This is a genomic window from Corynebacterium sp. HMSC064E08, from assembly GCF_001811805.1.
Taxonomy (GTDB): Bacteria; Actinomycetota; Actinomycetes; order Mycobacteriales; family Mycobacteriaceae; genus Corynebacterium; species Corynebacterium jeikeium_D.
Genome location: NZ_KV806698.1, coordinates 1 through 113,494, shown reverse-complemented (window position 1 = coordinate 113,494; position 113,494 = coordinate 1). Strand labels below are relative to the sequence as shown.

The following is a 113,494-nucleotide window of genomic DNA, read 5'->3' as shown; positions in this document are numbered from 1 at the left end:
CCCCAGATGAGGCCGCCACAGAGCAGGGCGACGCCTGGGAGACGGCAGCCGAGGAGTCCGAACTGCTCTCCGCCGATAGCGCTGACCACGACCAGGAGATGTACCTCGCTGGCGATACCTCTCCGGTGATTTTCGCCTCCGCCATGCTGAACTGGGGTGTCCACCAGATCCTGGACACTCTCTGCGAGCTGGCTCCGGCACCTGGCGCCCGCGAGTCCGACCCAGCTGCAGTTGCCGCTGCGGCGGCTGGCGGCCAAGGGGCTATCGTCGAAAAGCGCGAGCCGACGGATGATTTTTCGGGCGTCGTGTTCAAGGTGCAGGCGGGTATGGATACGCACCACCGCGACAAGCTGGCCTTCATGCGCGTTGTCTCTGGCGAGTTTGACCGCGGTATGCAGGTCACGCATGCGCAGTCGGGACGGAGTTTCTCCACAAAGTATGCTTTAACCGTTTTCGGCCGGACACGTTCGACTGTGGAGACGGCTTACCCGGGCGACATTGTCGGCCTGGTCAATGCGGGTTCACTGGCACCGGGTGACACGATCTACGAGGGCCGCAAGGTTCAATTCAAGCCGATGCCGCAGTTCGCGCCCGAGCACTTCCGCACTCTGCGCGCCAAGAGCCTGGGCAAGTACAAGCAGTTCCGTAAGGCTGTCGATCAGCTCGATGCCGAGGGCGTGGTGCAGATTCTGCGCAACGATGCCCGCGGCGATGCCGCCCCGGTGATGGCCGCGGTCGGCCCGATGCAGTTCGAGGTCATGATGGCACGCATGGAAAACGAGTACAACGTCGAGACCATCGCCGAGCCGATCCCCTACTCCGTCGCCCGCCGCACGGACGAAGAGACCGCGCCTGAGCTGGCAAAGCAGCGCGGCGTGGAGATCTTCACGCGTTCCGACGGCGCCCTCATCGCGCTCTTCGGGGACAAGTGGAAGCTGTCCTTCATTGAGAAGGAGCACCCGGAGTTCACGCTCGAGACGCTGGTCGCAGACTAGAGTTTTAAGGAGATTTCACCAACATTGAGCCAACCGGTTGAGCTTCCTCCACAACCAAGTGCATGGCAGCTTTTTACTGCCTTCCACTCCCGTGCACAGCGATGGCCAGGTGCCCTCCGCGCAGCACTCGCGCTATTCCTGCCGGGTGCCGTAGCACTTCTCACCGGACATGGCTCGGAGATGCTCCTTATCGCCGCTGGTGGTTGCGTGGTCATCTATGGCGAAGGCCACCCCTACCGCAGTCGTCTGCGCGTGATGGCCATCGCCGGGCTATGCCTGATCGCCGGAGTTATGTCCGGCAGTTTTGTCGGATCAGTGGTCCACGGTGAGATCGCTTCCGGCGGCAGCAATCTATGGCTGCTGCTCATTGCGCTTTTTACGACGATACTGGCCACCATCGGCGCTTTTATTCAAAACGCACTGCGCCTGCCACCGCCGGGTTCATTTTTTATTGTGATGGTCTCCGGCGGCACAACAATGGTCGCCCGCCTTGGCTTCAACCCGGTGGAAACCGCCATGTGGGCTACCGTTGGCGTGCTTTCCGCGATAGTCATCGGCATGGCACCGCGGTTGTGGAATCCGCATGGCCCCGAGATGGCGGCTGTCGAATCCCTTGAATCAGCCATCGACGCGATGGAAAAGTCAGACTCGACATCGTTCGCCGTTCATCACCAGGCGCAAACTGCACTCACCGACGCATGGGAATCGCTTGCCGACGCAGGCATCATCCGTGGCAGCAAAATCGTCAAGCCCTCCCACACGGAACTGGTCAACCGTGTCATTGCTGCTCATCAGCGTCTGATTGCTATCCGCACACGCTTGGGCGTGCACGGCAGCGCTGTGGACATCGTGGACACGCCTAACCTCTTCGACGAGACGCAGACAACCATTCCACTCGCGCGACCAAGCGTGAGTTACCGAATCTTCCGCTCTTTCGATCGCTATTCCCATGCGTCGATGACTGCGGCAAAGGTTGCTATTACTGGTGGCTTAGCTGGTCTCATCAGCGTGCTTGTCGGTCTCGACCGGCCTGACTGGGCGGTGGTCAGCGCATTGATGACTCTGCAGTGGGGTCCCGACCGCACCGCTGGTTCGATCCGAGGGATTCACCGCATGGTCGGCTCGATTATCGGCATTTTCCTCTATGCGCTGCTCTTTTCCTTTGGCCTGGACAGCTGGACGCTACTTATCGCGCTTGCAGCCTGCCAATTCGGCGCGGAGGTTCTCGTGGTGAAGAACTATGCGCTGACGACAATCGTCACCACTCCACTGGCGCTGCTGCTGGGCGGAAACGTCGCTGGCGAACTCGCACCGATTGTGACCGATCGTGTCTTGGAAGTCGGTATCGCCTGCGCGCTGGCTCTCGCTGTCCTGCACTTCTGGCCAACCGAGAGCATTGAAAAGCACTACCTGCGTCATATTCCGCGCTGCTATCGACAGATGGGCGCTCTTCTCGGCGCGCTGCTAACCGGTACTCCGAATCAGGCGCTCGATATTCGTCGAGATCTCCAGTACGAGCTGCTCAGTGAGCGCCAGGCCATCTCGTCTTTGGCCACCAACGACCCCGAAATCGCCGCTCCACACTGGGATGGGCATCGTCGCATTCGCACAGCTGGCTATTTGTTGCTGGACTACTGTCGCACGCATCCGGATATCCGCCCCTCTCACGAGGAGATTTCCAAGCTCGCCGAGGTAGTCCAGGCAGCTAAAGCTGAGGAGCGCTAGTCTTCCGGCAGCGGGGGCTCCTTGCGCAGGTCGCGGGCTGTTGCCCGCCGTACCTCGCGCGGTTCCTCCTCCGAGCCCCGCGAACGGAACTTAGCCGCGATGTCCTTCAGCGAAGACGACAGCGGCGGCAGCTTCTCCAGCGCGTCACGGCCCGCGTCCCACGCGTCGGTAGCAATATTTTCCGCTTTCCGACGGAACTTGCGGACCTTCTCCTCACGCTGCCGCTTAGTCTCTGCCGCGTCATTTTGCCGCTCGCGCTCGCGTTCAAAGGCGGCGACATCGCGGGCTTCGGCGTCGGAAAGCCTCTTCGAAGCGTGTGCCGCGGCGTCCCACGACTCTTCCAGCGATTCCGCGAGGTGCAACATGGCATCGATGCGCTTTTCAACTTCGCGCAACTTCTCGCGGTAGCCCCGCTGAATGTCATAGCGGCGCATGATGCGGCGGGCACGAGTGGCCTCATTGCGCCAGGTGATGATTGCGCCCTCAGAAATCGACTCATCGACGACGAAGCGCATCGTCCACGGGTCGACATCAGCGCTGGCCAGATTGTTGCGTACCCGCTCCTCGCGGTCGAGGACGTCCTGCACGAGACTGCGGGCACGCTCTTCGGCTTGATGGGCGCGGTTGGTACGGGAGTTATCTGGTCGGAAGCTCACCTGGACTATCCTACCGCTCGGCTGCTGCCAAAGCCGGTACTTGGTCGGTCTCGGAGCTCTTCTGCTGGTCATTGTCGCTCTGGTGCTCGAGGCGAACCCAGGAGACAAAGCCCCAAATAACGAAGCATCCGTAGAAGAGGTACAGCGCCGCCGACGGGTAGTAGCCACCCTTGAGCAGCAACGGCACTCCCACGGCGTCAACGGCAATCCAAATTAGCCAGAATTCGTTCCACCCGCGGGCCATACCCCAGGTCGCCAACATCGAACCGACGAAAATCCAGGCATCGGCCCATGGCCCCCACGAGCCCAGCATCTCAAAGACATTGGCACAGATCACAGTGGCGAAGATAGCCACGGTAATCATCCCAATGCGTTCCGTTGCCGTCGCCCACCGCGGCTCAATTGCGACCTCGTCACCGCTCTGATTGCGGCTCTTGACCCAGCTGAACCATCCGTAGAGACTGACGACGATAAACATGACCTGACGCCCCGCCTGGCCATAGAGATCAAGATTTTGTGGCGTGTGGAAAACTCCGCCGAGGAAGACGGTAAACAGCAAGGCATTTCCGATAATGCCGACCGGCCAAGCCCATACCTTCCGTTTCATACCTAGGAAGGCACACGCCAGGCCAAAGAGGTTACCGACAATTTCACGAATCAAGATTGGTGCTCCCGCCACACTGAGCTGTGCAGTGAGGAAACCCACCAAAAAATCCGACACGTATTCCACGAATTATTCAACTCCTTCTCTTTCATCCGGACTATGACCGTCGGTTTCGGATTCCAACCGAAATCTGCTTGTCCCCTACCTGACGACCCTTCTGGCCACAGGTAGGGCGCTCGTGGACTTGTCTGCGTCAGCCGCAGCATCACCACCGGTGAGGAATTTCACCTCGCCCTGAGAATGCGAGTTCAACGTTAGCACTGTCGCCTTGCGCGCATGTGCATTTTATTCAATGAGATTTCAATATGAGGTTCTAATACAGCCCCCGACATAATTACGCATCTACAATGCGTAGTATGAGCCAAAAGCCCCGCCAGCCACGTCCTCCCCGCCCCGCTCGCCGCTCGCACCACAAGCGCTCCGCTGGCTGGGTTCCGGACCAGCACGGCGCCTGGTTCATGGTCACCATTCCCCCGCTGACCGCTCTCGCCCTCAACCCCACATGGACAGGCCTTGCCGTCACCGCGACCTGGCTGCTCGGCTACTTCGCATTCTTCGCCGTGAGCGTCTGGCTCCGCTCTCGTCGCCAACGCCGCCACCTCGCACCCGCCGCCACATACACCGCGCTCACTGCCGTCGCCGGCTGCATCACACTGCTTGCCGACGTTTCCCTCCTCACCTGGGTCGCCCTCATTGCCCCTCTTGCCGCTATCGCTATTTGGGAGACCTACCGCCGCCGACCGCGCTCACTTCTCTCTGGTGTCTCCACCGTTCTGGCCGCTAGCCTCATGGTGCCTATCATCGCCGGACCAACCCCGAAAGCTTGGGCAATTGCGGCTATCTACGCTGGATATTTCGTCGGCACCGTGCCCTATGTAAAAACTATGATTCGCAAGCGCGGCAACCGCCAGTGGCTCATTGGCTCGGTCACGTATCACGTTCTCATTACCGCCGCGGCCATCATCGGGTGGCTCCTCCTCCACGACCGGAACCTCATCAGCTTCGGTGTGCCCATCGTCGCAATTGGGCTTCTCATCAGGTCTTTTGCCATGCCCATCTCCGGCGCTCGCCGCGCTCGGCCGTGGACTCCGAAACAGGTCGGCATTCTCGATGCCTTCTTTGGAGTCGCCGTCATTCTGGCTGCGTGGTAAAAACAACGGCGGGGACATACTTTGGGGATTTTTGGGGAGGGGATGAAGTCTATGACTTCCACCAAACACGTAGTCAATCACGCAGTTTCCGTCTCAGACTTGGCCGCTAGCCTGAACTCGCGGCAGGCACCACAGTCGGGCTGGCGCAGCTGGGTTCATAAGGCCACCTGGGGCGCAATTTCACCGCGGGAATCATCGTCGGCACGCAAGCAACGCGAGCTGATAGAGCGGGTGCGACAGCCTATCTACGGTGACTACAACATCGCTGTTATCAGCGTGAAGGGCGGCGTTGGCAAGACGTCGACAACCATGTGCCTGGGCGCCACGCTTGCAAGCCTGCGCAGTGACCGAATCGTCGCGATCGACGCGAATCCGGACTTTGGCACCCTCGGCGCACGCGTCGCCGCAGCCAATCCCGCATCTATTCGCGATCTGCTCCGAGCTCCGGATACGGACAAATACGCGCAGGTCCGCGCATATACATCACACACGCCGTCACGGCTGGAGGTTGTCGGCAGCGACCAAAATCCGACATCGACGATCGCGCTTTCCGACGGCGAATACTGCGCGGCCCTCGACATCCTTCGGCGGCATTACAACGTGAGTCTGACTGACTGCGGTACCGGCCTGACGCAGCCCATCTCCGCTTCGATTCTGTCTGCGGCCAATTGTCTGGTGCTGGTCACCACGCCTGCACTGGACGGCGTGAAAAGTGCCTGGACGACATTGGATTGGCTTTCAGCGCACGGCTTCGAACGGTTGGTTTCTACCACTGTCGTGGTGGTCAACGAGCTAAATAAACAGGGACTGTCCACAGAGACCGTGCACGAGTTATTTGCCCAGCGCTGCCGTGCAGTGCAGGTCATCCCCTATGATCCGCATATCGCGAATGGTGCCAATATCGAGCTGGACAATCTCCAGCCCGCCACCACCCAGAGCTATCTCGAATTGGCGGCCATGATTGCCGATGATTTCGCGCCGACGACTGGCCGCCACAGCTTTGTCTAACGCATAGCCAGCTAACGAAGGTGCTGTCGAATCTCTTCGACATCAACTTCCTGCACGGTAGCGGGCTTAAAGGCGGCGTCGCGGTCCTTATCCACCAACACTGCCCGCACGCCTTCGGCAAAATTGGGGTGCTGACGCATGTAAGCGCCAAGCCTCATTTCCCGGTCTAGCGCCTCCTGCAAGGTGACCTCGTGGGCCGAGTTAGCCGCATAGAGTTCCACGGCCGCTACGAGACTTTCCGGGTTGGCGGGTGCCAGCAGGTCGCGAAAAGTCTCCACTGTTGACGATGCACAGGAGCCCGCCTCAGCGGCTTCGTTGAGAGCTCGCTCAATCTCCGCCCAGGTATCAGCCCCAAAGCAAGCCTCAATGCAGTCGCTCCACTCGGCCAACTGCGGATCCCCGAGCAGATCACGAGCCTCAGCTGAGTCCACATCGAGCGCATACTCCGCGAGCGCCGAATCAATTCCATCGCGGTCCAGAGCCGCACCAAACTCGTCCAGCTGCGCGGATGGCACCGCATGTGTCGCCCATCCAGACCACAGCATGTCCGCCGCAGTTAGGCGGTAACCGGTCAGCCCGGTAAACCTCGCGATTGCCGACGAGGGCCCTCCTAACCGCGTGTTCACATGCTGCGAAAAGTGGGTAATTCCAACGTCGGGAATAAAGCCGATTGCCATTTCTGGCATGGAAGCGCTGGCACGCTCGGTCACGATTCGGTGGGAGCCGTGCATGGAAACACCAAGGCCACCGCCCATAGCGATGCCATCAATAATCGCGATATATGGCTTGGACTGCGCGAATTCCGCAATCATCGCGTTCATCTCGTACTCATCCCGGAAAAACTCCTCCCCCTGCTCCGGAACGCCATCGAGCACAGCCTGCCGAACTGCGCGCACATCACCACCGGCACAAAACGCCTTGGGGTGACCGGATGAAACAACAATGTGGTCCACCGAGTCGTCGTCACGCCATGCGCGGAGCCCCTCGACGACCTCGGTGACCATATCCAAATCGAGCGAATTAAGTGCCTTCGGCCTATTCAGCCGAAGGTGACCAGATCGCCCGTGGACTTCTCGCAGCACCTTCGGCTCATCGACCTCGGTGCGTGCAGTGCCAGAACCGTTATCAGTAGCAGTCATGTCACCCAGTGTGACACAGATAACTAACCAGGGAAAGGTCCTAACAGGAAGGTTCTGACGACCAGAACCTCACTGAGACTAAGGAGCTACTTCTTCTTGCTCTTCTTGTCCTTCTTGTCCTTCTTGTGCTTCTTGCCCTTCTTATCGGACTTGCCTGCGCCCTTCACGCGGTCAGCCTCGAGATTGGCAGCAACGTCCGGCACATAGCGGAACTCAGTGCGCGGCGGACGCTCGTAGCTTCCCTCCGACTCCGGACGCTCCGGGATTTCCGGAACATCGCGCTGAATGCGCTCGTACGGAATGGTCGTCAACAGGTGGTTGATGACATTGATACGCGAACGCTTCTTGTCCTCAGACTCAACCGTGAACCACGGTGCGGACGGGATATCGGTGTGGATGAACATCTCATCCTTTGCACGGGAGTAATCCTCCCAGCGGGTGATGGACTCCAGATCCATCGGCGAGAGCTTCCAGCGGCGCAGTGGATCCTCACGACGGGACTTGAAGCGGGCAACCTGCTCCTCGTCCGACACAGAGAACCAGTACTTACGCAGGATAATGCCGTCTTCGACCAGCAGACGCTCAAAAATCGGCGCTTGATGCAGGAAGCGACGGTACTCCTGCGAAGTGCAGAAGCCCATGACCCGCTCAACGCCGGCACGGTTGTACCAGGAGCGGTCGAAAATCACGATTTCACCAGCAGTCGGCAGCTTTTCGACGTACCGCTGGAAGTACCACTGACCCTGCTCACGGCTAGTTGGGGCCGGCAGAGCCTCAACACGGCAGGTACGGGGGTTCAGGTACTGCGTGATGCGCTTAATGGCAGACCCCTTGCCGGCAGCGTCACGCCCCTCCATCACGATGACAATTCGGGCACCGGTTTCTACCACCCACTGCTGCATTTCGACGAGCTCTGCCTGGAGCTTTTTGAGCTCGGCCTCATAAGCCTTCTTGTCGAGCTTCGGTGGGCGCTGGACGTCGTCATTATTCATAGTCCACAGTTTACCCGGCAGGGCGCGACGACCCTATTCGCCGGGTTTAACCGCGGGGCCTAATCGCTAACCTTTTTGCAACCCTAGTCACGTGAGTAAAGACGCAGCGTGACCTGTGCAACAAGCCCAGCAAAGACCATGCCAATAACGACCACGATCGGCGCCACCACACCGATATCGCCGTTGGTCAGCGGCGCCAGGAGCTGTGCCTTGTACAGGTTACTCAGCGCCGGATCGATGACCGTCGCCTTGCCCAGGAACAGCGCACCAATGGCCAGCACACCACCAATCAGCGACGCAATCACAGCCTCGAGGACGAACGGCGCCTGCGTGAACCAACGGCTGGCACCGACCATGCGCATAATCTCAACTTCCTTACGACGCGAGAACGCCGCAATCTGCACCATGTTCGCAATCAGGAACACAGCGGCAACGGCCTGCACCGCAGCCAGCAGGAAGGTCGCATTTCGCACCGAATCCAAGTTCTGAGCTGCAGTACCGATCTCTTCATGCTGGTCAGTAACGTGGTCGACCTGTGGCAGCTCCCGAATCGGATCGAGCGGGCTGACATCGGTCGGATCGCTCAAACGCACCATCACGACAGCCGGCAGCGACTCCGGCGTCGCATTTTCCACGAGCACGGGGTCACTGTCCTTGAACATCTCCACGAAGTGGTCAAAGTTTTGCTGACGATTTCGGAAGGTCACCGAATCAATGCCGCCAGCCTCTTCAAGCTTGCCGACGACGTCAGCGCACTCCGGCGAGGAGCAAGTTTGGTCTTCGGCTGAGATTTGTTCATTCAGCTCAATCTGCACTTCTACTCGATCGAGATAGAGATCCTTCGTGCGGCTGGTCTGCTCAGTAACCAGGATGCCCGTCGCAAGCAGCGCCAACGACACCGCAGTCGTAATAATCATCGCGATGGTCATCGTGATGTTTCGGCCCAAGGAGGAGAAAGCCTCACCGAGGACAAAGCGAGTCTTCATAGGTCAGTAATACCTTTCGAATGAGTTCTTCTACCGATGGACTGTCTGCTAATTGTTCAGGCCGTAAACACCCGTGGCGTCGTCACGCACGAGACGCCCCAGCTCCAGCTCCAGCACGCGGCGACGCATGGAGTCCACGGCATCGTTGTCGTGAGTCGACACAATAACGGTCGTGCCCATGCGATTGATGCGGTCAAGCAGGAGCATGATGTCACCGGAGGTGCTTGGGTCGAGGTTGCCGGTGGGCTCGTCGGCAAGCAAGATGAGCGGGCGGTTGACGAAGGCGCGAGCGATGGCGACGCGCTGCTGCTCACCACCAGACAGCTCGTGCGGGTAGCGGTTTTCCTTACCCGAGAGCCCGACCATTTCGAGCGTTTCCGGAACTGCCTTGTCGATTTTCGCCTTCGGCTTGCCAATTACCTGCAACGCGAACGCGACATTTTCGTACACCGTCTTCTTTGGCAGCAGGCGGAAGTCCTGGAAGACATACCCCACCTTTTGACGCAATTTAGGGATGTTGCGACGAGAAATCTTGGTCAGATCCTGGTCTGCAACCGTCAGTTTTCCTGAATCCACTTTCTCTTCACGCACCATAAGGCGCAGGAAGGTCGACTTACCAGAGCCCGACGGTCCAATGAGAAAGACAAACTCACCTTTATCTATGTGGACTGAAACGTCGTCGAGAGCTGGTCGGCTAGAAGTCGAGTAGGACTTGGTAACCCCGTCGAAAGTGATCATAAGTAGACACTCTAATCACTTAAGCCACTCAAGTCACTCTGGAATGCGCGAAACTAGGCGCCGGGATGGCGGGATTGCGGGGACGAGCAGCGGTTAACACTAACCCCCAGAGCGTGCGACCGCACGAAAGCTCATGCCGTAGCAATGTTCGAAACTATTTTCCCCAAAAATCTTTAAATGCCCCTTTACTTCGCTTACCTGTTCGATTAAAATGAGCCATGAAAGATTAAAAGCGAGGATTGAAAACACCAAATAACGTAGCCGAGCTGCTTCAAGCTTGGAAAATTGACACTCAGAGTTAGTCGAAAATACTTTCCCTACCTCTTCCTTATTTCAACATTTCAACGTCCAGGCCTTATCTTTCAGGGGGATTCACCAATGGCCAGCGGGGAACATATACCACGCAAACGCACTTACACTGCGGCGATGGAAGCAACAGCGCCACGCTTTCACCATGAGATTTCTCAAACAGCACCAGCACGTCTTGGAATTGACCGCAATCGAGCTGACTTGAAGCTTGCCCTTGCTTGTGTTCCCTGTTCTTCAACAAAAGATGTCGAAGATTACATCGCCAAAATCGCTCCAGCTCTTGGCATGTCACGTGGGAGAACACTCCAGTACATCGATGTCGGAATGCAACTAGAGCGACTCCCGCGGTTAAAAGAGCTTCTGCTCAAACGCGCACAGCTACCGCTTCCCCACATGCGGGTCATTGCCACGGCCATCCTCCCATTGGATGACCCCTCGGCTGTGAGATATTTCGAAGACCATCTCCTTGAGCTGATCACGCCGAGAGTCAATGGTGAAGTTCTTCGCGGAGTTCGGAGCCTTCAACAGAATATTCAGCGACTTATTGATGAAGTCAGCCCGCTATTGCGCCCGAAGAATGAGTACGACCCGCCGATCACTTCGTTTCAAAAAGGCATCGAACAAAAAGCTGGCGAATCTATAAAGTTCGAGTTAAAGGACACCCTCACTGAAGTCACCATGGAACTGATGCCTGAGCGGGCAATTGAGTTTCAGAAGGTCTTGGAAGAAATCACCGCTGATCAGGACTGCGACTTTGTCGAGGCTTTTTCACACCTTCTGCACGGGACTGCTCAGGTCACCGCCACACTGAATCTGTACTGCCCGCTTACCCAAGACAAGCCCCAAGAAGCCTGGATCGGTGGCCTGGGGTGGATCAACAAAATCGCCACTGAATCCTGGCTCGATCGGGTCACTAGCATCCGGCTACTAGCAGACGAGAAAACGGAAAAGTACTCGCCAACAGAGCGACAGCGTACTTACATCCAAGGTAGAGACGGCACCTGTCGCTTTCCCGGATGCGATGTCGATGCGACGAAGTGCGACATCGACCACATTCAGCCGTATAACCACGAGAATCCCGACGAAGGTGGCCAAACCGAGACGCCCAACCTCCATTGCCTATGCCGTCGCCACCACAATCTAAAAACGGCCGGTCTTTGGAATGTCGTGCGCGATATCGACGGCGTGGAGTACTGGACCTCCGCCACTGATCAGAGCGCTGAAAAAGCTGCCCTAATCAGCACAGAATCAGGGCCGCTCTCCGGCCACGGTCGCTACTCCTTCGATCTGCGCAAGACAAAGAAAGCACAGACGCTCAAGGAGTACAACGAGCAGAGGTTGGAAAACCTCCGCGAATCACAGGAGCTGACAAATCAGGCTCGCGAAGAACTGGGAATGAACAAAAACGAGAGAAAATCAGAAGCCGACGAGCCCACCACCCCGGAAGCACCGGAAACTCCCGAGACACCGGAAGCACCCGAAGACGAACCGCCGTTCTAGCGCTGCTCCCCTTCGGACTGCTGAGCCATGCGCCAGCGAATACCGGCCTCAATGAAACCGTCGAGGTCACCGTCGAGGACCGACTGCGGGTTGTTGACTTCGTATTCGGTACGCAGATCCTTCACCATCTGGTACGGGTGCAGCACATAGGAGCGCATCTGGTTACCCCACGAGGCATTGCCGCCTGCGCCGAGAGCGTCCAGCTCCGCGCGCTCTTCCTGGCGCTTCTTCTCCAGCAACTTCGCCTGCAGAACACGCATCGCAGATGCCTTGTTCTGGTGCTGCGACTTCTCGTTCTGACAGGTCACCACGATGCCGGTTGGGACGTGCGTAAGTCGGACCGCGGAGTCCGTGGTGTTCACCGACTGCCCACCTGGGCCGGAGGAGCGGTAGACGTCGATACGCAAATCTGACTCGGGGATGTCGATGTGATCGGTTTCCTCCACAACTGGCAGCACCTCGACCTCAGCGAAGGAAGTCTGGCGGCGCCCTTGGTTATCAAAAGGACTAATACGAACCAGACGGTGCGCACCCTGCTCGACCGAGAGGGTGCCGTACATGTACTCGCCATGGACGACGAAAGTAGCGGACTTGATGCCGGCCTCTTCAGCGTAGGACGTGTCGTAAACCTCGACCTTATGCCCATGCTTGTCGGCCCAGCGCAGGTACATGCGCATGAGCATCTCGGCCCAGTCAGCGGCATCCACGCCACCGGCACCGGAGCGGATGTTGATGACCGCCTCGCGCTCGTCGTAAGGCCCCGAAAGCATCGTAGTGACCTCGAGGGATTCGATGTCGGCACGCAGCTCAGCGCGTTCGGCATCGGCCATCTCGACGGCGTCGGGGTCGCCCTCCTCTTCCGCGAGTTCGTACATCACAGAGAGATCGTCGAGGCGCCCGCGCAGCGAGTCGATCTTTTTCTTCTTCGCCTGCGCCTGCGATAGTGCGCTGGTGACCTGCTGCGCGTGGTCGGGGTCATCCCACAGCGACGGGTCGGCGGCCTGGGCTTCCAACTCCCTGATCCGGTCGGAAAGCTCGTCGACATCGACCACCTTCTCAATGGTGGTCAGCGTCGCGTCGAGTTCTTTGAGGTCAGCATTCAGATCCGGGTTCACGGATACTACCTTAGCTATACCGCCTGTTTCGGTGCACAATAGGACGTATGTCTGAATCCACCGCCAGCCAAGATTCCAGCCAAGACCTAGAACTCTTTCTCTCCCAAGTATCCGAGTCGATTGTGGCATCGGATACCAGCGTTGCGGTTGCCATCGTGAAGCGTGCCGCTACCATTGCCGCTCGTATGCGCGACGAAGGCCTGGTCACGGAGTACAAGACATCGATTTCCGACGTCGTCACCGCGGCCGACCGCGCAGCGGAGAAATTCGTCGTCGAGGCTTTGGCCGCGCTCCGCCCGGAGGACGGCATTCTTGGCGAGGAAGGGTCCGCGAAGGAGTCCCAGTCTGGTCGCACGTGGGTGATCGATCCTGTCGATGGCACCTACAACTTCACCACTGGTTCGGACTACTGGTGCAGCGCATTGGCGCTGGTTATGGGCGATGCGAACAATCCGGATGAGGTCGTCCTCGGCGCGGTGCACCGCCCGGCAACGGGCGAGAGCTGGATTGGTGGCCCCAATCTCCCGACCACTCGTATCAACCTCGATGGCACTGTTGATGACCTCCGGGTCACTGACCGCCCCCTCTCGGAAGTCTGCGCAGCGACCTACCTCCACACCACGGTGGTGAGCTCGAGCGAGGAATCCGAGGCCACGGCTACAAAGTCCTGGCTGGATGCGGTGTCCCGCAGCGCTACCTGGCGCATGCTGGGCTCAGCGTCGGTGGATATGGCAGGCGTTGCCGACGGCCGCATCGGCGTGTGGTTCCAGCGCGACGTCGCAGCCTGGGACTGGCTGCCTGGGTATGCGCTTATCTCGGGCGCAGGCGGCGAATGCACGTCGGTGGGGCGCTGGAAGCTCGCGGGCTCGAGTGGCCAGGTCGCAGAGTTACGTGAGGTTCTGCGCTAGAATTTCGGCCATGACCACCTCTTACTCCGAAGATCTCGCCCTCGCACTCTCGCTTGCCGACGCAGCCGACGAGCTCACGATGTCCCGCTTCGAGGCGGCCAATCTAATCGTCGAGTCCAAGCCCGACCTGACACCGGTCTCCGATGCCGATATCGCGTGCGAAAAACTGCTCCGCGAGATTCTGTCGGACAAGCGCCCGAGCGATGAAGTTCTCGGCGAAGAATTCGGTGGCGAAGCTGTGTTTGAGGGGCGCCAGTGGGTCATCGACCCCATCGACGGCACTAAGAACTTCGTGCGCAATGTCCCGGTCTGGGCCACCTTGATTGCCCTGCTGGAGGACGGCAAGCCGGTTGTCGGCGTAGTCTCTGCCCCAGCACTGGGCCGTCGCTGGTGGGCATCCGAGGGCGACGGCGCATTCAAGCGCACCCACGTCGATGGCCGGGAAGCCACCGAGCGCCGCATTGAGGTCTCGAAGGTGGCAGACATCGCGGACTGCTCAATTTCCAACTCTTCGCTCACCGGCTGGGCTGAGCGCGACCTACGCGATAACTTCATCGGGCTTACCGATGACGCCTGGCGACTGCGTGGCTATGGCGACTTCTTCTCCTACTGCCTGGTAGCCGAGGGTGCGGTCGATGTCGCCGCGGAGCCGGAGGTTTCCCTGTGGGACCTGGCAGCGCTTGCGATCCTGGTGGAGGAAGCTGGCGGCCGCTTCACTTCCCTCGCGGGTGTCAACGGGCCGCACGGCGGGGACGCAGTTGCGACGAATGGGTTGCTTCACGACGCCGTCGCCAAGCGCCTGGGCGGGTAAACAGGGTTTTCCAACCTATCGCAATTTGCGACGAGCGGCTCACTATCTCCCGTCCGCGTGACCGATATCCAGGATACGTCGCAGCTCAGCAAATACCTCAGGGCGTACCTCATGGGTTACCACCCGTCCACTCTTAGACCTAGTTAGCAGCCCGGCATCCGCCATGGTCTTTAAATGATGCGACACCGTCGGCTGACTAAGCCCAGAAACAGCGGCCAGCTCACCCACGGTCATCGGACTACAGCCAGCGGCAGCGAGCTGAGACAAAATTTGCAGGCGCGCCGGTTGCGCCAGCGCTTTGAAGAGCGTTGCCGCAGCTTGCGCTTCCGCCGTGTCGAGAGGCCGACCGCCAAGTGCACAGCATTCTGAGATTTCGTCCATACCTGTTGAGGCTACACGCCCCCCCCCTAAATATATTGACAATCATCGATATATTGATTACACCGGAAACTATGACACAGACTACAAAGTCACTCAGCTTCCTAGATCGCTTCTTGCCGCTATGGATTGCAGCTGCAATGGCAATTGGCCTCATTCTGGGCAAAATTGCACCATCATTTGTGAACTGGCTGGCAGAGGCAAAAATTGCGACAATTTCCGTACCAATCGCCATCGGCTTGCTGGTCATGATGTACCCACCGCTCGCAAAGGTTCGATACGACAAAACGGGCGAAATTTTGACATCAAGGAAGCTGATGGGCATCACAGTCTTCCTCAATTGGATTCTCGGCCCCGCACTGATGTTCATCCTTGCCTGGATATTCCTCAGCGATAGTCCAGAACTGCGCACTGGCGTGATTATCGTCGGTCTCGCCCGCTGCATTGCAATGGTTTTGGTCTGGAACGACCTATCTTGCGGCGATACTGAAGTCGCTGCCGTACTGGTGGCCGTAAACTCGCTATTTCAAATTCTCATGTTCGGCGCTCTGGGGTGGTTCTACCTGCAGATTCTGCCCTCCTGGTTGGGACTGGAAACCACTTCCGCCACCTTTTCTTTTTGGGCAATCGCACTATCCGTAGTGGTATTCCTCGGTATTCCGCTTCTAGCTGGCGCAGCATCACGCATAATTGGTGAACGCACCCGTGGTCGCGACTGGTATGAAAATGAGTACTTGCCCAAAATCTCACCATTGGCACTTGCCGGCCTTCTATACACAATCGTGTTGCTCTTTGCGCTTCAGTCACAGCAGATTCTTGAGAATCCCTGGACCGTTGCGAAAGTGGCACTACCACTAGTGATCTACTTCCTCGCCATGTTCGCGATCGCTCTCACTTCGGCCAAGGCCGCGGGCATGAACTACGCAACCTCCGCATCGATTGCCTTTACGGCCGCCGGAAATAACTTCGAGTTGGCAATTGCGGTTGCGATTGGCACCTTCGGCCCATTGTCCCAGCAAGCACTTGCGGGAACGATTGGACCACTTATTGAAGTACCCGTACTCGTTGCACTTGTCTACGTCACCCGCTGGCTCGGGCCGCGCCTTTTCCCTAATGACCTTTCCGTACCGGACAAACTATAGAAAAAGGATTCTGAAATGAAGGAAATCCCGAAGGTACTTTTCATCTGCGTGGCAAATGCCGGTAAATCCCAGATGGCCGAGGCCATTGCGCGTGCAAAATATGCCACGCAGTTCATCGCCCTTTCAGCAGGAACGAACCCCAAAACTACTACCAATGCGCTTGCAGCCAAATCAGTTGCAGAAATCGGCGCCTCTATGGACAGTGCATCACCAAAGCCCATTGCCCCCACGATTCTCCGGACTGCAGATCGTGTTGTCATCATCGGCGATGCCGCTCATGTAGAGCTCCCCTCGGACGCTCAAGGCTCACTCGAGCGTTGGCTTACTGACGAGCCCTCAAAACGAGGCATCGACGGAAAAGAACGCATGGACCTGATTCGCGATGACCTCGAGCGCCGTATCGACGAGTTAGCTGTCGAACTCCGTTCCACTAAGAATCCCTAAGCGGCAGAATCCAACAAAAGCCGCCTTATCGCCAGCGTAAGCCACACGACTGCGCCGACGCCTGCGATGAGACCGAGGAGCAGGAACATCAGGCCGACTGCCCAGAGCCCGGTGGTGTCGTCGGTGCCGGCAATGATGCTCCAGCACAGGGCGTAGCCGGCGACGGCAGCCCACCAGGTGGGCAGCAGGTTCAGAGTTGGGGCGGGCACGCGCATCATGGCAGAGGCAGTGAGGATGACCATCGCAAAGCCGCTGCAGAAAACCTGCCACGGCGAGTAGTCGTATTCGCCCTCAAGTGTCCACGCGAGCGTACAAAAGCAGATTAGGAATGCTGCGACAAAGACGAAAATCGTGTGCCCAAATGCGATACGCTCGCCGTATTTTTTGGCCAACCATGCGGCACCCACCCATGCGAGAGCGGTGGGGATGGCAATGATTAATAGGTACGCGAGGAAGACGCCTGGCACCTCTGCCCAGGTGAAACTCGTCAGCATCGATGTCATGCCACCAGGTTACGCCTGCCTCTTAGCTTTTTGAGCGCGCTAGTTTCCCAGTAAAAACACAGACGAAACACCATGATTTACACATAGTCACTTAATGTATTGTCAGGTTCGGTTGCTACAACTAGAAAGTCGTTTTCAATACGCCGTTTGTAGAGAGTGCTTTTTACCAAAGAGCACCTCCCTATAAGTTGTAGTAAAGGAGAAATCCGGGGTGAATAAACCTACCCGAATTGTGGGGCTCGATATAGCGCGCTCACTCGCCATCATCGGCATGATCATTGTCCATATGGCCTCACTACTTTGGAGCACAAAGGTTGTGCTCTCTGGCCTACCCTCATCACTGTTCGCCATTATCGCCGGCGCCACAATGATGATTATCGGCCGCAATTACAGCAGCACTACCTTCTTGCGCCTGATCACTCGCGGTGCCCTGATCATTCTCATCGGCCTGGCGCTATTGCCGGTGGGTGGAGAAATTCAGGTGGTCCTCGTCATCATGGGCCTGGTCATGATGCTGGTTTCCTGGATGCCAGCGCTCGGAACCTGGTGGCGAGTCGGCTTCTTCATCGCCGCAACCATCGCCGCCACAATCAAGTACGCGCCTATGACGCTGCCGCAGATCTATCCACTACTCGCGTGGATCGCATATTTCATCGGCGGCATGCTGCTTTACGACGTCTACCTACGCAGTCGCCTGCAAGACACTTCCACCTCCGAGACCAGCGCTAATGCTCGGTTGAGCTGGATTGTCACCGCTGTCAGTGCTGTCATCACGGCCGTCGGCATGTACTTCCGATTTGATCCCGAGATTGCTGGCTGGCTCCGTTTTACCGGACACACTGGCGTCTTCGGAGAAATCATTCTCTCCGTCGCAGTTGCCGCCATTGTGCTGCACTTGTGCCTTTTCGTAGGCGATCGCTTCCCAGCTGTGGTTTACCCATTCGCGGCTATGGGAACAATGTCGCTGACGATCTACATCCTGCACGTTCTCACCGCGTTTTATTGGCAGCAGAATGTTGCATTGCATTCCACGTTGTCTGCAGCAGGTTTCATCGTATTCTTCCTCGTCATCGCTAGCCTCTGGAAGAAATTTGTCGGACAGGGCCCTGCCGAAAAACTCGTTGCCACCGCAATCAAGGGCATTGTTCCTTCTGGGAAAGGGAAATAACCGTGAAGAAAACATCTTTTTCCATCGCAGCAATTGTTAGCAGCACCCTGCTTCTATCTGCGACTCCAGCTCTTGCATTGGAAAACGGCGAACCCGCACCCGCCAATGCTGAAAGCAGTTCTGTGGCCGCGCTAAAGATTGGCAAAATCGGTAATTTCGGTGACTGCACCGGCACGCTGGTTGCCGACCAGTGGGTGCTCACCGCACGCCACTGCCTGGAGTCTGTGAACAACGAAGGGACCCAGGCCCGCATCGGTGGAAAGGTCTACGATGCCGATTCTTGGGCGCTTTCTCCAATGTCTGATGCGGGATTGCTTCACCTGACCGAAAAGGTCACCGACGCAACCCCGGCGAAGGTCTCCCGCGATATCCCCACACCTGGACAGACGGGAACTCTCTACGGCTGGAGCAGCAGCTCGTCCATGGCACGATCCGGGCAGCTTCCGATGACCAAGATGGTCGTCAATGAGCTGCTGGGCGGCGGGCCGACTGAAGGAACTCCAGGTGAGGCTGCGCCTGGTGGTGCTGTTCCGGGTGACGCTACTCCAGGCGAAGCTGTTCCGGGTGAGGCTATTCCGGGCGGCGCTGTTCCGGGTGACGCTATGGAATCAATGGAGATGCAGCCAGGAGCTGCCATGCCAGATGACTCCAAAACCGAGTCGATCCCGGCAGGGACAGAAAGTATCCCAGCCGACGCTGCCATGATGCCAATGATTCAAAGCGCCATCCTGGACGCACATTCCGTTTCTGGCGCGGGTATGCAGGGAGGCGACTCCGGCGGCCCATTCTTCGTCGACGGAAAGCTCGCTGGTCTCGCTACCGCCGGAACCTCCAATGGCGACCCTGACCTGCCCTCCCCCAGCGCGGCTATAACTACCCTCGCTGGCACTGCTGACTGGATCGATGACATCACCTCCGGCCGTGACACAGAAAGTGTGCTGACTGCGGAGAACACTCCTGCTCCGCCAAAGACCATTCAGACCAGCGGTGATCACGTGTGGGCCTACCTCGCCATCGCATGCGCTGGCGTGGTTATCGCGGCGGCTTGGTCGCGCATTAGGAATGGGCGACAGTAAAACCGTCTGACCTCAACCAAAACCACCTCCCAGAATGAACTGGGTAGGTGGTTTTTTGATGCGGCGGTTCATCCCCTGGTTCCAAAAGCTTCTCATCCCCGCACCGATTACTGCGGGCTTGCTCGGCTTGCTGCTAGGCCCCAACGCTTTGGGAATAATCCAGTTCAGCGAGCATTTCGGCGACTACGCGACCATTCTCATCGCGGCAGTCTTCGGTGCCCTGCCATTCACAATGGATTTCGATGCCAAGGTGCGCCAGCGCGCGCGAACGATGTGGTCCTATTCCGTAGGCATGTACCTGGCGCAGTGGGGATTCTTCGCGCTACTCGGCGTGATAATTTTTGCCCCACTGTTCAACACGCCGGACTGGTGTGGCTATTCGGTGGAGTAGCGCTTATCGGTGGGCTAGTCCTGTTGATTCTGCCGATGATCATGCTGAAGAAATCGAAAGCCAGGGCTTCGTAGAGTTCTTTATAGAGGGCGGGGACAGGAAAAGTTTTCTCCCGCCCTCTACTGTTGCGACCCCACAGTGGACTGACCAGGCCCGTCTGCCAGCTATTTTCTAGCGCTGCGCTCACTTATCGATGCATGATTCACCTATCGATGCGCTCCAGCATGGCCATAAGTGAATAACTCATCGATATGTGAAACTGAAAGCCAGCAGCGCGTACATGAGCTGAGGCGAATCGACCGGAACAAACCAGCACCCCCTCAAGCTAAGTACCTTCAGGCCGACTAATCGAGCAGCGCCTCACACCGCATTTCTGATGGCCGCCCCTTTAATGCCCGGTTGTGCAGTGCGCGAGTTCGTCAGACCCAACGGCTACCCAACGACTTACCCCCCCCAAAAAAACGGTGAAAAACGGTGATTTGGCCCCAGAATAAAGAAGACCCCTACCGGCGTTGCACCGGTAGGGGTCTCTTCTTAGTGGCGGGGGCAGGATTCGAACCTACGACCTCTGGGTTATGAGCCCAGCGAGCTACCGAGCTGCTCCACCCCGCGTCAACTGTCCCGGCTTTTACAAGCACTCACAGCGGGCGCTGGTCTCTCTGACCAACGAGAAGTAACTGTAGCACGACGCTCCCAACAAAGACCAATCCCCAGGTCATAGCCAATTTCGCTACAACCTAGGGAGTCTTCGGACCATAGAAACCTATGATTCTCGGTTAACTACTCGTTGCACGTCTTACTGGCCGTTGGCCTTCTGGTAGTCAGCGGCAGCGCGGTCGAGCTCGGCAAGTGCCTGGCCCTGTGCCGCGTAGTCACCGTTCTTCTGAGCGTCGTTAAGCTTTTGCAGTGCGTCGGAGATACGGCGAGCGGCGTCGTCACGCGCGGCGACATCAACCTTGCGCTCTTCCTTCGGTGCCTCGTCGTCGGACTCAGCGTCGGCGGCATCCTTGTCCTTATCCGCCGACTGCTCCTCAGTCTCTTCCTCACCGCGGACCTTGGTCGCGGCGGAAGCATCGATACCGACCTGACTCAGAGCCTCAGTGACCGTGGCGCCGTAGCCCACCTGACCGCGGTAAGCGACGAGAATACGCAGCAGCTTCGGGAATGCGGTCTCCTGGCCCTTGCGCTGGGTGTAGACCGGTTCGACGTAGAGAATCTCGCCATCGCCGACCGGCAGCGTCAGCAGGTTACCGTTGGTGACCACGTTCGTGCCCTCGAGCAGAGTACGGTCCTGGGCGACCTCATCTGCGGACATCATCGTGTCCTGCGCCTGCCGTGGACCCATAGTCTGGGTGTTGGTCGGCAGGGCACGGATGGTGATCTGACCGTACGTCTCCGGATCGGAGGAAGCGCTCATCTGGGCGGCGAGGAACTCGCGCTCCAGACCGCGGAAGGCGGAAATCAGCTGGAAGCTCGGCTTTCCGGTCTTCGGATCGGAAGCGACAACGTAGTACGGCGGCTGGGAGAGGTTCTGCTCTTCCGGCGCGGTCGGATCGGACGGGACGGACCAGAAGGAGTCATTGGCGAAGAACACGCCCGGATCGCTGACGTGGTACTTAGCCATCAGCTCACGCTGAACCTTAAACAAGTCCTCCGGGTAGCGCAGGTGCTGCTGCAGCTCCTCGGAAATCTCCGATTTTGGCTTCACCACATCCGGGAAGACACCCTCCCAGGCCTTGAGCACCGGATCCTTCTCATCGAACTCGTAGAGCTCAACAGTGCCATCGTAGGCATCGACGGTCGCTTTGACCGAGTTGCGGATGTAGCTGACCTCACTGTTCGGCAGCGGGCGTGGAGTGCCATCCGGGTTAATGGAGTCCTGCGTGGTTTCCTGGAGGCTCATGCGCTGGGAGTACGGCATCTTGGCCAGCGTGGTGTAGCCGTCGACAATCCACTTCATACGGCCATCGACTACAGCCGGGTAGGTCTTGGTGTCAGTAGTCAGCCACGGGGCGACCTTCTGAACACGGTCACGCGGATCGCGGTTGTAGATGATCTTGGAGTCCGGCCCAATGCGGTCGGACAGCAGGATGTTCAGCTCCTGGTAACGGGTGGCAAAAATCATGCGGCTGGCAAGTCCGCCAACGCCAACACCGCCCTCACCGTCGTAGGTGAAGTTACGGCCGTCGGCATCGTACTCATAGTCCTTGCCGTCACCGTTACCGCCAACAATCGCATAGTCGGCATCGCTGTTGGCGATAACCGGGCCGTAGTAGATACGCGGCTGCTTCAGGTTCAGGTTCATGCCGTTCGGGTCCTCGGACTCGAACAGGTCAGCCACGGTATACAGCGGGTAACCGCCGCGGGCGGAACCGGACTCGGAAGCAACCTCGTCGACCTTATTAGCCGGCGCAGCAACGAAACCATTGCCGTGGGTATAGACCGTGTGACGGTTAATCCAGTCAGTCTGGTTACCCTGCAGCGTCTGCGGGTTCAGTTCACGAGCAGCGACGATGAAGTCACGGGACGCGCCATCGATCTGGTAGCGGTCAATGGCAAGCGGATCGGAGAAACCATAGAAGTTCTTCAGCTGACGCTGCTGCGTGAAGGTACGTGGCAGCACTTCCGGATCCAGGATTCGGATATTGGCCAGAGTAGCGGCATCGCGGGAAATCGAGTCCGCACCTTCCTTCGCGGCTTCCTTATCGCCTTCCTTTTCAGCCGGAACGCCCCAGTCGCGCTCGACCTTCACCTTGTCGTCGGTAAGCCCGTAGTGGTAGCGCGTCGATTCAATATTGCGCGCAATGTATTCGCGTTCCTTGGAAGCGCGGTTCGGGTTCACCGAGAACTGCTCAACTGCCATCGGCCAGGCCACGCCAATCAGACCGGCGGAAACCAACATCAGCACGGTGGCAAACGCCGGAATAGAAAGATTGCGCAGGAAAATGGCCGCGAAGAATGCAGCGGCCACGACGATTGCGATGACCAGCAGCGTAATCTTCGCCGGCAGCAGCGCATTGATATCGGTGTAGGAACCACCGGTGAAGGTCTTCTGCTTGTTATTCAGCAGCTCATAGCGGTCCAGCCAGTAAGACACAGCCTTGAGCAGCATGAAAACACCGGCCCAGCACGCCAACTGCGCACGAGCCGCATTGGAAACGCGGGTCTTCTCCCCTGTAGTCGGGTTACCTGGGCGGATGCCACCAAGGAAGTAATGTGTCACCAGCGACAGCAGGAACGCAATAACTACCAGGACAACCAGCGTCGAAACGATGTACGACCACAGCGGCAACTGGAATGCATAGAAGCCCAAGTCCTTGCCGTACTGCGGGTCAGTCTCACCGAAGGACTGCCGGTTTAAGAACAGCTGCACCGTCTGCCAATTGCCCTGCCCCACAAGGCCACCGAGTACGCCGAATACAACGGGCAGCGTGGTGAACATCGACTTCGAACCAGATTCAGCCATCCGTCGGTACACTGCCTGCGGGCTGCGTGGATCCGTCAGCCCGAGGTCGACGGGACGCGAGCGCCACGCCAGCCACATAGATAGAAATGTCAGTGCACCCGTTATTAGGCCTACGGTGATAAACAGGACAATACGAGTGAGCCACGTGGTGGCGAATACCCCTCGATAGCCCACTTCACCGAACCACTGAAAGTCCGTATAAAAATTGACGGCGATTGGAATAACAAAGGTCAGCGCGGCAATCACCAACACGGTAATTGCCAGCCCCCCCGGTCGGCCACCCGCCGATCGTCTCGGTCGAGTCTGGTTTAGAGACAACGTCTCTCCTGTTCGAGTTGAGCTTGACTTGCCAGCGAGCTGGTAAGTCGGTCGTACGCTTATCTGTCATCTACTCTAAATAAAGTTCCTAACATTTGACTAAGGATGCTGTTTAAACAGCGTTGCCAGGAAAGGGGCGTCGTCAAGCGTCATGAGCGAAAACAACGGCACTCAGACTCATCTCAGCCAGCAGGCACTCAATCGCGCCGTGCGCGAAGCTGTCGAATACGTCCACGCCGAAGGTTGGGACCGCGCTCCGAGCCTCTTCGCCCTCGTCCCCACCGCCGCGCTTGCCGACGTGCTTGCCGACGAGCTGATTGACAGCGCCCCATTGACTGTCGTTGCGCAGGAACCCCTCCCCGAGGGAATTGAAGGCGGTAGCCCTGAGTTGGCGGACTTTATCGCTCGGACATCGTGGCCGGCAGGTGTCGTCGGTGCCGTGTTAGCGCAGGAAATAATGGTCATCGCTCCGGAGCAGGCGGACAGCTTTGAGGGTGCATCCCTGGACGAGGTGCGGGCACAGGCGGATGGTGAGGCGGCTCGCCAGGCACGTCTTTTCAGTGGTGTTATCAGCGAAGGTCCACACCTAACACTGATCCAACCTCGCCCCACAGAGGCGGAACTGGATGAGCGTGGGCCCTTTGCTGAAGATGAGATTGAGCTAAAAGATGGTTCTGGGGTAGCCGATGGTGTCATCGCTGCGTTGTATTCCACGTTCGGAAGCGCCTCATAAATCCACCTACCAGCGATAAGAGACAAAAAGAGGTATTGAAAGCGCCGAATATACATATAACTAGCTGATTCCGGTTGACATCGGACTTAGAACCTAGTTGTATAACAAAGTGATAAAGGCGCGTCTCTAAGTATCCGCTCAGGGTTCTGTCGGACTTGGTTCTGTCGGACTTGGTTCTTCCAGGGACGGTCTGTGGCGAAGAAATCGCGAGTGTAGCGCGAGTTTTTCCTTCTATAGGTTTTCAACTAAGAGGTTTTTAATTATGAAGAACAACGTTGTTCGCCGTGCAGCAGCCTCGGCAGCTGCAGCTTCTGCGCTGGCAGCCTCCCTCCTGACCGGTGGTGTTGCCAACGCTCTTCCTACTGGTAACTACGTTGCCTTCGGCGATTCCTTCGCTGCTAACCCGGGTCAGTCCGACCCGGCCGTACCGGGCCGTGGTGGCTGCCCGATTTCGGTCTCGAACATCGGCTCTCACGTTGCTCGTGAGACTGGCCTTGAACTGCACGACTACTCCTGCAACGGCACTACCGCTTTCATGCCGACTCAGCCGCAGAAGTCCCTGATGGGCCAGGTTGACAACGCCATCGCTCAGGGCTCCCTCGGCCCGGCTACCCAGCTGGTAACCATCTACGTTGGCGCCAATGACGCGATGCAGGGCGCTGTGCTGCCAATGCCGGTTCAGGATGACCTGTACACCACCAACGTTGTGGCCGCTGTGGAGAAGATCAAGGCCGCTAACCCAACTGCTCGCGTCATGCTGATTGGCTACCCAGCTTTCACCTCGAATGATCCGACTCACTACGCTTGCCCGGTCAACGCCGCAGGTTTTGCACCGCACATTCCGGCTGCCGGCATGCACCAGTTTGAGATGGCTCTGCAGAACCGTCAGGAGCGCGCTGCAAATGAGTCCGGCATCGGTTTCGTCAACATGAAGAACATTGCCAACATCGATGTCGCAATGTGCGGCCCGGACGGTGAGCGTCAAGTCTCGGCAATTCTGGATACTGACGTTGCTTCCTACAACATGACCAACCACCCGACCTTCCACGGTTCGGCAGTTACTGGCACCACCATCGCCAACGTCTACAAGAGCACCTTCTAAGGTTGCCCGACGCCGCTCAGGCGTCTTCAAGTACAACGAAAAATCCCCGGTCGTAATGACCGGGGATTTCCATTTGTGGAGCTGCCGAGAATTGAACTCGGGTCCACCGCCAACTCGCCAGGGCTTCTCCGTGCGCAGTTCGCACGATCGCCTCTACTCGACCCTTCGGCTCAGGCAAACATGTCCGAATGACGGGCCCAGCCGCAAGTAAGAAGATCCCCGATGAGCCTTACGGCACACCCATCGGGCGAGCCCTTTTAAGTCGATGCCAGGGTCCGGACCAAAGGGCAAGCCCGGCCTGACAGACACGCTAGTCGCTTAATTAGGCAGCGAGAGCGTAGTCGCGCTGAGTGTTCTCGGCGCTTAATCAGTTGCTACGACGCTTAAACGGTGGTCTCTAGCCTGCACCGGCACGCTTCCCCTGGCTCACTGTACGGTGTCGAAACCATGTCAGCCCCATACAACGCCTTCGAGCGCGGGAATGTGCGTAGCACTCAAAGGATGTTCAAGAATAACGCTTTACGACGAGAAAAGTCAACAAACCTCGTCATAAAAGCCAGCAACCCAATACGGTCGTCAACTCCGGGTTGACACTGACGTCAACCAATGGTTGACTGCAGTCATGGATCCATTGACGACAATCCGTCACCGACTGCAAGCAACGAACATTGCCGAACAAGAACTTGAAGATGCCGTGGCGCAGGCTCGCGCAGCGGGCCATTCATGGGCAGAGATTGGAAATGTACTCAATATCTCCCGGCAAGCGGCATTCAAACGGTTCGGAAGTGTCCAAAACCCCGTTTCAGGAGAATTGATGACTGCCACAAAAACTACACATATCGCCGAACTCGGCGAAAAATTCCTTCGCCACATCATCAACGGCGAAGAAGCAGAAACCGTAAGCATGATCTCCCCAAAGCTCCGGAAGGATCTCCCCTGGTCCACTATCTACTCTGTCTGGGAAGATGTTCTCACCGAGACTGGGGCGTTCGAATCTTTCGACGACACCCAAGTCACCAGCCTCGGGGGAACCAGGACTAAGGAACCGACCTCGCAGAAACTCCTGTCGAAGATTCTCGGCACAAGTCTCGTCATCACCACCCTCAAACATGAGGCTGGCGAATGGATGGCTCGAGTTGCCTTTGACCGTCACGAAAACGTCATTGGCCTGCTCATCCTCCCAGTCGATGCGACTGAGTTCCCCTTCTAATAGAGCCCTTTCCTAATGAAGACCTCTGCTACCCCTTGATGCCCTTCACACGGCGACCCAGCGCACGAGTAGCTTCGCGCTCCTCCGTGCGGCGCTTGATGTCCTGGCGCTTGTCATAGTCCTGCTTACCGCGGGCGAGTGCGAGCTCGACCTTCAAGCGACCGTTGGTGAAATACAGCTTCAGGGGTACAAGCGTGTTGTTACCATCGCGGACCTTGCCCCACAGGGTGTCAATCTCCTTGCGGTGCAACAACAGCTTGCGCGAACGACGCGGCGAGTGATTAGTCCACGAACCGTAGGAGTACTCCGGGATATGCAGCCCGCGCAGCCACACTTCTCCGTCATCGATGGTCGCGAAGGCGTCGTTAAGCGATGCTTTGCCCTCGCGCAGCGCCTTGACCTCAGTGCCCACGAGAACGACACCGCATTCGTAGGTGTCAAGAATGTTGTAGTCATGGCGGGCACGACGATTGGTGGCCACCACCGCGTTGTTGGCGCTGACCTTTTCTTTCTTCGACTTCTTCTTGCCCATAACCTACTTAACTCTAGTCGAAGAAGGTGCACTACAGCTATTTCCTAGCTATTCCCTTAACTTTCCCTTGTGCGCCTCCTTGCAGCCAACATATATATGCCTCTGGCCTTTTACGTTGTGACGCAACTTACTTTCCCCTAACCTTTTACCAACGTCTAACACAGAGGGATTTAAATATGGGACAGTCAAAAACGTTGGAACCGGTCAAAGCGCCCCCGAAGCCAAAGGGGTTCCTAGCAACACTGGAACGCATCGGCAACGCACTGCCAAATCCGTTTTGGCTGTTCGTGATTCTTGCCGGTGTAGTCATCGTTTCTTCGTGGCTCGGTGAGGCTGCGGGTATGCAGGCTAAGGATCCCGCGTCGGGTGACATCATCGAGGTGGAAAGTCTCGCTACCGCTGAGTATCTGCAAAAGATGGTTTCTGAGGCGGTAACGAACTTCACGGACTTCGCACCAGTTGGCCTGATTCTGGTGTGCATGCTCGGTGTCGCCATTGCGGAGTACTCCGGTTACATCGGCTCGGCAATTCGCGCGGCAATTTCCAAGGTGCACTCCCCTGTCCTGCTGACATTCATTGTCGCCCTGGCCGGCGTGACTGGTTCGATCGCTTCTGACGCCGTCTACGTGATTCTCATTCCGCTGGGAGCCGCCTCATTTGCCGCGGTTGGCCGTAACCCTATTGTCGGTGCGATGGTCGCCTTTGCCGCCTCGTCGGCCGGGTTCAATTCATCACTGGTGCTCAACATTACCGATGTGCTGCTGGCAGGCATCTCCACGCATGCTGCGCACTTCGTAGATCCGGAATACGTAGTTTCGCCGCTGGCCAACTACTTCTTCACCATGGCCTCGTCGATTGTGCTGGCTCTGATTATTACGGCTGTTACTGAGCTGTTCATCACCAAGCACGTGGAGAAGACCATCCACGAAGATCATGTTGACCACGAAGCTGCCGAGTTCACCAAGCCGGGCGCTTCGGAGGAGGCTGCTGAGGAAAACGCTAAGAAAAAGGAGCAGGACACCGCGTCGAGCAGCTCCAACAGCGGCCGCGATAAGCTCGTTCTAAATCCCTCCGAACGCCATGGCCTGCGCTACGGCAACATCGCCGCCGTCATCTTCCTGGCGCTGTGGTTCGCTGCCCTATTCATCCCGGGTTCGCCTCTGCGCGGCGAAGGCGACGGCATCTTGAATTCCGTGCTGCTTACCGACGTCGTGGTGTCCATTGCCCTCTTCTTCGCCGTGGTCGGTATTGCGTACGGCATTGGCGCCAAGACCATCACCTCCTCTGCAGATGTGCCCGCCTTCATGGAACGTGGCCTGGGCACACTGACCACAATGATGGTGCTCTTCTTCGCTGTTTCGCAGTTCACGGCCTACTTCAAGTGGTCCAATATCGGCCAGTGGACCGCCATCAAGGGCTCCGAATTCCTGACCAAGGCGGATCTGCCGCCGCTGTTGCTCTTTGCTGCCTTCGTCCTGATGGTGGCTGTTCTCAACATGCTGATTACCTCGGGCTCTGCACAGTGGGCACTGATGGCGCCGGTCGTGGTGCCGATGCTGATGTACGTCAACGTCTCCCCGGAGGTCTCTCAGCAGCTATTCCGTATTGGTGACTCCCCGACCAACATCATTACACCGATGTCGCCGTACTTTGCGCTGGCACTGACCTTCCTGCAGAAGTACTACAAGCCGGCGGGTGTCGGCACGCTGATGTCACTGGCCATCCCTTACTCGCTGTGCATGCTGGTGGGCTGGTTCCTATTCTTTGTTGTGTGGTATCTCGCGGGTATTCCGCTGGGGCCAGGGGTTCCGGTGCGTTAACTCACAACTTCTGGGCAACTGAGGGATTGGTCGAATTTTTCGGCCAATCCCTCACTTATTTGCGGTACTCGGGTTTAGTATTGCGTACGGTCGCCACCACAACGGGCGTCGTTAAGCGAAAACGTACACACTTTGAGCACACACTGAGACGCGGATATAACCTATGCCAACAAAGCACCTAAAATTTACGGGATCGACAGGCGAGACTCTGGCTGCATCGATTGATTTGCCGGATGGTAAGCCACGCGCGTGGGCACTATTTGGTCATTGCTTCACGTGTAATCGGATGGTGCCCGGCGCGTCACGCACCTGCAAGGCGCTGGCGAAGAAGGGCATTGCGGCGTTCCGGTTCGACTTCACTGGCCTCGGGCAGTCCACTGGTGATTTCGGTGAGACGACGTTCCAGACCAACATCGATGACCTTAAGGCCGCCTACGAGTTCATGGAGGCAGAATTTGAGGCCCCCTCGCTACTGATTGGGCACTCGCTCGGTGGCGCAGCGGCGCTGAACGCCGGCCACGATATGCCGAAAATCAAGGCGGTAGCGACAATCGGTGCACCCTTCGATCCGGCACACTCGATTGTGCGCATCGCCGGTGACATTTCGACGGTCGATGAGCACGGCACGCAGGTTCTGCAGATTGAAGGTCGTGGCATTCCCATCTCCCGTGAGTTCTTGGAAGTGTTGGCGGACTACAACCCGGAGGTTTATCTCAGCCAGCTGCGCAAGCCACTGCTTATTCTGCACTCCCCGACCGACCAGACTGTTGGTATCGATAGCGCCCAGAAGATTTTCCAGGTCTCTCGCTATCCAAAATCCCTGATGAGCTTGGATCGCGCAGACCACTTGCTCACTCGCGCTAAGTCCGCCGCGCGCGCTGCTGACCTGATTTATGCGTGGGCGGATAGCTATCTTCCGGAGGCTGAATAGCCCTGTTATCATTAGGGGTTATGGACACAACTGAACACTCTGGCCACTCACACGGCCACGGTCATTCACACGGTCATTCACACGGCCATGACCACGCTCATATTGACCCCGCGAATACTCCTGCCCGTCGCCTGCTCGCAGCTGCGGGTCTAACTCTTGTCGTATTTCTCGCCGAGCTCATCGGCGGCTTGGTCTCGGGTTCACTGGCGCTGCTGGCAGATGCCGGCCATATGGTGACGGACTCCGCAGGCCTGCTTATGGCAGTTGCCGGTTTGGCTATCGCCCAGCGCGGAGCCAATCACCGCGCGACGTACGGGTACCGTCGTGTTGAGGTTCTGACTGCTCTCGTCAACGGTCTGACAGTTTTCATCATTGCCGCTGTGATTCTCTGGGGCGCAATCCGGCGATTCGGGTCAGTGGAGCAATCTGAGATTCAAACCACGTCGATGCTCATCATCGCAGTCATCGGCCTGCTCACCAATGTGATTGCGGCGTTTCTGCTCGCCGGCGCTGCCAAGGAAAGCGTCAACGTCCGCGGCGCGTATCTGCACGTGCTTGTCGACGCCGCTGGTTCGGTCGCCGTCATTATCTCCGCTATCGCTATCGCATACACCGGCTGGACTGCCATCGACTCGGTGGTCTCTATCGTGATTGCGCTCTTCATCGTCCCCCGAGCCGCCGTTCTGGTGCGCGACTGTCTCCACGTGTTGCTGGAGTACACCCCGAAGGGCGTCGACACTGAGAGAATCACTGCTGACCTGTCTGACTTGGACGGAGTGGTCGATGTCCACGATCTCCACGTCTGGTCCCTCAACGGCAGCGACCTACTGGCATCTGTCCATCTCGTGCGCTGCGACACGCTCCCCAACGGCGACGAGCACGCATTGCTCGACCGCGCGCAGGCACTGCTTCACGACGTCCACGGGATTGAACACGCCACGGTGCAAATTGAAAGAACCGGGCACGCTGACCACGAGTACCCGGCTCATACCTAAAATGTTCGGCTAGTAGCTGAAATAAGGTGCTAGCCCTCGAGCTGCTCCCCTAGCTCCAGCCACTCCATCTCCAGCTCTGCCTTCTGCTCAACCACCTCCGCAGCACGGCGATCGAGGTCCGCCAGCTTTTGTGTGTCCAAGTTGGCTACATCAGCACTCGCTTCCGCCATCTGCGCATGCAGTTCACTTTCTTGCTGGCTGAGCTTCGCCATCTTCCGCTCCAGAGCACTCATCTTCTTCTGGACAGCATGAGCTTCCGCAGCCGAGAGCTTCGAGGTATCCTCCTCTGAAGCTGCGCCACGGGTCTGCGGACTACCGGCATTTGCTTGAGAGGCACCACCACTAGCGGCCGAGTCAGCCAGCTGTGCGCGACGCTGGAGGTACTGACTAATCCCGCCTGGCAAGTTCGTCAGCTCGCCATCGCCGAAGAGGGCCCAGGTCGAGTCCGCAATACGCTCAATCAGGTAGCGGTCGTGCGAGATGACCACCAACGTGCCCGGCCAATTGTCCAGCAGGTCTTCCAATTCCTGCAGCGTGTCAATATCCAGGTCATTCGTCGGCTCGTCGAGCAGCAGGAAGTTCGGCTCACTCATCAACACGCGTGTGAGTTGCAAGCGGCGACGCTCACCGCCGGAGAGGTCTGCGATTGGGGTGCGCTGCCGCTTCGGGGAAAAACCCAGTCGCTCCGCCAGTTGCGAGGCGCTAATCTGCTTCTTGCCCAGGTCAATGTAGGTCGCCACGTCCTCCACAGCGTCGAGCACACGCATATCCAGCGGCAGATCATCGAGCTCCTGTCGCAGCCAACCCAGACGCACCGTCTTGCCCTCAATCCGCTTGCCATCGCTTAAGGGGTAGTCTCCCGCCAATGCGCGCAACAAAGTCGTCTTACCCGAGCCGTTGACACCGACCAGGCCAATGCGCTCGCCGGGGGCCAGACGCCACGTGACGTCGTTAAGCAATTCCCTACCATCGGGCGTTTCCAGGGACGCATGCTCTAGCTCTACGACCACCTTGCCCTGTCGACGCTGCGAAAACGCCATCAACTCCACGGAATCACGCGGCGCCGGGACATCGGCGATGAGAGCCTCAGCTGCTTCGATGCGGTAGCGAGGCTTCGAGGTGCGGGCCGGCGCACCCCGGCGCAACCACGCGAGTTCCTTACGCGCAAGGTTCTGGCGACGCTGCTCGGCGGCATCGGCTTGGCGCGCACGCTCGGCACGCGCGAACGTCCAGTCGTTGTAACCGCCATCGTAAAAATCGACGGTGCCATCGTGGACTTCCCACGTCTTCGTGGCAACGGTATCCAGGAACCAACGATCGTGCGTGACGACGACCAGGGCTGCCCGGCGCGAAAGAACATGATCGGCCAACCACTGCACACCCTCAATATCGAGGTGGTTCGTTGGCTCATCGAGAATGAGCAAATCCAGATCTCGGACCAGCGCGGCCGCCAGGTTAACGCGACGGCGCTCACCACCGGAGAGATTGGCGACCTTGGTATCCATACCGAGGTCATTGATACCGATGCCATCGAGGACCTCGCGGATGGAAGCGTTACCCGCCCACTCGTGTTCAGCGAGTCCCAGCGGTGCAATGACGCACTCAAACACGGTGGAATTCGGGTCGAGCTCGGCGCCCTGGGTGACATGCGCCATGGCCATGTCGTTGGCTCGCGAAATACGTCCGGAGTCCGCTGGCTCCACGCCTGCCAGAATCTTCAGCAGTGTGGACTTGCCGCCACCGTTCAAACCGACAACACCGATGCGGTCGCCCTCTTGAACACCGAGGCTGACGCCGTCGAGCAGAGTCTTGAGCCCGAAGGACTTAGAAATATTCTCGCAATTAATCAGATTCGCCATGATGAGTATTTATTGTGCCCCATTCGACGTTGCCAAGCACACGCCGGACATACCAGGCCACCGGCAGCTCATCGAACTGCTCTTGGGTTACCCATTTAAATTCCGGATGCTCGCCACTGAGCTGGACAGCCTGCGCGTCGTTAGCCTCGCGTACTAGAAAAGTCACCGTGTGGAAGCGGAAGTTCTCCCCGCCCATATCCGGATTGGAATAGTGGGCAAATTCGCTGACCTCCGCTGCGCGCAGGCCGGCCTCTTCACGCAGTTCGCGCACAGCGGCCTCCGCGGGCTCCTCCCCTGCGTCGAGCTTGCCACCGGGCAGATCCCACTGGCCCCCGAGGAAGCCCTCGTATTCACGCAGCAGAAGCAGCAAGCGGTCACCGCGGAAAACTATGCAGTTGCACACCCAGCCGTCGTCGTCAGGCCAGAACTTAGTCCAAGCCACGCCGCGCGGTTCGCGCCGGCCGATCTCGGCCCTGCTGGGGTTGTCATCACGGTGCATGGGGAAAGATTGCCTGTCCTTTATTAAAAGCGCTGGTCTCGTGAGACCTCAGCGAGGCGAACGAAATCGGCAATTTCGAGCTTCTCTCCTCGCTGCTTGGGGTCAATCCCCGCTGCCATAAGCGCCTCTTCGGCTGCGGCGCCAGATCCGTAAATCCCCGATAGGGCCGCACGGAGGGTCTTGCGGCGTTGCGCAAAAGCAGCGTCGATAAGCGGGAAAAGGCGCGCGCGGAATTGCGGCGAGATTTCCCACGGAGCCTCGGGGGCATCGGCGGCATTGGAGTTCTCAGGAGCGTCGGAGCGGGCGTAGCAGTCAATGCGCACAAGCCCGGAATCAACCTTCGGGACCGGCCAAAAGACGTGCGGACCAATGGCACCGGCGCGACGCACTGTGCCGTAGTAGGCGGCCTTGACGCTGGGGACGCCGTAGATCTTGGAGCCCGGCTGAGCCGCCAGCCGGTCAGCGACCTCGGACTGCACCATCACGAGCACACGGCGGATGGTGGGGAGCTCGGCAAGCATGTGCAGCAGCACCGGTACCGAAACGTTGTATGGCAGATTGGCCACCAGCGCATCTGGGGCGGTCTGAAAGTCCTCGCGGCTGACCTTCAGCGCATCTTTCTCAATGAGCTCTAGCGCGCAGCCGTCAGCGCGCTCAGCGACTGTCTGGGGCAAACGCTCCGCCAACCGCGGATCGATTTCAACAGCCGCCGCGCGGCCGCAGTGTTCGAGCAGCCCGAGGGTCAGCGAGCCCAAGCCGGGGCCAACCTCAACAGGGTAGGAATCCTCCGGCAAGTCCGCCGCAGCGACAATTCGACGCACGGTGTTGGCGTCGTGGACGAAGTTCTGCCCCAATTTCTTCGTCGGGACAATATCCAACTGCGCCGCCAGGTCGCGTACTTCGACCGGCCCCAAGAAAGAAACTTCTGCTTTAGTCACAGTTAGATACTACGGGGTCAACACAAAAAATAGGCTTAGCTCGTTATGGCTAGACGGAACTAGCTTTAACGAAGCCCCATGGAAGCGGTACAAGCGGGCCATGCACCCCAACCCTGACCAGCCTGGACGCGCTCGGCGACAGCGATCTGCTGCTCGCGGGAAGCCTGCGATGCACGCGGTGCATACTCAGTACCGCCGTAAGCTGCCCAGGTGGAATCGGTGAACTGTAGACCACCGGAGAAACCGTTACCGGTATCGATAGCCCAGTCGCCGCCGGACTCACACTGAGCCAGCTGATCCCACACACCGTAGCCAGCGGCCGGAGCTGCAATGCGAGACTTAGTGCCCTGGCGAATAGTGGAGATACCCGGAGCCTTTAGCTCCTTTTCTTCCAGGACCTCGCGTCCGAGCTCTTCACCATCGCGAGAGGTGACCTTGACCTGACGCTCTACCTGGCCCGGCTCACCCTCCTGCTCAACGATGCGCTCATCTTCGAACATCGAATCATCTTCAATGATGTGCTCGTGAGCTGGAATCTCCTCAGTCTCGGTGATGGTCTTATCAATCAGACGAGACAGCGCGATGCGCATCCCCTCGGTGACCGGAGCATCCAGACCCGGCTCGACGGTGTCATCTTCACGCAGCTCAATGCCACGCTGAGCCAGCACATCTCCGACGGTCAAAGCCGGGACGGTCAGGTCGATGTCCTTGGCATCGTCGTGAAGCACAATATTCTTGGCACGAACGACGTCGAGTTCGACCCCCTTAGCGGAAATCTCGCCCTTTTCGACCTCGACCTTGTCCTTATCGGAGATGAGCCCCTGCTTCTTCAGACCTTCAATCAGCTCATCGGTAGTGATGGCATTGGTCTTGTGCTCCTGCGGCTTGCCATCGACAATCATCGTGACCGGCTTGGCAGAGCGGTAGACCAGCTTGCCGCCGTCCGTGAGATCGCCCTGACGCTGAACCAGGTCTCCGCCGGTGGTTTCGACACCAGCCTTCTCTAGAATGGCCTTGTCATCCTTGGACCAGGTTGCAATTTGCTCGACCTTGCCGTCAATTTCGACGGTGATGGTGTCGTAGTTGGATGCCGCGACAGTGCCACCCAGAGCAACAGCAGCGACCAGACCGCCAGCAGCGATCTTGGACGAAGTGGAGACTCCGTCGTTAGCACGATTGAGATGACGCTTCTTCGCAGCACTCACGGGGTTCGTCACAGCCTTTCGGAGGATGGGCAGCTATCAGATGAAAGAAATACAGTTTGTAACAGTACGGTAAAGATTCAGTGTTGTCTAAAATATATCGATAAAAGTGACGGGAAATACAACAAACCGCCCCGGCTGCATTTCCACAGCTCAGGGCGGCAATACGCCGGCACGTGCTTAAATGCCGTACACCCGACGTGCGTTATCCGTCAAAATCTGCGCCATCTCCTCCGCCCCGATTTCTCGGGCCGCAGCCATCGCACGCGCCTGATGCCCGATAAAAGTTGACTCATTGCGCGCACCTCGGAACGGCTCCGCGGTCATGTACGGAGCATCGGTTTCCACCAGCAGCTGCTCCGCCGGCGCCTCAGCCACAGCCTGCCGCAGGTAATCATTGCGTTTGAAGGTCACGTTTCCGGTAAAGCTCAGCAGGTAACCGCGCGCAATGGCCTCGCGGGCAACCTCAATGGGCGAGGAGAAGCAGTGCAAAATGACCGTATTGTCATAGCCGTCCAACGCCGCCATCAGATCTTCATCGGCGTCGCGGTTATGAATCATCAACGGCTTGCCGACGGTTGCTGCGAGCTCCATATGCCACTGCAACGCAGCCAGCTGTTCGCTCTTCGACGCGCAGCCGTCGAGAGAATCCAACCAGTACCAATCCAATCCCGTCTCCCCCACGGCCACAACCCTGGGGTCGGCAGCCATGTCGGTTAAGCGGGCCTTGGCGTCGTCGTCAAGCTCGTGTGCGCGCGTCGGATGGATGGCGGCGGCGGCCCAGACGTTGGGGTGCGCGTGTGCGGCGGTAAAGGCCAGTTCGGTTTCCGGCATGCCATCGCCGACCGTGCAAACTCCGACGACGCCCGCTGCGGCGGCACGGTCCATGAGAGCCGCAATCTCCTCCGGAGTTTGCGCCCCGCAGGACGCGAGATGCGTGTGGGCGTCAAACAGCGGAGTGAGATACTCCGCGGGTTCTGCAATTTTGCGTTTGCGCTTTCCCATTCTTCTACTGCGCCCCTACTTCACCTGTGCCCACTCAGGGCCGTGCTCAGCCAACTCAGAGTCGAGCTTGGAGAAAATCGGCTTCGGCTTGGCAAGCTGCGTACCCGGCTCAATGTCGAAGCGATGCCAGGCGGCCTTCTGATTGACGTAGTCACCAGTGATGATTGGGTAGCTCCTGCCCTCTGCCGGCAGGTCTGCGCCGACCGGTTCGACCGGCATGTCGTCCTCGACTTCCTGGACTTCCGGCATTGCGGCCCAGATGCCCTCGCCGCCCAGGGTCTCGAAGACCTTCTGCGCGCTTTCCGGCAGGTACGGGGTCAGCAGGACATTGGCGTCGCTGACTACCTGCAGCGCTGTCCACAACACAGTGGCGAGACGCTCACGCTGGGACTCGTCCTTCGCCAGCTTCCACGGCTCCTGCGCAGCAATGTAGGCGTTCGCCTCCCCGACCAGGTGCATTGCGGCAGTAATACCGGCGCGGAAACGGGACAGTGCGAGTGCGTCGCCGACCTCGGCGAAAGAGCGCTCAGCCAGGTCGAGCAGTTCACGGTCAGCGTCGGTGAGCTCGCCCGGAGTTGGCACCTCACCGAAGTTCTTGAAAGCCATGGACACGGTGCGGTTGACCAGGTTGCCCCAGGAGTTGGCCAGCTCGTTATTCACGCGGCGGACAAACTCATCCCAGGTGAAGTCGGTGTCCTGGTTTTCCGGACCAGCCATGGCGATGAAGTAGCGCAGCGGATCCGGACCGAACTCCGCCAGGAAGTCCTTCACATAGATGACAACGCCCTTGGAAGAGGAGAACTTCGAGCCCGACATGGTCAGGTACTCCGAGGAGACGACCTCCGTCGGCAGGTTCAACTCACCGAGCTCCCCGACTTTACCTCCGCGGGAGCCTTCGCCACGGTAGCCCAGCAGCTCAGCCGGCCAAATCTGGGAGTGGAAGGTGATGTTGTCCTTGCCCATGAAGTAGTAGGACAGCGCCTCCGGGTCATTCCACCACTTGCGCCACGCTTCCGGGTCACCGATGCGCCAGGCCCACTCAATGGAAGCAGATAGGTAACCGACGACAGCGTCGAACCAAACGTATAGTTTCTTGGTTCCGTTTTCCGACCAGCCCTCCAGCGGAATCGGAACACCCCAGTCAATGTCACGGCTCATTGCGCGCGGACGGATGTCCTTCAGGATGTTCAGGGAGAATTTCAGCACATTTGGGCGCCAGTCCTTGCGCCCTTGAAGCCACTCGGTCAAGGCCTCTGCCAGCGCTGGCAGGTCTAGCAGGAAGTGCTCAGTTTCAACGAACTTCGGGGTCTCGCCGTTGATTTTCGACACCGGATCAATCAAATCGGCCGGGTCAAGCTGGTTACCGCAGTTGTCACACTGATCACCGCGGGCACCGGACGCACCACAGATTGGGCAGGTACCTTCGATGTAACGATCCGGCAGCGTCCGACCTGTCGACGGGGAAATCGCACCCATCGTGGTCTGCTTGACCATGTAGCCGTTTTCGTAGAGCCCGCGGAAGAGCTCCTGGACAATCGCGTAGTGGTTGCGCGTGGTAGTGCGCGTAAACAGGTCGTAGGAAAGCCCCAGACCCGCGAGGTCCTGCACAATCTGGCGGTTGTAACGGTCGGCCAATTCCTGGACAGAAACGCCTTCCTTCTCCGCTTGCACAAGCAGCGGCGTGCCATGCTCATCAGTACCGGAGACCATCAGCACGTCATTGCCAATCATTCGCTGGTAGCGAGCGAAAACGTCCGAGGGGACTCCGAAACCTGCAACATGGCCGATATGTCGCGGACCGTTAGCGTACGGCCACGCAACTGCTGTGAAAATGCGAGACATATCTAACAGGGTAATAGATGACCTACCATCACGATGAACTGTGCCCTCATGAAGTCTTCCAAGAACTGTCCCCTAGCGTCATCGCGCGCTCGCGCAGTCACTACGCTTATGTCCTATGTCCACTCGGTCCACCTCCTCCGACTCGGCCGCTGACTTCACTTCGCGCGCGACCACTGCGCTAGCTCGTCTTATCGCCGCCGGTCATCGCCCCGCCGCACTCGTCGGCTCCTGGTTCGGTTATCGCGCAGTTCTCGCCGCCAACGTCGAGCTCACCGCCTGCGATTCGACAGCGCTTTTCACCAGCCCCGGCTCCGATGCGTGGATATTTGGGTTCCGCCCCTACTCCGGCACCAGCGCGCATGGGACCGCTGGCTGCGTCGCATTGCTTGCCGACGACGGCACGTGGCATTTCGACGGCCCCGGCACCGGTGACCCCTCAAATCCGGATTTCCAAGCCCTTCAGGAGGCCATCACTTACTCGCACGAACACACGCGTGACGACGCGCTCCCCGCGGCCACACCACTGGAGTGGGATCAGGGCGACCGAGAACACCACCAGCGTGCGGTGGCGAACTGCAAGGAGGCAATTGCCGCAGGCGAGGTGTATCAAACCTGCATTTCCACACGCTTTCACGCGGAGCTGAATGCGGAATCGGGCACGAACGTCGAGGTGGACAACGCTGCACTAGCCCACGCCGGCGCGTGGTTTTCCTCCCGCGTGGCGCGGTATCAGCCGGCTCGAGCGGCATTCTTGCCCGGCAACCTCGATGCTGGAATTCCAATTCTGACCTCGCTGAGTCCTGAGGAGTTCCTCATCCGCGCGGGCACAAGCGTGACTGAAACTCCTATCAAAGGCACGATTCCCGCTGACCGGCCCCCGCATGAGCTGTTGCGCAGCGATAAGGATGTCGCCGAGAACATCATGATTGTCGACCTGGTGCGCCACGACCTCGGCCAGGTGGCCAAAACTGGCACTGTGAAGGTCACGGATCTACTTAGTGTGCGTCCGGCACCGGGCGTGTGGCACCTGTTTTCCACAGTTTCCGCGGAACTTCCCGATCAGCTCAGCCACGCTGAGTTGATCGATGCCTGCTTCCCACCGGCCTCAGTCACCGGTACACCGAAGCTGCGAGCAATTGAGCTTCTGCGCGAGTGGGAACCCGAGCCCCGTGGTGCTCACTGCGGCGCGATTGGTGCGGCCCACGGGGATGCGCTTGAGCTCAATGTCGCCATTCGTACCGCTGAGTACGCAAAAGACCCGAACTCGGGGAGAGTTCGGGTCGAAGCTGGCATCGGCGGTGGCATCACCATCGGGTCTACACCCGAGGGCGAATGGGCCGAGATTGAGGCCAAGGCCGCACCGCTGCTGTTGGAAAGCTAGTTGCGCAATTTACGAGCACGGCGGCGTTCGCGCTGTTCGGCTGCTTCCGCCAAGCGGCGCTCGCGAGCCATGCGCAGGGCAAACTGACGCTGTTCCTTGTCATCGAGGTACATCGGATCGTCGGAAAGCCCCTTAACCAGCGCCACCATCAGCGCCAAGATAACAATGACGAACGGGCTTGCCGCCAAAATGGTGATGTTCTGCAGGTTGGACAGGGCATCGCTGCCGCCGGTGACCAATAGGACAATCGCAATCAGAGCGGTGAAAATACCCCACATAGCAGTGACCGTGCGCGATGCTGTGAGTCGACCGAACTGGCTCATGGTGCCCATCACCGTGGAGGCAGAATCCGCCGAGGTAATGAAGAAGGTAGCCAGCAGAATCATTGCAATAGCGGAAGTAATCGCGCCACCCGGCAGGGATTCCAGCAGGTTGAACAGCTGGCTCTCAGCCGAGCCGTCGCCATAGATGGAAGCACCCTGCTGCTCACGAGTAATGGCGGTGCCACCAAAGATGGAGAACCATACCGCAGAGACAATCGACGGAACTGCGACGACGGTGAAGACGAACTCACGGATAGTACGGCCGCGAGAAATGCGCGCGATGAACATACCGACAAACGGCGACCAGGAAATCCACCAGGCCCAGTAGAAAATTGTCCAGGACGAGAGCCATTCGCCGGCGGTACCGTCAGCGGAAGCGCTGGAGCGGGCGGCCATCTCAAAGAAGGAATTCAGGTAGCTACCAATAGAAGTCGGAATCAGGTTCAGAATCACCACGGTAGGGCCGAGGACCAACACCAGCAGAGCCAGCAGGCCAGCGGCAACCATGTTGAAGTTCGAAATGTACTGAATGCCCTTGCCTACACCCGACAGCGCAGAAGCCAAAAAGGCACACCCCAGAATGAGGATAAGACCAATCCACAAACTTGTGCCCTTGATGGCAGTGAAACCGTTGATCTCCAAACCAGCGGAAATCTGCAGCACACCAACACCGAGAGAGGCTGCCGTACCGAAGACGGTGGCAAAAATCGCAAGTGCGTCGATAAGCTTGCCCAACCATCCCTCAGCGCGACGTGCGCCAATGAGCGGGATGAACGCCGCGGAAATCAGCTGCTTACGACCAAGACGGTAGGTCGAGTAAGCAATGGCAAGGCCGACGATGGCGTAGAGCGACCACGGGTGCAGAGTCCAGTGGAACATCGTCGATGCCATGGCGGTACCGACTTCCTTTGGCTGGTGACCCGGCACACCTTCGCGGTAGAAGGTCAGTGGCTCAGCAACGCCGTAGAACATCAGACCGATGCCCATACCGGCGGCGAACATCATGGCAACCCAGCTAGGTGTGGAAAACTCTGGTTTCTCGGCGTCCTTGCCCAGGCGGATGTGACCGAACTTGGAAATCGCGATGGACACAATAAAGAAGACAAAGACGGTGCTAGCCAAGATAAACAGCCAGCCGGTGTTCTCCACGACCCAGTTCAGAGAACTAGATGCAAACGTGGAGAAACTGTCCGGCCACACCAGTCCCCAGACGATAATTGCCAGAATTGCGGCAATGGCGGGGACGGTAACCCCGAGGTTCACGGGAGCGTGAGAATCGTCGGCCCTGACTTCGCCAACGACCGACTCCCCTACTTCTTGTTGTATTTCATGTTCTGGTGGATTCGTCATTCCTCCACCATGTCCACCATTGACCTGGGATTTCAACTTAGAATGCGGGTTTTCTCAGGTTTTCTTCATTTTTTCCCAGCTTGCAAAAACTGCCAATAATGGCGTTTACCCTGTTCACTGTCGTGCGCTGGGCATTTCCTGGCACAAAGTAACAATCGCCTAACGATTTTCCTCGCGAGCAGCCAAAACCGCCTGATAGAGATCACGGTGCTTTGTCATTCCAGCCTCCGCCGCAGCCTGCTTCGCGGCGTCCTTCAACCGCATGCCATCAGCCACGAGCTCCTCCACGCGGTCAACTAGGTCCTCCGTGGATACCTCCGTCGCCTGCTGCCCCGCGCCCTCAATCACCACCGTAATTTCTCCGCGGACACCTTCTTCCGCCCACGCAGCCAGTTCTCCCAGCGTCTCGCGGCGAGTCTCTTCAAAGCGCTTGGTCAACTCACGGCTTACCGACGCGCGCCGCTCCTCACCTAAAATCTCCGCGGCATCCGCCAACGTGGCAGCCAATCGATGCGGCGACTCAAAGAAACAACAGGCTCGCTTCTCTGTCTTCAGTGATTCCAACCAGGCCCGGCGCGCCCCCTGTTTACGAGGTGCAAAGCCATCGAAGCAGAAGTGGCCGACACCCAAGCCGCTGAGAGCCAATGCGGTAGTCACCGCGCTCGGTCCCGGTACGCAGGACACCGGCACACCCGCGTCGTGAGCAGCCGCCACCACAGCCAGGCCAGGGTCTGACACCACCGGCATCCCCGCATCGGTCACCACAATGACTTTCTGTCCCGCCTTCGCCGCCTGAATCAGCGACTCAGTGCGGCTCTCTTCGTTGTGATCGAAGTTCGAAACAAACTTCCCCTTGGGGGAAATGCCCAGCGCTGTGGCTAGGTTGCGCGCCCGCCGGGTGTCTTCCGCGGCGATGATATCGGCGTCGATAAGCGCACCGCGCAAGCGGTCGGAGGCATCGGCGATATTGCCCAGCGGCGTTGCCACCAGAGTGATGCCGGGAGCCAGCGTCGTAGCCTCGCTGAGGGGCTCGTTCTCGTGCGGTTGGAAGTTCGATGCCGAATGCGTCATGATTCCATAGCTTAAACTGACATTCGTGACCGATGCCGCTTTAACCCCACCACCGGAAACCGAGCGCCGCGCGAAAAAGCGTTTCCTGCGCCCGATTCCCCCGCTGCCGCCACTGCGGCGGTGGGACAAATGGGATACCGCCACTTTTGTGGTTCTCGGAATCGTCGCAGCGCTAACGCGTTTCATCGGGCTTGCTGCCAAGACCGACAATGGCACCCCGCTCTTCGATGAGAAGCACTATGTGCCGCAGGCATGGCAGATTCTGGCGTCCACGCGCGACCCCATCTCGTCTGGCATTGAGGACAATCCCGGCTACGGTCTGATTGTGCATCCGCCAGTGGCCAAGCAGGTCATCGCCTTGGGCGAGTGGATCTTCGGTTATTCACCAATGGGCTGGCGATTTATGTCGGCGGTGTGTGGCACGCTGGTTATCCTGCTGCTCATGGACATCGTCCGACGCATCTCTCGCGGCTCGCGGTTGGCGGTGGGTATTGCTGGTCTCTACGCGCTTGCCGACGGAGTGCTGTTTGTCTCCTCTCGGGTCGGCATGCTGGACATGATTCAGACCTTCTTCATCATCGCGGCCGCGTGGGCACTTCTCATTGACCAGGCCGATGCCCGCAAGCGCCTGGAATCCGCCACGGAGCTAGGTAGTTTCGGCCCCTATCTCAGTTATCGCTGGTGGCGACTGCTCGCCGGCATCATGCTGGGGCTTGCCACCGGGGTGAAGTGGTCCGGTCTGTACTACATGGCCGCATTCGGCCTGTGGTCTGTCTTCACGGATCTGGTGTCACGCAAGAATGCCGGTGCGGACAAGCCCATGCTCGGCGCGCTCGCCCGCGATACCGCCCCGGCGTTGCGTGATCTGGTGGTGGTTCCGCTGGGCGTTTACTTCTTAAGTTGGCGTTCCTGGTTCGCCGAAGAAACGTCGGTCTATCGCCATGTCTCGCCCGAAGACCGCGATACGGGACTTCCCGGCACCGGCTGGCTTCCCGAGGCCGTGCAGAACTACCTGCACTACCAAAACAGCGTGCTGAAGTTCCACGCCGAGCTGACCACCTCTAATGGCCACAAACACCCTTGGGAGTCCAAGCCCTGGGAGTGGCTGGTCAGCTGGCGCCCAATGCTCTACTACTCCACCGAAACCACCTGTAGTGGCGGCCAGGAGTGCAAGGGCTGGATGATGCTCTTTGGCACCCCGCCCATCTGGTGGTTGCTGGTCCCCGTGGTCCTGTGGGCCACATGGCGCTGGCTCGGCCGCCGCGACGGCCGCTACGCGCTGCCAGTCATCGGGTTCCTCGCCTCGTGGCTGCCGTGGGTCATCGGCTACGACCGTCAGATGTACTTCTTCTACGCCACCGCGCTGATTCCATTCGTACTCATCGCCTTTGCTCTGCTTGCCGACGATCTCTCACACTGGTGGCCTCGCGATAAGCCGGTGGGGTTAGTAATCGTTGGCGCACACGCCGCACTAGTGGTGGCCGCGTTTGTGTTCTGGCTGCCGATTTTGACCGGCTACCCGCTGCCTCTCAACCACTTCGATTGGCGGTTCTGGTTGCCGTCCTGGAGCTAGTGCCGCTGTGGCGGCACGCCTGTGACCGGCAACCCGGAGGCGGCTCGCCATGCCTGTGCGATTGCCGTCGGCGTATAACCGCCCAGCCACACAACGGCCAGTGTCAAAGCGGAGACAAACATCAAGGCCAGGCCAGCGATCTCTGATGCTCCCTGAGCGCCGATGAGAATGTCACGAATACCAAAACCGATGCTGAACGTGGCGACGGCACCGTAGACCGGCGCCATGCCCATGGCAGCGCGTGGCCGCCAGGCAGCCCAGAACAATCCCACTGCCAATGCAAGCCGAATTGCCGCGAGTTGGATGGCAAGGCGTGCTCCGAGCTCCATTGGGTCAACGGTGGCAGTGGAACCGTCGATAGGCGCTTCCGTGCTTGTTGCGATTCCTGCACCGTCCTGCGGCTGCGTCGAGGAAAGTCCGAGCGTCATCATGCCGGAGGCGTCGACCAGTGTCGCAATCCCCCAGACCGCCCAGCAAAGGCCCAGTGCAATGAGCACCCCGCGGGCGGTGCCGGCCATGAGCAGCCATGCGCGCTCACGCCGCCGGCGCTCCGGTTCGATGGAGACCAAAATGCGCTCCGAGAGATCATCCGTGGAAATCTCCGGCATACCATCGGCAGGCCCAACCGTAAGGGCGCGGTTCAGCCGCACCGCTCGCTCGTACCAAGCTCGGCACTCCTCGCAGGCCCCAAGATGGGCATCGATGACTTCATCGGCAATGCTTGCCTGCTCGCCATCGAGGCGAGCTGACAATGCTGCGCGAATTTCCTCGCACTCCACGGGGGATCTCCACCGCCTTTAACTCTTAAGGGGGTTGTACCTAATGAGGTCTTACCTGATGAACTGCCTGTCCAAACTGAAACGGCCAGCCCCGAAAACGAAAATCATCACCAGCCCACCGATGAGTGACATCACAAGCTCTGCACCGTTGTCGCGGATAAACAGGCCATTGCCCAAGTGCATCGACCACCAGGCACCAATCATCTCAATGATGAAGACCATCGCCACCGTCGGTGCCAAGAGTCCCAGAATCAGCAACGCGCCTCCGACCAGTTCGACTAGAGCGACAACCCAGACCGTCAAGTGCGCCTGCGGGATATTCGCGGCGACAAAGTAACCGGTCGTCTTGTCGATACCGGTGATAAAAATCTTGTCCCAGCCATGGCAGATGAAGATAATTCCGAGTATCAGGCGGAGAATCACGAGCGCGATATCGCGCATTACCGGTCGATCCATGAGGGACATGCTACCCGACGGCACGGTCAAAACACGGTAGCACTGCGGCTGCGAGAGGCCAGCGACTTAAACATGCAAAAAGGCTTCTCCCAACCCCTCGGGAGAAGCCTTCCGCCAAACACACCCGGTGTGTCATGTCTTAGGTAGTGACATCGTAACAGGCCGAGTTTCTAACAAAAAATCGCGCTGACGTGCTCAGACAACTTTAAGGTTGTTCTACGGCTCAGTTCACAGGACTAGCTCACACGAGCCTGTGGCATTTCGTCATAATCGTCGTCATCAAAGCGGTAGTCAGTGTAGGCCAGATCTGCGAAATCCGGGTCCTCATCATCAAGCTCGACCACTACCGCGCCCGGACGGCGCAGACGCTGTGGAATTCCCAGCTCATCATCCTCGCGGTTACGCACGCCGAGGCGGGCCATCTTCATACGGCGAATTCGGCGAGCCCGCAGTTCCTGCTCTGCACGCACGGTGCGGCGCAGGTTGACCAGGTACAGGGTCATCAAGCCGACACCGACCAGTGGAATCCACCAGGTCCAACCACCGGCGAAAGCAGCGATGATGACCGTGACCGCGATGAACGCTGCCAGCCCAGCAACCGAACGGCGGCGGCGGGCAAAGCGAGTCTCAGCGTACTGGGCATCCGAAATCGGATCGAACCCACCACGACCACGGCGCTTCTCAGCGAACGCGTAATCATCTTCGGTCAAGGTGTCATCGACAGCGACTGCGTCATCGTTGGACTCGACACTGTGGTCGCTGTCGTCCTCGCCGGTCTCGTCGGGTTCCGCCTGCTCGTCTACGGTGTCTGCTGCCTCTTCAGTCTCAGAGAGAGCCTCAGCGTCCGCGTGCTCAGCGTCAGCCGCGGCACCGGAATCAGCGTCAGATTCAACGGCATCTTCGAACATCAAGTCATCGGCGTCGACAAACTGACGGCGAACGTCAACGCTCACATCGGAAGAGGACTCATCTGCACGAACCACGTCACCTTCGGCGGAGGCAACGGCGGAGTCAGATTCAGCATCCTCGTCATTAACGACAGCCTGCAGCGACTGGTCTGCAGACTCATCATCGGACACGTCCATGTCAGAGCGGTCAGAAGACTCAGCAGTGGCTTCCTCGGTAGCGGAATCATCCGCCTGCGGGGTCTCCTCTTCTGCATCTGCCGCTTCCAGCTCGTAGACGATATCGCCGTCAACGACGGCCGGGTCGGCCGCCTCGTCCACGGTGTCGTCGATAAGCACGTCGCTGACATCGAAGTCATCGTCGACCTGCGCGTCAACGGTTTCGAGAGAATCGTCGACTTCTTCGGCCACGCGCACGTCCGACTCCTTAAAAGACGGACGGCGGCGCGTCGTGGCCAACTCCTCGCCACCACGATGCAGCACGCGGGTCTTACCAAGCGCATCGGAGGTACGACGGATCGGCTTGCGCGTATTGACCACCAGCGGGGCCAGCACAAACAGCCACAGTACAACGATGAGTATCAGCAACAGTGAAGTTGACATATTTTGTGTCTCCTTGCGATTTCGCCCGGGGTTTCGCCGTCTCTCCCCGGCCCAAATACGCCACCCACATGCCCTTCCACAGAGGCATTTGCGAAGGCAGTCAGCGTATCTAGAGCGAATTCGCCCAATAGTAGAGTTGTCATCACCCTATCGGCGTGTGTTACTCAGACTACTCAGGCGCGCCGTTGCGGTGGGTATTTCTCCGCCTCTTCATATTGCGCGCGACCACTCGCCACGATGAGGTCCACTGCACTGTCCTCCCCCACCCGCGCATAGGTCAGATGATCGCGCCACGCGCCATCCATATGGAAGGCTTCCCGCGCCACGCCTTCGTACTCGAACCCACAGTTTTCCAGCACGCGTATCGACGGGACATTGCTGTCCAACACAGTCGCTTCAATTCGGTGGACGCCAACTCTCTTGGCATAATCCGACGCCAACGCCACTGCCGCAGTGGCGACCCCTCCACATGTAAAGCCGCTGCCGACCCAGTAGCCAATCCATGCGTGAGCGACGGGGAAAGGCGTAATACCGCCGAGTGTGAGCATGCCGGCGAACTGGCCGTCTACCTCAATGGTGGAGACAATCATGTCTCCCGCAGCCTCTGAACGACGCCAACTGCGCAGGTTACGGCGGAAAACAGAAGCCCTGTGGGCGTTATCCCAGTCGTCCTCGAGGGTTGGCTCCACGGGGCGCAAAATGGGCTCGTCACGCAGCCGCAGTGCCCGCCATGCAGAGGCATCAGAGCGCTCTGGCACACGCAGGCGGACTCGGCCGCCACTGGTTACTAGACGAGAAGTACGCACAGCAACAATACTCGCGGTAGTGGAGTGAGGTTAGGCCTGGCGCGCCATGAACAGCACGTCAACTACATCTCCCGGACGCACGTGCAGCACGTCTTCCGGAATCACGATGAGGCTGTTGGCTTCCGACATACCGGCCAAAAGGTGGGCTTGCGCACCGCCGGAACCTCCCAGCGGCTGCACCATGTATTCGCCGGTCTCGCGGTCACGCATGAGCTGGCCACGAATGTAGCCACGGCGCTTCTCCGCCGACTCGATCGGGCCGACAGCACGAGCGGTGACAGCGCGGCGGCGGGGATTGCGCTTCCCCAACGCCAGCCGAATGAGGGGACGAACCATGACCTCAAAAACGACCAATGCGCCGACCGGATTCGACGGCAGGAGGAACGTTGGAATCTTGTCATCTCCCAGCAGACCAAAGCCCTGGACTGAACCAGGATGCATAGCGATGCGGGAAACATCAACCTCGCCCAATTCAGCCAGCACACGGCGAATCTGCTCACCTGCGGCACCGCCGACAGCCCCCGTGATGACCAAAAGCTCACTGCGAATGAGCTGGCCTTCGATGATTTCTCGGATGCGACGGGGCTCACCGGTGGCAATACCCACTCGGTGTACCTCGGCCCCGGCATCGCGGCCGGCTGCTGCCAACGCGTAGGAGTTGACGTCGTAGACCTGACCGAGCCCCGGCGTGCGGTCAACATCGACCAACTCATTACCAATGGAAATCACGGACATACGCGGCTTGGGGTGCACCAAAACCTTCGAACGCCCCACCGCTGCCAGCAATCCAACCTGTGACGGCGAAATCACCGAGTCCAAGGACACAGCCACGTCACCCGGCTGCACGTCGTCGCCAACCTTGCGCACAAAGTCACCGGAGTAGACCGGATGGAGAACATTAACTCGACGGCCACCGCGGTCGGTCCAGTTTAGGGGCACGACGGCGTCGGCAAGCGATGGCAGCGGCGCACCAGTTTGTACGCGCACGGCCTGCTTCGGCTGTAGCCGCATCGGATGGTGAGATCCGGCTGTCACCTCACCGACAACAGGTAGCTCAACCTCGCGAAAATCAACATCACTCTGACGCGCATCCGGAGGTAAAGGCCCAGATTCACCGACGATATCGACAGCCCGCACCGCATAACCATCGATTGCTGACTGCACGAACCCCGGCAACGGCTGCTCAGCGATGACATCCTCAGCGCACAGCATGCCGAGGGATTCCGAAATAGCAACGCGCACAGGATCAGGCATCACAGCGTGTGCGGTGATTGCCGCCAACTGTTCTTCCACAGAACGCATGTTTTACCTTCCTCGGCACCAACCCGCGGTGCGCTTTATGGCTATTCAGCTTCTCAGTACAAGCCTCTATAAAAAGGCTTTAAGCCTGTTCATCCTGCGCCAGACGCTGCTGCATGTAGTCGCGCAGCCCCTCGCCGTAGTCCGGATGCCTGAGTCCAAAGTCTACGCAAGCACGAATGAAGCCACCAGGATTTCCCAGGTCATGGCGGAACCCCTTGTGAACGACCACATGAACCGGATGCCCCTCTTGAATCAGCAGCTCAATTGCATCGGTGAGCTGGTATTCGCCGCCCTTACCGCGCGGGATGCGGCGCAGCGCATCGAAGATGGCGCGATCGAGCAAGTAACGTCCGACTGCAACGAAGTTGGATGGAGCATCCGCAGGGTCCGGCTTTTCCACCATGCCCTTGACTCGCTTCACATCGTCCCAGGCATCAGCGTCGGCCGCGTCAGCACCGAGCTCACCAGACTCCGCCGGGGTGGCGTCCTCAATATCGAAGACACCGTAGTTGTAGACCTCTTCATGAGGAATTTCCAGCGCACACAGCACCGAACCACCAAAGCGCTCGCGCACTTCCGTCATCCGATCCATCACGCCCACTGGGAGCACGAGATCGTCGGGAAGCATGACAGCAACGCTGTCCTCATCGTCTTCGAGCAGCGGCTCTGCGACCAACACCGCATGCCCCAGGCCCAGCGGTCGATCTTGAACAACGGATTCCACGCGAATGACCTCGGTGGCGCGGCGTACCTTCGCTGCAATCTTGTCCTTGCCACGCTCGGCGAGAGTCTGCTCAAGGTCCGGGCGCGGGTCGAAGTGCCCAAGCACGCCATCCTTACTCGGCGCTGTGACAATAGCCAGGCGTTGCGCACCAGTGGCGGCGGCCTCTTCAGCAATCATCTCGATGCCCGGCGTATCAACTACGGGCAGCAATTCTTTCGGCACTGTCTTGGTGGCAGGCAAGAATCGCGTACCCATGCCCGCGGCAGGAACGATGACAGTTCGAACCGGAGTAGTCATGTCCGAACCAGACTCTTTAGACGATGAGACCATAATGGCAACGATACCTATATAACTTCCATTTGCTCGGAGGCTGACCCCGCTTTTTCAACGCATTAATCAGAAATTTTCTCCTGCGCGGACGACAGAGGTCTCTCCCCTACCTGACAGAGTAGGTTTGCAGGTATGGCTCCGCTTCCCGAAACCACGTCTGATTTCAAAACCCGCACACGGTACGAGGTACTCGCCGCACGCGCCGCCAAGGGGCAGCGTGAGCGCATGCTTGACGACGAAGCACTGGCACAGCGGTTGCAAGAATGGTTATCCAATACCGTCGGCGACCTCGCAAAACCCGTCATTGCCGCTTATGTCCCCGCTGGCGACGAACCCGGCGCAAGCGTTTCTAGTTCGACTGGTGGTGAGCCCGGCCAGGGCTTTGTGGAGGCTCTGGCCAACGCGGTTCCCGGAGCACGAATTCTGCTTCCCGTCTGCCCGCCCGGTCCACCACAACCGCTGCACTGGGGTTACTACAACGGCAGCTTCCACAAGGGCCGATTTGGACTCTTAGAACCTGTTTCGGTGGAAGACTCTGCTGGCCCAGCTGAGCTGGGTGTTGCCGACGCCATTATTCTGCCGGCAGTTGCGGCCGACCTCGCAACCGGGATGCGGTTAGGGCGTGGCGCTGGTTACTACGATCGCAGCTTGGTTTTCGCTCGACGCGACGACGATACGGATGGAGCGAGAACTGCGGTCATCGCTGTTGCGGTTTTCGACACCGAATTGCGCACGGAGCTTGCCTACGATGAGCACGACATTCCTGCCGATTATGTGATCACGCCAGCGGGGATTTCACAGATTTAATGGAACCGATTCCGGGATTTTCGCGCCTAACTTAATATGAGCCCAAAATATTCGTCCCGGTTTCCGCGTCCATTCCGAAAGCTCCGCCCCACAACTATTCGGCGGATGGTTGCCCTCACTGTTTTCCTATGCGCAGTCGGCCTGGCGGCGGTGGAGTCATTGACACCCCGCAGCGGCCATATTCGGGTAGTGGTTAGCGCCAAATCCATTGCCGCTGGCGCATCGGTGGCAGAACAAGATGTGGCTTTCAAGGACATTCCCCGGGAGCTCGTTCCCGGTGGAGCCGTAACGGACATCGCCTCTGTGCGGGGACGCACCCTGGCCACCGGCATGTCACCGAGAGAGATAATTACAGAGCAGCGAATGGTCGGCCCGTCACTTGCCAAGTCGCTGACGGGGACGTCGGAAAGCAAAATTATTGCCATCACGTTGACTGATGCGGGCATTGTGTCCGCTCTTCGCACTGGTGACAGCGTGGATATTGTGTCGACAGCGGATGAGCGCGGGGTGGCGGCGCCGCTTGCACACGGGGCAAGGGTGGTCAACATCGTCGACGATGAGGTGGTCTTGGTCGCTCTGCCCACCGGCGCCGCGGAGGTGGTGGCTGCGACATCGCTAGCATCTCCGCTCACACTGTTACTCGCGGGTTAGTGACCAAAATCTCACTGGTTCAAAGAATTTACGGCTCTGAACAGTGTTTTTCGCAGAAAGTTGACTTGTCCCACAACTTAGTGCAGGGATACAATGGCCAGGCAATTCAAAACTACGATTAGAGCGAAGAAGAGTGGCACTGCCTGATATCGCACTGCCCCGTTTCTCAAAATCGTATGGGCCTGCCATGAGCAACACGATGACTCACAGGTCTCGTTTGGTTTGTTCCGTTTCTACAGAAGGAAATTTCCTATGCTTAAGGGCTTTAAAGAGTTCATCATGCGCGGCAACGTCATCGACCTGGCGGTCGGTGTTGTCATCGGTGCTGCGTTCACCGCAATCGTCACTGCTTTCACCGACAGCCTGCTCGAGCCGCTGCTGAACACCATCGGTGGCGCAGAGGTCACTGGCCTTGGCTTCGAAATCATCAGCGGCAACCCGTCGACCTACCTTGACTTCGCAGCTGTCATCACCGCAGTCATCAACTTCCTGCTGGTCGCAGCGGTTGTCTACTTCGTCATCGTTGCTCCGATGAACAAGTTCAACGCGATGCGTGAGGCTCGTCTGGAGACCTCCGCTGAACCGGAGGTCACCGAGGCTGACCTGCTGACTGAGATTCGTGACCTGCTGGCAGAGCAGAACGGCAAGCCGAAGACGGAGCTGAACTAGCCTCTAGCTGCTAGTTGCGAGCTTCCGATAAGAAGCTAACTAACGCTTTTTACACAGCGCTCATCCCCAATGGGGTGGGCGCTGTTTTGTCCAGTAGTCCGCATCAAAATCACGAGCATCCTCCGGGGATTCATCGTGATAGTGCACTGTGCGCGCAGTTTTCGCACTGCGCGACTGGGCAAAGTTTTTCGCCGGTGCACCTGCGCGACGACGCTGCCTACGGCTGCCACTGCGCGGCGCGGCTTGCTCAGGCTGATTGGGCTGCTTAGCGTCGCCCATTCCTAGACGCTCCAGCGGCAGAGGTCATCAAGCACGTGAGAGACCAGCGGGAGAATTGTCGCCATGCCATCGCGCACTGCAGCGCGAGACTCCGCGAGATTGATAATCACTGTCTGACCGGACACACCGGCCAAACCGCGGGACAGCCCCGCATCCAAGGCGCCAGCTCCCATACCGGAGTTACGAATAGCCTGCTCGATGCCCTGCAGCCGCACATCGAGAACCTTGCGAGTGGCATCCGGAGTCTTCGCACGAGGACCAACTCCAACACCACCCACCGTGACGACCAAATCTGCGCCACCGACAACAGCGGTATCTAGAGCCTTCCGGATCTCACGCTTCACTGCACCCGTGCTGACCACGGCATCGACCGAGTAGCCGTCTTCTTCCAACAGCTCAACCATGAGCGAAGCCGCACCATCCGGGTTCTCGAAATGGTCGCCCACGAGGACAACGAACGCATTTCGGACCTGGCCGTCGTCGTTGATAAGACGCTCCATCTCAGCGAGGTTGACGTCACTTGGCTCAGTACTCACGGTTTCACTCATCTGCTCTATCTCGCTTTCTCCCACAGCTTTTCACTCGAAGTTTCACTCGAAAACTCTTCTACAGATGGTGAGGTACTCACTCCACCACGCTGCCTATCAATCCTGGGCTTCTGCCAAGGTGACATCGACCGTTCGCTCGTTGCCGCCTCGCTCATCTGTAACTGTAAGTGTGACAGAATCCCCGATCCGATGCGACCGAATAGCCGCAATTAGTGCAACGCCGTTGTCAAGTGTGCGGTCATCAACCTTGGTAATCAGGTCACCATCTTTCAGCCCCGCTTTATCAGCTGGGCCACCTGGCGTTACCTCTCGCACCAGTGCACCACGTGCAATCGGACGCGAATCGATCTGGGCGCCAATGACAGGCATCCGCGCCTTGCCGGAATCGATCAGGTCTTCCGCTATGCGACGAGCCTGATTAACCGGAATTGCGAAACCAAGGCCAATGCTGCCCGCCTGCTCCGACGCCTCACTGTTAGAGGCAATCACGCTGGGCACACCGATGAGGTTGCCTTCCATGTCCACTAGCGCTCCGCCGGAGTTACCCGGATTAATCGCCGCATCGGTCTGGATTGCATCAATGACCGAGGACTGACCGTCTTCACCAGCGGCGGTCACCGGACGGTTCTTAGCGGAGACAATGCCCTGCGTAACAGTGGAGGTCAGTCCCAGTGGCGAACCAACGGCTACCACTTCCTGGCCAACCTGAACCTGCGAGGAGTTGCCCAGCGAGATTGGGCGCAGCCCGTTAACACCTTCAATTCGAATAACGGCAATATCCGTAGCCGCATCCCCTGCAACCAGAGTTGCCGGGTGCGTGGTGCCGTCGGAAAGCAGGACTTCCATATGTGCGTCCGGACCCGCGCCTGCGACGACGTGATTATTCGTCAGCACCAGACCGTCGGACGACAGAATGGAGCCTGACCCCGACGCCATGCCCCGCTCCGAGGCAGTGGTGATGGAGACGACACTGGGAAGGACCTTCTGCGCGACCTTCTCCACGGACCCCTCAGCTGCTGCTACCTGACGGGTTTCCGCAGGCTTATCCAGCGCGTTGTCCGCGGGGGCCGACGACTGCGAGTTGTGAACTACCCATGCGCCGACACCACCACCGATACCGGCCGAGCACAGCATCAGGGCAGCGACTGCCAGCGCCCCCATGCCCTTAGCCCCCTGGGCACCCTTGGTCTTCTGCTGATTGGCCGCAACGTCCCACTCTGAACCGCCTCCGTAAGCGCCGTTCGGCTGAGACGGGATGGTGTTGTAGTGGGAATTCTCCCAGCCGCGCTCATTGACAGAAAACTGGTTTGTCTCACCAGCATCCCCAATGGCACGGTTCTCGCTGAAGTTGTGAGATTGCGAGGAGTAGTGTCCCCGCTCATCTCCTCGCGAGGAATCGTTGAAAGAGTTGCTCATACGTAATACCTTGCACTGTCTGTCTAACAATTGGCTGAGAGCAGTCTGCGGTCTCGCCGATAATTCCCCGAATGAAACACCGAATCCCCGCCACGCACTTCCTTAAAAGGCCGCGTGCAGCGGGGATTACATCAGCTTTGACGTGGGGTTATGCGTTTCTAGCTAGGCTCTTGAGCTGAATCGGAGTCTTCGCCTTTTCCGCTGTGCGGACTGCCCGGCAGAGTCACTCGCATCAAGGCACCGCCATCATCGGACTCATCGGCAGTAATCGTGCCCCCGTGGCGGACGATGACCGACTTCACAATGGCCAAGCCCAGGCCGGATCCAGGCATCGACCGCGACTGAATGGAACGGTAGAAACGCTCGAAGACCTTGTCTCGATCTTCCTTCGGGATACCTGGCCCCGAGTCCGCCACCGTGAATTCAGCGACAACCTCACTGAGCGGCGTTAGACGAACCCGCACGGTGCCATTTTCTGGCGACCACTTTGCAGCATTGTCCATTAAGTTCAAAACTGCGCGACCAAGACCCGCCGAATCCCCGTAGACATACCACGGAGCTGTCTGCACATCGAAGGTAATATCCGGACGACGACGCTCAACACGCGCCAGCGACGTGGAAATGATTTCGTCGACATCGACATGCTCAATAACCTGTTGCGGGCCATCTTCGCGTGCCAAATCAACCAAGTCACCGACCAACGTCGACAACTCTTCCAACTGTGCGATGACGTCAGCTTCCAGATCCGCGCGATCTTCATCCGAGATTGCCGCTCCCGAACGGGAGGCCATCATCAGCAGTTCAATATTTGTGCGTAACGACGTCAGCGGAGTCTTCAACTCATGACCAGCATCTGCAACCAGCTCCGCTTGCTTAATGCGCGACGCTTGAAGTGCAGCCAACATCTCATTGAAGCTGCGCGTAAAGCGCGCAAGCTCATCATCGCCCTCCACAGGGATTGGGCGCAGCTCGTCGGTTTCCGTCACTCGCTCCGCAGCAATGCGCAGCCGAGTGACCGGGCGCAGACCCGTTGTTGCCACCGTAATACCTGATCCGATTGCGAAGAGGATTCCGATAGCAGAGATACTCAGCAGCACTGCACTGAGCGCTTTCAAGACCGACTGCGTCGAGCTCAGATCCTGTGACAGGATTAGCGTCGCACCGTCTTCGGAGCGGACTGCGTATACGCGACGGCCGTTGTACTCATCGGTGCGAATCGATTCCTGTCGATTCCCCCGCAACACCGCAAGTTCGGGGCCACCAATAGAGATAGAGCCACCGCCTTTGCCCGCCACACTGCCGTGGGCAAAGTACACCGCGTCCAAATCGGGGTTCAGAATCCTGTTCGAGTCCGCTTCAAAGGAGGGGCCAATGGCAAACTCCGAAGCGTACGGTGACATCAGCAGCTTTTCCGCCTGGCTACGGAGGTTACTGTCCACCTCGCGGTATAGCGCTGCCTGCACAGTAAAAAATGCAGCCAGCGTCATCAGCCCCACCGACATCGCCACAATGAGCGCTGTCAGAATAGTCAGCCGCCAACGCAGCGAAGGGATACGCGAGCTCCGCGGCAGGCCGGGAAGCGATTCCCCTGCCATCGTCTCAGTATTCGCGGACTTCTCTTGCTTACCGACGGTACCTTGCCCCGGATTGGCCTCCGTGGCAGAACGCTGATTTGATTGCACGCCACCGCCGGTCGAACGACGACGGCGCAACATCACGGTGCGGTCTCCCGCATCACATAACCGACACCACGAACGGTGTGAATCAGACGCGGCTCTCCCTCTGCCTCCGTCTTGCGACGCAGGTAGCCAATGTAGACCTCCAGCGCATTGCCGGACGTCGGGAAGTCATAGCCCCAGACATCCTCCAAAATGGCGGTACGGGAGAGCACACGCCGCGGGTTGCTCATCAGCAATTCCAGCAGCGCAAATTCTGTACGAGTGAGACTAATGCGACGTTCACCGCGGAAGACTTCACGAGTTTCCGGGTCCAGGGAGAGATCCTCAAACTGCAGAGTTGCGGCATCCTCCATCGCAGGCACTTCCAAAGCAGAACGACGAAGTAGCGAACGGACACGAGCGAGCAGCTCTTCCAATGCGAACGGCTTGGGCAGGTAGTCATCTGCGCCGGCATCAAGACCAGCTACGCGCTCGGAGACCGAATCACGTGCAGTCAACATCATGACCGGCAGATCATCGCCTTCGCTGCGCAGCCGACGGCAAACATCCAGGCCGTCGAGCTTCGGCATCATGACATCCAAAATGGCCAAATCCGGACGATCCTTGGCAATCTTTTCCAAGGCCTCTGCGCCATCCTCGGCGAGCTCGACCGTGTAGCCATTAAAAGTCAACGATCGCCGCAACGCTTCGCGTACCGCTTGATCGTCATCAACTACCAAAATCTTCATACTGCCCATTGTGCCTTGAAAATATAAGGCGAGTGTAAATGTGACACAGATTCTTCGTGAGAGTGCTCCCATAAAACTCGGCCATACAACTGAAAAACCTCACCCCATCGCCAAGTACAAGCGATGGGGTGAGGCTTAAAAAGCTCTTTACCAACTGTTCCTTACATACTGAACACACTCTGGGCGCGCGAAGCGCTCGGCGGTCCAGCGAGGAACGTTGTCAGCATCCTAAAAGATGCGCGTTAGAACTTCTCGACGTCAACCAGGCCGAGCTGAACAGCCTTGGCGATGCGACGAGGAACGTTGTAGACGCGGCCGTTTACCTTGACTTCCTGGAGAGCGACGTTGTTGCTCTTCCACTGGGAACGACGAGCGCGGGTGTTAGCACGCGACATGCGACGCTTTGGTACTGCCATTTTCTTATTCCCCTCCTATTCTTAGTTCTTCTTCGCGCGGCGAATGCGGTTACCGTAACGGCGCTGGAACTTCTCGACGCGACCAGCGGTGTCCATGACACGCTGAGCACCGGTCCAGAACGGGTGCGACTCGCTGGTGACGTCAACGACGATCAGCGGGTACTCGTTACCGTCTTCCCACTCGACAGTGCGGTCGGAGGTGGCGGTGGAACGGGTAAGGAAAGAGTGACCCGTGCCTGCGTCCTTGAAAACCACCGGGTGGTAATCAGGATGGATGTCCTTCTTCATTAATTCTCGTTTCCCTCAGGATTGAACTTCAGGTCGCTTTCCCCCAGCTAAGAGTGAGAGAATCGTGCCTGAGTTGGGTACGAACACGACTTACAATGACACGCACCGGGTCAATATTTCTATAAACCGGCATGTGACACTCGATGGAATATTACAGGCTCGAGCCCGAAAATTAAAAAAGGGCCCTGCACTAACGCCCGTCGACAAGCACGAACTCTATGACGACACTCGAGAGTCGCACCGAGAAAACCACAGTGGAACAGCGATTAGGTTATCCCGCAACTCGTGTGTAAACTGTTCTCTCGCTGTTGTCTAGTTATTCGTTTACGCGCTCAGCGTCGAGTGTCAGTGGGCAGCGCCCCGGAAAAGGCCAGGTGGATTCCTCGGTTATTCAATAGTCCGGCGTGGCGCACCAGTGATGTCGGCATTGGGCGGCAAGGAAGCAAAGGAATCCCTATGTCGGCGATTTGCCAGGTTACGGGACGCAAGCCGTCTTTCGGCAAGACCGTGTCCCACTCCCACCGGCGCACGTCGCGCCGTTGGAACCCCAACGTGCAGCGTAAGAAGTTCTACCTCGCCTCTGAGGGGCGTCACATCACTCTGAATGTGTCCCCGAAGGGTCTGAAGACCATCGACAAGTACGGTATCGAGGCTGTTGTTGCTCAGATTCGTGCACGTGGGGAGAAGATCTAAAAAATGGCACGTAATGACATTCGTCCAATCATCAAGCTGAAGTCCACTGCGGGCACCGGTTACACCTACGTGACCCGTAAGAACAAGCGCAATACCCCGGACCGTATCACCATTAAGAAGTACGATCCGGTTGTCCGCAAGCACGTCGAATTCCGCGAGGAGCGCTAATTCATGGCTAAGAAGTCCAAGATTGCCAAGAACGAGCAGCGCAAGGAAATCGTCGCTCGTTATGCAGAACGTCGCGCTGAACTGAAGCGCATCATCAAGTCCCCGCACTCCACTGACGAAGAGCGCATGGACGCACAGTACGAGCTGAACCGTCAGCCGCGTGACGCGTCCCCGATTCGCGTCCGCAACCGTGACGCTGCAGATGGTCGCCCGCGCGGCTACCTCCGCAAGTTCGGTCTGTCCCGTGTCCGCGTTCGTGAGATGGCCCACCGTGGCGAACTCCCGGGCGTCCGTAAGTCCAGCTGGTAAGTCGAGGAGCACCAATGAAGCGCAATCACTCTAACAAGAAGGCGCGGATGGAGCAGTCCCGCCGCCCGAAGAAGAACCCGCTCAAGGCCGCAGGCGTTGAGAAGGTTGATTACAAGGACATTAACCTGCTCCGCCAGTTCATCTCTGACCGTGGCAAGATTCGTTCCCGCCGCGTCACCGGTCTGACTCCGCAGCAGCAGCGCCAGGTCGCTACCGCTGTGAAGAACGCCCGCGAGATGGCACTCCTGCCGTTCACCAGCCGCTAAAGATGGCTGGTCGGCGGGAGCCGATCATTCGAACACCCGCCGAAAGGCCTTATTTACGCGCTGGCCGCATGACGATACATGCGATAACAGCGTAAAACGGACTCAGTCCTTCCCCACCGAGGGGATTGGATTGGGTCCGTTTTTTATTGTCTAAAATATGCACTTATGCCCGCTCTCACCGAAATATTCACCGGCTTTGGTTCCGTCGCAGTACTGATCATTGTTGGCTGGTTGTTTGGGCGCAGTGAGATCGTCGATAAGCGGGCATCTTTTACCCTGAACATGGTCGTGTTCTGGATCGCGATGCCGTGCATGCTCGCGCACACTCTCGCAACGGCGGATTCGGCGAGCATCTTCGGTTCGGCGTTTGGTGTCGCGGCACTGTCGGCGCTTGGCACGGCGGCGTTCTACCGGATTTTTGTGGCGCCCATGTTCAAACAGCGCGGCGCCGATGCAGTGGTCGGCGCGATGTCGTCGAGTTACAACAACGTCGCTAATCTCGGCGTGCCGATCGCTGTCGCAGTGCTTCACGACGCTACCGCCGTCGTCCCTGCCCTTATCTTTCAGATTGCCTTCTATGCGCCCGCTTCCATGACCGTGCTGAAAATCCTCACTAACCGCGGTCATTTCCGACCGCGCAATGTCATCATGGCACCGCTGAAGAACCCTATTTTTCTGGCGGCGGTGGCGGGGCTTGCGATTAATGCGTTTGCTATCGACGTACCTCAGTTCGTAGCGCATCCAGTGGGGCTATTGGGGCAGGCCGCGGTGCCAATGGCACTTCTGGCCTTCGGTATCAGCCTGCATGGCATGCCTTTTATGGAAGCCGGCCGCTCCCCTCGTCGCGCTGTCGTGGTGGCGTCTACGCTGAAGCTTTTCCTCCACCCCGCGCTCGCTCTACTGTTCGGCCATTTCGTCTTCGGTCTCAGCGGGCATGCGCTGCTGGCAGCTGTGATTATCGCCGGCCTGCCGACAGCCCAAAACGTCTACACCTTCGCCTCCCGCTTCGGCCGGAACCTTGAGCAGGCGCGCGACTGCGGCGTGATTACAACAATCGCCTGCTTGCCGACGGTCCTGTTGTTCACCCTGCTGTTGAGTTAGGGGACTCTTCCCGACGGCCTGGAGAGAATCTCGTTACCCTTGGAGGCGTGGAGATTCTGAAGACACTTCTCGAGGCCGACCCGTCCGTGCCTCGTTTGACCTGTTATGACGAAACTACCGGCGGTCGTACCGATTTATCGGCTCAAACCCTGGACAACTGGGCCAGCAAGATCGCCAACATGCTGCACGATGAGTTCGATCTCGTCGCCGGAGACCAAGCATGGATTGACCTGCCATTGATTTGGCAGTCCGCCTGCATCATCCTGGGCTGCGAGCGTGCTGGTGTCACAGTTAGCGACGAGGAGCCTCTGGTCGTTTTCACCACGGTCGCCAATGTCAGCACGTGGGAGGAGAAGTTTCCGGACGCCTATATCGCAGTGCTTACCGACGATCCCTTTGGCCGCGGTGTCGTGGAATGCGGTGATGATATTCCACCGGGAGTCATTGACTTTGGTCCGGAAGTTCGTTTCCACCCAGACGCATATCTAGGCGCAGGCCCGGACTCCGACCAAACCCCCGTTATTGGGGAGAAGTCGGCTGCAGAACTGCTTTCATCTGCTGGCGATTATGCGGACGAGATGCAGCTCACGACCGGTTCCCGCGTCGTCTCCGACGGCTGGCTGGTGCCTGATTCTTCACAGGTCACCGCAGATAAATGGGCACGTAATGTGCTGTCGGCTTGGGTTCGTGGAGGTGCTGCCGTCGTCGTGCGCGGTGGCGATAGCGAGCGTGTCACTGCTATTTCTACGGCCGAAAAAGCCCGTGTGATTTAGTCGCAGCTGTCCCGTCGAGAAGCGCTCTAAGTAGTCGCGATAACCTGGAAACCGTGATTACCCGACCATATATTCTTGCGATTCTCGCCCTCATCAACGTCTTGGGCGCACTGGCTGTATGGGATTTGAGCCCGTGGTGGTGGATTCTGATGGCCTTCATCCTCTTCCTGGATGTTGTGGCTATCTATGACATGCTTCAAAAGAAGCACTCCATCTTGCGGAACTTCCCGGTCATCGGCCATCTGCGCTACATGGGTGAGACCATTCGCCCTGAGATGCAGCAGTACTTCATCGAGCGCAACTTCGACGGCGCTCCGTTCGACCGCGATACTCGTACCGTGGTCTACGAGCGTGCGAAGGGGCTGTCCTCGAAGAAGTCATTCGGTACTGAGCGAAAGATTAATGCGCCCGGCTACGAGTACGTCCGCCACTCGATGGCGCCGAGCCAGCACGTCATCGAGGATCCGCGCGTAGATATTGGCGGCCCGGACTGCGCCCAGCCGTACTCAGCGTCTATCTTCAACATCTCAGCCATGAGTTTTGGCTCTCTGTCCCCTAACGCTGTCATGGCAATGAATAAGGGCGCGAAGCTGGGCAACTTCGTACAGGACACCGGCGAGGGTGCTATCAGCCCTTACCATTTGAGGTATGGTGCCGACCTCTATTGGCAGCTGGGTTCCGGTTACTTCGGTGCGCGTACCGAGGATGGCGACTTCGATCCGGAGCTCTTCCGTGAAAAGGCTAAGATTCCGCAGGTCAAGGCAACCTATCTGAAGGTTAGCCAGGGCGCAAAGCCGGGACTCGGCGGCATGCTGCCAGGTCACAAGGTCAATGAGGAAATCGCGGCTACTCGCCACGTACCAGTTGGCAAGGGTGTGATGAGCCCGCCGTACCACCGCGTCTACTCCACCCCACGTGAACTTGTTCGGTTTATGGGCACCATGCGCGAGCTCAACGGTGGCAAGCCGGTCGGTTTCAAGCTGTGTGTTGGCTCCCAGCTTGAGTTCCTCGCCGTATGCAAGGCCATGCTGGAAGAGAACATCACCCCGGACTTCATCATCGTCGACGGCGCTGAAGGCGGCACCGGCGCTGCACCGCTGGAATACTCCGACCGCGTTGGCCTGCCGCTTACCGACGGCCTGATTCTCGTCCATAACGCGCTCGTAGGTGCCGGCCTGCGAGATCGCATTAAGCTCGGTGCGTCCGGCAAGGTCATTACTGGCTTCGATATTGTGAAGCGCATGTGCATCGGTGCTGACTTTGTGAACTCGGCTCGCGGCATGATGATGGCCACCGGCTGTATCCAATCTCAGCTATGTCATACAAACACCTGCCCGGTGGGTGTGGCTACCCAGGATCCGAGCCTGTGGAAGGCCCTGGATGTCGACGACAAGGGTCAGCGTGTGGCCAACTATCACAATGCCACGGTCGCGGAAGCAGCTAGCCTATTGGCATCGATGGGCCTGAATAGCTTCTCTGAGCTGGGGCCGTCCCACCTGCTGCGGCGCACCAATGAGCAGGTCGGTGAGACCTACGCGGAGCTCTACAACTGGCTGCAGCCAGGCGAGCTGCTTAGCGGAACTCGCTTCCACAACTGGGCCGAAGCCTGGGAGACCGCCGACCCGGACACGTTCCACTACCCCGCGGTTCATATGCGCCGGTAGTTCGGGGCTGGTTGCGCGCCCTACTCGCCCATCAGCTTCTTGCGCAGGCGCTCGTCCTTCGCCAGAACTTCATCGCGCATGTTGGCCTGGTAGTTCTCCATCGCCACAATGAGCTCCGGGTAACCGGCCGAGAGAATACGCACAGCCAGCAGGCCAGCGTTCTTAGCGCCGCCCACACCGACGGTTGCCACCGGAACGCCGCCCGGCATCTGAACGATTGACAGCAGGGAATCGACACCCTCCAGGTTCTCCAACGCGCGTGGCACGCCGATAACCGGCAGCGGAGTGGCAGACGCCACCATGCCCGGTAGGTGCGCAGCACCACCGGCACCAGCGATAATGCAGCGCAGGCCCTTGTCAGCGGCCGACTTTGCGTAGTCAATCATGCGTTCCGGAGTGCGGTGCGCAGAGACCACGCCTACCTCAAACGGAATTCCGAACTCAGCCAGCACTTCAGCTGCCGGCTCCATGGTCGGCCAATCCGAGTCCGACCCCATAATCAGGCCAACCAACGGACCGGTTGCGTTGGCCAGCTTCGGGCTTGCCACCTGGTTTGCTTCAGCCAATGTTGCCTCCTTGAGATAGCAATCTAGTTTTTAACAGCGCTGGTTTTATGCCGTGTAGCCGTCTGCCCACACACCATCAACGATGTAGTCGGCAGCCAAGTTGGCAATTCGACGGGTCTCCGCGATGCCTTCCGGGCTCGCGTCATAACCACACAGGTTGACGTGACCCAGCTTACGTCCTGGGCGCCAATCCTTGCCGTACCAGTGAATCTTCACCGATGGGAAGCGGCGCCATACCTCAGCAAAGCGCTGCGAGATCGGCACGTCCGAGGCCTCATCGCCACCGAGCGTATTGACCATTACCGTCACCGGCGCAGTCGGGCGAGTGGAACCCAGTGGCATGTCAGCAACTGCACGCAGGTGCTGCTCAAACTGGCTGGTCTCACAGCCGTCCTGCGACCAGTGACCAGTATTGTGTGGCCGCATGGCCAACTCGTTGACAAAAATCTCCGGATTGCCGTCAGCATCGACGGTTTCGAACAGCTCGACTGCCAGCGCGCCGGTTACTCCCAGCTCGGAAGCGATAGCCACACTGAGCTTTTCGGCCGCGCTCGCAAGCTCGTCGGAAAGCCCTGGTGCCGGGCAGATTGCCTCAACACAGATGCCGTCACGCTGCACAGACTCGAGGACCGGCCAGGCATTGACCTCACCCGACGGTGTGCGCGCACACATGGCTGACAACTCACGAACCAGCGCGACCTTCCGCTCGGCCATCAGCGGCACGTCCTTGCCCAACAGTTCGTCGACAAGCGCGCGCAGATCCTCGCGGTCCTTCGGGAACCACACGCCGTGACCGTCGTAACCGCCACGTCGGGCCTTCAGGCAGACGGCGCCGTCAACGCGGTCGAAGAAAGCTTCGGCATCCTGGACGGACTCAATAGCAGCGTAGGCAGGTACCGGAGCGCCCAGTTCCTCCAGGCGCTGGCGCATCAGCAGCTTATCCTGCGCGTACAGCAACGCCGACGGCTGGGGCTGAACCGAGTAGCCCATCTCGGTCAGCTTGTTGAGGAATTCGGTGGGAACGTGCTCATGGTCGAAAGTCACGGCCTGCGCACCGGCGACAGCGCGTTCAACATCTTCCCAGACGTGGTAGTCGCCGATGATAACGTCCGCACACACCTGCGCCGCGGAAGCATCCGGCGAACCGGCGAGCAAACGGATGGACTGTCCCAGCTCAATGGCCTCAGTCTGCATCATGCGAGCCAGCTGACCGTCACCAATCACCGCCACCACCGGCACGCCATCAGCATGCGCGGGATGCTGCGCCGCGGTTAGCGCTGCAGCGGAATCAGAAGTGGAATTAGTGGGGTTTTCAGGGGTATCCGAAGCAATCACACCCCTGATTGTAGGTTATGACCCAAAAATCTAAGTCAACCGGGAGACCAACTTAGCCACCTTGCGGGAGCTGGGAATATCTTCCACAGCCAGCGGCGGGCCGAAACTGCGGGTGTGCAGATACAGCACGCCGCCCTTGCGATTGACCGCACGTACCGAACGCAAATCAATCGAGACCACCTGCGGGCGCAGAATGCCACGGCGCAGAATAATTCGCCTATCAGTCAGTACAAACCGCTCCCCCAGCCAACTTAGTACCGGACGAACGACGCGCCAGAGAATAAGCCCCAGCCACGCGAAGAGCAGCAGCTGACGCACACCTTGCAAATCTCCCGGAGCAATCGCAGGGCCGTCGATAAACCCAATCAGTAACCAGCAGACGCCGGTGATAACCATGAGTTCCAAGAGCGGCCACACCAGCCGACCAAAAGTTGGATTGGTGTCCAGCAGAATTGCCTCGCGCGTGTCCAACTCATCATCGGGAAAGGCCATACAGCACTACCCCCGCTCCGAATCAGCCTGCGGGGACGCATAGCCGCCGTCAGTGGCGCGAACATGGAACACGTCACCGGCCGCAACAAAGTGACTTGTGCCAGCTTCGTCGGTGACGATCAATTCGCCGTCGGCACGCACGCCAACCGCCTTGCCCACCAGCACGCGGTCTCCCGGCAACTCCACGCGCACGTTCGATCCGATGGTCGCGCACACCGCCTCGTAGTCCCGCAGCAGCTCAGCATCGCCCTTTCGCCACTGTGCTTGACGACGTCCCAGCGCCCGCAGCACACCAGCGGAGATGTCATCGCGGTCGAGGTTTTCCGCTCCCGCCAGGTATAGCGAAATGGCGTGTGGCACCGGCAACTCATCTTCCTGCAGGGAAACGTTGATGCCGATTCCCGGAATGAGAATTGGCGGTGTCAGCGACGCGGCCTCCACCAGAATTCCGCAGAGCTTACGACCGTCAACCAGGACATCATTCGGCCACTTCAGGGAAACGCGCTCAGGCGCCAGTCCTGCAACTTCCACCACAGTATCGACGACTGCGAGGCCCGCGACTAACGGCAACAGACCCAGTTGCTCGGGTGCGAGCCCTTCCGGGCGCAGCACTGCGCTGAGTGCAATGGACGCACCCTTCGGGGCCGTCCAACTACGGCTCAGTCGACCGCGACCTGCGGTCTGTTCCGAGGCGATAAGCGCACTGAGATCTGCCGCCTGCCCCAGTGCCGCCTGTTGCCGAAGATCGGCATTGGTCGAACCAGTGGTTTCGACAACCTCAATGGAACTCCAGCCCGGCGCGGCTGCGCGCACACGCGTGGCGTCAAGAGGCTTGCGGGAAGCAACAATTCTGGGGTCGGTCATGCACAGCAGTCTAGCGTCATGGCCGGATTCACTGAGTCGTGGCCTTTCTCAAGAGCTCGACAGCGTGAGAATCATCACAGCTCGCCTGCTTTACTATTTTCCTTCCCAAACACTACATTCCATAACATGACTATTTCCTCACGTTTGGCGGCGGAGCAACACACCACCGCTTTTCTCAATGAAGACCTTTTACGCCGACGCACTGCTGCACTGACTCCGATGGGGTCGCGAGGCTACGACAAGCTCAAACTGACTGAGCGAATGAATGCCCGCGAGCGCATTGACTACCTGCTGGACGAAGGGTCTTTTGTCGAATTCGATGCACTAGCCCGCCACCGCACTACCGCATTTGGAATGGAAGCCAAACGCCCCGTGACCGACGGAATCATCACCGGCTGGGGAACCATAGACGGCCGTGAGGTCTGCATCTTCTCTCAGGACGGCACAATCTTCGGTGGTGCACTCGGAGAGGTCTACGGCGAAAAGATGGTCAAGATTCAGGAACTTGCCATCACTACCGGCCGCCCCCTTATTGGCATGTACGAAGGCGCCGGCGCCCGTATCCAAGATGGCGCAGTCTCACTGGACTTTATTGCCCAGACGTTCCACCACAACGTTCGCGCCAGCGGCGTCATTCCGCAGATTTCAGTCATTTTTGGTGCCTGTGCGGGCGGAAATGCCTACTCCCCAGCACTGACGGACTTCGTTGTCATGGTGGAGGAAAACTCCCGTATGTTCGTCACCGGCCCTGACGTAATCGAAACAGTCACAGGCGAAAAAATCAGCCAGCACGAGCTCGGCGGCGCCGACACCCATATGGAGATCGCCGGAAACTCCCACTACACCGCCACTAGCGAGCAGGATGGACTCGACTGGGTCTGCGATTTGCTGGACTACCTCCCCAACAACACAACCTCCCCCGCGCCCAGCTGGGATTCCGATGCCAGTGACGAAATCACCGACACCGATCGCACCCTCGACAGTCTCATTCCCGACAGCCCATCCACGCCGTACGACGTGCATGAAGTCATCTACGCGCTTTGTGACGATGCGGAGTTCCTGGAAATCCAGGAAAACCGGGCAGCCAATGTCGTGATTGGCCTTGGCCGTCTCAACGGTCAATCTGTTGGGTTTGTCGCTAATCAGCCCATGGAATTCGCGGGCTGCCTAGATATCGATGCAGCGGAGAAGGCCGCGCGATTCGTCCGAACCTGCGATTGTTTCAACATTCCACTCGTCTTTCTCGTAGACGTACCCGGCTTTCTCCCCGGTTCAAATCAAGAACACCAGGGAATTCTGCGCCGTGGCGCCAAATTGCTCTATGCCTATGCAGAAGCAACCGTTCCTAAAATCACCGTCACCATGCGCAAAGCCTATGGCGGCGCGTATTGCGTGATGGGATCAAAGGGGCTCGGCGCGGATGTAAATCTGGCTTGGCCGACGGCACAGATCGCCGTGATGGGCGCCTCTGGCGCAGTACGCTTCCTCCATCGTGCCGAGATTCGAACCGCTACCGAAGCAGCTCTCGCAGCAGATCCAGCGGCCGATAGATTTGGCACTCCCGAGAGTGTGAAAGAACTCATTGCTGAACTGGAAATGGGATACGAGCAACACATGCTCACGCCTTATCGTGCCGCCGAACGGGGGTTAATTGATGAAGTCATCCTCCCCTCCGAGACACGAACTCGGGTGATAAAAAATCTGCGCCTGCTAACTTCAAAGAAAGTACCGTGGCCTGCGCGCAAGCACGGCAATATTCCACTGTAAGAGCAGGCTTTTTGCTGTACAACGAGCTAGCCATTACCCCTACTTTTGTTAACAGCGATTGCCCCCAACTACCTCCCCCCGTTTTCGAAACGTAAACTAGTTGGTATGACGACTGCCGCAAATACATCAACCGGTGAAACCTCGGATTTGACCACTACTGCTGGAAAGCTGGCCGATCTGCGAGCCCGTCTCGCAGAGACCCAGGCTCCAATGGGCCAGGCCAGCATTGACCGCGTCCACGACAAGGGCAAGATGACCGCTCGTGAGCGCATCGAGTTCCTCTTGGACGAGGGCTCGTTCGTGGAGGTTGACGCTCTCGCACGTCACCGCTCCAAGAACTTCGGCCTCGACGCCAAGCGCCCTGTCACTGACGGTGTTGTGACAGGCTACGGCACCATCGATGGCCGCCAGGTCTGTGTCTTCTCGCAGGACGGCGCCATCTTCGGTGGCGCGCTCGGTGAAGTCTACGGTGAAAAGATTGTCAAGATCATGGATCTGGCCATCAAGACCGGTGTCCCAATTATCGGCATCAACGAGGGTGCTGGTGCCCGCATCCAAGAGGGCGTTGTTTCCCTCGGCCTCTACTCCCAGATCTTCTTCCGAAACACCCAGGCTTCTGGTGTTATCCCACAGATCTCCCTGATCATGGGCGCCTGCGCTGGTGGCCACGTCTACTCCCCGGCTCTGACCGACTTCATTGTCATGGTCGATGGCACTTCCAAGATGTTCATCACCGGCCCGGACGTTATTAAGACCGTCACTGGCGAAGAGGTCACACAGGAAGAGCTGGGTGGCGCTGGTACTCACATGAGCACCTCCGGTACTTCGCACTACACCGCCGCTGATGACGAAGACGCTCTGACTTTCGTTCAGGAATTGGTCAGCTACCTGCCGTCCAACAACCGCGCTGAGGCTCCTCGCATGGAGGCTGAGCAGTTCGAGGGCTCCATCGCTGACAACATCACTGAGACTGACCTCGAGCTCGACACGCTGATTCCGGACTCCCCAAACCAGCCGTACGACATCAAGGACGTCATCACCCGTCTGGTCGACGACGAGGACTTCCTGGAAATTCAGGAGGACTACGCACAGAACGTGGTCATCGGCTTCGGTCGCGTGGAAGGTCGCTCGGTCGGTTTCGTCGCCAACCAGCCGATTCAGTTCGCTGGCTGCCTCGACATCAAGGCATCCGAGAAGGCGGCTCGCTTCGTCCGCACCTGTGACGCCTTCAACATTCCGATCATCATGCTGGTTGACGTTCCAGGCTTCCTGCCGGGCACCAACCAAGAGTTCGACGGCATCATCCGCCGTGGCGCCAAGCTGCTGTACGCATATGCTGAGGCCACCGTCCCGAAGATTACCGTCATCACCCGTAAGGCCTACGGCGGAGCTTACTGTGTGATGGGCTCCAAGGACATGGGCGCTGACATCAACCTGGCATGGCCGACCGCTCAGATTGCGGTCATGGGTGCTTCCGGCGCTGTCGGCTTCATCTACCGCAAGGAGCTCAAGGCTGCTGCAGCCGAGGGCAAGGACGTCGTCGCACTGCAGAAGGAGTACGAGGCAGAGTACGAGGCCACCCTGGTCAACCCGTACATGGCTGCTGAGCGCGGCTTCATCGACGCCGTTATCCCGCCGAGCGAGACCCGCGGTCAGATCATCGAGGGTCTGCGTCTGCTGGATCGCAAGGTTGTTAACGTACCCGCCAAGAAGCATGGGAACATTCCGCTGTGACCGATTCCAAAAACACCCCAGCAACCGAAGACAAGGACGCCGCTACAGCCCCGGCTGCACCGTTCATGTCCGTCCTCAAGGGCAACCCGTCAGACGCTGGAACCGCCACGCTCGCGCTTTTGTTCGCAGGTATGGCAGCAGCCGGCGGTGCCCCAGAGGACCGCGGCCCGCGCAACAACTGGGGTCGGCTGGAAGAGGGTTTCCACCAGCCGCACCAGCACGTACCGGGCACGTTCCGCAACGTCCATTTCTACTAGTACAGCTACCGCTTACCGCGTAGTCGTTACCGCACGCTAGCTGCGCCAATCTGCTAGTGCGAAGCGCCATCATCGGTTTTTCGGTGATGGCGCTTTTATCTTTGAAAATTAGGCTTTACGATTCCGCCCTCACTAAAATCACTAACTATGAGCAGCCCCCGAATCGTCTTGGCTTCCACTTCCCCTTCGCGACTGCACATTCTCCGCTCTGCAGGCATCGAGCCCATCACAGTAGCGCCCAACGTCGACGAGGATGCCGTAATCACAGCCCTTCCGGACGCATCGCCGGTACGCATCGTCGAGGAACTCGCGCAGGCCAAGGCACACGCTGCCTCTCCGGCCTACCCCAATGACATTGTCATTGGCGGGGATTCAATGCTGCTTCTCGACGGGCAGTTGCAGGGCAAGCCCCACACGGAAGAAAAGACCATTGAGCGTTGGCACCAACAGAGCGGCCGGACGGCTGAGCTGATTACTGGTCACTGTGTCGTGACACCAAAGGGCGAGCACCTTGAGGTGGCGATTACTTCCCTCGATTTCGCTGAAGTCCCAGAAGAGGACATCCGTGCCTACGCTGCGACGGGCGAGCCACTGAAGTGCGCTGGCGCGTTTACCTTGGAGGCTCTAGGCGGCTGGTTTGTCGATGGCATCAATGGCGACTCATCCAGTGTGATCGGACTGTCGCTACCTGTCGTGCGCCGAGCTCTGTATCGCTACGGCTATTCGGTCTCCCAGTTCTGGAATCGGTAGGCATCGCAAGGACGTCGTAAAGCAAAAACCGCACCAAATTGGTGCGGTTTTCCTAGCTGTTGAGACTACTTGTTAGCAGCCTCAACGCGCTTGATGGCCTCCTGAGCAACAAGCTCCTGGATACCCATATCCAGCTCGGAGGTGAAGCCAACACAGGAGCAGTTGATCTCGCCGAGAACGTAGGTGTCCTCGCCGTTCTCGCCGTCTGCCAGCATGAAATCAGCGGTCCAGATCAGCGGGATATTGTCGCCACCGAGGTTCTCGGCAATGACCGGGCGAGCCTCAGCAAACATGTCGATGAGGTCCTGCCATTCTTCCGGCTTGTTGTAGGTGTACTTCGCGCCAGAGAACAAGGTTGCGGAGAAAGCGTCGCCGCCCTCGGCCGGCTTCTTGTGAACCACGAAGACCGGGTGCGGACCGACCAGCAGAATGCGAATTTCGCCTTCGGTGATGCGCGGCATGAAGCGCATGTCCACGAGCATGCCGTTATCGCCGATGATGTACTGGTCGCAGAAATCCATGAACTCGCCGAGCTCGCGAGTCTCGGTGTGATTGTCCACGGCCTCGGTGCACTTCAGCTTGGTGTTTAGCGGCAGCGGGGTGCCCGGCTCAACGTTCTTAGCAACCTCTTCGTCAGCGATGCGCACGCGCCAGATGCCGGATCCGGTGGAGCCACGGTTCTGCTTAAGGACGCGCTCGCCGTAGGACAGGGAGGTCGGGAAAGTGCTGTGGAATGCCTCGACGTCGTAGTAAGCAGCGGTGTCAGACGGAACCAGGTCAGTGTCCTTGAGCTTGACCAGTGCGTCCTTTGCGCCGTAGGCCATCATCTCGCCCGGGGTGGACATACCAACCAAACCAGCGACCGAGAGACTGGTCAGAAGCTCGAAGTAGCCCCTCTCGCCACCCGGGATGTTGCCCGGGTTTACGCGGGAGATGTAGCCGTCGAAGTTCTGAGAGACATAGTCGTACAGGTCGTCCTTCCACTCCGGTCGGTAGTAGACGACCTCAGCGGACCAACCGGCTTCGCGGATAGCGTTGACGATTGGCATGGTGTCCTTGCGGTGTCCGTCGAAGTACTTGTCCGAGCCGCCCTCGATCTCGAATACAACAATGTTCTTGTGCACAGGCACTCCTTTTAAGAAAATACATGGACTTCCGGCACTCAATTGTCTCCGTAACGCAGCGAATACCCAGGCAGATAGCCTATTTCAGCCCATTTTCCGGTGATACGAATCAACACAGTTTTTGCGCTAACTCTCAGCTAAATTTTAGGGCACTACCTGGACTCCAAGCGCGCTGAAAACACTCCTTTTACCCCCAACTGTGAGGCGTATCCCAGGGGTGGCCGCGGACGCAATTGTGACCGTCGGAAAGCGCTCACACCGGGGACTATTCCGCCGTTCGCCACGCGACCCGTAAACTAGATATGCAATTGACGATAAACGTCAGAAAGTCCCACCCACCCAACTTGCGCCAAGGGAGTATCCGATGGCTGTTCCGCACGACCCGCACCCCCAGTTCCAGCAGTACGCCCACCCTGAGCGCCTCGTCTCTAGCTCCTGGCTTGCTGCCCGACTGGGCTCTCCCGGTCTGCGCGTTGTTGAATCCGATGAGGACTCACTGCTCTACGACATTGGACATATTCCGGGCGCGGTTCGCATCGACTGGCATCACGACCTTAACGATTCCGTGCGCCGCGACTATATCGACGCCGAAGGCTTTGCCGAGCTCATGCGCGAGAAGGGCATCTCGCGCGATGACACCGTCGTAATCTACGGCGACAAGTCCAACTGGTGGGCCGCCTACACACTCTGGGTCTTCGAGCTTTTTGGGCATCCCGACGTGCGCCTGCTTAACGGTGGCCGCGATGCCTGGATGACTGAAGAACGAGACACGAGCTTCGAGGTCCCCAATTACCCACGCACTGACTACCCTGTCGTCGAGCGCGACGACAAGACACTGCGCGCCTACTTCAGCGATACACGTGAGCTCATTGGAAAGGCTCCGATTATCGACGTGCGCACTCCGGAGGAGTATGCCGGTGCACGAACCCACATGGTCGATTACCCACAGGAAGGCGTCCTGCGTGGTGGCCACATTCCAACCGCGGTAAACATTCCATGGAATCAGTCCGTTCACCCGAACTCGCGTTTCCGCGATCGCGAAGAGCTCGAGCAGATTTACGCGCACGTCCAATTTGAAGATGAGGCGATTGTCTACTGCCGCATCGGCGAGCGCTCCGCGCACACCTGGTTTGTACTGCACCACCTGCTCGGCCACGAGAATGTTCGCAACTACGACGGCTCGTGGGTTGAGTGGGGCAATATGATTGGCATGCCCATTGCCCACGGTTCGGAGCCGGGAAGCCTGTAGGCGATCGACGCAACCGGTGGGCGCTTCCCCCACCGTTTTTCCAGCGTCAGCGGCTGACGCTACACCGGAGATTTAGTTTCCCCCTGCCGCCCCCAATCAAGGGGGCGGCTCTTGCACTCTTGGGTGATAATTTTAACCACAAACCTAGGTTTTTGGGCGGAAAATAGCCACTTCAGCTGCCCCCATGACCACTTGAACGCTGCTCAAGACCACAATCCCTACCCCCTTATGTAGCGAGCAAAAAGAGGTTGCTTACCGCACCTGTGACACAATGGAGACATTGGGTCACACGCTGTTAGCTACCGCGTGGTGAACCGCATTGCGGTTCACCACTCAGTTAACTGCAGTGCTGCTTGTGATTCCTACAAATGACTGTCGCAACCTTGCCCCGAGGGCCAATTCTCGGGGTGCCCACGAAAAATGGAGGATTTCGTGTCCGAGCAGACCACTGAAAAAATCACGAAGGTTCTCGTCGCCAACCGTGGCGAGATTGCCGTTCGCGTTATTCGCGCTGCGAAGGACGCCGGCATTCCTTCCGTCGCCGTTTACGCTGAGCCGGATGCGGACGCTCCTTTCGTGACCATGGCGGATGAGGCTTTTGCTCTCGGTGGCACCACTTCCGCTGAGTCCTACCTAGTTTTCGACAAGATTCTGGACGCCGCAAAGAAGTCCGGCGCTAATGCCATCCACCCGGGATACGGCTTCCTGTCGGAGAACGGCGACTTCGCTGAGGCTGTTGAGAACGCTGGCCTGATTTGGATTGGCCCGTCACCAGAGTCCATCCGCGCCCTGGGAGACAAGGTCACCGCTCGTCACATCGCGCTGAAGGCTGACGCTCCGATGGCTCCAGGCACCAAGGAGCCGGTTAAGGATGCAGACGAGGTTGTCGCATTCGCTAAGGAGCACGGTCTGCCAATCGCCATTAAGGCCGCTTTCGGTGGCGGAGGCCGCGGCATGAAGGTCGCACACAAGATGGAAGAGGTCGCTGACCTCTACGAGTCCGCTACCCGCGAGGCCGTTGCCGCCTTCGGTCGCGGTGAGTGCTTCGTAGAGCGCTACCTGGACAAGGCACGCCACGTCGAGTGCCAGGTTCTCGCTGATAAGCACGGCAACGTCGTCGTCGCCTCCACCCGTGACTGCTCGCTACAGCGTCGTTTCCAGAAGCTCGTCGAGGAAGCACCTGCTCCGTTCCTGACCCCGGAGCAGGATGAGCGCCTGCGCCAGTCCGCTAAGGACATCTGCCGCGAGGCTGGCTACTACGGTGCCGGCACCGTTGAGTACCTGGTTGGCGCTGACGGCCTGATCAACTTCCTCGAGGTCAACACCCGTCTGCAGGTGGAGCACCCGGTCACCGAGGAAATTACCGGCCTCGACCTGGTCCGCGAGCAGTTCCGCATTGCTGAAGGCAAGGAACTGTCCATCAAGGAAGACCCGGAGATGCACGGTCACGCTTTCGAGTTCCGCATCAACGGCGAGGACGCCGGCAGCAACTTCATGCCGGCTCCGGGCACCATCACCAAGTACGTCGAACCATCCGGCCCGGGTGTCCGCATGGACACCGGCATCAAGGAGGGCGACGTCATCGGCGGCCAGTTCGACTCCATGCTGGCCAAGCTGATTGTTTGGGGCGAGACCCGCGAAGAGGCTCTGCGTCGCTCCGCTCGTGCCCTGTCCGAGTACCAGGTTGAAGGTCTGGCAACGGTCATTCCGTTCCACCGCCACATTGTGGAGAACCCGGCGTTTGTCGGCGATGGCGAGAAGTTTGACGTCTACACCAAGTGGATTGAAGAGGAATGGGATAACCCAATTGCTCCGTACGACGGTGACTCCGACGCTGACACCGACACCGTCCCGGCTCAGAAGGTTGTCGTCGAGATCGACGGTCGCCGCGTCGAGGTAGCCCTGCCGGGCGACCTGGCTCTGGGTGGCGGCAACGCTGGTGCCAAGAAGAAGAGTAAGAAGAAGCGCGCTGGCGGTTCCAAGAAGGCTGCTTCCGGTGACGCTGTGGTTGCTCCGATGCAGGGCACCGTCATTAAGGTCAACGTCGAAGAAGGCCAGGAAGTCTCCGAGGGTGACACCGTGGTTGTCCTTGAGGCCATGAAGATGGAAAACCCAGTCAAGGCTCACAAGGACGGCGTTGTCACGGGTCTGGCTACCGAGGCTGGCTCGGGTGTCGGCAAGGGCGATGTCCTGATGGAACTGAAGTAGTTCTAAAGCTCTAAGCGGGGCTGGTTGCGATGGGATTCGCAGCCGCCCCGCTTGATTCTTTTCAGCCCCTCCCCCGGCGCCCTTAAACGCTGTTCAGGACGTCTAGAGTGGACGGTATGGAACCCATGGAAGTAAATGCCGGCCGCTTCTACTGCCGTCCCCTGCGCCACGATTCCCGCGTCGATGACGCCCCGGTCGCAACCCAATTACTCACAGAATTGGCCCCTGACTCCGTCGCCGAGTTCCTTCGGAACTCCACCACCGAGTGGGAAAACGACACCGCCTACCGCTTTGCGGTTGCTGAGCAGACGAACGTCGAGATGCTCGCACTAGCAACCGTCGAGGTCATCAATGCCGACCACGTCAGCATCACCGTCCGTCCCGCAGGCGATCCCGCACGCGTGTTGCCTAACGACGATCAGGTCCTCACCAAGGTAACCGTCGCCGACGGCGTCGAAGCCGCCGAAAAAGCCCTCCACCGATGGGCAGAGGGCTTCTTGGGCAAGAAAGTCAGCTAGCCGAACTGGCACCGCTGCGACTGCTCAGTCCTAGGCGCCGGAACGCAGCAGGTAGATATCCATAATCCAACCGTGCTCCGCACGGAGCTTCTTTTTCAGCTCCGCAATCTCTTCGCCGACGTCGCCAACGCGACCACGGCGGAGCGTCTCCAGCTCCGTTCCCAGGAATGCACCCCAGAGAATCTCTTCCTCCGGGTCCGCGTGCTCGAGCCAGGCTGCACCGCCATCGAGCATCACCACCGCATCCATGCCAGGCGCACGCTCCCCCAGGCGCCGACCAGTGGTAATCAATACCGGCTTACCAATCTGGTTCAGGCACTCTCCATGCGCTGCGGTCAGCGCGGAAATCGCCGTCACACTGGGGATAACTCGCGAGCGCACGTCCAGCCCAAGGTCGCGGACGCGCTGCAAAATCCGCAATGTTGAGTCATACAAGGAGGGGTCACCCCAGACCAAGAACGCACCGCGGCGCTTGCCCTCTCGTCCGAGGTGAGCGACGAAGGCGTCGGCAAGCAGCTCTGCACGGCGCTGATGCCAGTCACGGACGACTGCGCCGTAGTTATCGGGCGTGCGGTCACGTGGCGGGTCGGGAACGGTAACGAGTTCGACATGCGGCGCATGCTTATCGACGATCGCCTGTCGCGCAGCCAACAAGTCCGCTTTGGCATCACCCTTGTCGAGAGCAAAAACTACGTCGACATCAGCAAGAGCGCCGATAGCCTCGAGCGTAATGTGGCTCGGACTACCGGCGCCGATTCCGATGACGTCTACATCGACATATCCGCTGTATACAGGGCTCTCGGCCTGAGTGCGGGCGGCGTCGTTTCGACTAGTGATTGGTCGGATCTCCCTCGTAACCGAACTGTTCAGCCATCTCATCTGGAGACAGGCCAGCCATCGAACCCTGGAGGTTAGCCGAAGCGGCCTGCTTCAAGTAAATCTCGCAAGCGTTGGCCATGTACTTGGAGTCGTACACGTTCATCTCCAGAATCGGAGTCAAAGAGCCATCATCTTCCATGCGCGAAACCAAAAGGTGCGGCTTGTCCGAGTCCGTGGTCATGGAGCACTTAATCTTGACACCGTTGACATCCGTGAAAGTTGGCTTAATCATATTGTCATCCTCCTCCAAAACAGCGACCGGAAAATAAGTAGCGCTGTTGCGACCGCAAGCGCAAGAAAGTCGCTCGTTATAAACCATGTTAGCCAGATTCCGGGCGGCACCGCCGAGCACAAAAGCACATGGGGGTAATAGCGAGCTTCCTGCATGTTTGCGTGTCAGGTCGAGGACCCAATTGCCACTAGAGCTCGCAGATGCGTTAAAGTGATGAAGTAATTTTCCGGCCGCCGAGAATGTGTTTTCACGGCTGTTTTACCCGGAAGATGATTGCCCTAGTAGCTCAGTGGATAGAGCACGGCTCTCCTAAAGCCGGTGTCGGAGGTTCGATTCCTCTCTGGGGCACAAATACCCTCGTGACCTTTTACATATAGGGCGCGAGGGTTCTTTGTTTTTCTCACGACCGGCCACTACGCCCCCTCCTGAGAACGCATCACCCAGCAATTTCCAGAAACACTTGTGTTAGGCTTACCTAATCACGTGGCGTGTAGACTTCCGCCAGTACAAAACAGCCCAAGACTTGTTGAAGGACAGTGACAACTATGGCTGGCCTAGCTAAAGCAGCAGCACCGAAGCGTAAGCCCCGTAAGGCACACGAGGCAACAGTTACTGGACGTCGCCAGATTTCCCCAGACCTTGTTCGTTTGAGCATGAACTCGCCTGCATTTGTGGGCAAGGAGCTGGAGTTTACCGACCATTACATCAAATTATTGTTTGTGCCAGAGGACGCTGATTACTCCTGGCCGTTCGATATTGCGAAAATTCGCGCCGAACAGCCGCGAGACAAACTGCCAATCACCCGCACCTACACTCTGATTAATGTGGACTCCGAAACCGGCGACTTTGACGTCGACTTCGTCACCCACGGCGATTCCGGCCTGGCTGGACCGTGGGCACGCGTAGCCGAAATCGGAGACAAGCGTGGCTTCTTAGGGCCAGGAGGCGCATGGGGACCTGCAGCAGAATATGAACACTTTGTACTCGCCGGAGACGAGTCCGCAGCGCCAGCTATCAGCGCCGGACTGAAGCACCTCCCAGCAGGCACGACCGCAACCGCATACATCGAAATCGAGTCCGAAGATCGGAAGTTTGAGCTCCCAACCCGAGAGGGTGTGGAAGTCCATTGGGTCCTCCGCAACGGCGCAACCCACGGCACAGAGCTATCCCGCGCAGTGCACGAGGCGGGCATTCCAGAAGGTAAGAAAACTAGCTGGTTCATCCACGGTGTCGCCGAGATGATCAAGGAATTGCGCCGCTTCCTCTTCGTCGAATCTGAGATCCCGAAGAAAGACGTTTCCATTTCTGGCTACTGGCGTATCGGTATGACCGAAGACCAGTGGCAGTCTTCTAAACGAGAATTCAACGCTGAGGTTGAGGCCGAGGAGGAAAGAGCCAGGGCCTGACGTTTGCTCGAACGTTAGCGCTCGCTACGCCTTTCAACAACGACGCGTTTTCCTGCCAACCAGTCGAATGGGTGCCAGCGGCAAACAGCAACCCAAATCATCAGGACACCAAAAAACAGTTCAACGTTTGGCTCAAAACCCGTAGGCAAGAAAATCAGCGACAATAGGTAACAATTACGTACCGCTGCCCGCCAACCTCTGTGCCAAGAATCGTCTCCTGATTCGAGCTCCGATGTTCCCTCTGGCTGAGCGACTTCGAACGGAGTTGCCCCAGAGTCTGCTTTCCGCGCTGGAACAACGTGTAGCAAAAATGCGCTTTTACCAAACGTCTGTTCACCGCGAGCCTCTGCAACCACGCGCACAAAGAAAAAGACAGCTGGGAATATGACACCATACAAAATCCTGAACTCTGGCGGACTCGGCAGCGCCCAGTTCGCCATGGCTGCTTCCCACGCAAGTTTGCCAAGTGCCACAATGATGGCAACAAAGATTCCTACAAGGAACGAATCCAGTATCCACGCGCCACTGCGCCGAGCGAACAAATCCGCATTACTCTTTACGGGGAATCGATTCGGGGTGCGCCGATACATGGGACACACGCTATCAAAACCACTTATGACTTCACAGACGAATTGCCTTTCCCTACCGCACCCGTTCTGCCACGATTAGAAGCATCCAGTATGCAAATCGAAAAGTCGACTGTATAGTTGCCGGTTGAATCAACCTATCTATTGGGTGTCAGCAGCTTCCTTGCCAATAGCTCGGCAAGTTCCCCTATAGCTGGCACCCCCAGTGGTTTTTCAGGAGTCCCTACCCAGAAAGCCGAGAATTAAACCACGCGACGCAGGCCCGAGAAGCCCAGAAAGTGAGATGGATGTGAATACGCGAACTCAGCTGTCAGCCGTACAGCACCCTAAACTCACTGCCGTCCGGCGCAAGAACCGCCGGCAGCTGGCGCTGGCCTGCTGCTTCCTCACCTTCGCAGCCACGGCCACCAGCTGTGCCAACAGCGAAAGCGAGGAGGTTGCCGCGACGCAAACCTCGTCGTCAAGCCAACTTACTACGGTGTCGACGACGAGTTCGCCGACAACGACGGGACCAAAGGTTCGAGAAGGCGGTACGCCGCGCATCGGGCACCTGTGCCCGAACCAGACCGGCGAAATACGAATGAGCGCCAACGGCCAGAATCTTGAATGCGCACAAGTCGGCGAGCAGGAAGTGTGGACGGTGCTGCAGCAAACCTCCGCGAACCCGACATCGCAGCAAATGTGGATCTCCACTACTCCGACGACCACTGAGCCACTGCCTCAGGAACCTGAGCCGACGACTCCGAGCGAGAGCACAACGGAGACAAGTGAAACGGAGAGCTCGACGACCTCTGATACTTCCACGCCGCCCGATACTTCAACGACTCCGACAACCTCCGGCGAGCCGACAGAATCGGAATCGGAGCAGGAAGAGCAGCCAAGCGAAGATAATCATGGGCTCACCGGCCTGTTCCGCTAGGTTCGTCTCGGGCTGCGAGGTTCGTCGGCTCGGGACTTAGTTAGGTAAGGTGCGCTAGCTCGCCCTAAAAACCAAAATCCGCTGCAACAATACTGCAGCGGATTTTTTATTTACCCAACAGATACGAAGAGACGAACCTGAACAGATCTGAGCCCGCCACAATGCGGCGGAGCACCCGCGCTCCCCTACTTGCGGTGACGGCGATTGTAGAACGGCGTCGGAACGACGGTGGCGGTAATGTCGGCGCCTTCAACGGTCAGCTCCGTGCCAGTGGAGGACTGCCAACGCTGAACGTATGCAAAACCGATGGGGTGACCCAAAGTCGGCGACACCTTGGCGGAAGTCAGCACGCCAACCTCGTTACCTTCCGCATCAATGAGCTTGGTGCCACGCTTGGGAGCTTCATCACCGGAGAAACGCAGACCAACCAGTAGCTCCTTCGACTGCGGACGATTAATCAGTGCGTTGCGACCAATAAACTGCCCCTTGGTCGGCCCCATGATGGACTTCAGGCCGGCCTCCAGCGGAGTGCGGTCGCGAGTCAGCTCGTAGCCATAGAGCGGCATACCGGCCTCAAGACGCAGGGTGTCGCGGCAGGCCAGACCACACGGCAGCAGGCCGAGGTCAGCACCGTTGTCAGCCGGATCCTCCGGGTTTTCCACCTTGCCACCTGCTGCAATGATTGCACGCCAGACCTCGACGGCGCGGTCAGCCGGCGGGAAGATCTCGAAGCCGTCCTCACCGGTGTAGCCGGTTCGGGCAACAATCATTTCCACACCTGCGACCTCGAGCAGGGTGCAAGAGTAGTAGTTCATGCCATCGAGAGTCGCGTGCAGATCCTGCGGCAGCAGACGGCGCAGAAGCTTCGCAGCCTTCGGCCCCTGAATGGCCAGGAGCACATTCTTGTCATTCATGCTCTCAACCTGGACGTTGTAGCCACCAACGCGCTCGCGCAGCGTCGAGTACACATCTTCAGCGGCTGCGGCATTCTGCACCAGCATGAATTCGTGACTACCGAGGCGGTAAATGATGAGGTCATCAATAATGCCGCCGTCTTCCTGCACAATCATGGTGTACTTGGCACGGCCCAACGCCAGCGGCTTGATTGCCGAAATCAGGGAGTGTGCAAGGAACGCCGCCGCATCCTCACCAGTGACGCGGATGATACCCATCAGCGACAGGTCGAAAATACCAACGGCCTCACGCACTGCGTTGTGCTCTGCAATTTCCGAAGAGTAGCGGAACGGCACTTCGTAGCCACCAACATTGCGCATTTCTGCGCCAAGGCTTACGTGCTCATCATGCAGGGCGCTACGGAAAGAATTGTTGTTCTCAGAAGCGCCAGAATTGTCAGTCATACACACTCCAATTATTGCGGTGGGGCAAACCAGATTGTTACCTTCCCACCTTATATCTAAGACTCCGTGCTCGCTTCCGCGAGCCCCTGCGGATCCAGGGCAACAGGCCCGTCCATTAACTATCATGCACTGATTCGCACATGCTTGACGACGACCCCGCGCCCACCACAAAGGCCCCGCTACCAGTGACGATAACGGGGCTTTTGCATTTGTCTATTCAGTTAATTGAGTTTGGCCGAGCTGTTCGGGCAGCGTTGCCAGCCAAAGGCTCAGTGGTTATTAGTGATCAACCGCAGCCTCGGTACCAACACCGGTCAGGGAGCGAACTTCCATCTCAGCTGCCAGGTCATCGAAGTTATCCGGCTTACCCATGTAGGTGGCGATGATGCCAGCCAGGAACGCCAGCGGGATTGCGAGCAGACCCGGCGAGGTCAGCGGGAACCAGGAGAAGTCAACGGACGGAATCATCGAGGACTCGCTGCCGGAAACTGCCGGGGAGAAGATAATCAGAACCAGCGAGGCGATGACACCGGTGTACATGGAGGCAACTGCGCCTGCGGTGTTGAAGCGCTTCCAGAACAGGGACATCAGGATGGTCGGCACGTTTGCGGATGCTGCCACTGCGAAGGCCAGCGACACCAGGAAGGCGACGTTCTGCCCCATGGCCAGGATGCCGAGGATAATGGCGACAACACCCAGCACGATAACGGTAATGCGGGAGACACGAACCTGCTCGGCTTCCGTGGCCTGTCCCTTGCGAATCACGGCCTGGTAGAGGTCCTGGCCGACAGACGCGGAAGCGGTAATTGCCAGACCAGCGACCACGGCCAGCACGGTAGCGAACGCCACTGCGGAAATCACAGCCATGAAGATGGAGCCACCGATTTCGAAGGCCAGCAGCGGAGCTGCAGCGTTGGCCCCGCCCGGCGCGGCCATGATGCGGTCCGGGCCGACGAGTGCAGCAGCACCGTAGCCGAGCACCAGGGTCAGCAGGTAGAAACCACCGATGAGGATGATTGCCCAAGTCACGGACTTACGAGCTTCCTTTGCGGTCGGCACCGTGTAGAAGCGCATGAGCACGTGTGGCAGACCAGCAACACCGAGGACCAGTGCCAGGCCCAGAGAGATGAAGTCCAGCTGCTGGACGAAGGAGCCGCCGTACTTCAGACCCGGCTCAAGAATGGCGGAGGCTTCGTAGCCCTTCTCGGCGATGTAATCCGAGCTTGCGTGCATGTCCACTGCGTCCTGCAGGAGCTGGGAGAAGTTGCCCTTAACGCCAACCAGGATGATCAGGGTCATGATGATGACAGCACCGACCAGCAGGACGGCCTTAATCATCTGCACGTAAGTCGTGCCCTTCATACCACCGATGAGGACGTAGGCAACCATGATGATGCCGACGACTGCGACAACGATGGACTGCTGAGTGGAGTCGTGGATGTTGAGCAGCACGGCGACCAGGGAACCTGCACCGGCCATCTGCGCGATGAGGTAGAACAGGGTCACCGCGAGGGTCGAGATAGCAGCCGCAGTACGTACCGGGCGCTGCTTAAGACGGAAGGACAGCACGTCGGCCATGGTGAACTTACCGACGTTTCGCAGCGGCTCTGCAACCAACAGCAGCGCGACCAGCCAGGCTACGAAGAAGCCGATGGAGTAAAGGAATCCGTCGTAACCAGTCAGCGCGATGGCGCCGACGATACCGAGGAAGGAAGCCGCCGAGAGGTAGTCACCTGCAATGGCAAGACCGTTTTGGGTACCGGAGAACTGTGCGCCACCGGTGTAGAAGTCCGATGCTCCCTTGTTTCCGCCCTTGCCCACTCGAGTAACGATGAACATGGTCGCAACAATGAAGGCGACGAAGACCGCGATGTTGAGAATCGGGTTACCTGCTGCTGCAGTGTCATCTGCAGCAAAGAAACTGGTCAGCATGTCTATGCCTCCTTCTTTGCGACGATTTCAGCGATTTCTCCGCTTTCCAGTGCCTCGCGCAGCTCTGCCTGCATCGGCTCAAGCTTCTTGTTGGCGAAGTTGATGTACACCCAGGTGATGGCGAAGGTGGTCACGAACTGGAGCAGACCAAGGACGATGCCCAGGTTGATATTGCCCAGTACGGGAGTCGCCATGAGATCCGGCGCGAACGTCGCAAGCAAAACGAATGCGATGTACCACACCAGACCTGCGACGGTCATCGGGATGGCGAAAGAACGGAATGTAGAGCGGAGCTCTTGGAACTGCGCTGAGTTTTGCACGTAGCGGTACTCGGCCGCCTGTGGCTTATGCCGGTCTGTCGGCAAGGGAGTTGCGGACACGGGCTAATCCTTTCCAGGAAGTTATGCAGGTGTTCGTAATGAGGTTCAGCACAGCCACCCCGAGGGTGTGCCATGCACCACATTTTTCATTATGTGTGGAAACAAAGTTACCTGGAACACAGTTAGCAAAGAAGTTAAATGCGGCTAACTACTTCTCAGCGAGCCTTAAGGCACCCCCAAAAACGCCATTACCTGCATACTTAGGCGCCGTTTTTACTACCCCCATTTACGCCGTTGTACTCGTGTTCTCCGCTTCTTCCGGCAATGGCTTACTCTGACGCCACCACCACAGCGCTTCGATAATGACCGCGCCGATGGCCCCCACGATCAGCGCGGGAATCAACAGCTCCCGCCCTACCCAGTACAGATTAAGCACTGTGGCCACTGAACGAACCGAGAAGATGAACAGGTAGGCTCCTGCCGATACCGCCAGCAACAGAACCTTCCACCAGGTGTATGGCCTAGCCACGACCACCAAAACCCAAAATGCCGAAACAATCAGCACAATGAGGGTCGCAGTAGACGCCTCCCCTCGTGCCGCATCGCTGGCGTCGACTCCCGGGTTTGCCCACAACCAAAACATGAAGGTCAACAACCCCACCGTGATGCCCGCCGGTATCGCTAAGCGCAACACGCGCCGCACGAAACCATCGCGCGCACGCTCCAAGTTAGGAGCCAACGACAGCACGAACGCCGGGATTCCAATCGTGAACCATCCCGTAATGGTCACATGAATCGGCTCGAATGGATAATCCATCCCCCACAGCCCCACAGCCAGCGCCAGCACCACCGAGTAGATGGTCTTCGTCAAAAAGAGGTTGGCCACACGCTCGATATTGCCAATGACGCGACGCCCCTCCGCCACAATCATCGGCATCACCGCGAAGCGATTATCCAACAGCACCAACTGCGCAACCGAACGTGTCGCCGGCGCCCCATCGCCCATAGCCACGCCCAGGTTCGCCGCTTTTAGCGCCAGCACATCATTGACACCATCACCGGTCATCGCCACATGATGCCCCCGCGACTGCAGCGCATGAACCATATCGCGCTTATTCTCCGCCGTGACACGGCCGAAGATCTGCCGCGACTCCACAATGTCTGCGAACTCGTTGCGGATCTCGGTGGGCTTGGCTTCGCTATTCTCATCGCGGCTGACCGGAAGCTCAGACGCATCGACAGGATTGTTAGCCCCCTCCATTTCCAGCTCACGTGCAACAGCCCCCACGGAGCGGTCATTGTCACCAGAAATGACCTTGACCTCGACGCCTTCTTCATAGAAGTAGGCCACCGTGTCCGCCGCATCTGAACGCACCTTCTGCCCCAGCACGACAAGTGCGACTGGCTCCAACTCCACCTCGCCACTCTTCCGCAGCGCACCGCCGGGCAGGTCATCTGCCCCAACTGAAGTCCGCGCGAGCAGGAGCACACGAAGTCCTTCCTCCATAAGCTCCCGAGCTTTCTGCATGCCGACCGCGGAGTCGTCGACAAGCACATCGGGCGCGCCGAAAACCCACGTCGCACCACCGTGATACGTCAGCGCCGACCACTTATTCGCCGAGGTAAAGGGGCGGGTTTTGGTTTGTTCATGCTTTACGACGTCCCCTGCATCCGCAAGCCCCTCGAGCAGTGCGCGAGCCGTTGCGTTGGGGCGATCGTCGAGCTTGCACAGATCGATGAGTGCGGAGTCGAGCTCATCGCGGGAGGTACCGTCACCCGATACGATGTCGACTTCCACTAGCTGCATCGCATTTTCGGTGAGCGTGCCAGTTTTGTCGACACACACGGTGTCGACACGCGCGAGACCTTCGATGGCGGGCAACTCATTGACCAGCACGCGATGTCGCCCCAAGCGCACCACCCCAAGGGCAAATGCGATGGTGGTCATGAGGACAAGCCCCTCAGGGACCATGGGCACCAGCGTGGCGACCATCCCCAGCAGCGCATCGTTGAAATCATCGCCGGCAACAAAGAGCTGCGTATAGATTGCCAAGGCGCCGACGGGAATGAGAATCCAGGAAATGTAGGTCAGGATCTTGTTGATGCCGCGGAAGAGCTGGGAATCAGTCAGCGTGAACTTGTTGGCCTCAGCTGCGAGCTTGGCGGCGTAAGCCTCCTTGCCCACTTTGGTGGCCTGATATCGCGCCGACCCCACCACGACCGAGGAACCCGAGTAGACCATGTCCCCAACGCTCTTATCGACGGCATCGGATTCACCGGTGAGAGAGGACTCATCGACAGCCACGTCAGAGGCGTAGCGGAGAATACCGTCAACGACGATTTGGTCACCGGGGCCAACCTCGATGAGATCGTCGAGGACGACGGACTCGCGGTCGATCTCGCGAGCTGGCTCCCCGTCGCGAATGACCATGGGTTTTGCACGGCCGACAATGGAAAGCTTGTCCAGTGTGCGCTTGGCACGCAGTTCTTGGATGATGCCGACGATAGAGTTGGCGATAATCAGCAGACCAAAGGCACCGTTGACGATTGAGCCGGTATAGAGCACGACTGCGAATAAAACAGCGAGAATACCGTTAATCCGGGTAAACACATTGGCACGGATAATGTCCCACACACTGCGCCCGGATGTTGGCGGCAGCTCGTTGACGTGCCCCAACTCGATGCGTTGCTGGACCTGCTGTTGAGTAAGACCACTGTCGGGAGTTTTCCACGAGCCCATGCCTGCCTACCCTATTCGCCTAATTGCTGAACCTATTCAACCTATTTGCCAATGAAATTTGGTTCGCGCTTTTCGGCTCGCGCCTTCGATGCCTCCGCAGCATCCTCGGAAGCCCACACCGTGTCGTAGAGCTCCTGCTGGTATTCCTTCAACGGGCTATGTGTCTCATCGTCGTTGAGCACTGCCTTGTGGTAGGCCAGCGACAGGGGCGCGTAGGTGGCGATACGAAGCGCTACCTCCTCCGCCTTGTCCGGACCACCAAGGTAGGAAGCCAGACCACAACCGCGGGCGGCTTCCTGATCCATGCGCTCGGCCGCCAACAAAATAGTGCGGGCGCGGGCACCGCCGACGAGTACGCGTACGCGGCGAATTGTCCAGGCATCGACAGCGATACCGAGCTTGACCGGCGGAATCATAAACCAGCCGCGCTCACCCACGACGCGCAAATCGGCCGCCATCGCCAGCTGCATCCCAGCGCCGACAGCCGGCCCCTGCACATCCGCTATAACCACCAGACGGCTGGCCTCGATTGTGCGCAGCATTCGACGGAGCTGTTCGTGGAAGGAATCTTCATGGTGCTGGCCACTCAGGTCGGCGCCCGCACAGAAAGCGCGGCCTTCGCCGCGCAGCAGGATAACGCGCTGCTCTGGAACCTCAGCGGCAGCTTCCACCGCATCGGCGATGTCACGACACACGTCGGCAGTCAGGGAGTTGCGCTTATGATCTCGGTCGATGGTGATAGTGACAATTGCGCCGTCGGCTTCGACGCGGATTTCAGATGCTGGGTTCGTCATAGCATTTAGGCTACCCGCGAAATACCAATAGTGATGGGGCTATAAGCAAATCTAAATTCGCTTATTCGTTGCCGAATACCCGCGGGTCGCCGCTCAGGCGCCCGTCGGCACGCGCCATCGACGCAATCGTTTCCATGTCCTCGTCGGTGAGTTCAAAGTCGGTGACCTGAAAGTTCTCCTCGATGCGCGACGGCGTGCCCGACTTCGGGATGGCCACGATGCCACGCTGAAGGTGCCAGCGGATAGCAACTTGGGCGGGAGTTTTACCCAGGCGATCTGCGATTTCAGCAATCGACGAACCCTCAAAGTACTTCGCGCGCCCCAGCGGCGACCAAGCCTGCGTGACGATACCGCGACGGCGATCGTCTTCAACCTGCTCATTCTGCGGGAACTGCGGATGCAGCTCAATCTGGTTGACCACCGGAGTCTCCGAGAGCTGGTCGAGCACCTCTGGGTAAAAGTTCGCCACACCAACCGAGCGAATCAGCCCCTCACGCTTGAGCTCCAGCAGCGTATCGAAACACTGCCCAAACGTACCCTGCTTCTCCACCGGCCAGTGCACAAGCACCAGGTCAACGTAGTCAAGGCTGAGCCGTTCTAAAGATGCCCGCACGGACTCGCGCGTCGCCGCCGACCCCTGCGCATCGTTCCAGACCTTCGTGGTCACGAAGATATCTTCACGCTTTACGACGTTCGCAGCGACCGCATCAGCAATACCCTGCCCAACCCCTCGCTCATTGCGATAGAGCGATGCGGTGTCGATGTGGCGGTAGCCGATTTCCAGGGCGTAGCGCACGGATTCGCGCGCCTGCTCATCGTCAAGCTTGTAGGTACCGAACCCCAGAATCGGGATGGCGTTGCCATCGACCATTTCCACGTTGGCAATTCCGGTTGTCGCTGCATCGTACTTCAGATTGAGTGTGGTCATGCCAACCGAGTGTACGGACTGAAAATTTTTTAGATTTTTTCTACCCCGCTGACCTGCGGTTTAGAAAGGTGAGTGCGCTTCATTTTGTTGCGAACAGTTGACGTAGCGTTGTGTTTATATAACACTTTGGAGTGTGTCCCCAAAGATTAAACCCAAAGAACCGATATTCAACAGAATTTCAGTGCTGCGGGCAGAACACGGACTCAGCCGAGCCGAACTAGCCAAACAAGTAGAGGTCAATCCTCAAACGATTGGCGCGTTGGAGCGAGGTGACCACTACCCCAGCTTGGATCTGGCATTTCGCATCTGCGCGGTGTTCGATCTCCCCGTTGAGGCGGTGTTTTCTCGCGAGGAATTCAAGCCCATGTCCTCTGCCCTATACCGAAAGGAAAGCTAACGATGCCAGCTATTCGGACTGAAGACGCAACACCGAACTTTTTCGAAAAGCTAGAAGCCCGGCGCGAAGCGAAGTACACAAAGCGTGTCGAGCAGATGTCGAGCTGGTTGCCCAAGTGGCGCAACCAGGCGGCGCGGCGGAAGCTGGTCATCGCATTCGAGGTGTGCCTTGTGCTGATGCTGCTGAGCGGCATCGCGCTTCTCGGTAGCCTGACCGATATTTTCCCGGGATGGCTTTCTCTGCTCTGGCCAGTGATTTCCCTCATTATGGTCGTCGTCTGGACCAGCCTCAACATCACAGTCGACATGGTTGACAGCGCACCGACCTCGCTACTGGACGAATACCAGCAGGAACAGATTCTGAACCTGCGGGGGCTGACATATCGCTGCTTCACCTACTTCGGCTTGGTGGCCTTCCTTGCTCTCGTTCTGGTGGGCACCTATGTCCTGAACGCGCAACCTGACTGGGGACGCTACATTCCGTACAGCTTCGGAATCTTCGGAATTATCGCTTTCCTCTACATTTCCACGCTGCCCACCGTCGTCTACGCCTGGAATCTGCGCGACGACTAGTACGGGCTCAAAAACTCATATCCCTCCTCTGCCCTTCACTCCTCAATCTAAGGATCACCATGAACAGCCTCATTATTGACGGGCTTGAGAAGTCCTACGGAGACCTGCAGGTTCTCCGTGGCATGAGCTTCCAAGTTCACCCTGGAGAAATCTACGGCTTCGTCGGCTCTAACGGTGCCGGCAAGACCACCACTATGCGCATTGCCCTGGGCGTGCTGGCCACCGATAAAGGCGAGGTGCGCATCGGCGATACCCCGATGAATGACTCGCTGCGCCGCACGATTGGCTACATGCCAGAAGAACGCGGCCTCTACCCCAAGGCTGAAGTCCGCAAGCAGCTGATTTACTTTGCTCGCCTACACGGTGTGCCCACCAAGCGCGCGGAATCCAATGCCGACAACTTGTTGGAGCGCCTCGGTCTCACCGAGCGTGCCAACGACAAGGTCGACACGCTCTCGCTCGGCAATCAGCAGCGCGTGCAGCTGGCAGCCTCCCTCGTCCACGACCCAGAAATACTAGTCCTCGACGAGCCCTTCTCTGGTCTCGACCCAGTTGCGGTCAAGGTGATGAGCTCCGTACTCAAGGAGTACGCCGACCGCGGCACCCCGATTGTGTTCTCTTCCCACCAGCTCGACCTTGTCGAGCGCATGTGTGACCGCGTCGGCATCATCCGCGACGGCCGCATGCTCGTGGAAGGCACTGTTGATGAGCTGCGAGCACGGGGCCCACGGGCTTTCGTCGTCAAGCTCGATGGTGCGCCCCAGGATTGGGCGACCTCCGTCGAGGGCGTGACAAGCGTGGAGCGTGATACCCATGGTGCCACCGTCGTTCACCTCGATTCCAACGCCCCCGCCGACACCGACCAGAAGCTGCTACACAGCGCGATGGCAGCGGGAACGGTCCGTTCGTTTGGACCTCTGCAAATTCCACTTACCGAGCTCTACCAGGAGGCCGTACAGCAATGAGCACCAACACTTACAACGCCTCAACGGCCGTCAAGACTGTTTTCGTCCGCGAACTCCGCGAGCATCTGCTGAAGAAAAGCTCGCTAATCACGCTCATCATCATGGCAGTGGCGGCCGTCGGCGGTATCTTCGTTGCCGACTACATGACCTCCAAGTCCGATAATGACACCGTAAAAATCGCGGTCGTCGGAGAAGCGCCGTTCGCGGACTCTCTCGCCGACGCTACCGCCGAAATAAAGGATGCTGAAGGCGCGGATGCCGCAGCCGGCGCATTTGCCACAGCATCGCTCTCACCGTTGGAGATTACGTCCGCGGCAGACGACAAGGCCGCTCGCGCTGCCGTCACCGACGGCGACGCCGACGCCGCTCTCGTCCCCGACACCGCAGAAGGCAAGGAGGGCTCGTGGAAGCTGCTTGCCGACGACGCCCCATCCTGGCTGACCCCAATGCTGCAGGAATCGCTGCAGAAACAAAATGAAGCCATGCTGCTCAGCGAAAACGGAATCAACCCCAGCGAGTTTTTCTCCAAGACTCAAAGCGCAGCCGTGTCGGTGGAGTCGCTGGATGAAGCCAAAGACGAGAAGATGCCCGCAGTGGTCATCACACTGATTGGTGTGATGGTCATGATGACCGCCATCCTCGTCTTCGGCGGCGCGGTGGCCACCAGCGTCATCGAGGAGAAGTCCTCCCGCGTCATCGAGATCATTCTCTCGACCGTTCGCCCGGCGCACCTGCTGGCTGGCAAGATCCTCGGCGCCGGTCTGGCTGGCATCATCATGATGAGCGTGCTGACCGCCAGCGCCGCAGTTGCCCTCATGATTACCGGATTGGCGGAGAGCTTCGATGTGCCGTGGTCCGCAGTCTGGCTGCTGGTCCCGTGCTTCATCCTCGGTTACTTCTTCTTCGCCGCGCTGTATGCAGCCTCCGCATCCTTGGTCAGCCGTATGGAAGATTTCCAGGGCGCACAGATGCCGGTACTGGTGTTCTCGCTGATCACGATGTATGTTCCGCTGTTTGGCTGGAGCAAGCTGGACTCTACCGTCATGCAGATTGCAGCGTGGATTCCACCGGTTTCCATCACCACTGCCCCGATGCAGTACGCCGTTGGCAACTTCTCCGCACTCCAGTTGGCGGCTTCGCTGCTAATCATGGTTGTGGGAGTAGCCGCAGTCATCGCACTCGCCGCCTGGATCTACCCGCGCAATGTCCTGCGCACCGGTGCCGCGGTCAGCTGGAAGAAGGCTCTGACAGCCAAGAGCTAGCCCCAGCCCTGCCCAAAAGAGCGTGGCTCCTTCGGCCACGGTCACCTAAAACCGAATAATCGTCAATCGCGTAGTTTGCTCAGCGCACCTTATAGGCCTTTGCGCAGCGCACCTTATAGACCATGGTCCGCCGCAAACTTCGCGATTTTTCCTGTCTCGCCATAGGAGGTCTGCGCCCCCACGCCTGTCGCCGCATGAGCCGAGACCACCGCCGCAAGACGAGCTGCCGTCACCACATCATCGCCCGCGGCCAACGCGGTGAGGACCGTACCCATGTACGCATCACCGCAGCCCGTGGTGTCCACGACCTCGATGGGCAGCGCTGGAATGCGAGTGACTGCCACCTCGCTTTCCGACGTCCTCAAGACCGCAGACCCCTCCCCGCCAAGTGTGACAATGGCCGTGGAAATCCCGTGTTCGTCGGCAAGCGCGCGCCCAACCGCATCCCACTGACCGTGCTCGCAACCGGCGACCGCGCGCTCGGAGCCGATGATGGCTGCGAGTTCGTGCTCGTTGACAATGAGGACATCGACCAGCGCGAGCAGATCCTCACTGACCGCCCGAATCGGCGACAGGTTGAACACCACCGGCACACCCGCATCGTGGGCAATCTGTGCGGCGGCCAGGACAGCCTCATCACAAATCTCCAGACACAGACCGAGGCACCCAGCCCGCTGAATCTTGTCCGCATGACTGCGCACCATCTCAGCATCGACTTCGCCATTGGCGCCAGCGGAGATGACAATGAAATTCTCCGCCGCATCATCAACGACAATCATGGCTGTACCAGTGGCAGAGTCGACGGTCTCAACTGCAGAGATGTCCACGTGAGCGTCGGTAAGCGCGTCGCGCAGCAACTGCGCATTGGGATCCGAACCGACCGCGCCGACCAGTTCCACGGCCGCGCCCAGTCTTCCAGCCGTCGCCGCCTGATTCGCCGACTTACCGCCCGGCAGAATGCGCAGAGGACTGCCCTCGATAGTCTCGCCACCATGCGGCAGGCGCTTCACGGTGACAGTCAGGTCTGCGTTGATGGAACCGACGACACATACGTTTGGCCTCTGTTCAGCCAGCTCGGTGAGGCGCTCAGTAATCGGCATTGGTTCGACTCCTCGGTAGTGCGGACACGTTTTTTCCGACAATAGCGCTACCCCTTTCCGCCCACCATCAACTAAGCCGGTTTACCCCTTGTTTACTACCGTGGAGGTATGGCTAGAATCAGCGCCCAACAAGTAATAGATACCGTCCTCGACCACGGAAGTTTCACCTCCTGGGACGGCGCGCCCGAGCATGGCAACATCGACGAGTCCTACCGCGGCACACTGTCCCGAGCCTCTGAGAAGACCGGTCTCGATGAGGCCGTTATCACCGGTGAAGGCACCGTCGGCGGCAAGCGCGTCGCCGTCATCTGTTCTGAGTTCGGCTTCCTCGGCGGTTCTATCGGCGCCGCAACCGCTCGTCGTATTATTCGCAGCATCGAGCGCGCGACTGCGGAGCAGCTGCCGCTGTTGCTCTCCCCGACCTCGGGTGGCACTCGCATGCAGGAGGGCACTGCGGCGTTCGCGCTCATGATCTCTATTACCACCGCAGTGGCGCGCCACAAGGATTCTCACTTGCCATTCCTGGTGTACCTGCGCAATCCCACCACCGGTGGTGTCATGGCGTCGTGGGGGTCGGCAGGCCACTTCACCTTCGCAGAGCCCGGCGCGCTTCTCGGCTTCCTCGGCCCGCGCGTCGTCGAGCTCGCTACCGGCGAACCCATGCCCGAAGGCGTTCAGACCTCCGAGAACCTGTTCAAGCAGGGCATTATCGACGGCATCATTCCGCTCGAAGGTCTGCGCGGCGCTGTCCGCCGCACCATCGACGTGCTTGCCGACGGAGACGCCAGCGAACCCACCCCACCGCCAGCAGCAGCCATTGATGGTCGCGATACCTGGGAAGCTATCCTGCGCACCCGCGATACTTCTCGTCCAGGTGGCGGCGATATTATCGATGCCCTTGTCGACTGCTCCGTGCCGATTTCCGGCACTGGCGATGGCCACAAGTCGCTGTCGGTTCGGGCTCGCCTGGCGCGGATTGGTGAGCGGCCGGTGATTCTGGTCGCCCAGGATCGCCATAACCAGCCGCCGCTGGGCACGCATCCAATGGGGCCGGGCTCACTGCGTTTTGCCCGCCGTGCGATGCGCATCGCGGAAAGCCTGAACATTCCGCTGGTCACGGTCATTGACACCCCAGGCGCTGAGTTGACCAAGGACGCCGAGGAAAATGCCATGGCCGGCGAGATTGCCCGCACCTTGACCACGCTGGTGAACTTGAAGGTTCCGACCGTGTCACTCATTCTCGGCCAGGGCTGCGGTGGCGGTGCGCTGGCCATGCTGCCCTCTGACCGCGTGCTGGCAATGCACGATGCCTGGATGTCTCCGTTGCCGCCGGAGGGTGCTTCGGCGATTATCTACCGAGACACCGAGCATGCCCCGGAAATGATGGAGGAGCAGGGCGTTGGCGCCGAGGCCATGCTGAAGACCGGGGTCATCGACGAGATTGTGGCCGAACCTGAGAATCCGGCCGAACTGCCCCGCCGTGCTCTGAGTGCTATCGAGCACGCCCTCTGGGAGCTGGAGAAGAATCCGGCTCGCGTTGGCCGTGAGCAGCGTTTCGACCACTACCGTCGCTTCGCGCTGGGTGAGTAAGGGGTCTGGGCCTGGTTTGGGGCTGGTGTGGGGCTGGTTTGGGCCTTCAGCCCCCACCCCAACCTCAGAAAGCAAGAAAGTGACTGAGTTTATGACACTTTTGGGCAATTTTTCACGCCTGAAGTGTCATAAACGCAGTCACTTTCTTCGCCGGAAATCCTGCAAACCGCCGACGGAGGGATGGGCAGGAACCGCGAAGCGAAGCTCAGCCGACCAACAGAGCTAGCATGCGGACTTTTACTTAACGTCCAACAGGTCGATGACGAAGACCAGGGTCTTACCAGACAGGAAGTGTCCTGCACCAGCCGGGCCGTAAGCTTTCTCCGGAGGGCAAATCAGCTCGCGACGACCGCCGACCTTCATGCCCGGAATGCCTTCCTGCCAACCGGCAATCAGGCCGTTCAGCGGGAACTCGATGGACTGGCCACGGTTCCAGGAAGAGTCGAACTCTTCACCGGTTTCGTAGTCAACACCCACGTAGTGGACCTCGACACGAGCACCCGGGGTGGCCTCCTTGCCGTCACCGACAGTGAGGTCGTTGATGACGAGTTCCGTCGGAGCCGGACCGGACTTAGCAGTGAGTTCTGGCTTGGACAAGACAATCTCCTATCACAGTTGGCTTTTTCACAGTTGGTATTCAGCCCAACGTAAATGGACCCAACTTAAATGGGGTTTCTTAGAATTCTAGGAAAAATAAAAGGCGCGTACCAACCTTTCGAAGGCTAGTACGCGCCTTTTCGCGTTTTCAACGCTGGACTTTTCTATGCTGAGTTACCTGCGAGGAAACCCCTACGCAGTAATCGCTAGAAACCTTAGCGCTGGTCGCGCGGAACGAAGTCACGCTCGGTCTCGCCGGTGTAAATCTGGCGAGGACGGTTGATCTTCGATGCCGGGTCAGTGACCTGCTCGTTGAACTGAGCGATCCAGCCCGGGAGGCGGCCGATGGCGAACAGGACGGTGAAGAAGTCCGTCGGGAAGCCCATGGCCCGGTAAATCAGACCGGTGTAGAAGTCAACGTTCGGGTAGAGCTTGCGGGAGACGAAGTAGTCATCAGCCAGTGCAATCTCTTCCAGCTTCATAGCCAGATCCAGCAGCTCGTCGCCGCCGAGGTGCTGGAGCACCTCGTGAGCGGTCTTCTTAGCGATAGCTGCACGCGGGTCGTAGGACTTGTAGACGCGGTGACCGAAGCCCATCAGGCGGACGCCCGGCTCCTTGTTCTTCACGCGGTTCATGAACTCGGTTGCGTCGCCACCGTGGTTCTGCTGGATGTCCTCGAGCATCTCCAGAACAGCCTGGTTAGCGCCACCGTGCAGCGGGCCAGACAGAGCGTTGATACCAGCAGCGATGGAGACGAACATGGAAGCGCCGGAGGAAGCGACCATGCGGACGGTGGAGGTGGAGCAGTTCTGCTCGTGGTCAGCGTGCAGGATGAGCAGCTTGTCCAGAGCGTCAACCACTACCGGATCAACCTCGTAGTCAGCGGTCGGGTAACCGAACATCATGCGCAGGAAGTTCTCGCGAGCGTTCAGGTTGTTGTCCGGGTACATGTACGGCTCACCCTTGGATGCGCGGTAAGCGTATGCAGCCAGCATCGGGACCTTAGCCATCAGGCGAACCGCAGCCAGGTTGCGCTGCTCTTCGTTCAGCGGATCCAGCTCGTCCTGGTAGTAGGAAGCCAGGATGTTGACCGAGGAAGCCAGGGTCTGCATCGGGTGTGCGCCACGCGGGAAGATGCTGAATGCGCGACGGAAGTCCTCGTCCAGCAGGGTGTGGTGACGAATGTCGTGGTTGAACTGCGCAAGCTCTTCCTCAGACGGAAGGTGGCCGTGAATCAGCAGGTAGGAAACCTCGTTGAAGGTAGCCTTCTCAGCCAGCTGCTCAATCGGGTAACCGCGGTAGCGCAGGATGCCGTTACCGCCGTCGATGTAAGTGATCTTGGACTCGGTAGAACCGGTGGCGGCGTAGCCCGGGTCAAAGGTGGTCAGTCCAGTTTCCTGGAGCATCTTGCCCAGTGCGATACCGTCGTTACCCTCGGTTGCCTTGACGATGTCCATCTCGAACTCGCCGCCCGGGTAGTGGAGTACAGCCTTGCCGTCTTTAGTAGCCACAACTTCCCTTTCACAGAAAAATTTTTCTTAACGACTCCAGAGTGCGGGGGAAGCAGGCACAGCGGAAAACAGCATTCTGCCTCCCAACTCCACGCCACCCCTTCGGGGTCGCATTGTTTTCAATGATTCAATTATGCGCGACATTTGCGTTCCATTGCATCTTGCCCAGTGAAAAAAGTTTGCTTAGTTCACATCGACCGTGTCGTAACCATAAAGAACCGACACCTGCAGTGGATTAGAACACACAATATCAAAGAGTGTGAGCAGTGCAACACCCTCTACCCCATTCGGGCAGCCTGGGCTTACCCAATCTTGACCCTTCTTCACCCCGAAATGCAAATGGAAAAAACGGGTTTATTACGTTGTCACTGCTCATTTACTAACCAGGAGGTCAGGAGCACATTCAACAGCCAATGTCTTTAAAAGTTCAAAAGCCATCGAGCCGATGCCCGAAAACACATCGACTAAATCCACAATAATTCACCCCTCGCCGCCCGCCCGAGGCTCCACACCGCCAAGTTTTCAGCACCAACAAAACTGGAAAAAATTCTTCGCAAACTTTGCAAATACGCCAATCCACCCTGTTTTGTTATGCAAAGTACGGAAGCGGGGGCAATTGAACCCCACCCTTTTGCTATAAGTACCCCCGATTACCGCTAGAGTTTGAAGACAACGGCTGTATATCAAGCTTCACTTTGAATGCACTTTGAAAGGTTGCGCCTCATATGAGCGATCAATTCCCAGTCCTCCCTGAAGAGTTCCAGCCCGGCGACGGCCGCTTTGGTTGCGGTCCGTCGAAGGTTCGCCCGGCACAGATTCAGGCAATCGTTGACGGCGGTACCTCTATCATGGGTACCTCCCACCGTCAGCCGGCAGTGAAGAACGTTGTTGGTGAGGTTCGCGAGGGTCTGGCTGAGCTCTTCCAGCTTCCGGAAGGCTACGAGATTGTCCTGTCCCTCGGCGGCGCAACCGCTTTCTGGGATGCTGCCACCTTTGGGCTCATCGAGAAGAAGTCCGCTCACCTGACTTACGGTGAGTTCTCCTCCAAGTTTGCCAAGGCCTCCAAGATGGCTCCGTGGCTCGACGCTCCGCAGATCATCGAAGCAGAGCCGGGTTCCGCACCTGAGGTTGTCGCTGGCGAAGAGGGCGTTGACCTTATTGGTTGGGCTCACAACGAGACCTCCACCGGCACCATGGTTCCGGTCACCCGCCCGGCAGGCTCCGAGGGCCAGCTCGTGGCTATCGATGCCACCTCCGGTGCCGGCGGCCTCCCGGTCGACATGTCCCAGGCTGACGTCTACTACTTCTCCCCGCAGAAGTGCTTCGCTTCTGACGGCGGCATCTGGTTGGCTGCAATGTCCCCGGCTGCCATCGAGCGTATTGAGAAGATCAATTCTTCCGACCGCTTCATCCCGGCTTTCCTGAACCTGCAGACTGCCGTTGATAACTCCCGCAAGAACCAGACCTACAACACCCCGGCCGTCGGCACTTTGCTGATGCTGGCTGATCAGGTCAAGTGGATGAACGCCAACGGCGGCCTCGACGGCATGGTTGCCCGCACCACCGAGTCCTCCTCCCACCTCTACAACTGGGCTGAGAACCGCGCGGAGGCAACTCCGTTCGTCACCGATGCTGCAAAGCGCTCGCTGGTCGTCGGCACCATCGACTTCGAGGACAACATCGACGCCGCACAGATTGCCAAGGTTCTGCGCGCCAACGGCATCCTCGACATTGAGCCTTACCGCAAGCTGGGCCGCAACCAGCTGCGCATCGGTATGTTCCCGGCCATCGACCCGGAGGACATCCGTCGTCTGACTGGCGCTATCGACTGGGTTCTGGATAACGGCTACGCTGCAAAGTAACAGCCAAATACCGGCCTCAGCCGCATAGCTCCCGCGCCACGCGCAAGGGCATTGCCCCATTTGTCCGTGACGCGGGAGTTTTGTCGTTTACCATGATTAGTGAGCATTACTTATAACGTCGACCAACAAGGAGGTTCTCGCATGAGGGAGCTGAAGCCCGTTCTGGACGGCGATGTGACCGATTCACTGATTCTCGTTCCCGCCGATATCACCGAGCAGGAACGGCAGGAGGGACTTCGCTTCACGCTGCCTCTCGACGAGAACCTGCGCACTTTCCTGGTCGAGCACTTCGAGCTCGCCGATGCCACTGGTTCCCCTGCTGTAGCTGATTCCGCATCGCTTGCCGACGGATCCAGCGCCGCCACCGCCACTGCCAGCGGTAGCTCTGGGGAGAGTGCTACCGCAGAGAGCGGTTCCACCGACGGAAGTTCCACTAGTGGCAGCACAGCGGAAGCCACCACCGCAAGCGGCGACGCGGCCGAAGGCAGCGAGACGACCGGCAACTCCGCTACGGCAGGCGGGGCACCGAAGAAGACTCCAACGGCGCCGAAGCCAGTTCTGGAAGAGCCTCGCGTAGTTTTGTCGCCGCGCGAGATTCAGGATCGCATTCGCAGCGGCCAGACGGTGGAGGAGCTCATTGAGTACAGCGGCATGCAGCCGCGCAAGATTGAGTCCTTCGCCTACCCGGTGCTTGCAGAGCGCGCACGTATTGCGGAGCTCGGCAAGCAGTCGAAGCCACGTCGCATTGATGGCCCGGCCAAGTTGTCCCTGTGGGAGATTCTCGCCACCGCTTTTGCCGCCCGTGGCCAGGAACTCGCCGATGCCTCGTGGGATGCCTACCGCGACCCGAGTGGACAGTGGATTGTGACGGTTACTTGGAATGTCGGCCACACCACCAACGTGGCCGAGTGGAGTTACCAGGCGGAGGGACTTTCCGCGCTCACCATTGCTCGCAATGAGCTGGCAGCAGAGCTGATTGACCCCGACTTTGCCCGCCGCAACCGAGACTTGGCTCCGCAGGCCAATCGAGCTGCTGATACCGCGGATACCTCTGAGATGCCAGCCGCATGGCAGTCTTCGGCGGAGCCGCAGCGAGGCCACGGGGAGCAGGATGTTCCGTCGCAAAGCGATGCCGCCGACGACGATGTTGACGAGGCGGAGTTCTTGCAGCACCCGGACGCGGAGCAGCCGAAGCGCAAGAAAAAGACTGTCATGCCGTCTTGGGAGGATGTGCTTCTCGGCGTACGTCCGAACGGCCCGAAGAAGTAGGAGTTTCCCTCGACAATGAGCTCCATGACCAGTGGCAACGCTTCTGATTTCGAATTCTCCGCGATTCGCCGCGGTGTAGTCACGATTTGGTTTATCAGCACCAATGACCCTGCTGCGACCCTGGAGACAGGTGTTCAGCATGACCGCGGTTTCGGGCGTCGTTTCCTAGCTCTCTATGACTCGACGTTGCCGGTAACACCGATTGGTGATTTCCCGCTCAACCGCTCGGCGGAAACCGGTGACGGTGAATACTACATCGGTGGCTTTGAAGGCGTTGCCGTACTGCAGACGGTTCTCGATGATATCTCGCAGCTGTCCAAGCTGTCGCCTCGTCTACGGCAGGAGATTGCCGCCACGGACGTCTACGCGAGTGTGTCGAATAAATCCACGGGCTTCGGTGCCTTTGCGCATTGGCACGATGGTGAGCTCAAGCGCGCTTTCTCCGCTACTCGCTACCGCACACTGGAAGACATCGGACTTCCCTGCCCCGCAGAAGGCAGTTTCTGGGCGGGCAAGCACCGCCCGCTGCCCGATGCTTTCGAAGATACGGGTTCACGTCCACGGGAGGGGGTCGGTTTGCCGTTCGTTCCGGCAGAGCTTGCCGACGCCGTCATCACCGACTGGCTCGGATTCGACCCGCATTCGCCCGCTACAGACATCCCTGTTAGTGGTTTTGCGGTGGATGGCCGTCGTGCGGCTCCCGGAGCTTCGTATTCGACGTCTCGTAGTCCACGCGGGCTAATGGGTGAGCCGGGTTCCTCCGAGTCTGGCGCAGAGCTTGACCGTGCCTACGACGACTACGAAGTTCACAACGCAGAGCCGAACCGAGACTTTCTGGAGGAGCTCAGTCGCTTTGGGGCTAAGGCCAAGAACTTCGCTGGCCGCACCTGGCAGCGGGCGCGAGGCAAGTTCGGGAAATAGTTTCTACCGTCCTGCGCGCTCTGACTGAACGCGCAGTCGCTCGTAGAATGCGATCGCTGCGGAAGTAGCCACATTCAGGCTGTCAGTTCCCGGTGACATGGGAATGCGGGCACGCACATCGGTGGCTGCCATCGCGTGCTCGGTAAGCCCCTGCCCCTCAGCGCCAACGAGAATCGCGACCTTGTCCGTGTCCATGGCATCCCACAGGTCCACCGTGCCCGCAGGGGTCATCGACACCACGCGGAAGCCCTGCTCTTTGAGCTGGTCCAAGCTTCGCTGCCAGGTGGTCGTAGTACCGGGCAGAGTCGCAAATGGGACTGTCAGCACATGCCCCATGGAAACGCGCACGCTGCGGCGATACAGCGGATCGGCGCAGGCCGCGCCGAAGACGACCCCATCCACGCCCATGCCCGCCGCGTTACGGAACAGGGCTCCGATATTCTCGTGGTCGCCGACGCCCTCCATCACGGCCAAGGTGGTGGCTCCGCTCAGAACTTGGTCCACCGATAGCTCCGGCGCGCGGTCAGCGGTGGCCAGAAGGCCGCGGTGAAGATCAAATCCGGCCGCTGCGGCCAGAACCTCGCGGTCGAGTTCAAACCAGGGCACCGTTTCCGCAATAGCGGCCTCGCTCGCGGTCAGTCCGTCGGCAAGCGATGCGAGCTTCTGGCGAGTACCAAAGACTGCGCGGAGCGGAAAGCGTGAGCGCACTAACCGCGGCACAATGAGCGTGCCTTCGGCGATGACCAGCCCCTTCCCACCGGGCAAATCGGGGCGGGAATCGGACTTGTTGAGGTTGCGGATGTCATCGAGACGGCTGTCGGCGGGATCGTCGACGACGATGGGCGCAAAGCGTTCGAGGGATGCGTTGGTACTCATGGAAACTCTTTAGCCGCCCAGCAGAGCGGTGAACGGATCGGCGGCGAAGTAGATGATGAACAGGCCGGAGACAATCCACATCAGCGGATGTACGGACTTGGCACGACCCGAGAAGATAGCCATCGCAGCAAAGGTGATGAAACCGATGCCGATACCATTTGCAATCGAGTAGGTAAACGGCATGGTGACAATAGTCAAAAATGCCGGCAGTGCGATGTCGAAACGGGTGAAATCAATCTCGGTAATCTGCCCGATCATCATGGCACCGACGATGACCAGCACTGGCGCGGCAGCCTCGATGGGCACGATTTCATAGAGCGGGGTGAAAAACATCGCTGCCAGAAAGAGGATGCCGGTGACAATGTTGGCAAGGCCAGTGCGTGCACCATCGGCGATGCCCGCTGCGGAGTCCACAAAGACGGTGTTCGACGAGGAGCTGACTGCACCACCGACAATGGCACCGGTGCCTTCGACAACCAGTGCGCGCTTCATGTCCGGCAGCACACCGTCTTCATCGACAAGTGCGGCCTGCTTGCCCAGACCAGTCATCGTGCCCATGGCATCGAAGAAGTTCGCCAGGACCAAGGTAAACAGCAGCATGGTGGCGCTGAGGGCACCGACGCGGGCAAAGGATCCGAAAAGATCCACAGCTCCAACGAGGGACAAGTCCGGCATGCCGCCTACGCGGTCCGGCAGAGTCGGTACCGCAAGATTCCAACCGGTCGGCACTGGCTTGCCATCAGCGAAGGAGGGGCCCGCATCCGTCAAGGCCTCGACTGCGAGCGCAATGATGGTATTCAGCACGATGCCGATGAACAGGCCACCTGGAATATTGCGGACAACCATGATGCCGCAGATAATCAGCCCGAGGACGAACACGGCGGTCGGCCACGAGGCAATCTGACCATTGATGCCGAGCTGCACCGGAACAGTCGTGTCAGCGGCATCGGGAATACGGCGAACCAGGCCACCGTCGACCAGACCAATCATGGCAATGAATAGGCCGATACCCACACTCATCGCGGCCTTCATATCGGACGGAATCGCGTGGAAGACAGCTGTGCGGAATCCGGTCAGCGCCAGCAGCACGATAATCACGCCGTCCAGCACGACCAGGCCCATCGCTTCTTCCCAGGCCAGCCCCTCGTTAGCAACGAATGTCACGGCAACCAGGGTGTTGATGCCCAGGCCCGTCGCAATGCCGAAGGGGTACTTGGCAAAGAGACCAAAAGTAATGGTCATGACACCCGCGGCGAGCGCGGTGACAGCGGCGACCTGTGGTATCCCCAGGCTATTGCCGTTGACATCCTCGATATTGCCGAGGATCAGCGGGTTGAGCAGAATGATGTAGGCCATCGCGAAGAAGGTCACTACGCCACCGCGAATCTCGGTCACGGTCGTCGAACCGCGCTCCGTGATGTGAAAATAGCGGTCCACTGCCGAAAGATGGCTCCCCTTCCGTGCAGGCTTGGAGTCCTTCGCCTCATCTGAGGATGTTGCAGAGGTGGACGTACCTTTGTCCATTTTTTATGCCTCTCTAGAGTCTCTTTACTATCCGTGTCAGAGCGGAATTTTTGTGCCGAAAGCCGTAACGGTGCAGTCTCTGGGGCCACGGTGACGTCGAAACTGCACCTTCTTCGTCATCGCGTTTGCCTAGGTGGAAAGCTACAGGTGGGAATCCTGGTAGGGTTCCGCCACCGGTGCGCCCTGCCCCGTTACTTCCGGGATAGCTGAGTGAGCACCGCAGCCGTGGTCAAAGCTTACGGCCGTGGCATCGAATGTCCATTCGTTGACGCACACACCCCAGTTCTTACCGAGCGGCCCGGTCAACGGAACCATAAAGGCGCAAGTTCGGCAGCGGTGCAATGCTTCCCGAGCAAAGTCACTCTCGGGGCCGGTATCGCCCTCTTCCCAACGCTGCTCGGTATCTTCCACACCACGCGCCGACAAGGTGCGGGTCTGCAAGTCATCGCCGTCGAGTCGCTCATCTCCCACTGCAGCCGGCAACAGATCGCGCGGACCGAGGTCACCGGGGCGCAGCCGCTCCTCGTAGGGCACCCATTCAGGCGCCTGCAGCGCGGTTTCGCCAGGAACAAGAGCTACTTCACTGACCGTCGCCTGTTGAGTACCCGGCGCGCACGCGACCACCACATGCCACTCCCAGCCCCTGTATCCGGGCAGGTCAGCCGCAAAACGATGCACCGCAACGCCCTCGCCTACGACACTTACACCGGTGTGCGCGCCGGCAGGCCCCTCCCCGAGCTCTTCAATCGCGGTACGGGCAGTGTCGACCGCCTGGTGATTCATCACCTTCCCCCGTCGGCGGCTGTTTCGGGAACGTCGTCGATTTTCAGTCACGTTTCCTATCCTAGAGTGAAGCTATGGACAGATTCCCGTCGGGCGACGCAAAACTCGCCCGCCCCTTCCACTCATCACGCTTTACGACGGCCCGAGCTGCCATCCTCTCCGTGACAACTGCCGCCCTATTGGCCGGTTGTGCGGCTGAAACTGGTTCAGGTGGCAATCCCTCAGGCGAGGCCCCTTCTAGTGGCGCTAGTGCGGACTCGAACTCCGGCACCGCCCCAAGGTCGACTTCGGCATCGGTTAATCCCTCCGAGCTGGTCGGTGCCGATAAGGTGCCGGGGCTCGGTGACGTTCCGACACTGAAACTGGCCATCGAGCAGTCCTATCCTGTTTTGGCTCCACCACTTCCCACGGAGAAGAATGTCGCTGCGCCTTTCGTCCAGGGCCTTGAGTTCGAACCCGATGGCTCTTTGTTGATGGGTACCGGCCTCTACGGCGAGTCCCAGATTTACCGATTGCCACAGTGGCTCGACAACTCTGCAGCCGAGCCGACCAACGTGGAAGATTTACAGCCTGAACTCTTCGGCGAGGGGATTACCCGTCATGGAGATACCGTGTGGCAGCTGACGTGGAAGGAAGGACGCGCCATTGAACGCGACGCGGCTACTCTCAAGCAGCGTCGCGAGGTTCCCTTCGACACCGAGGGCTGGGGCGCGTGCTCCTTCGAGGACACCATCGTGACCTCCGACGGCAGTGGCACCCTCACTTTCCGCGCCCCCGATGACCTCTCTTCCCAGCGTCAACTGCCCGTCACTGCAGCAGGTACAGAGACAACGTGGCTCAACGAACTCGAGTGCGTCACTGTCGACGGCGACGCAGCTCCGGACGAAGTGCCGGACGAAGCACCAGCGGACACGAGCGATTCAAACAACCAGAGCAACGCGGACGGACCAAACTCCCCGCAATCGCACCGCGAGATTTGGGCCAACGTGTGGCAGAGTCCATTCATCTACCGCATCAACCCGGAAGACGGAAAGGTCACAGGCATCGTCGATGCCACCGAACTCTTCCGCGACTTGTACGCGCAGCTCGCCCCGGCAGAGCAAAACAGTATTGATGTGCTCAACGGCATTGCACTAATGCCGGATTCTTCCTCCACCTCCCCCAATGGAACCCGTCAGTTCCTGCTTACAGGAAAGAAATGGCCCACAGCCTACCGTGTTACCGTGAGTGAATAGCAGTATCTGGCCCGAGAACGGCTAGTGTGACTGAACGTAGCTTCAATTCCGTTACGAATGTCGGGAAGTGAGAGTTGATGGGATCGAGTAGGCGCCGCTGGCAACAGAATAGTAAGGCGTTCATGGTTGTCGGCGCTATTGTCGTGGTGGGTCTTGTCGTCACCGGCATTGTCCTTGCTGTCAATAAGTGGACCAACCAGGCAATCGACGATCCTCACGCGCTGTCCATCGAAGTCATTCAGGACGGCGAAACCACAGAGGTTCTTCCCTACCGCGTCTGCGACCTCTTTGAGAAGAATGCCTGCACCACGACTGAGGCCAACGCCGCCAAGATTTCCCTGGGCGAGCAGGAGACAGCTGAGGTTAACGTCGGCTCCACTGTTGGCTCTAACTCTTGGACTCTGCAGCGTTTCTTCTCCGACGATGCGGTCAACTCCACCTCTCGCAAGGATCCGGGCGAAGCCACGACCGAGACCATCGCCGGCTCCGCAGCTGTTGCCGGAAAACGCACCCCACTCGGGGTCGTGGAGGTTTCCACCGCGCTCATCGGAAAGAACTCCGAGGGCGAAGAGACTACCTACGGAATTACTTGGTCGATCGTCAACGAACCGTCGTAAAGCACAGCAAAACGCCCGTTCACTGAGGTTTTCCACCTTCGTGAGCGGGCGTTTTTCACATCTTCTAACGACTTACGAGTCCAGCTCGCGCGCGACCGCACGCAGGACTTCAGCCATCTGGTGTCCGTCCTTACGCTCCGGGTAACGCCCGGCGCGCAGGTCACGCTGCACCGTCGACTCCAGCATGGAAATCATGTCCGAAATCATGCCGTTGAGATCGCTGGGGCTGTGCTTCTTCGCTTGACGACGGGCTCCTGCGCCCCCACCTGCCCCGCCACGGCGGTGACGGGCACCGCGCGGTCCCTCGTCGAGCACCTTGATCCGGAGGGCCTGCGGGCCTGGGCGGCCGTCAGCGTAGTCGTACTCCAGGCGCTGACCAGTTACGAGTTCTTCCACGCCTTTCGGCAGCACGTTCTTGCCGATGTAGACATCTTCACCGTCCGGATTCGAAACGAAGCCAAAACCGCGATCCTTGTCGTACCACCTGACCTTACCGATGGGCACTTTCCACCTAACCTTCCCGTGCCCTGTGACTGGGGGCACTCAACCTCGTTCCCCTTGTGCAGCGGTGACTGCCCTTCGGGGTCTTCGGATCGGAGATGCAATTCTTCCGCATTTGCCACCGTCCTCGCACGCACAAATGGCCAGAGTTAGAGGCTCGCTCGGGGCGAGCTTGGCCAGACAGGACCGCGAGGATATGCCAGGCCGGGTGCTGTCTTAATGGTGTTCCTTTAATTAAGGTGCGACCAAAACAGGACGCACTCCAACCGGGAACACATTATTTATTACTGCTTACTAGTGCGAAGTGGCGGCAGCGGTAGCGGCGTGCATGTGCACGTCACCTCCGATTACCTAAAGAACTCAATTATACCCATAGATGGGGACATAAAGGGAAGACGGATCTGTGTGAAGCGAGCACTCTCGCGGATTGACGCACCGAGACGGCAACTAACTGCCAGCGTTGGTTCTTTATGGCTATCTCTTATGGCCATCCTTCTCAGTGCATGCGGCGCGCCAAAACCGGAAAAATAACAAGACGATAACGTGAGCTTTATCACATTTTGAAGTTTTAACTTACACAACACCAATAACAGTCACGTCTCTTACCTGCAGTTTCACCTACTTTTATGCATATTTCCCACCTGCGCTCAAAATTAAGAATCCAGCGATTCGCGTGACTATTTCGTTATCAACCGCTACGGTGTGCAATCGACGCGTTTAACGGACGAAGTCGCATAGATCGCCTTCATCTCACTCCAGTGCGATGACATCGGCCCGTTATCAATAACGTGAAGAACTTTCCATAAGAGTGAGATGGGGTTGCATTAGCCCCACTGGCGCCACAAAGAAAATCGACGAAAAGGAAATTTTCATATGGCTCGCCACGCAGCTAAGACCAACACCTTCGCTTCCACTTCGGCAAAGGTTGCACTGACCGGCGCAATCCTCGGTGCCGGTGCCGCTATCTTCGCACCGACCGCTTCTGCAGCTCCGGACTCCGACTGGGACCGCCTGGCACAGTGTGAGTCCGGTGGCAACTGGCACATCAACACCGGAAACGGCTACTACGGCGGTCTGCAGTTCTCCGCAAGCACCTGGAACGCTTTCGGTGGTAACGAGTTCGCTTCGACCGCTGATCAGGCTTCCCGCGAGCAGCAGATCTACGTTGCTGAGAAGGTCCTGGCTCAGCAGGGTTGGGGCGCATGGCCGGCTTGCTCCGCAAGCCTGGGTCTCTCCTCCGGCCCGACCGATCGTCCGCACCCGAGCCAGGGCTCCGCTCCTGTTCGCGCACAGGCCGCTCCGGCAGCTGCTGCTTCCGACTCCAAGACTGACCTGGTTCAGCAGTTCGCTGACCGCCTGTCCAACGTCGACAGCCTGTCCGACGCTCAGGCACTCATCGCTGAGTTCCGTGCACTGACCGGCGAGGTTGAGCTCCCGCAGGAACTGGTCGCAGCCATTCCGTTCGACCTGTCGAAGCTGCAGGGTCTGATCTAAGACTTTCGAGCTAGCCAGCTCATCACAGTAGCCCCGAGGGTAATCCCCTCGGGGCTACTTTTTGCCTTCCGCAGATTGGCGGTGCCGACCCAACGCGAGTTAGTGACTGCGTGAATTACTGTCTGCGTTTATGGCTGGCAACGGCGTACCAACGCGAGTTAGTGACTGCGTTTATGACAAAAATGACTCAAAAAATGGCTTGATAGTGTCATAAACCCACACAGTTTCACATTTGCAGCCCGCATCCATGGGGCCATTCCGGTGGATTAACCGGAAACGGGCTTGAATAAGCCCCCCGCCCACTTCAAGCCCCCCCACTTCAAGCGCCCCCTACTCAAGCCCCCGCCCCGAGGCCACTGATGTGAAAACCCGCAGCCATGGCTGAACTAGCAGTCACGGCTGCGGGCCTCCAGCAGAAGTAGCTCTGCTAAGAATCTAAAAGATTACTTGTTAATCACCGTGGTCGGGTGCACGTAACCCAGAGTCTCCGGATCAACCGGGAACTCAATGTCGCCGAAAGGCGAATCTGCACCAGCGTGGTGAGCAATCAGTTCAGTAACAGCGTGCTGACCAGGCTCGAGGTCCTTCGGCCAGCCGGGATCGACATAGGATTTCTTTGCAACGTTAGCCATGCTGAGATTATCCCAAAAATTTTCTCCCCAGTCACCTTCTCCCCTCCTTAAATCTCACTAAAGTGGGGATTGTCATGACTAGCACCACCCCCTTTGCACTCTTTTCCGACTGGTTGGCAGGTCAACCAGACCAATTTGTGGGCACTATCCTCAGCAATCGCCCCGATGCGCTGTCGCCACCGCCGAAGTCTTCCCAGGTGCTAGCGGCAAGGCTCCAGCTCCGCGCTTCTGTCTCCCGCGCGCTAACCAAACTGCCCGCACTGGAGCTCGCCTGCATTGAGGCCGCCGCCGACCTCGGTGCTGACGCCGAACCCGTCACTGCGGACGCCCTCATCGACTACATTCTCGACTTACTCTCTCGAGCAGAGGTTCCCGCCAATCAACGGCCCACGGCCACGCATATTCGGACAAGCCTCGATACCCTGCGCGAATACGGACTCATCTGGGGCAACGGTCCCGGCCCCCGCGGCACCTTCACCGGCAAGTCCACCCGCAAGAAGCCTCTGCCCTGGCAGGACTACTTCTGCCTCAGCGATGAGGTCGCCACCTCGTTGCCACCTGGCTGGTATCTTCTGCCCAATCCCGATGGCCCCAGCCGCAGCCAGCTACGCACGGCACTCACCGAGGTCACAGACAGGCAGCAGCGTCTCCTGGATACCCTCGCCAACTCCGGAGGGCTCGGCGTCACAAAGGACGCTCATCCGGATGCCGACCCTTCACTGCCGGTCCCAGCGCTCATCAACGCCGGCCTGCTCGAACGCATCGACGAGGGCACCGTCCGCCTGCCCGCCACCGTTCGCGCGCTTATGCGTGGAGTCGGGCTTGCCGACGACGACGTCCCCCTGCGCCCCGAAACCCCCGCTACCCACGCGATCGCCAGCGGTAACGACCGTGCTGCCGCCACTGCCTGGGAAACTTTGCGACAGGCGACTGACCTGCTGGACTTGCTGGGAACCGACCCCGCGCCGACCTTGAAAAACGGTGTCATCGGAGTGCGGGAAACCCGCAGTCTCATCGAGGAGCTCGGCGTCGACATCTCGGAGTTGGCTCGCGGCGTGGCTAATCTCAGTGCAGCGGGCCTGGTTCATGTCGGTACTCCACATCCGCTGCCACTGCACGACAGCGGTGGTGACTATTTCGCCCCCACGCTGGCAGCCGACGGCTTCCTCGACGCCGACCTGGTTGACCGGTGGGTGAGTTTGACGGTCGGCACTCGCACTAGCGACGCAGCTCCCTGGCGGGTCGACCAGCTCAATGAGGAAGGCAAGCGCATTGCTCTACTCTCCCCACAAGCTCGGCTCTCCGGGGTACCGTCAATCCGGGAAATGGTGCTGGCCTGCTGTGCGCAGGTGGCGTCGTCGGCAAGCGACAACGACATCGTTGCTCTGACTGACCTGCGTGAATGCGCCGCCTACTACTACCCGATTACCAACGCGAGGTGCACGGACGAGACGCTCAGTGGCGTGGTCGACGAGCTGGTCGCCCTCGGCATCGTCGTGCGGGACCCGGGCGTGGAAACGATTTCCGTCGGCCTTAGCGAGGTCGGCAAAGCCATGGTCGCGCTCATCGAATCCGGTACCGCCGAGGCCTTCGACGATCTGCGTGCCGCCTGTAACAACCTCTTGCCGCCGAACGCCTCGTACCTGATGGTTCAGGCGGACAACACCATCGTCGTACCGGGCCCCGCATCCCCGGAGATGGAACGCATGCTCAGTTCGATTGCGCAGCTGGAATCTCCCGGCCTCGCCAGCGTCTACCGCGTGACCGAAGACAGCCTCCGCGATGCCCTCGACGCCGGCATCAACGCCGCCGATATCTCGGAGTTTCTTTCGCGCTACGCCGTCGGCGAGGTGCCGCAGTCCATTACCTATTTGCTTGACGACGTCGCCCGCCGCCACGGTCGTCTCCGCGGTGGCCCCGCAGCTTCGTTTATCCGCTGTGACGATCCGGCCCTGCTGGCCTCATTCCAGAGTCACCAGGCTGGACAAAGCCTGGCGTTGCGGAAGATTGCCGAAACGGTGCTAATTAGCCAGGCCCCGCTTGCCCAGGTGATTGAGACCGCTAGAAATGCGGGCTTTTCCATCATCGCCGAAGATGCAGAGGGTTTGGTGCTGGATCTCGGTCGCGCTCCCTGCCGCATTGAGGCGCCAGCTCCGGTGCCCACTGCGCGTACAACGATGCCCGAACCGGAACGCATCAGCCAGGCGTTGACGGCTATTGCCGATGGCAACCGTGCTGCTGAGCATGCTGGTAGTTCCAGCGGCGCTACGGCCAGTGGCAGCACTGCTGGGGTCTCTGACTCGGCTGCGGATTCGACGACAGGTACGGGCACAGCTGCCGGTGCCAGCACTAGCACCGGTGGCACGAGCGACTACGCCTCCGGCACCGAAGCATTCAAGCTCCTGCAGCGCGCGGCTCGCCACGGTGACGACCTGTATTTGAGCTACGTTGACCGCAACGGCAAACCCGGCCGCAAGCGCGTGCGCCCAGTCACAGTCTCCGGTGGGCAGGTCGATGCTATCGACCCGGCCACCAGCCAAGTGCTGCGCTTCCTGCTGCATCGCATTACCGAAGTACATCCTGTCGACTAGGCGGCGGGCGCGCGGACCGTCGTAAAGCGATGCAGAAGCGAATGTGGCGGTTCGGGATGATTCGAGCCCGTGCCGCATCTTCTGCGTAATCGTGGCAGAATTGACCTTTAGCTTATTTTTGGTCGAATGTCTGCGAGGCGAGGAAATAATGGGTTTCGGTACGGGTCCGCTGATCGTCCAATCGGATAAGACGGTGCTGCTGGAGGTCGATAATCCGGAGGCGGATGCGGCACGCGCGGCGCTGGCACCGTTCGCGGAGCTCGAACGTGCTCCTGAACATGTGCACACCTACCGCATCACGCCGCTGGCGCTGTGGAATGCCCGCGCCGCCGGTCACGACGCGGAGCAGGTGGTCGACGTCCTCGAGCGCTTCTCCAAGTTCCCCGTCCCACAGCCGCTGCTTATCGACGTCGCGGAGACCATGGACCGCTACGGTCGCCTGAGCCTGACCAAGCATCCAGCTCACGGCCTTATTCTGGTCTCACACGACCCTGCGGTACTGGCCGAGGTGACCAAGCACAAAAAGATTCGTCCGATGCTCGGCGAGCAAATCGATGCCGACACCTGGACCGTGCACCCCTCCGAGCGAGGCCGTATCAAACAGGAGCTGCTGAAGGTCGGCTGGCCGGCCAATGACACCGCCGGATACATCGATGGTGAGGCACACGCCATCGCTTGGCAGGATCAAGGCACCGGAGGCCACGACACCTGGGAACTGCGCGACTACCAGCGCATGGCGGCTGATTCCTTCCGCGAAGGTGGCTCCGGCGTCGTGGTGCTACCCTGTGGCGCAGGTAAAACGATTGTCGGCGCGGCAGCGATGGTGGACGCGCAGCGCACCACTTTGATCCTGGTCACCAACACCGTCGCTGGCAGGCAGTGGCGCGACGAGCTGCTGCGACGCACCTCGCTGACCGAGGACGAAATCGGCGAATACTCCGGCGAAAAGAAGGAAATTCGCCCCGTCACCATTGCGACCTACCAAGTGGTCACGCGCAAGACCAAGGGAGAATACCGCGCACTCGAGCTATTCGATTCCCGCGACTGGGGCCTCATCATCTATGACGAGGTCCACCTCCTGCCCGCTCCTGTGTTCCGAATGAGTGCGGATCTGCAGTCGCGCCGTCGACTGGGGCTCACCGCTACCCTGGTGCGCGAAGATGGCCGCGAGGGCGACGTCTTCAGCCTGATCGGCCCGAAGCGCTACGACGCCCCGTGGAAGGACATCGAAGCCCAGGGCTGGATCGCACCGGCTGACTGCGTTGAGGTCCGCGTGACCCCAACCGAGTCCGAGCGCATGCTCTACGCCACGGCTGAGGCCTCAGACAGGTATCGTCTGGCCGCAACGACGCCGACGAAGATTCCCGTCGTCAAGCAAATCCTTGCCCGACACGAGGGCGAACCCGCTCTGGTGATTGGCGCCTACCTGGATCAGCTCGAAGAGATCGGCGAAGAGCTTGGCGTCGACGTTATCGAAGGAAAGACGTCCAACGCCAAACGCGAGGAGCTCTTTGGGAAGTTCCGGCGCGGCGAGATCAACACGCTGGTGGTCTCCAAGGTTGCGAACTTTTCCATCGACCTTCCCGAAGCCTCTGTCGCCGTACAAATCTCCGGCACCTTCGGTTCCCGACAGGAGGAGGCACAGCGTCTGGGGCGTCTCCTGCGCCCGAAGTCCGATGGTGGTGGCGCCGTCTTTTACTCGGTGGTGACTCGCGATACGCTCGATACCGAATACGCAGCTCACCGCCAGCGTTTCCTGGCGGAACAGGGCTACGCCTACCGAATCGTCGACGCTGATGAGTACCTCGGGCCCTCCCTGCCCGGTGATTCCACCGCTAGCTCGGAATCCTAGAAAACTGGATAACTAAAGGACTGCCATGAACTTTCACTTCCCCGTCAACCGCGAGCACACCAACGCCAACAACGAGTACTACCGCGATGCCCGCCGACTGCTCATCTCCTCCGGCATTTTCTCTGCTCTGCTGCTCGTCGGCGCTGTGCTGGTTCTAATAGTTTTCGACCGCACGCCGTTTGTTATCGGCAGCGCGGTTGTGCTTTTCGCCCTCGCGGCTCTCTACGTCGGCGTTACCTTCCAGGTGCGACGCGCAATTAAGGATCCGCAAGAGCTTTACGACGAATCCCCGCTGGTTCCGGCCATGATTGCGCGTGTGGATGAGCGGACCATGGTGCTGATGACCCTGGTGGACATGCGTAAAAACCCCTCCGATGGCGAGCCCGTCCCGGCCCTGGCTACACGAACTGTCACCACGATTTCCGGTGTCCCCCGCCGCGTGGGCGCGAAGGTGCCAGCTGTTGCTGTTGCCGGTACACACAAGAGCCGCACCGAGTTCTACGACGAGATCACCCCAGTGCCGCTCGCCTGGTCCACTCCAGACAAGTCAGTCATTGCCCAAGCCCAGCGCAATATTCCGGTCAACGATTGGAATGTGCTCGAACGCAACATCGACCGGGTGGAAGAGGTACACGCAACGAAGCGCAACCTCCTGCCGCTGAACTAGTCCGGGGGGGGGCTGTTAGCCCCCGACATTTTGGCACTGAACTGTTCTAGACCCGCCCCCGATTTCCCTTAGCAACGCTCCCCTCCGCGGTGCTCACATGCACGGCGAGAGCGCCATTAGGAACTGAAACGGGTTGACTAGCTCTTACCCCAGGACTCTTCGTTCTGCCGGTCAATCGCTTCCTTATCGTATTCACCTGCCGGGTCCTCTGGCAGCTCACGTTCCGTGTGAGTGGCCTCTAGAATGAACCGCGCCGCGTCCGTAATCTGCTCTCGCTGAACCTTTGGAACCGCAATCTGGTGAGTCGCCAAGAATACCGCCTGAGTGGCGTCTCCACCTGCCTCCTCGACCTTCTTCAGGTACTCGGTAGCTGGCCGAACAACAGTATCGCGGGAGGCCGCCTGAACGTGGACACGCATGCTTCGCGACGGCTCATGCAATCCCGGTGACACTTCCTTTGCCGAATCATCAGAGGTGCCGAAGAATGCCTGCAACCACACCGCAGGAGCACCACGCAGGTCTAGAGCCGGGGCAACGAGCAACAGAGCAACCGGAGTGTCTTGACTAATCTGGTCTACCGCGGAAACAACGTTGTGGCCGCCTGAAGAGACACCATAGAGAACTATCGGGTTCTGATCACTGATGGGCATTGCACCCAATTTTTGAAGCTGCAACGAATCATCTGCGACAGATGCGACTACCCGCGCGATGTCATTGACGGCCTCAGATACCTTGTGCTCTGGTGCAAGCCGGTAATCCACGTCCACAACAATTGCGCCCGATCGGGCTGCCAGGGCAGCCATATTTGGGCCGAAGGAATTCTCACGCAGACTGCCGTCGCCCATCCAGAAAGCGCCGCCGTGTGCGGCAACTACCACAGATCCGGTTGGATCCTCCGGAACAAAAACCCGCACCGGAACGCTAGGACTATCCCCCACCATCGTTTCCGTCACCTCTACCTTGCCGTCGGCATACGCAAGGTATGGCGAAGAATGGTTGACAGCCGCCCCCAGGACCATCATTGAACCGTGAATGATGGCGTCTGGCATACGAGCGCCGCGGTCATTGACTGAAGCACGAGCCTTCTTAATGTCTTCCTCAGAGGCACCCAAGGGGACAACCTCGCTCAAGTAGGAATAGGCCGAGACGTGTTCTTCGAGCCATTCAATAAGCTGTTGTAGCTTACCTTCTTCGGTCGTTACGGGAGTGAAGTTGTCTTGAGCCTCGTCCTCAGAAGAAGCGAGGTTAACCACATCGGAGTTAGGTGTCTGATTAGTCATAGAGACAGTCTGCCACAGAGAGCCAACGAGGATTCACCAAAAGAGGAAACCGAGGATCCGATCGACGCTTAGTTAATTCTGTTTACCTGTGGGTAACAAAAAGTGGGCCGCAGCACCCCAACCCCCAC

At 58.8% G+C, this 113,494-nt stretch carries 107 protein-coding genes, 2 tRNA genes, 1 other RNA gene, 1 pseudogene and 1 riboswitch (1 of these 112 cut by a window edge); of the genes and pseudogenes, 54 read left to right on the top strand and 57 right to left on the bottom strand.

What is annotated here, in order from left to right; all coding sequences use genetic code 11:
• Together HMPREF2820_RS03735 and HMPREF2820_RS03730 are read left to right on the top strand one after the other, a co-directional pair.
• Positions 1–995, top strand: partial view of a peptide chain release factor 3 gene (locus tag HMPREF2820_RS03735; protein ID WP_070602837.1) — the 3' portion only. It extends 652 nt beyond the left edge of the window; the window shows 995 of its 1,647 coding nt (coding positions 653–1,647); its start codon lies off the left edge, out of view; the stop codon is at positions 993–995.
• 24 nt (positions 996–1,019) lie between these two features.
• The gene (locus HMPREF2820_RS03730) at positions 1,020–2,720 is read left to right on the top strand and encodes an FUSC family protein (RefSeq protein ID WP_048733922.1); all 1,701 of its coding nucleotides are present in this window, start codon (positions 1,020–1,022) and stop codon (positions 2,718–2,720) included.
• Here the strand turns inward: HMPREF2820_RS03730 and HMPREF2820_RS03725 are convergent.
• Both HMPREF2820_RS03725 and pnuC read right to left on the bottom strand, forming a co-directional pair.
• Positions 2,717–3,376, bottom strand: a complete 660-nt coding sequence (locus HMPREF2820_RS03725; RefSeq protein WP_016423226.1) for a hypothetical protein — start codon at positions 3,374–3,376, stop codon at positions 2,717–2,719. The two genes, HMPREF2820_RS03730 and HMPREF2820_RS03725, sit on opposite strands and share 4 nt — an antisense overlap.
• A gap of 10 nt (positions 3,377–3,386) precedes the next feature.
• Positions 3,387–4,106 (bottom strand): nicotinamide riboside transporter PnuC, encoded by a 720-nt coding sequence (pnuC, locus tag HMPREF2820_RS03720; protein WP_070602835.1) that lies wholly within the window; start codon positions 4,104–4,106, stop codon positions 3,387–3,389.
• A gap of 10 nt (positions 4,107–4,116) precedes the next feature.
• A riboswitch (FMN riboswitch) is annotated at positions 4,117–4,286 on the bottom strand.
• Positions 4,287–4,396: 110 nt separating this feature from the next.
• Here pnuC and HMPREF2820_RS03715 point away from each other — a divergent pair.
• Together HMPREF2820_RS03715 and HMPREF2820_RS03710 are read left to right on the top strand one after the other, a co-directional pair.
• Complete coding sequence (locus tag HMPREF2820_RS03715) at positions 4,397–5,191, top strand: YwiC-like family protein (protein ID WP_070602833.1); 795 nt, start codon at positions 4,397–4,399, stop codon at positions 5,189–5,191.
• Between the two features lie 51 nt (positions 5,192–5,242).
• Complete coding sequence (locus HMPREF2820_RS03710) at positions 5,243–6,199, top strand: MinD/ParA family ATP-binding protein (protein ID WP_246822201.1); 957 nt, start codon at positions 5,243–5,245, stop codon at positions 6,197–6,199.
• Positions 6,200–6,210: 11 nt separating this feature from the next.
• Here the strand turns inward: HMPREF2820_RS03710 and HMPREF2820_RS03705 are convergent, their stop codons facing one another.
• The 4 genes from HMPREF2820_RS03705 to ftsE all read right to left on the bottom strand — a co-directional run bounded on the left by HMPREF2820_RS03705 (position 6,211) and on the right by ftsE (position 10,054).
• The gene (locus tag HMPREF2820_RS03705; protein ID WP_070602829.1) at positions 6,211–7,338 is read right to left on the bottom strand and encodes a 3-hydroxyisobutyryl-CoA hydrolase; all 1,128 of its coding nucleotides are present in this window, start codon (positions 7,336–7,338) and stop codon (positions 6,211–6,213) included.
• 86 nt (positions 7,339–7,424) lie between these two features.
• Positions 7,425–8,330: a polyphosphate kinase 2 gene (gene ppk2 / locus HMPREF2820_RS03700; protein WP_016423231.1), complete on the bottom strand. Its 906-nt coding sequence runs from the start codon at positions 8,328–8,330 to the stop codon at positions 7,425–7,427.
• An 83-nt stretch (positions 8,331–8,413) separates the two neighbouring features.
• A complete protein-coding gene (ftsX, locus tag HMPREF2820_RS03695) occupies positions 8,414–9,316 on the bottom strand; it encodes a permease-like cell division protein FtsX (RefSeq protein WP_070602827.1) in 903 nt (300 codons plus the stop codon).
• Positions 9,317–9,364: 48 nt separating this feature from the next.
• Positions 9,365–10,054 (bottom strand): cell division ATP-binding protein FtsE, encoded by a 690-nt coding sequence (gene ftsE, locus HMPREF2820_RS03690; RefSeq protein WP_016423233.1) that lies wholly within the window; start codon positions 10,052–10,054, stop codon positions 9,365–9,367.
• A 426-nt stretch (positions 10,055–10,480) separates the two neighbouring features.
• Here ftsE and HMPREF2820_RS03685 point away from each other — a divergent pair, with 426 nt between their 5' ends.
• The gene (locus HMPREF2820_RS03685) at positions 10,481–11,863 is read left to right on the top strand and encodes an HNH endonuclease signature motif containing protein (RefSeq protein WP_246822199.1); all 1,383 of its coding nucleotides are present in this window, start codon (positions 10,481–10,483) and stop codon (positions 11,861–11,863) included.
• Here the strand turns inward: HMPREF2820_RS03685 and prfB are convergent.
• Positions 11,860–12,978 (bottom strand): peptide chain release factor 2, encoded by a 1,119-nt coding sequence (prfB, locus tag HMPREF2820_RS03680; RefSeq protein ID WP_049189559.1) that lies wholly within the window; start codon positions 12,976–12,978, stop codon positions 11,860–11,862. The two genes, HMPREF2820_RS03685 and prfB, sit on opposite strands and share 4 nt — an antisense overlap.
• A gap of 47 nt (positions 12,979–13,025) precedes the next feature.
• On the opposite strand from prfB, the gene HMPREF2820_RS03675 reads away from it, so the two are divergent.
• Both HMPREF2820_RS03675 and hisN read left to right on the top strand, forming a co-directional pair.
• Positions 13,026–13,886 carry an inositol monophosphatase family protein gene (locus HMPREF2820_RS03675; protein ID WP_070602824.1) on the top strand — a complete coding sequence of 287 codons (861 nt, stop codon included), beginning with the start codon at positions 13,026–13,028 and terminating at the stop codon, positions 13,884–13,886.
• 10 nt (positions 13,887–13,896) lie between these two features.
• Positions 13,897–14,697 carry a histidinol-phosphatase gene (gene hisN / locus HMPREF2820_RS03670; RefSeq protein WP_070602822.1) on the top strand — a complete coding sequence of 267 codons (801 nt, stop codon included), beginning with the start codon at positions 13,897–13,899 and terminating at the stop codon, positions 14,695–14,697.
• A 42-nt stretch (positions 14,698–14,739) separates the two neighbouring features.
• Here hisN and HMPREF2820_RS03665 read toward each other — a convergent pair whose 3' ends face one another.
• Positions 14,740–15,078: an ArsR/SmtB family transcription factor gene (locus tag HMPREF2820_RS03665; RefSeq protein WP_070437520.1), complete on the bottom strand. Its 339-nt coding sequence runs from the start codon at positions 15,076–15,078 to the stop codon at positions 14,740–14,742.
• Positions 15,079–15,149: 71 nt separating this feature from the next.
• Between HMPREF2820_RS03665 and arsB the strand changes: the two genes are divergently transcribed.
• Positions 15,150–16,217: an ACR3 family arsenite efflux transporter gene (gene arsB, locus HMPREF2820_RS03660; RefSeq protein WP_070602820.1), complete on the top strand. Its 1,068-nt coding sequence runs from the start codon at positions 15,150–15,152 to the stop codon at positions 16,215–16,217.
• 15 nt (positions 16,218–16,232) lie between these two features.
• Positions 16,233–16,661, top strand: coding sequence for an arsenate-mycothiol transferase ArsC (locus HMPREF2820_RS03655; RefSeq protein WP_048733886.1), 429 nt, complete (start codon positions 16,233–16,235; stop codon positions 16,659–16,661).
• Here the strand turns inward: HMPREF2820_RS03655 and HMPREF2820_RS03650 are convergent.
• Positions 16,658–17,164: a hypothetical protein gene (locus HMPREF2820_RS03650; protein ID WP_048733884.1), complete on the bottom strand. Its 507-nt coding sequence runs from the start codon at positions 17,162–17,164 to the stop codon at positions 16,658–16,660. The genes HMPREF2820_RS03655 and HMPREF2820_RS03650 overlap by 4 nt on opposite strands.
• Before the next feature lie 211 nt (positions 17,165–17,375).
• On the opposite strand from HMPREF2820_RS03650, the gene HMPREF2820_RS03645 reads away from it, so the two are divergent.
• The 3 genes and pseudogenes from HMPREF2820_RS03645 to HMPREF2820_RS03635 all read left to right on the top strand — a co-directional run.
• Positions 17,376–18,332, top strand: a complete 957-nt coding sequence (locus HMPREF2820_RS03645; RefSeq protein WP_016423242.1) for a DUF418 domain-containing protein — start codon at positions 17,376–17,378, stop codon at positions 18,330–18,332.
• Between the two features lie 2 nt (positions 18,333–18,334).
• Complete coding sequence (locus HMPREF2820_RS03640) at positions 18,335–19,408, top strand: trypsin-like serine protease (RefSeq protein WP_070602818.1); 1,074 nt, start codon at positions 18,335–18,337, stop codon at positions 19,406–19,408.
• Between the two features lie 34 nt (positions 19,409–19,442).
• Positions 19,443–19,784, top strand: a pseudogene (locus HMPREF2820_RS03635) (sodium:glutamate symporter); the annotation flags it as partial.
• 553 nt (positions 19,785–20,337) lie between these two features.
• Here HMPREF2820_RS03635 and HMPREF2820_RS03630 read toward each other — a convergent pair.
• Together HMPREF2820_RS03630 and HMPREF2820_RS03625 are read right to left on the bottom strand one after the other, a co-directional pair.
• A tRNA-Met gene (locus tag HMPREF2820_RS03630) sits at positions 20,338–20,411 on the bottom strand.
• A 184-nt stretch (positions 20,412–20,595) separates the two neighbouring features.
• On the bottom strand, positions 20,596–23,583 hold the full coding sequence (locus tag HMPREF2820_RS03625; RefSeq protein ID WP_070602816.1) for a UPF0182 family protein: 2,988 nt from the start codon (positions 23,581–23,583) through the stop codon (positions 20,596–20,598).
• A 151-nt stretch (positions 23,584–23,734) separates the two neighbouring features.
• On the opposite strand from HMPREF2820_RS03625, the gene HMPREF2820_RS03620 reads away from it, so the two are divergent.
• Both HMPREF2820_RS03620 and HMPREF2820_RS03615 read left to right on the top strand, forming a co-directional pair.
• The gene (locus HMPREF2820_RS03620; protein ID WP_048733546.1) at positions 23,735–24,316 is read left to right on the top strand and encodes a PPA1309 family protein; all 582 of its coding nucleotides are present in this window, start codon (positions 23,735–23,737) and stop codon (positions 24,314–24,316) included.
• 262 nt (positions 24,317–24,578) lie between these two features.
• Complete coding sequence (locus tag HMPREF2820_RS03615; protein ID WP_070602814.1) at positions 24,579–25,418, top strand: GDSL-type esterase/lipase family protein; 840 nt, start codon at positions 24,579–24,581, stop codon at positions 25,416–25,418.
• 73 nt (positions 25,419–25,491) lie between these two features.
• Here the strand turns inward: HMPREF2820_RS03615 and ssrA are convergent.
• Positions 25,492–25,876: a transfer-messenger RNA gene (gene ssrA / locus HMPREF2820_RS03610) on the bottom strand.
• A gap of 356 nt (positions 25,877–26,232) precedes the next feature.
• On the opposite strand from ssrA, the gene HMPREF2820_RS03605 reads away from it, so the two are divergent.
• Positions 26,233–26,628 carry a DUF3887 domain-containing protein gene (locus HMPREF2820_RS03605; protein WP_016423247.1) on the top strand — a complete coding sequence of 132 codons (396 nt, stop codon included), beginning with the start codon at positions 26,233–26,235 and terminating at the stop codon, positions 26,626–26,628.
• A 28-nt stretch (positions 26,629–26,656) separates the two neighbouring features.
• Here HMPREF2820_RS03605 and smpB read toward each other — a convergent pair whose 3' ends face one another.
• A complete protein-coding gene (gene smpB / locus HMPREF2820_RS03600) occupies positions 26,657–27,160 on the bottom strand; it encodes an SsrA-binding protein SmpB (RefSeq protein WP_005511394.1) in 504 nt (167 codons plus the stop codon).
• Between the two features lie 176 nt (positions 27,161–27,336).
• Between smpB and HMPREF2820_RS03595 the strand changes: the two genes are divergently transcribed.
• The 3 genes from HMPREF2820_RS03595 to HMPREF2820_RS03585 all read left to right on the top strand — a co-directional run bounded on the left by HMPREF2820_RS03595 (position 27,337) and on the right by HMPREF2820_RS03585 (position 30,906).
• Positions 27,337–28,980, top strand: coding sequence for an AbgT family transporter (locus tag HMPREF2820_RS03595; RefSeq protein ID WP_083308413.1), 1,644 nt, complete (start codon positions 27,337–27,339; stop codon positions 28,978–28,980).
• A gap of 163 nt (positions 28,981–29,143) precedes the next feature.
• Entirely contained in the window at positions 29,144–29,911 is a 768-nt protein-coding gene (locus tag HMPREF2820_RS03590; RefSeq protein WP_016423249.1) for an alpha/beta hydrolase family protein, read from the top strand.
• 20 nt (positions 29,912–29,931) lie between these two features.
• The gene (locus HMPREF2820_RS03585) at positions 29,932–30,906 is read left to right on the top strand and encodes a cation diffusion facilitator family transporter (protein ID WP_016423250.1); all 975 of its coding nucleotides are present in this window, start codon (positions 29,932–29,934) and stop codon (positions 30,904–30,906) included.
• Between the two features lie 29 nt (positions 30,907–30,935).
• On the opposite strand, the gene HMPREF2820_RS03580 is transcribed toward HMPREF2820_RS03585, so the two are convergent.
• The 6 genes from HMPREF2820_RS03580 to metG form a co-directional block, all read right to left on the bottom strand.
• Positions 30,936–32,765 (bottom strand): ABC-F family ATP-binding cassette domain-containing protein, encoded by a 1,830-nt coding sequence (locus HMPREF2820_RS03580; RefSeq protein WP_049171263.1) that lies wholly within the window; start codon positions 32,763–32,765, stop codon positions 30,936–30,938.
• Entirely contained in the window at positions 32,749–33,264 is a 516-nt protein-coding gene (locus HMPREF2820_RS03575) for an NUDIX hydrolase (protein ID WP_070602812.1), read from the bottom strand. Before HMPREF2820_RS03575 ends, HMPREF2820_RS03580 begins: the two co-directional genes overlap by 17 nt.
• 23 nt (positions 33,265–33,287) lie before the next feature.
• Complete coding sequence (rsmA, locus tag HMPREF2820_RS03570; RefSeq protein WP_070602810.1) at positions 33,288–34,202, bottom strand: 16S rRNA (adenine(1518)-N(6)/adenine(1519)-N(6))-dimethyltransferase RsmA; 915 nt, start codon at positions 34,200–34,202, stop codon at positions 33,288–33,290.
• Positions 34,203–34,267: 65 nt separating this feature from the next.
• Positions 34,268–35,419 (bottom strand): resuscitation-promoting factor, encoded by a 1,152-nt coding sequence (locus HMPREF2820_RS11090; RefSeq protein WP_284837538.1) that lies wholly within the window; start codon positions 35,417–35,419, stop codon positions 34,268–34,270.
• 165 nt (positions 35,420–35,584) lie between these two features.
• The gene (locus tag HMPREF2820_RS03560; RefSeq protein ID WP_070602805.1) at positions 35,585–36,409 is read right to left on the bottom strand and encodes a TatD family hydrolase; all 825 of its coding nucleotides are present in this window, start codon (positions 36,407–36,409) and stop codon (positions 35,585–35,587) included.
• A 15-nt stretch (positions 36,410–36,424) separates the two neighbouring features.
• Positions 36,425–38,251, bottom strand: coding sequence for a methionine--tRNA ligase (gene metG, locus HMPREF2820_RS03555; RefSeq protein WP_070602803.1), 1,827 nt, complete (start codon positions 38,249–38,251; stop codon positions 36,425–36,427).
• A 115-nt stretch (positions 38,252–38,366) separates the two neighbouring features.
• Here metG and HMPREF2820_RS03550 point away from each other — a divergent pair, with 115 nt between their 5' ends.
• Positions 38,367–39,632, top strand: a complete 1,266-nt coding sequence (locus HMPREF2820_RS03550; RefSeq protein WP_070602801.1) for an aminodeoxychorismate synthase component I — start codon at positions 38,367–38,369, stop codon at positions 39,630–39,632.
• Here HMPREF2820_RS03550 and HMPREF2820_RS03545 read toward each other — a convergent pair.
• Positions 39,629–41,305: a BCCT family transporter gene (locus HMPREF2820_RS03545; protein WP_083308412.1), complete on the bottom strand. Its 1,677-nt coding sequence runs from the start codon at positions 41,303–41,305 to the stop codon at positions 39,629–39,631. The genes HMPREF2820_RS03550 and HMPREF2820_RS03545 overlap by 4 nt on opposite strands.
• Before the next feature lie 159 nt (positions 41,306–41,464).
• Positions 41,465–42,376: a 16S rRNA (cytidine(1402)-2'-O)-methyltransferase gene (rsmI, locus tag HMPREF2820_RS03540; protein ID WP_070602796.1), complete on the bottom strand. Its 912-nt coding sequence runs from the start codon at positions 42,374–42,376 to the stop codon at positions 41,465–41,467.
• Positions 42,377–42,401: 25 nt separating this feature from the next.
• Between rsmI and HMPREF2820_RS03535 the strand changes: the two genes are divergently transcribed.
• Positions 42,402–43,949, top strand: a complete 1,548-nt coding sequence (locus HMPREF2820_RS03535; protein WP_070602794.1) for a dolichyl-phosphate-mannose--protein mannosyltransferase — start codon at positions 42,402–42,404, stop codon at positions 43,947–43,949.
• On the opposite strand, the gene HMPREF2820_RS03530 is transcribed toward HMPREF2820_RS03535, so the two are convergent.
• The 6 genes from HMPREF2820_RS03530 to HMPREF2820_RS03505 form a co-directional block, all read right to left on the bottom strand.
• Positions 43,946–44,728 carry a zf-HC2 domain-containing protein gene (locus tag HMPREF2820_RS03530; protein ID WP_070602793.1) on the bottom strand — a complete coding sequence of 261 codons (783 nt, stop codon included), beginning with the start codon at positions 44,726–44,728 and terminating at the stop codon, positions 43,946–43,948. The genes HMPREF2820_RS03535 and HMPREF2820_RS03530 overlap by 4 nt on opposite strands.
• A 51-nt stretch (positions 44,729–44,779) precedes the next feature.
• Positions 44,780–45,184 carry a DoxX family protein gene (locus HMPREF2820_RS03525; protein ID WP_038629133.1) on the bottom strand — a complete coding sequence of 135 codons (405 nt, stop codon included), beginning with the start codon at positions 45,182–45,184 and terminating at the stop codon, positions 44,780–44,782.
• Positions 45,185–45,420: 236 nt separating this feature from the next.
• The gene (gene glpR / locus HMPREF2820_RS03520; protein WP_070602791.1) at positions 45,421–46,692 is read right to left on the bottom strand and encodes a divisome protein SepX/GlpR; all 1,272 of its coding nucleotides are present in this window, start codon (positions 46,690–46,692) and stop codon (positions 45,421–45,423) included.
• A 173-nt stretch (positions 46,693–46,865) separates the two neighbouring features.
• Positions 46,866–47,498, bottom strand: coding sequence for a GNAT family N-acetyltransferase (locus HMPREF2820_RS03515; protein WP_048733595.1), 633 nt, complete (start codon positions 47,496–47,498; stop codon positions 46,866–46,868).
• Between the two features lie 30 nt (positions 47,499–47,528).
• Positions 47,529–48,800 (bottom strand): molybdotransferase-like divisome protein Glp, encoded by a 1,272-nt coding sequence (gene glp / locus HMPREF2820_RS03510; RefSeq protein ID WP_048733598.1) that lies wholly within the window; start codon positions 48,798–48,800, stop codon positions 47,529–47,531.
• Positions 48,801–48,879: 79 nt separating this feature from the next.
• Entirely contained in the window at positions 48,880–49,854 is a 975-nt protein-coding gene (locus HMPREF2820_RS03505; protein ID WP_016423265.1) for a UTP--glucose-1-phosphate uridylyltransferase, read from the bottom strand.
• Between the two features lie 132 nt (positions 49,855–49,986).
• On the opposite strand from HMPREF2820_RS03505, the gene HMPREF2820_RS03500 reads away from it, so the two are divergent.
• The 3 genes from HMPREF2820_RS03500 to mscL all read left to right on the top strand — a co-directional run bounded on the left by HMPREF2820_RS03500 (position 49,987) and on the right by mscL (position 51,981).
• A complete protein-coding gene (locus HMPREF2820_RS03500) occupies positions 49,987–50,661 on the top strand; it encodes a 5-formyltetrahydrofolate cyclo-ligase (RefSeq protein ID WP_070602790.1) in 675 nt (224 codons plus the stop codon).
• A 105-nt stretch (positions 50,662–50,766) separates the two neighbouring features.
• On the top strand, positions 50,767–51,312 hold the full coding sequence (locus tag HMPREF2820_RS03495; protein WP_224433571.1) for an SAF domain-containing protein: 546 nt from the start codon (positions 50,767–50,769) through the stop codon (positions 51,310–51,312).
• Between the two features lie 252 nt (positions 51,313–51,564).
• A complete protein-coding gene (gene mscL, locus HMPREF2820_RS03490) occupies positions 51,565–51,981 on the top strand; it encodes a large-conductance mechanosensitive channel protein MscL (protein ID WP_016423268.1) in 417 nt (138 codons plus the stop codon).
• A gap of 60 nt (positions 51,982–52,041) precedes the next feature.
• Here the strand turns inward: mscL and HMPREF2820_RS10955 are convergent, their stop codons facing one another.
• From HMPREF2820_RS10955 to HMPREF2820_RS03460, 7 genes are all read right to left on the bottom strand, one after another.
• Positions 52,042–52,260 (bottom strand): hypothetical protein, encoded by a 219-nt coding sequence (locus HMPREF2820_RS10955; protein ID WP_083276386.1) that lies wholly within the window; start codon positions 52,258–52,260, stop codon positions 52,042–52,044.
• A gap of 2 nt (positions 52,261–52,262) precedes the next feature.
• Positions 52,263–52,832 carry a MogA/MoaB family molybdenum cofactor biosynthesis protein gene (locus tag HMPREF2820_RS03485; protein WP_005511427.1) on the bottom strand — a complete coding sequence of 190 codons (570 nt, stop codon included), beginning with the start codon at positions 52,830–52,832 and terminating at the stop codon, positions 52,263–52,265.
• Between the two features lie 72 nt (positions 52,833–52,904).
• Complete coding sequence (locus HMPREF2820_RS03480; protein WP_070602788.1) at positions 52,905–54,224, bottom strand: S1C family serine protease; 1,320 nt, start codon at positions 54,222–54,224, stop codon at positions 52,905–52,907.
• A gap of 158 nt (positions 54,225–54,382) precedes the next feature.
• Positions 54,383–55,939 (bottom strand): sensor histidine kinase, encoded by a 1,557-nt coding sequence (locus HMPREF2820_RS03475; RefSeq protein WP_048733614.1) that lies wholly within the window; start codon positions 55,937–55,939, stop codon positions 54,383–54,385.
• Entirely contained in the window at positions 55,939–56,631 is a 693-nt protein-coding gene (locus HMPREF2820_RS03470) for a response regulator transcription factor (protein ID WP_005511429.1), read from the bottom strand. Before HMPREF2820_RS03470 ends, HMPREF2820_RS03475 begins: the two co-directional genes overlap by 1 nt.
• Before the next feature lie 242 nt (positions 56,632–56,873).
• Positions 56,874–57,047, bottom strand: a complete 174-nt coding sequence (rpmF, locus tag HMPREF2820_RS03465; protein ID WP_005511439.1) for a 50S ribosomal protein L32 — start codon at positions 57,045–57,047, stop codon at positions 56,874–56,876.
• A gap of 21 nt (positions 57,048–57,068) precedes the next feature.
• Positions 57,069–57,335: a type B 50S ribosomal protein L31 gene (locus tag HMPREF2820_RS03460; RefSeq protein ID WP_005511390.1), complete on the bottom strand. Its 267-nt coding sequence runs from the start codon at positions 57,333–57,335 to the stop codon at positions 57,069–57,071.
• A 456-nt stretch (positions 57,336–57,791) separates the two neighbouring features.
• Here HMPREF2820_RS03460 and rpmB point away from each other — a divergent pair, with 456 nt between their 5' ends.
• The 7 genes from rpmB to HMPREF2820_RS03425 all read left to right on the top strand — a co-directional run bounded on the left by rpmB (position 57,792) and on the right by HMPREF2820_RS03425 (position 62,309).
• Positions 57,792–58,028, top strand: coding sequence for a 50S ribosomal protein L28 (gene rpmB, locus HMPREF2820_RS03455; protein ID WP_016423274.1), 237 nt, complete (start codon positions 57,792–57,794; stop codon positions 58,026–58,028).
• Between the two features lie 3 nt (positions 58,029–58,031).
• Entirely contained in the window at positions 58,032–58,196 is a 165-nt protein-coding gene (gene rpmG / locus HMPREF2820_RS03450; protein ID WP_005511413.1) for a 50S ribosomal protein L33, read from the top strand.
• Positions 58,197–58,199: 3 nt separating this feature from the next.
• The gene (gene rpsN, locus HMPREF2820_RS03445) at positions 58,200–58,505 is read left to right on the top strand and encodes a 30S ribosomal protein S14 (protein ID WP_005511414.1); all 306 of its coding nucleotides are present in this window, start codon (positions 58,200–58,202) and stop codon (positions 58,503–58,505) included.
• A 14-nt stretch (positions 58,506–58,519) separates the two neighbouring features.
• Entirely contained in the window at positions 58,520–58,771 is a 252-nt protein-coding gene (rpsR, locus tag HMPREF2820_RS03440) for a 30S ribosomal protein S18 (RefSeq protein ID WP_005511410.1), read from the top strand.
• A gap of 165 nt (positions 58,772–58,936) precedes the next feature.
• Positions 58,937–59,872, top strand: a complete 936-nt coding sequence (locus HMPREF2820_RS03435) for an AEC family transporter (RefSeq protein ID WP_070602786.1) — start codon at positions 58,937–58,939, stop codon at positions 59,870–59,872.
• Between the two features lie 47 nt (positions 59,873–59,919).
• Positions 59,920–60,645, top strand: a complete 726-nt coding sequence (locus tag HMPREF2820_RS03430) for a TIGR03089 family protein (RefSeq protein ID WP_069359646.1) — start codon at positions 59,920–59,922, stop codon at positions 60,643–60,645.
• A 53-nt stretch (positions 60,646–60,698) separates the two neighbouring features.
• Positions 60,699–62,309, top strand: a complete 1,611-nt coding sequence (locus tag HMPREF2820_RS03425; protein ID WP_069359647.1) for an FMN-binding glutamate synthase family protein — start codon at positions 60,699–60,701, stop codon at positions 62,307–62,309.
• Between the two features lie 20 nt (positions 62,310–62,329).
• Here HMPREF2820_RS03425 and purE read toward each other — a convergent pair whose 3' ends face one another.
• The 4 genes from purE to HMPREF2820_RS03405 all read right to left on the bottom strand — a co-directional run bounded on the left by purE (position 62,330) and on the right by HMPREF2820_RS03405 (position 65,566).
• Complete coding sequence (gene purE, locus HMPREF2820_RS03420) at positions 62,330–62,806, bottom strand: 5-(carboxyamino)imidazole ribonucleotide mutase (protein ID WP_042389458.1); 477 nt, start codon at positions 62,804–62,806, stop codon at positions 62,330–62,332.
• A gap of 114 nt (positions 62,807–62,920) precedes the next feature.
• Positions 62,921–64,210: a 5-(carboxyamino)imidazole ribonucleotide synthase gene (locus tag HMPREF2820_RS03415; RefSeq protein ID WP_083229266.1), complete on the bottom strand. Its 1,290-nt coding sequence runs from the start codon at positions 64,208–64,210 to the stop codon at positions 62,921–62,923.
• Positions 64,211–64,240: 30 nt separating this feature from the next.
• Positions 64,241–64,702 (bottom strand): YdbT family protein, encoded by a 462-nt coding sequence (locus HMPREF2820_RS03410; protein WP_069359648.1) that lies wholly within the window; start codon positions 64,700–64,702, stop codon positions 64,241–64,243.
• Positions 64,703–64,708: 6 nt separating this feature from the next.
• Positions 64,709–65,566: a biotin--[acetyl-CoA-carboxylase] ligase gene (locus HMPREF2820_RS03405; protein WP_048733626.1), complete on the bottom strand. Its 858-nt coding sequence runs from the start codon at positions 65,564–65,566 to the stop codon at positions 64,709–64,711.
• Between the two features lie 126 nt (positions 65,567–65,692).
• Between HMPREF2820_RS03405 and HMPREF2820_RS03400 the strand changes: the two genes are divergently transcribed.
• The 4 genes from HMPREF2820_RS03400 (at position 65,693) to HMPREF2820_RS03385 (ending at position 70,074) form a co-directional block, all read left to right on the top strand.
• Positions 65,693–67,333 carry an acyl-CoA carboxylase subunit beta gene (locus tag HMPREF2820_RS03400; RefSeq protein WP_070565954.1) on the top strand — a complete coding sequence of 547 codons (1,641 nt, stop codon included), beginning with the start codon at positions 65,693–65,695 and terminating at the stop codon, positions 67,331–67,333.
• A 105-nt stretch (positions 67,334–67,438) separates the two neighbouring features.
• Positions 67,439–69,067: an acyl-CoA carboxylase subunit beta gene (locus HMPREF2820_RS03395; protein ID WP_070602784.1), complete on the top strand. Its 1,629-nt coding sequence runs from the start codon at positions 67,439–67,441 to the stop codon at positions 69,065–69,067.
• Positions 69,064–69,324 (top strand): acyl-CoA carboxylase epsilon subunit, encoded by a 261-nt coding sequence (locus HMPREF2820_RS03390; RefSeq protein WP_070602782.1) that lies wholly within the window; start codon positions 69,064–69,066, stop codon positions 69,322–69,324. The genes HMPREF2820_RS03395 and HMPREF2820_RS03390 overlap by 4 nt, the downstream gene beginning before the upstream one ends.
• Before the next feature lie 147 nt (positions 69,325–69,471).
• A complete protein-coding gene (locus HMPREF2820_RS03385; protein ID WP_016423286.1) occupies positions 69,472–70,074 on the top strand; it encodes a Maf family protein in 603 nt (200 codons plus the stop codon).
• Between the two features lie 65 nt (positions 70,075–70,139).
• Here HMPREF2820_RS03385 and HMPREF2820_RS03380 read toward each other — a convergent pair whose 3' ends face one another.
• Positions 70,140–71,198 carry a Cj0069 family protein gene (locus HMPREF2820_RS03380; RefSeq protein WP_016423287.1) on the bottom strand — a complete coding sequence of 353 codons (1,059 nt, stop codon included), beginning with the start codon at positions 71,196–71,198 and terminating at the stop codon, positions 70,140–70,142.
• 364 nt (positions 71,199–71,562) lie between these two features.
• Here HMPREF2820_RS03380 and HMPREF2820_RS03375 point away from each other — a divergent pair, with 364 nt between their 5' ends.
• The 3 genes from HMPREF2820_RS03375 (at position 71,563) to HMPREF2820_RS03365 (ending at position 75,173) form a co-directional block, all read left to right on the top strand.
• Positions 71,563–72,447, top strand: a complete 885-nt coding sequence (locus tag HMPREF2820_RS03375) for a sulfurtransferase (protein ID WP_069359651.1) — start codon at positions 71,563–71,565, stop codon at positions 72,445–72,447.
• Between the two features lie 420 nt (positions 72,448–72,867).
• The gene (locus tag HMPREF2820_RS03370) at positions 72,868–74,655 is read left to right on the top strand and encodes an acetyl/propionyl/methylcrotonyl-CoA carboxylase subunit alpha (RefSeq protein WP_070602780.1); all 1,788 of its coding nucleotides are present in this window, start codon (positions 72,868–72,870) and stop codon (positions 74,653–74,655) included.
• A gap of 116 nt (positions 74,656–74,771) precedes the next feature.
• The gene (locus HMPREF2820_RS03365; RefSeq protein WP_042388876.1) at positions 74,772–75,173 is read left to right on the top strand and encodes a hypothetical protein; all 402 of its coding nucleotides are present in this window, start codon (positions 74,772–74,774) and stop codon (positions 75,171–75,173) included.
• 30 nt (positions 75,174–75,203) lie between these two features.
• Here the strand turns inward: HMPREF2820_RS03365 and cobF are convergent, their stop codons facing one another.
• On the bottom strand, positions 75,204–76,052 hold the full coding sequence (cobF, locus tag HMPREF2820_RS03360; RefSeq protein ID WP_016423291.1) for a precorrin-6A synthase (deacetylating): 849 nt from the start codon (positions 76,050–76,052) through the stop codon (positions 75,204–75,206).
• On the bottom strand, positions 76,003–76,284 hold the full coding sequence (locus HMPREF2820_RS03355; RefSeq protein WP_016423292.1) for a cg0963 family protein: 282 nt from the start codon (positions 76,282–76,284) through the stop codon (positions 76,003–76,005). Before HMPREF2820_RS03355 ends, cobF begins: the two co-directional genes overlap by 50 nt.
• Before the next feature lie 275 nt (positions 76,285–76,559).
• Here HMPREF2820_RS03355 and HMPREF2820_RS03350 point away from each other — a divergent pair.
• Positions 76,560–76,632 (top strand) — tRNA-Arg (locus HMPREF2820_RS03350).
• Between the two features lie 197 nt (positions 76,633–76,829).
• The gene (locus HMPREF2820_RS03345; RefSeq protein WP_070602779.1) at positions 76,830–77,690 is read left to right on the top strand and encodes a siderophore-interacting protein; all 861 of its coding nucleotides are present in this window, start codon (positions 76,830–76,832) and stop codon (positions 77,688–77,690) included.
• A 14-nt stretch (positions 77,691–77,704) separates the two neighbouring features.
• Here the strand turns inward: HMPREF2820_RS03345 and HMPREF2820_RS03340 are convergent, their stop codons facing one another.
• Positions 77,705–78,280, bottom strand: coding sequence for an RDD family protein (locus tag HMPREF2820_RS03340; protein ID WP_016423294.1), 576 nt, complete (start codon positions 78,278–78,280; stop codon positions 77,705–77,707).
• Between the two features lie 280 nt (positions 78,281–78,560).
• Between HMPREF2820_RS03340 and HMPREF2820_RS03335 the strand changes: the two genes are divergently transcribed.
• The gene (locus HMPREF2820_RS03335) at positions 78,561–79,196 is read left to right on the top strand and encodes a hypothetical protein (RefSeq protein ID WP_070602778.1); all 636 of its coding nucleotides are present in this window, start codon (positions 78,561–78,563) and stop codon (positions 79,194–79,196) included.
• Positions 79,197–79,381: 185 nt separating this feature from the next.
• Here the strand turns inward: HMPREF2820_RS03335 and gcvT are convergent, their stop codons facing one another.
• The 6 genes from gcvT to HMPREF2820_RS03305 form a co-directional block, all read right to left on the bottom strand.
• The gene (gene gcvT, locus HMPREF2820_RS03330) at positions 79,382–80,554 is read right to left on the bottom strand and encodes a glycine cleavage system aminomethyltransferase GcvT (RefSeq protein ID WP_070602777.1); all 1,173 of its coding nucleotides are present in this window, start codon (positions 80,552–80,554) and stop codon (positions 79,382–79,384) included.
• A gap of 279 nt (positions 80,555–80,833) precedes the next feature.
• Positions 80,834–82,486, bottom strand: coding sequence for a solute symporter family protein (locus HMPREF2820_RS03325; protein WP_070602775.1), 1,653 nt, complete (start codon positions 82,484–82,486; stop codon positions 80,834–80,836).
• A 2-nt stretch (positions 82,487–82,488) separates the two neighbouring features.
• Positions 82,489–82,866, bottom strand: coding sequence for a DUF485 domain-containing protein (locus HMPREF2820_RS03320; protein ID WP_070437585.1), 378 nt, complete (start codon positions 82,864–82,866; stop codon positions 82,489–82,491).
• Between the two features lie 226 nt (positions 82,867–83,092).
• The gene (locus HMPREF2820_RS03315; RefSeq protein ID WP_070602773.1) at positions 83,093–85,546 is read right to left on the bottom strand and encodes an HAD-IC family P-type ATPase; all 2,454 of its coding nucleotides are present in this window, start codon (positions 85,544–85,546) and stop codon (positions 83,093–83,095) included.
• 41 nt (positions 85,547–85,587) lie between these two features.
• Positions 85,588–86,340: an enoyl-CoA hydratase gene (locus HMPREF2820_RS03310; RefSeq protein ID WP_070602771.1), complete on the bottom strand. Its 753-nt coding sequence runs from the start codon at positions 86,338–86,340 to the stop codon at positions 85,588–85,590.
• A 61-nt stretch (positions 86,341–86,401) separates the two neighbouring features.
• Complete coding sequence (locus HMPREF2820_RS03305; RefSeq protein WP_070602769.1) at positions 86,402–87,268, bottom strand: aldo/keto reductase; 867 nt, start codon at positions 87,266–87,268, stop codon at positions 86,402–86,404.
• A 133-nt stretch (positions 87,269–87,401) separates the two neighbouring features.
• On the opposite strand from HMPREF2820_RS03305, the gene HMPREF2820_RS03300 reads away from it, so the two are divergent.
• The 4 genes from HMPREF2820_RS03300 to HMPREF2820_RS03285 are packed head-to-tail and all read left to right on the top strand — an operon-like array spanning position 87,402 to position 90,464.
• Positions 87,402–87,665, top strand: coding sequence for a helix-turn-helix transcriptional regulator (locus tag HMPREF2820_RS03300; protein WP_042388879.1), 264 nt, complete (start codon positions 87,402–87,404; stop codon positions 87,663–87,665).
• A 2-nt stretch (positions 87,666–87,667) separates the two neighbouring features.
• Entirely contained in the window at positions 87,668–88,237 is a 570-nt protein-coding gene (locus HMPREF2820_RS03295) for a hypothetical protein (protein WP_049189717.1), read from the top strand.
• A 59-nt stretch (positions 88,238–88,296) separates the two neighbouring features.
• Positions 88,297–89,202 carry an ABC transporter ATP-binding protein gene (locus tag HMPREF2820_RS03290; RefSeq protein WP_069359659.1) on the top strand — a complete coding sequence of 302 codons (906 nt, stop codon included), beginning with the start codon at positions 88,297–88,299 and terminating at the stop codon, positions 89,200–89,202.
• Positions 89,199–90,464: an ABC transporter permease gene (locus HMPREF2820_RS03285; RefSeq protein ID WP_070602768.1), complete on the top strand. Its 1,266-nt coding sequence runs from the start codon at positions 89,199–89,201 to the stop codon at positions 90,462–90,464. The genes HMPREF2820_RS03290 and HMPREF2820_RS03285 overlap by 4 nt, the downstream gene beginning before the upstream one ends.
• A gap of 113 nt (positions 90,465–90,577) precedes the next feature.
• Here the strand turns inward: HMPREF2820_RS03285 and HMPREF2820_RS03280 are convergent, their stop codons facing one another.
• Positions 90,578–91,564: a ribokinase gene (locus HMPREF2820_RS03280; protein WP_049189719.1), complete on the bottom strand. Its 987-nt coding sequence runs from the start codon at positions 91,562–91,564 to the stop codon at positions 90,578–90,580.
• 108 nt (positions 91,565–91,672) lie between these two features.
• Here HMPREF2820_RS03280 and HMPREF2820_RS03275 point away from each other — a divergent pair, with 108 nt between their 5' ends.
• Positions 91,673–93,154: a carboxyl transferase domain-containing protein gene (locus tag HMPREF2820_RS03275; protein WP_070595314.1), complete on the top strand. Its 1,482-nt coding sequence runs from the start codon at positions 91,673–91,675 to the stop codon at positions 93,152–93,154.
• Between the two features lie 237 nt (positions 93,155–93,391).
• Here the strand turns inward: HMPREF2820_RS03275 and HMPREF2820_RS03270 are convergent, their stop codons facing one another.
• Together HMPREF2820_RS03270 and HMPREF2820_RS03265 are read right to left on the bottom strand one after the other, a co-directional pair.
• Positions 93,392–93,751, bottom strand: coding sequence for an FKBP-type peptidyl-prolyl cis-trans isomerase (locus HMPREF2820_RS03270; RefSeq protein ID WP_005511805.1), 360 nt, complete (start codon positions 93,749–93,751; stop codon positions 93,392–93,394).
• Positions 93,752–93,966: 215 nt separating this feature from the next.
• Complete coding sequence (locus tag HMPREF2820_RS03265) at positions 93,967–95,262, bottom strand: citrate synthase (RefSeq protein WP_083308411.1); 1,296 nt, start codon at positions 95,260–95,262, stop codon at positions 93,967–93,969.
• A 725-nt stretch (positions 95,263–95,987) separates the two neighbouring features.
• On the opposite strand from HMPREF2820_RS03265, the gene serC reads away from it, so the two are divergent.
• The 3 genes from serC to HMPREF2820_RS03250 all read left to right on the top strand — a co-directional run bounded on the left by serC (position 95,988) and on the right by HMPREF2820_RS03250 (position 99,314).
• The gene (gene serC / locus HMPREF2820_RS03260; protein WP_049171366.1) at positions 95,988–97,124 is read left to right on the top strand and encodes a phosphoserine transaminase; all 1,137 of its coding nucleotides are present in this window, start codon (positions 95,988–95,990) and stop codon (positions 97,122–97,124) included.
• A 141-nt stretch (positions 97,125–97,265) separates the two neighbouring features.
• Positions 97,266–98,393 carry a septation protein SepH gene (gene sepH, locus HMPREF2820_RS03255; RefSeq protein ID WP_070602767.1) on the top strand — a complete coding sequence of 376 codons (1,128 nt, stop codon included), beginning with the start codon at positions 97,266–97,268 and terminating at the stop codon, positions 98,391–98,393.
• Between the two features lie 15 nt (positions 98,394–98,408).
• Positions 98,409–99,314: a DUF6928 family protein gene (locus HMPREF2820_RS03250; RefSeq protein WP_070602765.1), complete on the top strand. Its 906-nt coding sequence runs from the start codon at positions 98,409–98,411 to the stop codon at positions 99,312–99,314.
• 3 nt (positions 99,315–99,317) lie between these two features.
• Here HMPREF2820_RS03250 and HMPREF2820_RS03245 read toward each other — a convergent pair whose 3' ends face one another.
• The 3 genes from HMPREF2820_RS03245 to HMPREF2820_RS03235 all read right to left on the bottom strand — a co-directional run bounded on the left by HMPREF2820_RS03245 (position 99,318) and on the right by HMPREF2820_RS03235 (position 102,548).
• Entirely contained in the window at positions 99,318–100,190 is an 873-nt protein-coding gene (locus tag HMPREF2820_RS03245; protein ID WP_070565964.1) for a TrmH family RNA methyltransferase, read from the bottom strand.
• A 9-nt stretch (positions 100,191–100,199) separates the two neighbouring features.
• Positions 100,200–101,714, bottom strand: a complete 1,515-nt coding sequence (locus tag HMPREF2820_RS03240; RefSeq protein WP_016423312.1) for an NCS2 family permease — start codon at positions 101,712–101,714, stop codon at positions 100,200–100,202.
• A gap of 141 nt (positions 101,715–101,855) precedes the next feature.
• On the bottom strand, positions 101,856–102,548 hold the full coding sequence (locus HMPREF2820_RS03235) for a DUF3027 domain-containing protein (protein WP_224433761.1): 693 nt from the start codon (positions 102,546–102,548) through the stop codon (positions 101,856–101,858).
• A 23-nt stretch (positions 102,549–102,571) separates the two neighbouring features.
• Here HMPREF2820_RS03235 and HMPREF2820_RS03230 point away from each other — a divergent pair, with 23 nt between their 5' ends.
• Positions 102,572–103,732, top strand: coding sequence for a glutaminyl-peptide cyclotransferase (locus tag HMPREF2820_RS03230; protein WP_070602763.1), 1,161 nt, complete (start codon positions 102,572–102,574; stop codon positions 103,730–103,732).
• A gap of 122 nt (positions 103,733–103,854) precedes the next feature.
• Complete coding sequence (locus HMPREF2820_RS03225) at positions 103,855–104,349, top strand: DUF2771 family protein (protein WP_016423315.1); 495 nt, start codon at positions 103,855–103,857, stop codon at positions 104,347–104,349.
• A 72-nt stretch (positions 104,350–104,421) separates the two neighbouring features.
• On the opposite strand, the gene HMPREF2820_RS03220 is transcribed toward HMPREF2820_RS03225, so the two are convergent.
• The gene (locus tag HMPREF2820_RS03220) at positions 104,422–104,853 is read right to left on the bottom strand and encodes a cold-shock protein (RefSeq protein WP_005511873.1); all 432 of its coding nucleotides are present in this window, start codon (positions 104,851–104,853) and stop codon (positions 104,422–104,424) included.
• A gap of 870 nt (positions 104,854–105,723) precedes the next feature.
• Here HMPREF2820_RS03220 and HMPREF2820_RS03215 point away from each other — a divergent pair.
• Positions 105,724–106,344, top strand: coding sequence for a transglycosylase family protein (locus tag HMPREF2820_RS03215; protein ID WP_016423316.1), 621 nt, complete (start codon positions 105,724–105,726; stop codon positions 106,342–106,344).
• 443 nt (positions 106,345–106,787) lie between these two features.
• On the opposite strand, the gene HMPREF2820_RS03210 is transcribed toward HMPREF2820_RS03215, so the two are convergent.
• On the bottom strand, positions 106,788–106,976 hold the full coding sequence (locus tag HMPREF2820_RS03210) for a hypothetical protein (protein ID WP_016423317.1): 189 nt from the start codon (positions 106,974–106,976) through the stop codon (positions 106,788–106,790).
• Between the two features lie 74 nt (positions 106,977–107,050).
• Here HMPREF2820_RS03210 and HMPREF2820_RS03205 point away from each other — a divergent pair, with 74 nt between their 5' ends.
• From HMPREF2820_RS03205 to HMPREF2820_RS03195, 3 genes are all read left to right on the top strand, one after another.
• Positions 107,051–109,567 carry a helicase-associated domain-containing protein gene (locus tag HMPREF2820_RS03205; protein WP_070602761.1) on the top strand — a complete coding sequence of 839 codons (2,517 nt, stop codon included), beginning with the start codon at positions 107,051–107,053 and terminating at the stop codon, positions 109,565–109,567.
• Between the two features lie 148 nt (positions 109,568–109,715).
• Positions 109,716–111,419, top strand: coding sequence for a DNA repair helicase XPB (locus HMPREF2820_RS03200; RefSeq protein WP_016423319.1), 1,704 nt, complete (start codon positions 109,716–109,718; stop codon positions 111,417–111,419).
• Positions 111,420–111,444: 25 nt separating this feature from the next.
• Positions 111,445–112,086: a DUF3239 domain-containing protein gene (locus tag HMPREF2820_RS03195; RefSeq protein WP_070602758.1), complete on the top strand. Its 642-nt coding sequence runs from the start codon at positions 111,445–111,447 to the stop codon at positions 112,084–112,086.
• A 137-nt stretch (positions 112,087–112,223) separates the two neighbouring features.
• Here the strand turns inward: HMPREF2820_RS03195 and HMPREF2820_RS03190 are convergent, their stop codons facing one another.
• Positions 112,224–113,366: an alpha/beta hydrolase gene (locus HMPREF2820_RS03190; protein WP_070602756.1), complete on the bottom strand. Its 1,143-nt coding sequence runs from the start codon at positions 113,364–113,366 to the stop codon at positions 112,224–112,226.
• Between the last annotated feature and the right edge of the window lie 128 nt (positions 113,367–113,494).

Excerpts from the sequence above, each read along its gene's own strand:
- HMPREF2820_RS03505 (WP_016423265.1), bottom strand. The coding sequence starts at position 49,854 with ATGGTCTCATCGTCTAAAGAGTCTGGTTCGGACATGACTACTCCGGTT.
- HMPREF2820_RS03375 (WP_069359651.1), top strand. The coding sequence starts at position 71,563 with ATGGCTGTTCCGCACGACCCGCACCCCCAGTTCCAGCAGTACGCCCAC.
- HMPREF2820_RS03370 (WP_070602780.1), top strand. The coding sequence starts at position 72,868 with ATGGAGGATTTCGTGTCCGAGCAGACCACTGAAAAAATCACGAAGGTT.
- HMPREF2820_RS03280 (WP_049189719.1), bottom strand. The coding sequence starts at position 91,564 with ATGCCGATTACTGAGCGCCTCACCGAGCTGGCTGAACAGAGGCCAAAC.
- HMPREF2820_RS03560 (WP_070602805.1), bottom strand. The coding sequence starts at position 36,409 with ATGGGAAAGCGCAAACGCAAAATTGCAGAACCCGCGGAGTATCTCACT.
- HMPREF2820_RS03245 (WP_070565964.1), bottom strand. The coding sequence starts at position 100,190 with ATGAGTACCAACGCATCCCTCGAACGCTTTGCGCCCATCGTCGTCGAC.
- rpsN (WP_005511414.1), top strand. The coding sequence starts at position 58,200 with ATGGCTAAGAAGTCCAAGATTGCCAAGAACGAGCAGCGCAAGGAAATC.
- HMPREF2820_RS03705 (WP_070602829.1), bottom strand. The coding sequence starts at position 7,338 with ATGACTGCTACTGATAACGGTTCTGGCACTGCACGCACCGAGGTCGAT.
- HMPREF2820_RS03575 (WP_070602812.1), bottom strand. The coding sequence starts at position 33,264 with ATGCACCGTGATGACAACCCCAGCAGGGCCGAGATCGGCCGGCGCGAA.
- HMPREF2820_RS03685 (WP_246822199.1), top strand. The coding sequence starts at position 10,481 with ATGGAAGCAACAGCGCCACGCTTTCACCATGAGATTTCTCAAACAGCA.
- HMPREF2820_RS03210 (WP_016423317.1), bottom strand. The coding sequence starts at position 106,976 with ATGGCTAACGTTGCAAAGAAATCCTATGTCGATCCCGGCTGGCCGAAG.
- HMPREF2820_RS03615 (WP_070602814.1), top strand. The coding sequence starts at position 24,579 with ATGAAGAACAACGTTGTTCGCCGTGCAGCAGCCTCGGCAGCTGCAGCT.
- HMPREF2820_RS03470 (WP_005511429.1), bottom strand. The coding sequence starts at position 56,631 with ATGAAGATTTTGGTAGTTGATGACGATCAAGCGGTACGCGAAGCGTTG.
- HMPREF2820_RS03290 (WP_069359659.1), top strand. The coding sequence starts at position 88,297 with ATGAACAGCCTCATTATTGACGGGCTTGAGAAGTCCTACGGAGACCTG.
- HMPREF2820_RS03295 (WP_049189717.1), top strand. The coding sequence starts at position 87,668 with ATGCCAGCTATTCGGACTGAAGACGCAACACCGAACTTTTTCGAAAAG.
- rpmG (WP_005511413.1), top strand. The coding sequence starts at position 58,032 with ATGGCACGTAATGACATTCGTCCAATCATCAAGCTGAAGTCCACTGCG.
- smpB (WP_005511394.1), bottom strand. The coding sequence starts at position 27,160 with ATGGGCAAGAAGAAGTCGAAGAAAGAAAAGGTCAGCGCCAACAACGCG.
- HMPREF2820_RS03400 (WP_070565954.1), top strand. The coding sequence starts at position 65,693 with ATGACTATTTCCTCACGTTTGGCGGCGGAGCAACACACCACCGCTTTT.
- rpsR (WP_005511410.1), top strand. The coding sequence starts at position 58,520 with ATGAAGCGCAATCACTCTAACAAGAAGGCGCGGATGGAGCAGTCCCGC.
- HMPREF2820_RS03650 (WP_048733884.1), bottom strand. The coding sequence starts at position 17,164 with ATGACATCGATGCTGACGAGTTTCACCTGGGCAGAGGTGCCAGGCGTC.
- purE (WP_042389458.1), bottom strand. The coding sequence starts at position 62,806 with ATGGGGTCGGACTCGGATTGGCCGACCATGGAGCCGGCAGCTGAAGTG.
- HMPREF2820_RS03460 (WP_005511390.1), bottom strand. The coding sequence starts at position 57,335 with ATGAAGAAGGACATCCATCCTGATTACCACCCGGTGGTTTTCAAGGAC.
- rsmI (WP_070602796.1), bottom strand. The coding sequence starts at position 42,376 with ATGACGCATTCGGCATCGAACTTCCAACCGCACGAGAACGAGCCCCTC.
- HMPREF2820_RS03385 (WP_016423286.1), top strand. The coding sequence starts at position 69,472 with ATGAGCAGCCCCCGAATCGTCTTGGCTTCCACTTCCCCTTCGCGACTG.
- HMPREF2820_RS03395 (WP_070602784.1), top strand. The coding sequence starts at position 67,439 with ATGACGACTGCCGCAAATACATCAACCGGTGAAACCTCGGATTTGACC.
- HMPREF2820_RS03710 (WP_246822201.1), top strand. The coding sequence starts at position 5,243 with ATGACTTCCACCAAACACGTAGTCAATCACGCAGTTTCCGTCTCAGAC.
- cobF (WP_016423291.1), bottom strand. The coding sequence starts at position 76,052 with ATGAGATGGCTGAACAGTTCGGTTACGAGGGAGATCCGACCAATCACT.
- HMPREF2820_RS03365 (WP_042388876.1), top strand. The coding sequence starts at position 74,772 with ATGGAACCCATGGAAGTAAATGCCGGCCGCTTCTACTGCCGTCCCCTG.
- HMPREF2820_RS03590 (WP_016423249.1), top strand. The coding sequence starts at position 29,144 with ATGCCAACAAAGCACCTAAAATTTACGGGATCGACAGGCGAGACTCTG.
- HMPREF2820_RS03545 (WP_083308412.1), bottom strand. The coding sequence starts at position 41,305 with ATGACGAATCCACCAGAACATGAAATACAACAAGAAGTAGGGGAGTCG.
- HMPREF2820_RS03585 (WP_016423250.1), top strand. The coding sequence starts at position 29,932 with ATGGACACAACTGAACACTCTGGCCACTCACACGGCCACGGTCATTCA.
- gcvT (WP_070602777.1), bottom strand. The coding sequence starts at position 80,554 with ATGACTGACAATTCTGGCGCTTCTGAGAACAACAATTCTTTCCGTAGC.
- HMPREF2820_RS03200 (WP_016423319.1), top strand. The coding sequence starts at position 109,716 with ATGGGTTTCGGTACGGGTCCGCTGATCGTCCAATCGGATAAGACGGTG.
- hisN (WP_070602822.1), top strand. The coding sequence starts at position 13,897 with ATGACCACCTCTTACTCCGAAGATCTCGCCCTCGCACTCTCGCTTGCC.
- HMPREF2820_RS03285 (WP_070602768.1), top strand. The coding sequence starts at position 89,199 with ATGAGCACCAACACTTACAACGCCTCAACGGCCGTCAAGACTGTTTTC.
- HMPREF2820_RS03675 (WP_070602824.1), top strand. The coding sequence starts at position 13,026 with ATGTCTGAATCCACCGCCAGCCAAGATTCCAGCCAAGACCTAGAACTC.
- HMPREF2820_RS03250 (WP_070602765.1), top strand. The coding sequence starts at position 98,409 with ATGAGCTCCATGACCAGTGGCAACGCTTCTGATTTCGAATTCTCCGCG.
- HMPREF2820_RS03325 (WP_070602775.1), bottom strand. The coding sequence starts at position 82,486 with ATGCTGACCAGTTTCTTTGCTGCAGATGACACTGCAGCAGCAGGTAAC.
- HMPREF2820_RS03500 (WP_070602790.1), top strand. The coding sequence starts at position 49,987 with ATGGCTCCGCTTCCCGAAACCACGTCTGATTTCAAAACCCGCACACGG.
- HMPREF2820_RS03715 (WP_070602833.1), top strand. The coding sequence starts at position 4,397 with ATGAGCCAAAAGCCCCGCCAGCCACGTCCTCCCCGCCCCGCTCGCCGC.
- HMPREF2820_RS03190 (WP_070602756.1), bottom strand. The coding sequence starts at position 113,366 with ATGACTAATCAGACACCTAACTCCGATGTGGTTAACCTCGCTTCTTCT.
- HMPREF2820_RS03275 (WP_070595314.1), top strand. The coding sequence starts at position 91,673 with ATGGCTAGAATCAGCGCCCAACAAGTAATAGATACCGTCCTCGACCAC.
- HMPREF2820_RS03240 (WP_016423312.1), bottom strand. The coding sequence starts at position 101,714 with ATGGACAAAGGTACGTCCACCTCTGCAACATCCTCAGATGAGGCGAAG.
- mscL (WP_016423268.1), top strand. The coding sequence starts at position 51,565 with ATGCTTAAGGGCTTTAAAGAGTTCATCATGCGCGGCAACGTCATCGAC.
- metG (WP_070602803.1), bottom strand. The coding sequence starts at position 38,251 with ATGTCTCGCATTTTCACAGCAGTTGCGTGGCCGTACGCTAACGGTCCG.
- HMPREF2820_RS03620 (WP_048733546.1), top strand. The coding sequence starts at position 23,735 with ATGAGCGAAAACAACGGCACTCAGACTCATCTCAGCCAGCAGGCACTC.
- glpR (WP_070602791.1), bottom strand. The coding sequence starts at position 46,692 with ATGTCAACTTCACTGTTGCTGATACTCATCGTTGTACTGTGGCTGTTT.
- HMPREF2820_RS03195 (WP_070602758.1), top strand. The coding sequence starts at position 111,445 with ATGAACTTTCACTTCCCCGTCAACCGCGAGCACACCAACGCCAACAAC.
- ftsE (WP_016423233.1), bottom strand. The coding sequence starts at position 10,054 with ATGATCACTTTCGACGGGGTTACCAAGTCCTACTCGACTTCTAGCCGA.
- HMPREF2820_RS03205 (WP_070602761.1), top strand. The coding sequence starts at position 107,051 with ATGACTAGCACCACCCCCTTTGCACTCTTTTCCGACTGGTTGGCAGGT.
- serC (WP_049171366.1), top strand. The coding sequence starts at position 95,988 with ATGAGCGATCAATTCCCAGTCCTCCCTGAAGAGTTCCAGCCCGGCGAC.
- HMPREF2820_RS03315 (WP_070602773.1), bottom strand. The coding sequence starts at position 85,546 with ATGGGCTCGTGGAAAACTCCCGACAGTGGTCTTACTCAACAGCAGGTC.
- HMPREF2820_RS03215 (WP_016423316.1), top strand. The coding sequence starts at position 105,724 with ATGGCTCGCCACGCAGCTAAGACCAACACCTTCGCTTCCACTTCGGCA.
- rpmF (WP_005511439.1), bottom strand. The coding sequence starts at position 57,047 with ATGGCAGTACCAAAGCGTCGCATGTCGCGTGCTAACACCCGCGCTCGT.
- HMPREF2820_RS03475 (WP_048733614.1), bottom strand. The coding sequence starts at position 55,939 with ATGTTGCGCCGTCGTCGTTCGACCGGCGGTGGCGTGCAATCAAATCAG.
- HMPREF2820_RS03310 (WP_070602771.1), bottom strand. The coding sequence starts at position 86,340 with ATGACGAACCCAGCATCTGAAATCCGCGTCGAAGCCGACGGCGCAATT.
- HMPREF2820_RS03480 (WP_070602788.1), bottom strand. The coding sequence starts at position 54,224 with ATGAGCAACTCTTTCAACGATTCCTCGCGAGGAGATGAGCGGGGACAC.
- HMPREF2820_RS03605 (WP_016423247.1), top strand. The coding sequence starts at position 26,233 with ATGACTGCCACAAAAACTACACATATCGCCGAACTCGGCGAAAAATTC.
- HMPREF2820_RS03410 (WP_069359648.1), bottom strand. The coding sequence starts at position 64,702 with ATGGCCTTTCCCGATGATGAGTTGGACACGCGCGAGGCAATTCTGCTG.
- HMPREF2820_RS03435 (WP_070602786.1), top strand. The coding sequence starts at position 58,937 with ATGCCCGCTCTCACCGAAATATTCACCGGCTTTGGTTCCGTCGCAGTA.
- ftsX (WP_070602827.1), bottom strand. The coding sequence starts at position 9,316 with ATGAAGACTCGCTTTGTCCTCGGTGAGGCTTTCTCCTCCTTGGGCCGA.
- glp (WP_048733598.1), bottom strand. The coding sequence starts at position 48,800 with ATGCGTTCTGTGGAAGAACAGTTGGCGGCAATCACCGCACACGCTGTG.
- sepH (WP_070602767.1), top strand. The coding sequence starts at position 97,266 with ATGAGGGAGCTGAAGCCCGTTCTGGACGGCGATGTGACCGATTCACTG.
- HMPREF2820_RS03405 (WP_048733626.1), bottom strand. The coding sequence starts at position 65,566 with ATGACCGACCCCAGAATTGTTGCTTCCCGCAAGCCTCTTGACGCCACG.
- HMPREF2820_RS03230 (WP_070602763.1), top strand. The coding sequence starts at position 102,572 with ATGGACAGATTCCCGTCGGGCGACGCAAAACTCGCCCGCCCCTTCCAC.
- HMPREF2820_RS03595 (WP_083308413.1), top strand. The coding sequence starts at position 27,337 with ATGGGACAGTCAAAAACGTTGGAACCGGTCAAAGCGCCCCCGAAGCCA.
- HMPREF2820_RS03525 (WP_038629133.1), bottom strand. The coding sequence starts at position 45,184 with ATGGATCGACCGGTAATGCGCGATATCGCGCTCGTGATTCTCCGCCTG.
- HMPREF2820_RS03335 (WP_070602778.1), top strand. The coding sequence starts at position 78,561 with ATGGATGTGAATACGCGAACTCAGCTGTCAGCCGTACAGCACCCTAAA.
- arsB (WP_070602820.1), top strand. The coding sequence starts at position 15,150 with ATGACACAGACTACAAAGTCACTCAGCTTCCTAGATCGCTTCTTGCCG.
- HMPREF2820_RS03580 (WP_049171263.1), bottom strand. The coding sequence starts at position 32,765 with ATGGCGAATCTGATTAATTGCGAGAATATTTCTAAGTCCTTCGGGCTC.
- HMPREF2820_RS10955 (WP_083276386.1), bottom strand. The coding sequence starts at position 52,260 with ATGGGCGACGCTAAGCAGCCCAATCAGCCTGAGCAAGCCGCGCCGCGC.
- HMPREF2820_RS03665 (WP_070437520.1), bottom strand. The coding sequence starts at position 15,078 with ATGGACGAAATCTCAGAATGCTGTGCACTTGGCGGTCGGCCTCTCGAC.
- HMPREF2820_RS03340 (WP_016423294.1), bottom strand. The coding sequence starts at position 78,280 with ATGTATCGGCGCACCCCGAATCGATTCCCCGTAAAGAGTAATGCGGAT.
- HMPREF2820_RS03495 (WP_224433571.1), top strand. The coding sequence starts at position 50,767 with ATGGTTGCCCTCACTGTTTTCCTATGCGCAGTCGGCCTGGCGGCGGTG.
- rpmB (WP_016423274.1), top strand. The coding sequence starts at position 57,792 with ATGTCGGCGATTTGCCAGGTTACGGGACGCAAGCCGTCTTTCGGCAAG.
- HMPREF2820_RS03355 (WP_016423292.1), bottom strand. The coding sequence starts at position 76,284 with ATGATTAAGCCAACTTTCACGGATGTCAACGGTGTCAAGATTAAGTGC.
- HMPREF2820_RS03225 (WP_016423315.1), top strand. The coding sequence starts at position 103,855 with ATGGTTGTCGGCGCTATTGTCGTGGTGGGTCTTGTCGTCACCGGCATT.
- HMPREF2820_RS03655 (WP_048733886.1), top strand. The coding sequence starts at position 16,233 with ATGAAGGAAATCCCGAAGGTACTTTTCATCTGCGTGGCAAATGCCGGT.
- HMPREF2820_RS03305 (WP_070602769.1), bottom strand. The coding sequence starts at position 87,268 with ATGACCACACTCAATCTGAAGTACGATGCAGCGACAACCGGAATTGCC.
- HMPREF2820_RS03550 (WP_070602801.1), top strand. The coding sequence starts at position 38,367 with ATGTCCACTCGGTCCACCTCCTCCGACTCGGCCGCTGACTTCACTTCG.
- HMPREF2820_RS03345 (WP_070602779.1), top strand. The coding sequence starts at position 76,830 with ATGGCTGGCCTAGCTAAAGCAGCAGCACCGAAGCGTAAGCCCCGTAAG.
- ppk2 (WP_016423231.1), bottom strand. The coding sequence starts at position 8,330 with ATGAATAATGACGACGTCCAGCGCCCACCGAAGCTCGACAAGAAGGCT.